This window comes from Peribacillus sp. FW305-BF15 (assembly GCF_058783805.1).
The window spans coordinates 45,038-160,380 of the sequence record NZ_JBYSYV010000006.1; the positions used below are offsets into that span (position 1 = coordinate 45,038).

At 40.1% G+C, this 115,343-nt stretch carries 109 protein-coding genes, 1 pseudogene and 2 riboswitches; of the genes and pseudogenes, 83 read left to right on the plus strand and 27 right to left on the minus strand.

From position 1 onward, the window contains the following. Positions 1 to 363 precede the first annotated feature (363 nt). The gene (locus AC3WLU_RS07740) at positions 364 to 1,275 is read right to left on the minus strand and encodes an RluA family pseudouridine synthase (RefSeq protein ID WP_328109528.1); all 912 of its coding nucleotides are present in this window, start codon (positions 1,273 to 1,275) and stop codon (positions 364 to 366) included. Positions 1,276 to 1,507: 232 nt separating this feature from the next. On the opposite strand from AC3WLU_RS07740, the gene AC3WLU_RS07745 reads away from it, so the two are divergent. Further along, positions 1,508 to 1,915, plus strand: a complete 408-nt coding sequence (locus tag AC3WLU_RS07745) for a DUF5365 family protein (RefSeq protein WP_057275650.1) — start codon at positions 1,508 to 1,510, stop codon at positions 1,913 to 1,915. 67 nt (positions 1,916 to 1,982) lie between these two features. Here AC3WLU_RS07745 and AC3WLU_RS07750 read toward each other — a convergent pair whose 3' ends face one another. Both AC3WLU_RS07750 and AC3WLU_RS07755 read right to left on the minus strand, forming a co-directional pair. Next, a complete protein-coding gene (locus AC3WLU_RS07750) occupies positions 1,983 to 2,453 on the minus strand; it encodes a thioredoxin family protein (protein WP_057275651.1) in 471 nt (156 codons plus the stop codon). Positions 2,454 to 2,577: 124 nt separating this feature from the next. Further along, positions 2,578 to 2,877 (minus strand): disulfide oxidoreductase, encoded by a 300-nt coding sequence (locus AC3WLU_RS07755; RefSeq protein ID WP_222620111.1) that lies wholly within the window; start codon positions 2,875 to 2,877, stop codon positions 2,578 to 2,580. Positions 2,878 to 3,067: 190 nt separating this feature from the next. Between AC3WLU_RS07755 and AC3WLU_RS07760 the strand changes: the two genes are divergently transcribed. The 3 genes from AC3WLU_RS07760 to AC3WLU_RS07770 all read left to right on the plus strand — a co-directional run bounded on the left by AC3WLU_RS07760 (position 3,068) and on the right by AC3WLU_RS07770 (position 7,185). After that, complete coding sequence (locus AC3WLU_RS07760; protein WP_063577224.1) at positions 3,068 to 4,615, plus strand: carbon-nitrogen hydrolase family protein; 1,548 nt, start codon at positions 3,068 to 3,070, stop codon at positions 4,613 to 4,615. A gap of 155 nt (positions 4,616 to 4,770) precedes the next feature. Next, complete coding sequence (locus AC3WLU_RS07765; protein ID WP_492597073.1) at positions 4,771 to 6,501, plus strand: phospho-sugar mutase; 1,731 nt, start codon at positions 4,771 to 4,773, stop codon at positions 6,499 to 6,501. A 156-nt stretch (positions 6,502 to 6,657) separates the two neighbouring features. Next, on the plus strand, positions 6,658 to 7,185 hold the full coding sequence (locus tag AC3WLU_RS07770; RefSeq protein ID WP_057275653.1) for an NADPH-dependent FMN reductase: 528 nt from the start codon (positions 6,658 to 6,660) through the stop codon (positions 7,183 to 7,185). Positions 7,186 to 7,315: 130 nt separating this feature from the next. On the opposite strand, the gene AC3WLU_RS07775 is transcribed toward AC3WLU_RS07770, so the two are convergent. Next, positions 7,316 to 7,558 carry a YhdB family protein gene (locus tag AC3WLU_RS07775; RefSeq protein ID WP_048689737.1) on the minus strand — a complete coding sequence of 81 codons (243 nt, stop codon included), beginning with the start codon at positions 7,556 to 7,558 and terminating at the stop codon, positions 7,316 to 7,318. A 132-nt stretch (positions 7,559 to 7,690) separates the two neighbouring features. Between AC3WLU_RS07775 and AC3WLU_RS07780 the strand changes: the two genes are divergently transcribed. From AC3WLU_RS07780 to arsC, 12 genes are all read left to right on the plus strand, one after another. Further along, a complete protein-coding gene (locus tag AC3WLU_RS07780) occupies positions 7,691 to 8,659 on the plus strand; it encodes a M14 family zinc carboxypeptidase (protein ID WP_492597074.1) in 969 nt (322 codons plus the stop codon). A 49-nt stretch (positions 8,660 to 8,708) separates the two neighbouring features. Next, positions 8,709 to 9,029, plus strand: a complete 321-nt coding sequence (locus tag AC3WLU_RS07785; RefSeq protein WP_034315058.1) for a DUF3889 domain-containing protein — start codon at positions 8,709 to 8,711, stop codon at positions 9,027 to 9,029. Positions 9,030 to 9,260: 231 nt separating this feature from the next. Further along, on the plus strand, positions 9,261 to 10,142 hold the full coding sequence (locus AC3WLU_RS07790) for a radical SAM/SPASM domain-containing protein (protein ID WP_034315057.1): 882 nt from the start codon (positions 9,261 to 9,263) through the stop codon (positions 10,140 to 10,142). 584 nt (positions 10,143 to 10,726) lie between these two features. Then, positions 10,727 to 11,569 carry a MurR/RpiR family transcriptional regulator gene (locus AC3WLU_RS07795; RefSeq protein ID WP_413002280.1) on the plus strand — a complete coding sequence of 281 codons (843 nt, stop codon included), beginning with the start codon at positions 10,727 to 10,729 and terminating at the stop codon, positions 11,567 to 11,569. Positions 11,570 to 11,633: 64 nt separating this feature from the next. Then, positions 11,634 to 12,782, plus strand: a complete 1,149-nt coding sequence (locus AC3WLU_RS07800) for a M20 peptidase aminoacylase family protein (RefSeq protein ID WP_492597129.1) — start codon at positions 11,634 to 11,636, stop codon at positions 12,780 to 12,782. Continuing rightward, a complete protein-coding gene (locus AC3WLU_RS07805) occupies positions 12,775 to 13,569 on the plus strand; it encodes a GNAT family N-acetyltransferase (protein WP_400450914.1) in 795 nt (264 codons plus the stop codon). The genes AC3WLU_RS07800 and AC3WLU_RS07805 overlap by 8 nt, the downstream gene beginning before the upstream one ends. 13 nt (positions 13,570 to 13,582) lie before the next feature. Continuing rightward, entirely contained in the window at positions 13,583 to 14,695 is a 1,113-nt protein-coding gene (gene menC, locus AC3WLU_RS07810; RefSeq protein WP_063577219.1) for an o-succinylbenzoate synthase, read from the plus strand. Between the two features lie 130 nt (positions 14,696 to 14,825). Further along, positions 14,826 to 15,905 (plus strand): YkvI family membrane protein, encoded by a 1,080-nt coding sequence (locus tag AC3WLU_RS07815; RefSeq protein WP_057275660.1) that lies wholly within the window; start codon positions 14,826 to 14,828, stop codon positions 15,903 to 15,905. A 163-nt stretch (positions 15,906 to 16,068) separates the two neighbouring features. Next, complete coding sequence (locus AC3WLU_RS07820) at positions 16,069 to 17,484, plus strand: SpoVR family protein (protein WP_063577218.1); 1,416 nt, start codon at positions 16,069 to 16,071, stop codon at positions 17,482 to 17,484. Positions 17,485 to 17,901: 417 nt separating this feature from the next. Further along, the gene (locus tag AC3WLU_RS07825) at positions 17,902 to 18,243 is read left to right on the plus strand and encodes an ArsR/SmtB family transcription factor (protein WP_057275669.1); all 342 of its coding nucleotides are present in this window, start codon (positions 17,902 to 17,904) and stop codon (positions 18,241 to 18,243) included. A 17-nt stretch (positions 18,244 to 18,260) separates the two neighbouring features. Continuing rightward, positions 18,261 to 19,559 (plus strand): arsenic transporter, encoded by a 1,299-nt coding sequence (locus tag AC3WLU_RS07830; RefSeq protein WP_430755578.1) that lies wholly within the window; start codon positions 18,261 to 18,263, stop codon positions 19,557 to 19,559. Positions 19,560 to 19,591: 32 nt separating this feature from the next. Beyond that, on the plus strand, positions 19,592 to 20,011 hold the full coding sequence (gene arsC, locus AC3WLU_RS07835; protein ID WP_492597075.1) for an arsenate reductase (thioredoxin): 420 nt from the start codon (positions 19,592 to 19,594) through the stop codon (positions 20,009 to 20,011). Positions 20,012 to 20,093: 82 nt separating this feature from the next. Here arsC and AC3WLU_RS07840 read toward each other — a convergent pair whose 3' ends face one another. Then, positions 20,094 to 20,870, minus strand: a complete 777-nt coding sequence (locus AC3WLU_RS07840; RefSeq protein ID WP_095678231.1) for a SurA N-terminal domain-containing protein — start codon at positions 20,868 to 20,870, stop codon at positions 20,094 to 20,096. A 493-nt stretch (positions 20,871 to 21,363) separates the two neighbouring features. On the opposite strand from AC3WLU_RS07840, the gene AC3WLU_RS07845 reads away from it, so the two are divergent. Together AC3WLU_RS07845 and AC3WLU_RS07850 are read left to right on the plus strand one after the other, a co-directional pair. Next, positions 21,364 to 21,546, plus strand: a complete 183-nt coding sequence (locus tag AC3WLU_RS07845) for a hypothetical protein (RefSeq protein WP_492597076.1) — start codon at positions 21,364 to 21,366, stop codon at positions 21,544 to 21,546. A gap of 37 nt (positions 21,547 to 21,583) precedes the next feature. Next, on the plus strand, positions 21,584 to 21,730 hold the full coding sequence (locus AC3WLU_RS07850) for an HD domain-containing phosphohydrolase (protein ID WP_413002266.1): 147 nt from the start codon (positions 21,584 to 21,586) through the stop codon (positions 21,728 to 21,730). Positions 21,731 to 22,059: 329 nt separating this feature from the next. On the opposite strand, the gene AC3WLU_RS07855 is transcribed toward AC3WLU_RS07850, so the two are convergent. From AC3WLU_RS07855 to AC3WLU_RS07865, 3 genes are read right to left on the minus strand one after another with little or no spacing between them, the layout of a single operon-like run. Next, positions 22,060 to 22,614 (minus strand): TVP38/TMEM64 family protein, encoded by a 555-nt coding sequence (locus tag AC3WLU_RS07855; protein ID WP_492597077.1) that lies wholly within the window; start codon positions 22,612 to 22,614, stop codon positions 22,060 to 22,062. A gap of 1 nt (position 22,615) precedes the next feature. Beyond that, the gene (locus AC3WLU_RS07860; protein WP_278089284.1) at positions 22,616 to 23,293 is read right to left on the minus strand and encodes a response regulator transcription factor; all 678 of its coding nucleotides are present in this window, start codon (positions 23,291 to 23,293) and stop codon (positions 22,616 to 22,618) included. Continuing rightward, positions 23,271 to 24,596 carry a HAMP domain-containing sensor histidine kinase gene (locus tag AC3WLU_RS07865; protein ID WP_487373398.1) on the minus strand — a complete coding sequence of 442 codons (1,326 nt, stop codon included), beginning with the start codon at positions 24,594 to 24,596 and terminating at the stop codon, positions 23,271 to 23,273. Before AC3WLU_RS07865 ends, AC3WLU_RS07860 begins: the two co-directional genes overlap by 23 nt. A gap of 640 nt (positions 24,597 to 25,236) precedes the next feature. On the opposite strand from AC3WLU_RS07865, the gene AC3WLU_RS07870 reads away from it, so the two are divergent. Together AC3WLU_RS07870 and chrS are read left to right on the plus strand one after the other, a co-directional pair. Further along, positions 25,237 to 25,575 carry a hypothetical protein gene (locus tag AC3WLU_RS07870; RefSeq protein WP_413002260.1) on the plus strand — a complete coding sequence of 113 codons (339 nt, stop codon included), beginning with the start codon at positions 25,237 to 25,239 and terminating at the stop codon, positions 25,573 to 25,575. Positions 25,576 to 25,600: 25 nt separating this feature from the next. Beyond that, positions 25,601 to 26,077 carry a chromate efflux transcriptional regulator ChrS gene (gene chrS, locus AC3WLU_RS07875; RefSeq protein ID WP_063577209.1) on the plus strand — a complete coding sequence of 159 codons (477 nt, stop codon included), beginning with the start codon at positions 25,601 to 25,603 and terminating at the stop codon, positions 26,075 to 26,077. 34 nt (positions 26,078 to 26,111) lie between these two features. On the opposite strand, the gene chrA is transcribed toward chrS, so the two are convergent. From chrA to AC3WLU_RS07895, 4 genes are all read right to left on the minus strand, one after another. Beyond that, on the minus strand, positions 26,112 to 26,663 hold the full coding sequence (gene chrA, locus AC3WLU_RS07880) for a chromate efflux transporter ChrA (protein WP_249596930.1): 552 nt from the start codon (positions 26,661 to 26,663) through the stop codon (positions 26,112 to 26,114). Further along, the gene (chrB, locus tag AC3WLU_RS07885) at positions 26,663 to 27,250 is read right to left on the minus strand and encodes a chromate efflux transporter ChrB (RefSeq protein WP_492597078.1); all 588 of its coding nucleotides are present in this window, start codon (positions 27,248 to 27,250) and stop codon (positions 26,663 to 26,665) included. The genes chrA and chrB overlap by 1 nt, the downstream gene beginning before the upstream one ends. A gap of 424 nt (positions 27,251 to 27,674) precedes the next feature. Beyond that, positions 27,675 to 28,547, minus strand: a complete 873-nt coding sequence (locus AC3WLU_RS07890) for a DMT family transporter (RefSeq protein WP_492597079.1) — start codon at positions 28,545 to 28,547, stop codon at positions 27,675 to 27,677. Between the two features lie 587 nt (positions 28,548 to 29,134). After that, the gene (locus AC3WLU_RS07895; RefSeq protein WP_057275681.1) at positions 29,135 to 29,344 is read right to left on the minus strand and encodes a hypothetical protein; all 210 of its coding nucleotides are present in this window, start codon (positions 29,342 to 29,344) and stop codon (positions 29,135 to 29,137) included. Between the two features lie 664 nt (positions 29,345 to 30,008). Here AC3WLU_RS07895 and AC3WLU_RS07900 point away from each other — a divergent pair. The 29 genes from AC3WLU_RS07900 to AC3WLU_RS08040 all read left to right on the plus strand — a co-directional run bounded on the left by AC3WLU_RS07900 (position 30,009) and on the right by AC3WLU_RS08040 (position 66,461). Continuing rightward, positions 30,009 to 30,371, plus strand: a complete 363-nt coding sequence (locus tag AC3WLU_RS07900; RefSeq protein WP_063577207.1) for a group I truncated hemoglobin — start codon at positions 30,009 to 30,011, stop codon at positions 30,369 to 30,371. Between the two features lie 280 nt (positions 30,372 to 30,651). Further along, the gene (locus tag AC3WLU_RS07905) at positions 30,652 to 31,323 is read left to right on the plus strand and encodes a GntR family transcriptional regulator (protein WP_057275683.1); all 672 of its coding nucleotides are present in this window, start codon (positions 30,652 to 30,654) and stop codon (positions 31,321 to 31,323) included. A 469-nt stretch (positions 31,324 to 31,792) separates the two neighbouring features. Beyond that, positions 31,793 to 33,259, plus strand: a complete 1,467-nt coding sequence (locus tag AC3WLU_RS07910) for a 4-hydroxyphenylacetate 3-hydroxylase family protein (RefSeq protein WP_278089395.1) — start codon at positions 31,793 to 31,795, stop codon at positions 33,257 to 33,259. 28 nt (positions 33,260 to 33,287) lie between these two features. Further along, a complete protein-coding gene (locus AC3WLU_RS07915; protein WP_053533966.1) occupies positions 33,288 to 34,079 on the plus strand; it encodes a carbon-nitrogen family hydrolase in 792 nt (263 codons plus the stop codon). After that, the gene (locus AC3WLU_RS07920; protein ID WP_194719360.1) at positions 34,076 to 34,753 is read left to right on the plus strand and encodes a DUF2848 family protein; all 678 of its coding nucleotides are present in this window, start codon (positions 34,076 to 34,078) and stop codon (positions 34,751 to 34,753) included. The genes AC3WLU_RS07915 and AC3WLU_RS07920 overlap by 4 nt, the downstream gene beginning before the upstream one ends. Position 34,754: 1 nt before the next feature. Beyond that, positions 34,755 to 35,471 (plus strand): cupin domain-containing protein, encoded by a 717-nt coding sequence (locus tag AC3WLU_RS07925; RefSeq protein ID WP_105718789.1) that lies wholly within the window; start codon positions 34,755 to 34,757, stop codon positions 35,469 to 35,471. Between the two features lie 502 nt (positions 35,472 to 35,973). Next, positions 35,974 to 36,795, plus strand: a complete 822-nt coding sequence (locus tag AC3WLU_RS07930) for a bifunctional riboflavin kinase/FAD synthetase (protein WP_413002252.1) — start codon at positions 35,974 to 35,976, stop codon at positions 36,793 to 36,795. After that, entirely contained in the window at positions 36,795 to 37,256 is a 462-nt protein-coding gene (locus tag AC3WLU_RS07935; RefSeq protein ID WP_057275883.1) for a flavin reductase family protein, read from the plus strand. Before AC3WLU_RS07930 ends, AC3WLU_RS07935 begins: the two co-directional genes overlap by 1 nt. A 91-nt stretch (positions 37,257 to 37,347) precedes the next feature. Beyond that, positions 37,348 to 38,121, plus strand: a complete 774-nt coding sequence (locus tag AC3WLU_RS07940) for an IclR family transcriptional regulator (RefSeq protein WP_492597080.1) — start codon at positions 37,348 to 37,350, stop codon at positions 38,119 to 38,121. A gap of 321 nt (positions 38,122 to 38,442) precedes the next feature. Next, positions 38,443 to 39,756: an MFS transporter gene (locus AC3WLU_RS07945; RefSeq protein ID WP_057275687.1), complete on the plus strand. Its 1,314-nt coding sequence runs from the start codon at positions 38,443 to 38,445 to the stop codon at positions 39,754 to 39,756. Between the two features lie 267 nt (positions 39,757 to 40,023). Further along, a complete protein-coding gene (locus AC3WLU_RS07950; RefSeq protein WP_413002247.1) occupies positions 40,024 to 41,307 on the plus strand; it encodes an MFS transporter in 1,284 nt (427 codons plus the stop codon). Positions 41,308 to 41,408: 101 nt separating this feature from the next. Further along, complete coding sequence (locus AC3WLU_RS07955; protein ID WP_413002245.1) at positions 41,409 to 43,139, plus strand: amidohydrolase; 1,731 nt, start codon at positions 41,409 to 41,411, stop codon at positions 43,137 to 43,139. A gap of 694 nt (positions 43,140 to 43,833) precedes the next feature. Continuing rightward, the gene (locus AC3WLU_RS07960; protein WP_063577201.1) at positions 43,834 to 45,189 is read left to right on the plus strand and encodes an APC family permease; all 1,356 of its coding nucleotides are present in this window, start codon (positions 43,834 to 43,836) and stop codon (positions 45,187 to 45,189) included. Between the two features lie 27 nt (positions 45,190 to 45,216). Further along, a complete protein-coding gene (locus AC3WLU_RS07965) occupies positions 45,217 to 46,842 on the plus strand; it encodes an amidohydrolase (RefSeq protein WP_492597081.1) in 1,626 nt (541 codons plus the stop codon). A gap of 33 nt (positions 46,843 to 46,875) precedes the next feature. Next, on the plus strand, positions 46,876 to 47,775 hold the full coding sequence (locus AC3WLU_RS07970) for a carbon-nitrogen hydrolase (protein ID WP_492597082.1): 900 nt from the start codon (positions 46,876 to 46,878) through the stop codon (positions 47,773 to 47,775). Positions 47,776 to 48,313: 538 nt separating this feature from the next. Beyond that, complete coding sequence (locus tag AC3WLU_RS07975; RefSeq protein ID WP_153246179.1) at positions 48,314 to 48,454, plus strand: hypothetical protein; 141 nt, start codon at positions 48,314 to 48,316, stop codon at positions 48,452 to 48,454. Positions 48,455 to 49,523: 1,069 nt separating this feature from the next. Further along, positions 49,524 to 50,828 carry an MFS transporter gene (locus AC3WLU_RS07980; RefSeq protein WP_057275692.1) on the plus strand — a complete coding sequence of 435 codons (1,305 nt, stop codon included), beginning with the start codon at positions 49,524 to 49,526 and terminating at the stop codon, positions 50,826 to 50,828. Between the two features lie 295 nt (positions 50,829 to 51,123). Further along, entirely contained in the window at positions 51,124 to 52,041 is a 918-nt protein-coding gene (locus AC3WLU_RS07985; protein ID WP_492597083.1) for a class II fructose-bisphosphate aldolase, read from the plus strand. A 148-nt stretch (positions 52,042 to 52,189) separates the two neighbouring features. Next, positions 52,190 to 52,720: a thiol peroxidase gene (tpx, locus tag AC3WLU_RS07990; RefSeq protein WP_283930081.1), complete on the plus strand. Its 531-nt coding sequence runs from the start codon at positions 52,190 to 52,192 to the stop codon at positions 52,718 to 52,720. Positions 52,721 to 53,278: 558 nt separating this feature from the next. After that, a complete protein-coding gene (locus tag AC3WLU_RS07995) occupies positions 53,279 to 53,944 on the plus strand; it encodes a GntR family transcriptional regulator (RefSeq protein ID WP_230134720.1) in 666 nt (221 codons plus the stop codon). Positions 53,945 to 54,285: 341 nt separating this feature from the next. After that, positions 54,286 to 55,683, plus strand: a complete 1,398-nt coding sequence (locus tag AC3WLU_RS08000; RefSeq protein WP_492597084.1) for an NCS1 family transporter — start codon at positions 54,286 to 54,288, stop codon at positions 55,681 to 55,683. Positions 55,684 to 55,817: 134 nt separating this feature from the next. Beyond that, positions 55,818 to 57,200, plus strand: a complete 1,383-nt coding sequence (gene allB / locus AC3WLU_RS08005) for an allantoinase AllB (protein ID WP_492597085.1) — start codon at positions 55,818 to 55,820, stop codon at positions 57,198 to 57,200. A gap of 167 nt (positions 57,201 to 57,367) precedes the next feature. After that, positions 57,368 to 58,123: an IclR family transcriptional regulator gene (locus AC3WLU_RS08010; RefSeq protein ID WP_034314964.1), complete on the plus strand. Its 756-nt coding sequence runs from the start codon at positions 57,368 to 57,370 to the stop codon at positions 58,121 to 58,123. A 783-nt stretch (positions 58,124 to 58,906) separates the two neighbouring features. After that, positions 58,907 to 59,731 carry a transketolase gene (locus AC3WLU_RS08015; RefSeq protein ID WP_098866690.1) on the plus strand — a complete coding sequence of 275 codons (825 nt, stop codon included), beginning with the start codon at positions 58,907 to 58,909 and terminating at the stop codon, positions 59,729 to 59,731. A gap of 1 nt (position 59,732) precedes the next feature. Next, complete coding sequence (locus tag AC3WLU_RS08020) at positions 59,733 to 60,680, plus strand: transketolase family protein (RefSeq protein WP_440439843.1); 948 nt, start codon at positions 59,733 to 59,735, stop codon at positions 60,678 to 60,680. Positions 60,681 to 60,713: 33 nt separating this feature from the next. Next, positions 60,714 to 62,168 carry a four-carbon acid sugar kinase family protein gene (locus tag AC3WLU_RS08025; RefSeq protein ID WP_492597086.1) on the plus strand — a complete coding sequence of 485 codons (1,455 nt, stop codon included), beginning with the start codon at positions 60,714 to 60,716 and terminating at the stop codon, positions 62,166 to 62,168. Continuing rightward, positions 62,169 to 63,926, plus strand: a complete 1,758-nt coding sequence (locus tag AC3WLU_RS08030) for a thiamine pyrophosphate-binding protein (RefSeq protein WP_191929022.1) — start codon at positions 62,169 to 62,171, stop codon at positions 63,924 to 63,926. 143 nt (positions 63,927 to 64,069) lie between these two features. Continuing rightward, a complete protein-coding gene (locus tag AC3WLU_RS08035; protein WP_413002229.1) occupies positions 64,070 to 65,008 on the plus strand; it encodes a sugar phosphate isomerase/epimerase family protein in 939 nt (312 codons plus the stop codon). Between the two features lie 202 nt (positions 65,009 to 65,210). Beyond that, positions 65,211 to 66,461: an allantoate amidohydrolase gene (locus AC3WLU_RS08040; protein ID WP_492597087.1), complete on the plus strand. Its 1,251-nt coding sequence runs from the start codon at positions 65,211 to 65,213 to the stop codon at positions 66,459 to 66,461. Between the two features lie 314 nt (positions 66,462 to 66,775). Here AC3WLU_RS08040 and AC3WLU_RS08045 read toward each other — a convergent pair whose 3' ends face one another. Then, positions 66,776 to 68,428, minus strand: coding sequence for a PucR family transcriptional regulator (locus AC3WLU_RS08045; protein ID WP_063577191.1), 1,653 nt, complete (start codon positions 68,426 to 68,428; stop codon positions 66,776 to 66,778). 990 nt (positions 68,429 to 69,418) lie between these two features. On the opposite strand from AC3WLU_RS08045, the gene AC3WLU_RS08050 reads away from it, so the two are divergent. From AC3WLU_RS08050 to AC3WLU_RS08080, 7 genes are all read left to right on the plus strand, one after another. Next, complete coding sequence (locus tag AC3WLU_RS08050; RefSeq protein WP_034314938.1) at positions 69,419 to 70,771, plus strand: allantoinase; 1,353 nt, start codon at positions 69,419 to 69,421, stop codon at positions 70,769 to 70,771. Positions 70,772 to 71,025: 254 nt separating this feature from the next. Continuing rightward, the gene (gene allE, locus AC3WLU_RS08055; protein ID WP_063577190.1) at positions 71,026 to 71,790 is read left to right on the plus strand and encodes a (S)-ureidoglycine aminohydrolase; all 765 of its coding nucleotides are present in this window, start codon (positions 71,026 to 71,028) and stop codon (positions 71,788 to 71,790) included. A 110-nt stretch (positions 71,791 to 71,900) separates the two neighbouring features. After that, positions 71,901 to 72,284, plus strand: coding sequence for a cupin domain-containing protein (locus tag AC3WLU_RS08060; protein WP_194719361.1), 384 nt, complete (start codon positions 71,901 to 71,903; stop codon positions 72,282 to 72,284). A 203-nt stretch (positions 72,285 to 72,487) separates the two neighbouring features. Continuing rightward, positions 72,488 to 73,792 (plus strand): uracil/xanthine transporter, encoded by a 1,305-nt coding sequence (locus tag AC3WLU_RS08065; protein ID WP_268564644.1) that lies wholly within the window; start codon positions 72,488 to 72,490, stop codon positions 73,790 to 73,792. Positions 73,793 to 74,082: 290 nt separating this feature from the next. After that, positions 74,083 to 76,257 (plus strand): malate synthase G, encoded by a 2,175-nt coding sequence (locus AC3WLU_RS08070; RefSeq protein WP_492597088.1) that lies wholly within the window; start codon positions 74,083 to 74,085, stop codon positions 76,255 to 76,257. Positions 76,258 to 77,079: 822 nt separating this feature from the next. Continuing rightward, entirely contained in the window at positions 77,080 to 77,346 is a 267-nt protein-coding gene (locus tag AC3WLU_RS08075; protein ID WP_400450534.1) for a hypothetical protein, read from the plus strand. Positions 77,347 to 77,360: 14 nt separating this feature from the next. Continuing rightward, positions 77,361 to 78,623, plus strand: a complete 1,263-nt coding sequence (locus AC3WLU_RS08080; RefSeq protein ID WP_492597089.1) for a pyridoxal-phosphate-dependent aminotransferase family protein — start codon at positions 77,361 to 77,363, stop codon at positions 78,621 to 78,623. A gap of 280 nt (positions 78,624 to 78,903) precedes the next feature. Here AC3WLU_RS08080 and AC3WLU_RS08085 read toward each other — a convergent pair whose 3' ends face one another. From AC3WLU_RS08085 to AC3WLU_RS08095, 3 genes and pseudogenes are all read right to left on the minus strand, one after another. Continuing rightward, complete coding sequence (locus AC3WLU_RS08085) at positions 78,904 to 79,350, minus strand: PaaI family thioesterase (RefSeq protein ID WP_098865937.1); 447 nt, start codon at positions 79,348 to 79,350, stop codon at positions 78,904 to 78,906. Positions 79,351 to 79,364: 14 nt separating this feature from the next. Further along, positions 79,365 to 80,915, minus strand: coding sequence for a solute symporter family protein (locus tag AC3WLU_RS08090; protein WP_492597090.1), 1,551 nt, complete (start codon positions 80,913 to 80,915; stop codon positions 79,365 to 79,367). Then, positions 80,912 to 81,133, minus strand: a pseudogene (locus AC3WLU_RS08095) (DUF485 domain-containing protein); the annotation flags it as partial. The pseudogene AC3WLU_RS08095 and the gene AC3WLU_RS08090, both read right to left, overlap by 4 nt. A gap of 377 nt (positions 81,134 to 81,510) precedes the next feature. On the opposite strand from AC3WLU_RS08095, the gene AC3WLU_RS08100 reads away from it, so the two are divergent. The 15 genes from AC3WLU_RS08100 to paaX all read left to right on the plus strand — a co-directional run bounded on the left by AC3WLU_RS08100 (position 81,511) and on the right by paaX (position 93,497). Next, positions 81,511 to 82,839: a phenylacetate--CoA ligase family protein gene (locus tag AC3WLU_RS08100; RefSeq protein ID WP_492597091.1), complete on the plus strand. Its 1,329-nt coding sequence runs from the start codon at positions 81,511 to 81,513 to the stop codon at positions 82,837 to 82,839. A gap of 21 nt (positions 82,840 to 82,860) precedes the next feature. Further along, positions 82,861 to 83,001 (plus strand): hypothetical protein, encoded by a 141-nt coding sequence (locus tag AC3WLU_RS08105; RefSeq protein ID WP_230137799.1) that lies wholly within the window; start codon positions 82,861 to 82,863, stop codon positions 82,999 to 83,001. A gap of 49 nt (positions 83,002 to 83,050) precedes the next feature. Further along, on the plus strand, positions 83,051 to 83,290 hold the full coding sequence (locus tag AC3WLU_RS08110) for a ferredoxin (RefSeq protein ID WP_057275712.1): 240 nt from the start codon (positions 83,051 to 83,053) through the stop codon (positions 83,288 to 83,290). A gap of 126 nt (positions 83,291 to 83,416) precedes the next feature. Then, entirely contained in the window at positions 83,417 to 84,373 is a 957-nt protein-coding gene (gene paaA / locus AC3WLU_RS08115) for a 1,2-phenylacetyl-CoA epoxidase subunit PaaA (RefSeq protein ID WP_063577181.1), read from the plus strand. An 18-nt stretch (positions 84,374 to 84,391) separates the two neighbouring features. Then, entirely contained in the window at positions 84,392 to 84,751 is a 360-nt protein-coding gene (gene paaB / locus AC3WLU_RS08120) for a 1,2-phenylacetyl-CoA epoxidase subunit PaaB (protein WP_034314912.1), read from the plus strand. Next, complete coding sequence (paaC, locus tag AC3WLU_RS08125) at positions 84,741 to 85,541, plus strand: 1,2-phenylacetyl-CoA epoxidase subunit PaaC (RefSeq protein ID WP_057275713.1); 801 nt, start codon at positions 84,741 to 84,743, stop codon at positions 85,539 to 85,541. The genes paaB and paaC overlap by 11 nt, the downstream gene beginning before the upstream one ends. A gap of 24 nt (positions 85,542 to 85,565) precedes the next feature. Further along, positions 85,566 to 86,063, plus strand: coding sequence for a 1,2-phenylacetyl-CoA epoxidase subunit PaaD (paaD, locus tag AC3WLU_RS08130; RefSeq protein WP_057275714.1), 498 nt, complete (start codon positions 85,566 to 85,568; stop codon positions 86,061 to 86,063). 20 nt (positions 86,064 to 86,083) lie between these two features. Next, entirely contained in the window at positions 86,084 to 86,389 is a 306-nt protein-coding gene (locus AC3WLU_RS08135) for an EthD family reductase (protein WP_492597092.1), read from the plus strand. Beyond that, complete coding sequence (locus AC3WLU_RS08140) at positions 86,386 to 87,162, plus strand: enoyl-CoA hydratase/isomerase family protein (RefSeq protein ID WP_034314902.1); 777 nt, start codon at positions 86,386 to 86,388, stop codon at positions 87,160 to 87,162. The genes AC3WLU_RS08135 and AC3WLU_RS08140 overlap by 4 nt, the downstream gene beginning before the upstream one ends. Before the next feature lie 10 nt (positions 87,163 to 87,172). Further along, positions 87,173 to 87,946 (plus strand): enoyl-CoA hydratase-related protein, encoded by a 774-nt coding sequence (locus tag AC3WLU_RS08145; protein ID WP_063577177.1) that lies wholly within the window; start codon positions 87,173 to 87,175, stop codon positions 87,944 to 87,946. Between the two features lie 23 nt (positions 87,947 to 87,969). Further along, positions 87,970 to 89,490: an aldehyde dehydrogenase family protein gene (locus AC3WLU_RS08150; RefSeq protein WP_369315889.1), complete on the plus strand. Its 1,521-nt coding sequence runs from the start codon at positions 87,970 to 87,972 to the stop codon at positions 89,488 to 89,490. 118 nt (positions 89,491 to 89,608) lie between these two features. Next, complete coding sequence (locus tag AC3WLU_RS08155; protein WP_057275718.1) at positions 89,609 to 90,481, plus strand: 3-hydroxyacyl-CoA dehydrogenase; 873 nt, start codon at positions 89,609 to 89,611, stop codon at positions 90,479 to 90,481. Beyond that, a complete protein-coding gene (locus AC3WLU_RS08160) occupies positions 90,478 to 91,686 on the plus strand; it encodes an acetyl-CoA C-acyltransferase (RefSeq protein ID WP_492597093.1) in 1,209 nt (402 codons plus the stop codon). Before AC3WLU_RS08155 ends, AC3WLU_RS08160 begins: the two co-directional genes overlap by 4 nt. 67 nt (positions 91,687 to 91,753) lie before the next feature. Then, positions 91,754 to 92,530 (plus strand): enoyl-CoA hydratase-related protein, encoded by a 777-nt coding sequence (locus AC3WLU_RS08165; RefSeq protein WP_492597094.1) that lies wholly within the window; start codon positions 91,754 to 91,756, stop codon positions 92,528 to 92,530. Positions 92,531 to 92,615: 85 nt separating this feature from the next. After that, the gene (paaX, locus tag AC3WLU_RS08170; RefSeq protein ID WP_095391064.1) at positions 92,616 to 93,497 is read left to right on the plus strand and encodes a phenylacetic acid degradation operon negative regulatory protein PaaX; all 882 of its coding nucleotides are present in this window, start codon (positions 92,616 to 92,618) and stop codon (positions 93,495 to 93,497) included. Positions 93,498 to 93,561: 64 nt separating this feature from the next. Here paaX and AC3WLU_RS08175 read toward each other — a convergent pair whose 3' ends face one another. Continuing rightward, positions 93,562 to 94,074, minus strand: a complete 513-nt coding sequence (locus AC3WLU_RS08175; protein WP_034314889.1) for a gamma carbonic anhydrase family protein — start codon at positions 94,072 to 94,074, stop codon at positions 93,562 to 93,564. A gap of 82 nt (positions 94,075 to 94,156) precedes the next feature. On the opposite strand from AC3WLU_RS08175, the gene AC3WLU_RS08180 reads away from it, so the two are divergent. Beyond that, the gene (locus AC3WLU_RS08180; protein ID WP_156500377.1) at positions 94,157 to 95,122 is read left to right on the plus strand and encodes an NAD(P)H-dependent flavin oxidoreductase; all 966 of its coding nucleotides are present in this window, start codon (positions 94,157 to 94,159) and stop codon (positions 95,120 to 95,122) included. A 347-nt stretch (positions 95,123 to 95,469) separates the two neighbouring features. Beyond that, a complete protein-coding gene (locus tag AC3WLU_RS08185) occupies positions 95,470 to 96,081 on the plus strand; it encodes a DedA family protein (RefSeq protein ID WP_063577173.1) in 612 nt (203 codons plus the stop codon). 45 nt (positions 96,082 to 96,126) lie between these two features. On the opposite strand, the gene AC3WLU_RS08190 is transcribed toward AC3WLU_RS08185, so the two are convergent. Further along, positions 96,127 to 96,261 (minus strand): YjcZ family sporulation protein, encoded by a 135-nt coding sequence (locus tag AC3WLU_RS08190; protein ID WP_063577172.1) that lies wholly within the window; start codon positions 96,259 to 96,261, stop codon positions 96,127 to 96,129. A 215-nt stretch (positions 96,262 to 96,476) separates the two neighbouring features. Between AC3WLU_RS08190 and AC3WLU_RS08195 the strand changes: the two genes are divergently transcribed. The 5 genes from AC3WLU_RS08195 (at position 96,477) to AC3WLU_RS08215 (ending at position 100,947) form a co-directional block, all read left to right on the plus strand. Further along, positions 96,477 to 97,220, plus strand: a complete 744-nt coding sequence (locus AC3WLU_RS08195; RefSeq protein WP_492597095.1) for a metallophosphoesterase family protein — start codon at positions 96,477 to 96,479, stop codon at positions 97,218 to 97,220. A gap of 98 nt (positions 97,221 to 97,318) precedes the next feature. Continuing rightward, positions 97,319 to 97,447: a hypothetical protein gene (locus AC3WLU_RS08200; RefSeq protein ID WP_255256801.1), complete on the plus strand. Its 129-nt coding sequence runs from the start codon at positions 97,319 to 97,321 to the stop codon at positions 97,445 to 97,447. A gap of 207 nt (positions 97,448 to 97,654) precedes the next feature. Next, positions 97,655 to 98,578 carry a cation diffusion facilitator family transporter gene (locus AC3WLU_RS08205; protein ID WP_492597096.1) on the plus strand — a complete coding sequence of 308 codons (924 nt, stop codon included), beginning with the start codon at positions 97,655 to 97,657 and terminating at the stop codon, positions 98,576 to 98,578. Between the two features lie 259 nt (positions 98,579 to 98,837). Then, positions 98,838 to 99,527 carry a response regulator transcription factor gene (locus AC3WLU_RS08210; RefSeq protein ID WP_057275726.1) on the plus strand — a complete coding sequence of 230 codons (690 nt, stop codon included), beginning with the start codon at positions 98,838 to 98,840 and terminating at the stop codon, positions 99,525 to 99,527. Then, the gene (locus AC3WLU_RS08215) at positions 99,517 to 100,947 is read left to right on the plus strand and encodes a HAMP domain-containing sensor histidine kinase (RefSeq protein ID WP_223255832.1); all 1,431 of its coding nucleotides are present in this window, start codon (positions 99,517 to 99,519) and stop codon (positions 100,945 to 100,947) included. Before AC3WLU_RS08210 ends, AC3WLU_RS08215 begins: the two co-directional genes overlap by 11 nt. Before the next feature lie 54 nt (positions 100,948 to 101,001). Here AC3WLU_RS08215 and spx read toward each other — a convergent pair whose 3' ends face one another. After that, on the minus strand, positions 101,002 to 101,397 hold the full coding sequence (spx, locus tag AC3WLU_RS08220; protein WP_034314875.1) for a transcriptional regulator Spx: 396 nt from the start codon (positions 101,395 to 101,397) through the stop codon (positions 101,002 to 101,004). Between the two features lie 247 nt (positions 101,398 to 101,644). Between spx and modB the strand changes: the two genes are divergently transcribed. After that, positions 101,645 to 102,298, plus strand: coding sequence for a molybdate ABC transporter permease subunit (gene modB / locus AC3WLU_RS08225; protein ID WP_048678036.1), 654 nt, complete (start codon positions 101,645 to 101,647; stop codon positions 102,296 to 102,298). Here modB and AC3WLU_RS08230 read toward each other — a convergent pair. Continuing rightward, on the minus strand, positions 102,260 to 102,745 hold the full coding sequence (locus tag AC3WLU_RS08230; RefSeq protein WP_400450547.1) for a GNAT family N-acetyltransferase: 486 nt from the start codon (positions 102,743 to 102,745) through the stop codon (positions 102,260 to 102,262). The genes modB and AC3WLU_RS08230 overlap by 39 nt on opposite strands. A gap of 110 nt (positions 102,746 to 102,855) precedes the next feature. Here AC3WLU_RS08230 and AC3WLU_RS08235 point away from each other — a divergent pair, with 110 nt between their 5' ends. Next, positions 102,856 to 103,347 carry a hypothetical protein gene (locus AC3WLU_RS08235; RefSeq protein WP_413002203.1) on the plus strand — a complete coding sequence of 164 codons (492 nt, stop codon included), beginning with the start codon at positions 102,856 to 102,858 and terminating at the stop codon, positions 103,345 to 103,347. Positions 103,348 to 103,544: 197 nt separating this feature from the next. Next, positions 103,545 to 103,742, plus strand: coding sequence for a cold-shock protein (locus AC3WLU_RS08240; protein ID WP_028393295.1), 198 nt, complete (start codon positions 103,545 to 103,547; stop codon positions 103,740 to 103,742). Between the two features lie 41 nt (positions 103,743 to 103,783). Here AC3WLU_RS08240 and AC3WLU_RS08245 read toward each other — a convergent pair whose 3' ends face one another. From AC3WLU_RS08245 to AC3WLU_RS08260, 4 genes are all read right to left on the minus strand, one after another. After that, complete coding sequence (locus AC3WLU_RS08245; RefSeq protein WP_162604450.1) at positions 103,784 to 103,951, minus strand: hypothetical protein; 168 nt, start codon at positions 103,949 to 103,951, stop codon at positions 103,784 to 103,786. A gap of 119 nt (positions 103,952 to 104,070) precedes the next feature. Continuing rightward, on the minus strand, positions 104,071 to 104,490 hold the full coding sequence (locus AC3WLU_RS08250) for a flavodoxin domain-containing protein (protein ID WP_048678039.1): 420 nt from the start codon (positions 104,488 to 104,490) through the stop codon (positions 104,071 to 104,073). Next, positions 104,480 to 105,532 (minus strand): ribonucleotide-diphosphate reductase subunit beta, encoded by a 1,053-nt coding sequence (locus AC3WLU_RS08255; RefSeq protein ID WP_034314867.1) that lies wholly within the window; start codon positions 105,530 to 105,532, stop codon positions 104,480 to 104,482. Before AC3WLU_RS08255 ends, AC3WLU_RS08250 begins: the two co-directional genes overlap by 11 nt. A 45-nt stretch (positions 105,533 to 105,577) precedes the next feature. Next, on the minus strand, positions 105,578 to 107,875 hold the full coding sequence (locus AC3WLU_RS08260) for a ribonucleoside-diphosphate reductase subunit alpha (protein ID WP_082609198.1): 2,298 nt from the start codon (positions 107,873 to 107,875) through the stop codon (positions 105,578 to 105,580). 138 nt (positions 107,876 to 108,013) lie between these two features. Continuing rightward, a riboswitch (cobalamin riboswitch) is annotated at positions 108,014 to 108,194 on the minus strand. Between the two features lie 292 nt (positions 108,195 to 108,486). On the opposite strand from AC3WLU_RS08260, the gene AC3WLU_RS08265 reads away from it, so the two are divergent. Beyond that, on the plus strand, positions 108,487 to 109,416 hold the full coding sequence (locus AC3WLU_RS08265) for a manganese-dependent inorganic pyrophosphatase (RefSeq protein WP_063577166.1): 930 nt from the start codon (positions 108,487 to 108,489) through the stop codon (positions 109,414 to 109,416). Between the two features lie 99 nt (positions 109,417 to 109,515). On the opposite strand, the gene AC3WLU_RS08270 is transcribed toward AC3WLU_RS08265, so the two are convergent. From AC3WLU_RS08270 to AC3WLU_RS08280, 3 genes are all read right to left on the minus strand, one after another. Next, on the minus strand, positions 109,516 to 109,662 hold the full coding sequence (locus tag AC3WLU_RS08270) for a hypothetical protein (protein WP_153246080.1): 147 nt from the start codon (positions 109,660 to 109,662) through the stop codon (positions 109,516 to 109,518). Between the two features lie 85 nt (positions 109,663 to 109,747). Next, on the minus strand, positions 109,748 to 111,205 hold the full coding sequence (locus tag AC3WLU_RS08275) for a SulP family inorganic anion transporter (protein ID WP_492597097.1): 1,458 nt from the start codon (positions 111,203 to 111,205) through the stop codon (positions 109,748 to 109,750). A gap of 944 nt (positions 111,206 to 112,149) precedes the next feature. After that, a riboswitch (cyclic di-GMP riboswitch) is annotated at positions 112,150 to 112,240 on the minus strand. A 248-nt stretch (positions 112,241 to 112,488) separates the two neighbouring features. Continuing rightward, the gene (locus tag AC3WLU_RS08280) at positions 112,489 to 113,700 is read right to left on the minus strand and encodes an MFS transporter (RefSeq protein ID WP_053534017.1); all 1,212 of its coding nucleotides are present in this window, start codon (positions 113,698 to 113,700) and stop codon (positions 112,489 to 112,491) included. A gap of 200 nt (positions 113,701 to 113,900) precedes the next feature. Here AC3WLU_RS08280 and AC3WLU_RS08285 point away from each other — a divergent pair, with 200 nt between their 5' ends. Then, positions 113,901 to 115,208 (plus strand): CitMHS family transporter, encoded by a 1,308-nt coding sequence (locus AC3WLU_RS08285; RefSeq protein WP_057275735.1) that lies wholly within the window; start codon positions 113,901 to 113,903, stop codon positions 115,206 to 115,208. The last annotated feature ends 135 nt before the right edge of the window (positions 115,209 to 115,343 follow it).

Below are 115,343 nucleotides of genomic sequence, written 5' to 3' on the forward strand. Positions count from 1 at the left end.
TGCGGTGTCTCCCCTGGACACGTATTCCCGCAGGAGTCTCGTACCTTACGCTCCAATCAACTTTGTTTTACCTTTTAGAAAGAGTTTCATTTGACTACAAACTCGATAATAATTGATTTTTCCTACAGTATTTTTGAGTGTTTATAGAATTGAAATGTTGATTACCTCTCCGGGCACTCGCTTTCCGCGGGCGGTCAGGGAAGCCTCCTCGGCGCTTTGCGCCTGCGGTGTCTCCCCTGGACACGTATTCCCGCAGGAGTCTCGTACCATACGCTTCAATCCACTTTGTTTTGAAATTTAGCTAGACCTCTTTTGGACAAGCTCGAACACCGTCCGAAATGGCACGGTGTTTTTTATTTCTGTTTAAATGTTGAGATCGAATATTTCAGGTCTATCAATGAAAGGAGCTTCAACGATCATTTTTTCTTCTGAAATGGGATGGATGAATTCGATTTTCCTTGCATGCAGGGCTTGACGTGGAAATGTCTTTTTTCCGCCATACAATGTATCTCCGGCCAAGGGATGGTTCAAATGACTGAAATGCACCCTGATCTGGTGGGTTCGGCCGCTTTCCAGGGTGCAGCTGACGAGGGTCAAGTTTTTCTTGGAATCACGGTTAAGCACCCGATAATGGGTGACTGCCGTCTGGCCAGTAGGGGAAACCCTTCGTCTAGTGGCATGGTGGCGGTCACGTCCAATTTTTTCTTTAATTTCTCCTTCATCCTTTTTAATGTTTCCTTCGACTAAAGCTAGGTAAGTCCGCTTGATTTCCCTTTCTTCCAACATTCTATCCAGCATGGACCCAATGAGGCGGTTTTTGGCAAAAAGGACCGCACCGGTGGTATCTTTATCAAGCCTATGAATATGCTTGATCATACAGGTCTGGCTGGTTTTTTGAAGATGGTGTGCGACTCCATTTAGGAGGGAGTGTGCGTCACCCGGTTGAGAAGGGTGGGTTTCCATTCCAGCCGGCTTATTGGCTATCAACAACACATCATCTTCATATAAGATGGTAATTCCTAAGTCTGCGGCTTGAACTGTTTCATTTTCAGCGTGATCCAATAAGGGGATGCTGATCGTATCTCCTTCATTGAGGATAGTTGACCAGGTGACGTAATTCCCGTTCATTGACACTTCTTTACTCATCCTCCATTCATGCACTAATTTTTTCGGGGCCTTCCATCGCTCCCTGAAAAGCTTTTCCAATGTTAATCCATTCCAACTTTGGAGAACATCAATTATTAAATGTTGGTTAGTTATTTTGAAATTTTCCAATTTAACTCCTACTTTCGACTCGTTTGGTTGTGCTTGAATGAAAAAAATCTATAATAATTATGGATATGGTATAAAAAAGTAACCTTGGGCCTATTGCTAAGATTTTCAGTGGTGGAAATTACCACATATTTTTTACAATATTTATGTTATTCTATGGGGAAAGAAATCCCTTGTCCTAGAATATACATATAATAGATAGGTCTAACGGATCTGAAAAAAGGTGGTTTTTTTAGTGAAGACGGTCTTTTCTTCAACGGAAGAACAAGAGCAAGAAATAGCGAGTCTCGTGTCTCGTTTCTACGAATCTGTATTTCCAAAGTACTTTACGGAAAGTGAAATCCTTCATTTTCGTGAGATTGGCGTTTTAGAGCCCAATCAAAGTTCTGTTACTTACTTGGCAACATTAAGAGACGCATTTCAAGTAATGACATGTCTTCAAGTCCTTATGTCGATATTAGACAAACAAAAGAGGGTGATGGAACCTAAGTCTGAAGAATTGTTCCAACATAACATCACTCTATTGAATGAATGCGGAATATTCTTCCCCTTTTATTATGACCATTTTTCAAGTATAAACCTTGAAGCGAATAATGAAATGCAGATGATGGACATCCAGGTGGCGAATCAATATTTAGTATAAGGCAAAAAAAATGAGCCGGCTATAACGGGAGAAGCATTTCCGTTAGGGCCGGCTCATTTTTTCATCCTTAATTAATATCGTGGTCCTCGAACCATTTCTCGAACGTTACTTCATCTTTAAATCCGACGATTCGTTCTTGTTCTTTGCCATTTTTATAATGAACGATGGTAGGAGTCTTTTTGATGCCATAGTCGCTCCATCCTTGTTCAAACTCCAAAAGATTGAATTGAACAAGATCAATACCCAATTTCTCTGCCAAAGGTGCCACGACTGGTGTGGTTTTTTGACTGATTGAGTTCGTAGGACTATAGAAATAAACGGTCACGTCTTTACTATCTTGGAGGTCCTGCTCCAACTCTACAGGAAGAATCAAATTTTGATAATTGGGGTCATCCAGCTGATCGACAGTAGCGGGTTTAAGCTTATCCTTGCCGTATGGATTTCCTTTTGATTTTTCTTCTTTTTTCAAGTTTGTAAAAACGCCCAGCAGGACAAAAAGGGCGACGATTATCACTAAAAATATAGCCATTTTCTTCATTAAGCTGCAACCTCCTTGGATCTTGTCCATACGATGTAAAAATAATGACGAATGCAGTCAAGGCTAGAACGTGATGGTGATGAAACCAATACGTTTATATATTGTCCTGTACCTGGAACCCTTCTCATGCAAGGGTGTGGTCGGGAAAGAATGAATCCTTTTTTATCAAGTAATGGTACGTGGAAATGAATGCACCGATAGCGGACGATATCATGGTATAAAAACTGATCCAATAATCTTTTCGAATGATTGCAATTCCTGATATGACCGTAAAGGGATACATGATGATCCGCTGATACCAACAGAGTGCACAAGGTTCGTATTGCTTAATTTCAGAAAAATATAAGCTTCCAAACATCGCAATGATGGAAGCAGCCCAGGCTGCAAATAATAAGTTTTCCACACTGCGTTTTGTATTGTTCATGGTTCCTCTTCCCCATCTCTTTTTACTCTCATGAAAAGTATAGTATGTAAGGACCGCGTCTGTAAAATATATATTCTTTTAACGGACATTCAGAATGTTATTATTTGAAATCAATGGGTAGGTTCGGTTGTTTTAATTTTTGAATAAGGGGTATAATTCTTATGGAAGAGATTAAAGGAGTCTGAGGAAAATGCCTAATTTGGACCTGCATAAATATGAAAAAATAATGGAAATACGTAATACGAGGCTAGGAGACATAGATGAAATAATTGCTTTGCAGTCGAGTTGCTTTCCGGGAATGGTTCCCTGGAAGCGAGATCAGCTTGAGAGCCATCTGGCAATTTTTCCAGAAGGGCAGTTTGTGGCTGAATATGATGGAAAAGTGATTGGTTCATGTTCCAGCCTCATTATTAATTTTGACGAATATGATGACCGCCATACATGGGATGATGTAACCGATAATGGGTACATCACGAATCATAATCCTGACGGTTATAATTTATATGGAATCGAGGTCATGGTCCATCCTGAGTTCCGCAGGATGAAAATTGGTCAAAGACTATATGATTCAAGGAAAGAACTTGTTGCCCACTTGAATTTAAAAAGCATCATTATCGGGGGCAGGATTCCCAATTACCATAAACATGCGGAGGAACTCTTACCAAGGGAGTATGTAAAAGAAGTTCAATTGCACAAAATATATGATCCGGTTCTTTCGTTCCAGCTTTTAAATGGGTTCACGCTTATGAGGATCAATCCGAATTATTTGCCGGACGATCTGCAATCCAATAAGTATGCTACGCTCATGGAGTGGAATAACGTTGATTATCAGCCGAAAACAAAACGTTATTATAAAACATCGGAACCGGTACGGATTTGCGTCGTGCAATACATGCTGCGTAAAATCGATTCATTCGATGACTTCGCTAACCAAGTCGAGTATTTCACCGACGTTGCTTCGGATGCCAATGCGGATTTCGCCGTGTTCCCGGAATTGTTCACAACCCAGCTGATGTCTTTCTTGAATGAAAGATCACCAAGCTTGGCTGTCAGGAAACTGTCGGATTTCACGGAGCAGTACATTGAATTGTTTACGACTTTAGCTGTAAGGTATAACGTCAATATCATCGGCGGTTCCCATTTCGTTAAAGAAGATGATGATAATATCTATAATATCGCTTATTTATTCCGTCGCGATGGAACGATTGAAAAGCAATATAAAATTCATATTACACCGAATGAAAGAAAATGGTGGGGTATTAACGCAGGTGACCGCGTTCGTGTCTTTGATACGGATTGTGGTAAGATCGCCATACAAATTTGTTATGATATTGAGTTCCCGGAACTCGCCCGGATTGCTACCGACATGGGAGCCAAAATCATATTCACTCCATTTTGTACAGAAGACAGGCAAGGCTACCTGCGAGTTCGCTATTGTGCCCAGGCACGTGCCGTGGAAAACCAAATTTATACCGTCATTTCCGGAACGGTTGGAAATCTCCCGCAAACGGAAAATATGGATATCCAATATGCCCAATCGGGAATCTTCTCTCCTTCGGATTTCGAATTTGCACGTGACGGCATAGTCGGGGAAACCAGCCCGAACCTTGAGATGGTCCTGATTGGCGATGTCGATTTGGAGATCTTAAGGCGGGAGCGTCAGTCCGGTACTGTAAAGCAATTGAAAGATCGCCGTCATGATATTTACCATCTGCATTACAAAGATGGCGGGAAATAAATAGGAAAAAACAGCTCGTGATGTGAAGAACACTGGATTAGGTTCTTTTCATTACGAGCCTTTACTTCATTTATTGGAATAAATATGATAATTTTGTATATGTAAGGCAGATACATAATAATTACAAATAAGGCGTTTGGGAGGAGATGTTGGAGATGGATTGGAAATCTTTATACACTACTTGGGCAGGGTACCAGAATTTAAATGGGGAATTACGTGTCCTCCTTGAGGAAATGCAGCAGGATGAAGCACAACTCGAAGATGCCTTTTATAAAAATTTAGAGTTTGGCACAGGCGGAATGCGTGGGGAAATCGGAGCGGGAACGAACCGGATGAATCTTTATACTGTAAGGAAGGCAACGGTTGGGTTGGCTCAATATATCTCTTCGTTTGGGGAAGAAGCAAAAGGAAGAGGGGCTGTGATTGCTTATGATTCGAGACATAAGTCCCCGGAATTTGCACTCGAAGCGGCTAAGACCTTGGCTACATTTGGGGTGAAGGCTTATTTATTCGATGAATTGCGTCCAACTCCAGAATTGTCATTTGCGGTTCGCGAGCTGAATGCTTTTGCTGGAATCGTCATCACGGCGAGCCACAATCCGCCTGAATATAATGGTTACAAGGTTTATGGGTCAGATGGGGCACAATTGCCGCCGGAAGCAGCGGATCAGGTGATCAGCTATGTGAATGCCATTGAAAGTGAGCTTGAAATTCAGGTTGAAGAAGCTGAAGTCCTTAAAGGGCAGGGCCTCATCGAAATGATAGGGGAGGAATTGGACGCTGCCTATAATCGTGAGCTGCTGACGGTTCCCGAGAACCCGCAGCTTGCCGAGGAAATAGATGTGTCAATCGTCTTTACGCCGCTTCATGGAACGGCAAATAAATCCGTCAGGCGGGCACTGCAAAGCTTAGGGTATCAAAATTTGCATATCGTTAAGGAGCAGGAATTGCCGGATCCGGATTTTTCGACAGTTCAGTCTCCGAATCCAGAGGAACCAGCTGCATTTGAAATGGCCATTGAGCTTGGAAACAAGGTGGAGGCAGACTTATTGATAGCAACGGACCCAGATGCCGATCGGCTTGGAATTGCCGTTAAAAACGAGATGGGTCAATATGTTGTCCTGACTGGAAATCAAACAGGTGCACTTTTCCTGGACTATTTACTGTCCCAGAAAAAAGAGAAAGGAAAGATTCCCCAAAATGGAGTCGTCTTAAAAACCATCGTCACTTCGGAAATCGGTCGGACGATTGCCGAGTCATATGGCTTGAAGACGGTTGATGTACTTACCGGGTTTAAGTTCATCGCCGAGAAAATAAATCAGTATCATGAAAGCGGGGAAAGTAGCTTCTTGTTCGGATATGAAGAAAGCTACGGTTATCTGATTAAAGACTTTGCACGTGACAAGGATGCCATTCAAGCTGCAGTGCTTGCTGTCGAGGTCTGTGCCCATTATAAAAAGCAGGGATTGACACTATATGAAGGGTTGCTGAATGTGTTTGAAAAGTACGGCTTTTACTTGGAAGGTTTGCGTTCATTGACTTTAAAGGGCATTGAGGGAGCGAAACAGATTCAAGGAATATTGAATCAATTCCGTCAAAATCCTCCTTCCCGAATAGCTGGCATTCCGGTAGCCATTGAAGAAGATTACCAAAGCAGCAAGAAGCGGATATTACTTTCAAATGATGAAGAATTGATCGAGCTTCCGAAATCAAATGTATTAAAGTATTTTCTTGAGGATGGTACATGGGTTTGCCTGCGTCCTTCAGGCACCGAACCGAAAATTAAATTCTATTTCGGTGTCCAAGGCAAATCAATGCAAGAAGCTGAGTCCAAGTTATCGGGAGTCATGGAAGATTTCATGAGCAAGATTGAAGCATTGGTTTAAATGTATGAAAGCTAAACGAAAGACTTCTTCGGTCTTTCGTTTTTTTTGATTTTTAGTTGAATGAAAAATCAAAATTCTAGGAAATTCCGTTTCGGTTTTGGTATACTGTATTGGCGACTGATCTCGGAAACATCGGGAATAATGGAGGTTTAATTCATGAAATTAGTAATCATTAATGGTTCACCACGTAAACAAGGGCGTACAGGGATTGCTTCACGCTACATATCCAAGAAATACGGAGCGGAACTTATTGATTTAAGCAATAGCGAAATCCCTTTATATTCAGGTGAAGGTGAGCAATATCAATTGGAAGTGATTCAAGGGCTCCGGAAAAGCATCGAGGAAGCTGATGGCGTAATTCTTACCACCCCGGAATATCATGGTTCCATGAGCGGAGCCTTGAAAAATGCCTTGGATTTTTTAAGCAGTGAACAATTCACGCATAAACCTGTCGCCCTATTGGCTGTCTCCGGGGGAGGAAAAGGCGGGATCAATGCCTTGAATTCCATGAGGACAGTGGGTCGAAGCCTTTATGCAAATGTGATCGCCAAACAATTGGTTCTGGATCCGCATTGCTTCGATTACGAAAATGATGGTTTATTTGAAGAGTCTGCGGTACTTGTTGAAGGTATGATCGAAGAGCTTAAAATGTATTCAACTGCATATGCTACAATGAAAAAGTGATGAAATGAGGGTCAGGTATTCAATACCTGACCCTTCCTTGTTTTTATAGGGTTTCACCAGCCAAAGTTATATCCCCGATAATTAATCCTCTTGTATAAATTTTCCCGATTTGCAAAAACTATAGTTGATTTTAGCTTGGAAGTTCACTTAAATAATCACTTGTTTTTTCTGCCGCATGATCCAGATAACGAAGCAGTGCATACAGCTGGGATTGAACGATTTGATAATCATGCTCAAACCTGTAAGCGTGCAAGAAATGTTCTATTTTTTTCGAAAGAAAGTGATCTTTCGTCCGAACCATCAATACTAACAAGCTGTCCCAATCAGAACGGTGTGTGTGAAACAATGCCTGATCATAATCCGCAATCCTCATGTTCTTCTCCCCCTTAATAAGGAGCTATTTGTATTTTGTTCAGATCTGACAGAACATTTCCTTACAATAAGTGGCGATGTATTTGGACCGCGGTTGTTGCTTTTTACCTGAATAAAAATAAAAGGTGAGTACATGAGAAAAATAATGGTAATTGGAATATTAGTGCTTCTTTTTTTCCCTGAACCATCGCTGGCAGCAGAAGTGTATTCCCCTGAACAGAAGGAAATGGATTTGCAAGGAATCCAAAAGCAGTATGAATTGGACGTTCGAATAATCGGACAAACTGAAAAGGGGAAAAATATAAAGGCAGTCAAGTTAGGGAAAGGAAAAAAATCGATTTTGCTGGTGGGATCACATCATGGACGGGAATGGCTCAGTTCCATACTTTTAATGCGTATGCTTGAAGAGTATGCAGCCGCCTATCGAGCGGGCAAACCTATTGGAGAATTTCCGTCGGAATCATTGGATGAAGTGAGCATCTGGTTCATCCCGATGCTTAATCCAGATGGCGTGAGCATCCAGCAAGGAGATTTATCCAATTTAAATGTTCTTGAAAAGGCAGCAGTATGGAAAATGAACCGATATAGCAGGAATTGGTCCAGGTGGAAAGCCAACGCTAAAGGCATTGATTTGAATAGGCAATATCCGGCTGGATGGAAAGAAGTAATGAGTCATGAAACAAAACCGACGTATCAATTTTATAAAGGCCGACAACCACTGGAAGCAGCCGAAGTAAAAGCACTTACGGATTTCACGAAGGAGATCGATCCACTTATTGCTGTTTCCTATCATACCTCAGGAAGGGAAATCTTTTGGCATTACAAAAATAAACGGAAAAATATGGTGAGGGATTATGGGATTGCCAAAAAGACTGCCGAAATGACGGGGTATGAACTGACCTTTCCGGAGAAAGAAGCGGTAGGAAGCGGATTTACTGATTGGTTCATAACTGAATTCAGCCGACCGGGAATGACGATCGAACTTAGTTATTTAGTGGATGAAACCAATCCGCCGTTGACTGTGTTTCCTGAGGAATGGAAGAGGAATCGATTAGTTGGCATCATGCTTGTAAAAGAAGCGGAGCAGCTGCATAACAACTGAACATTTTTACATAATAATACTAAGCGGAAAGTATGAGGAGGAAAAGATTTTGAAAAAAGTCATCGTGATGCTAATGGGGATTTTTTTAATCATACAAGCAGGATCCATTTCAGCACAGGCCCAAAAACCCGATTACGAAAAATACGGAAAGATTGCGATTACGGTAGTGCAGGCAGATTATCCTGAAGTTGAGATTACTGACTACGAATATAAAGGCAGAAAAACTGTAGCGAAAAATCTCGTCGAAGACGATTTCAGATTTTTGGTCGAAGATAAAGGTCAGGACTTCAATGTCATCGTGACCGTACAACATGATTTGAAAAATGAAAAATTACTTAGTTTGAAGGTTACGGAGCAAAAAGGAAAGTGAGATCAGGACAAAAACCGAAATTCCAGGTAGGCATCTTACCGAACATCTTCACCTCGAGAAGATGTTTTTTTCTGATTTCTTTTAAAAGTAGTCCGGAAAAGGGGGATATCGGATTCGTTGTTATTCCAATACGGTCAGCTGCCATGAAGTTTTCATTGCATTTATGGGCAGCTAACCAGTATAGTTAGAATCAGATTGAAACAATAAGCTTGATTGTAGGGGTATTAGAAAATGAGAAAGTTTAAGAAAGTTTATGTGGAAATTACGAATATATGTAATTTGAAGTGTAATTTTTGCCCAAGTTCCAGCTTGCAAAGGACCCTTAAATTCATGGATCCCGAAGGGTTTACGGATGTTATCAAGAAAATCAAACCACACACCGATCATATTTATTTTCATCTGATGGGTGAACCGTTTTTAAATAAAAATTTGGGTACATTCCTGGATATCAGTGCTGAAAATGACCTGAAGGTTAATATTACAACGAACGGTACTTTGATTCAAAAGGTCAAAGACAAGCTGCTCTCCAAAAAAGCCCTCCGGCAGGTGAATATTTCACTTCATAGCTTTGAGGCAAACGATACGACCAATAGTCTTGACTCTTATGTCAGTAATATTGCCGATTTTATAAATGAAGCAAATGAAAAAAGTGAAGTGATCTGTGCCATTCGTTTATGGAATATGGATACGGCTGAATTAAAAGCGAGTAATGGCCTGAACGATGATATTCTGAGCATGCTGGAGGAGAAGCTTTCATTGGACATTCGCTTAAGTGAAGCTCTTCAGCAAAAGAATAATATTAAGTTAAGGGACCGGGTTTATATAAACATGGCCGAAAAATTCGAGTGGCCGGAATTGGACCGTGACATTATCGATGAAAATATTTTCTGCTATGCTCTTAGAGATCAGTTAGGTATCTTGGTGGATGGTACAGTCGTACCTTGTTGTTTGGATAGTGAAGGGAAAATACCGCTTGGAAATATATTCGAAACATCACTTGAAGACATTTTAAATGGTGAACGGGCTAAAAATATGTATGATGGTTTCTCAAGAAGATGTGCAGTTGAAGAATTATGTAAACGATGTGGCTACGCAAAGCGTCATAAAAAATAAAATTACGGAGTTCATTTCGTGGTTTCAGACTGTAGACAAACTTGATGAAAAATCAGTTTGCCTGCAGTTGTTTTATTTAAAAGTGCAGTTGATTTCAGAAATCCGCTCCCTTTCCGCCGACTGTCTGCCAAGCCTCCTCAGCGCAAGCGCTTGTGGGGTCTCGGCTAGCCAGTAATTCGGCAGGAGTGTCACAAATTTCTTCAATCCAATGAGAATTACAGTAAAAAACCATCCTCACTATTCGGTTCGAACCCCATTTTGTCGCCAAACCTCAGGCATGGAGTCCATCTCCATGCCTGAAGTTTTATATTTAAAAGGTTCAGAAACCCGCTCCCTTTCCGCCGACTGAAAACCATCCTCGTACTCCGAACCCCATCTTATTTCACCAAACTGAAACCATGGAGTCCATCTCTGTTTTTTTTGTGCTTGAAGGACATTGCCACCATCTTGTTGTAAAAATTCAGAATATTATTGTTTTATTAAAAGTCCCGTGATAAAATACTCACTATTATTAATGAAGTTTATACTTCATATTGTCATATAAAAAGTATTGGATTCATATCTTGCTTCAGAGGGGATGTTTTATGGATTTACAGCAAAAAGTTAAAGAAGTATTCCCTGGTTTATCTACTGGTCAAAAAAAGGTAGCAAAATACTTGTTGGTGCATTCACATACATTTGCAGTCACTTCAGCTCAAAAGCTCGGAAAAGACATTGGGGTGAGTGAAACGACCATCATCCGCTTTTGCTATTCATTGGGGTTAAGCGGATATGCAGAGCTTCAAAACCTTATTCGAAATCAGTTGATATACGAGAGCAGCAGTTTGAATGAATACCATTCTTCAAAACTTGAAGCCGCGAGTCAGCCAAACTTCATGGCTCAGGTGATGGGGCAGGATATCATCAGCATCGAAAAGACCATGAAAAATTTATCAACCGAAAATTTCGCCAAAACAGTCGATAAATTGGCGGCAGCTGACAATGTTTTGATTTCCGGACACCGTTTATCATTTTCGGCAGCACATTGGTTAACCTTTACACTTAGGCTTGTTAGGGAAGAGGTTCATTTATATCGGCCTGATACTGATGATATATTTTTAATGTTGAATAAAATGACTGAAAATTCCGTTTTTGTAGCCATTTCATTTCACCGCTATGTTAAAGAGACTGTGAAAATAACCGAAATGGCTAAAAAAGCGGGTGCATTTGTAATTGGGGTTACGGATTCCGAACTGGCTCCGATTGCGGAATACACTGACATTTTATTGCCCATTTCAACACCAAGGACATCCACGATCGATACGGCACCAGTGTTATTCTCTTTATTGAATAGTTTAGTCGCTGGTGTAACGATTAAGGATGAACAAGGGTTCAAAGAAAGAAAAGCTATATATGATGGGTTCAATCAAGACGATTATTTCTTTTGAGATTAAACATCCATCAGTTGGTGAACATGCCCAATAAACCGGTAAGGGGGAGACAGAAATGGATATCACACAAACTATCGAAAAATTAAGACCGCGTATACTCGATATTTTTGACCATTTACACGCAAATCCAGAAACGAGTTGGAATGAGGTGAATACGACAGCTTTCATTTCAAGTATTTTAACGGGGAATCAGTGTACGGTGAAAACCTTCGAGGACTGTACAGGTGTGGTAGGCGAAATCGGGGATGGGGATTTCACGGTCGGATTACGATCGGATATCGATGCACTTTGGCAGGAGGTGCAAGGGACGTTTCAAGCCAATCATTCCTGTGGACACGATGGTCATATGACCTTGGCATTGGGAGTATTCCTTGTATTGAAGGAAATGGGCTTTCGTCCAAGAGGCAAGCTGAAATTCATTTTCCAACCTGCTGAAGAAAAAGGTACGGGCGCCTTGAAGATGATTGAAGAAAAAGTATTGGATAATGTCGATTTCCTTTATGGAGTGCACCTAAGACCGGTTGAGGAAGTGAAAGATGGGCAAGCGGCGCCAGCCATTGTGCATGGAGCCGCTCAGTTCATTAAAGGTGAAATAGCGGGAACTGATGCGCATGGGGCAAGACCGCATCAAGGGCAGAATGCCATCGAGATAGGAGCGGCATTCATCACTTTGTTAAATGGAATCCATCTCAATCCGTCCATCCCTTATTCCGTAAAAATGACGCAGTTTTTTGCTGGCGGCGAAAGTTCCAATATCATCCCAGGGAGAGCCACTTTTTCATTGGATTTACGGGCACAGGATAATGCAGTGATGAATGAGCTCACCAAAAAGGTGGAAAAGGTTGCAGAATCTTTGGCCATTGTCCATGGAGTCGAAGTGAAACTCGAACCGGGAACCTGTGTTGCTGCAGCAACCGTGAACGATCAAGCCCAGGAAATAATGTCTGAAGCGATAGCCGATACGCTTGGAGAAGAAAATTTGGTAGCGCCTGTCATTACAACAGGCGGAGAGGATTTTCACTTTTATACGTTGAAAAGACCTGAACTCAAAGCGACGATGCTTGGATTGGGCTGTGATTTGGCACCAGGGCTCCATCATCCGAACATGACATTCAATAAAGAAGCTTTGTTATCGGGAATTGAAATCCTGGCCAAAGCCATCATACTCACTTTTGAGAAATATGGAGGGGAGGGCAACTTACATGACTGAAGAATTTATCATAAAATCCCTATCCGGACTAGAGGATCTACAAGAAGTGCAGCGGCTGGAAGCCCTTGTATGGGGCATGGATTGCGTTCCCATCCATCAGACGATTACGGCTGTCAAAAACGGCGGGCTTGTATTAGGCGGCTATATCAATGGCCAGTTAGTCGGGTTTCAATACAGTTTCCCGGGATTCAAGGACGGAAGGGGATATCTTTGTTCACATATGTTAGCCATCCATCCGGCCCATCAAAAGAAGGGCTACGGCAGATTACTTAAACTTGCACAAAAAGAAGAAGCACTTAAAAAGGGCTACGACTTGATCACATGGACATATGATCCATTGGAAAGTGTGAATGCAAACTTGAATATTGGTAAGCTAAAAGCTGTTTGCTCTACATATATGGAAGATTGTTATGGAAATATGAAGGATACCCTCAATGAAGGACTTTCCACTGATCGATTCATGGTGGAATGGAATATACGGCAGGAAGCAAAGGAAGAGACTCCGCTTCTTGACAAAGCCATACACATCGTAACGACAGGAATGAATGACCAAGGCTTTCCTTACATCAAGGATTATCATTTCGAAACCAATGCCGAGGTGATCGCCATCCCCATTCCGACGGATATTCAACAAATCAAAAAATCTGATCTTCGCCTTGCGATTGATTGGCGGTTAAAAACCGGTGAATTATTCAAAGTTCTTTTTGCCAAAGGATATGTTGCAGCCGGGATTGAACGGGAACAAGGTGAAAACATTCAAAACTATTTATTAAAAAAACGAGAATAAGAGGGGAATCGGGATGAAAATAACGGAAGTGCGTTTACGTCATTTAAATATGGATTTGGTAGCTCCCTTTACAACAAGCTTTGGAACGTTTTTGGATAAGGAGTTCATTCTTGTGGAAGTGAAAAATGGAGAGGGACTTTCAGGCTGGGCTGAATCTGTGGCATTTTCAGCACCTTGGTATAACGAAGAAACGATAAAAACCAATTGGACCATGCTGGAGGATTTCCTGATTCCGCTTGTATTGGATAAAGAAATAGAGCATCCTCGTGATGTATCGGATATGTTCTCGCATATCCGTAAAAATAATATGGCAAAATCGGCTATCGAGGGAGCCATCTGGGATTTATACGCAAAAGAAAAGAATATCCCTTTAAGTATGGCTTTAGGCGGGGAGCTGGAAAAAATCGATGTTGGGATCAGTATCGGCATCCAAAAAACGGTACCTGAATTACTGGCAAAGATAGAAGCTGGATTGAAGGATGGATATAAAAGAATCAAAATGAAAATTCAACCAGGTTGGGATGTAGACGTAATCAAGGAAGTGCGCAATCGATATCCCGATATCCCGATCATGGCAGATGCAAACTCCGCTTACCGGCTGAAAGACATTGAATTACTCAAACAACTTGATCAATTTGATTTAATGATGATCGAGCAGCCTTTGTCATCGGATGATATTGTCGATCATGCCACATTACAAGCGGAAATCAAAACACCGATTTGCTTGGATGAAAGTATACATTCCGTCGAAGATGCTAGAAAAGCCCTTGAATTGGGAAGCTGTAAAATCATTAATATTAAGATTGGCAGGGTTGGCGGTTTAACGGAAGCAATGAAAATACATGAATTATGTAAAGAAAGGAATGTACCGGTTTGGTGCGGTGGCATGTTGGAATCTGGTGTGGGTCGTGCCCATAATATCGCATTGACAACACTTGATAACTTCACGATGCCTGGTGATACGGCAGCATCCGCGAATTATTGGCATAAAGACATCATCCAACCAGAGGTTACAGTGAATGATGGGGTCATAACCGTTCCAAAAGCGGCAGGCATTGGCTATGAAGTCGATTACACAGCGGTCGATGAATTCACTTCCTATAGTAAAAGATATACAAATAAATAAGAGTTGGAATTAAAGGACCTTCCGGCATCATGGGCAATTGCCCCTGATGCCGGAAGGATAATGAAGAAAGGAAAGATATTCTCATAACTTTAATTGTCAGAATAATCATATAATTAGGGTGGTATTTGATATGAAAAACAGTATAAATCTTGCGGGAGCATATATTGGAATCATCATTGGAGCAGGTTTTGCTTCAGGACAAGAAGTGTTACAGTTCTTCACGAGTTTTGGAATCTACAGTGTATTGGGAATTGTGGTGGCGACAGTTTTATTCGCGTTTTTGGGCATGCAAGTTACCCAGTTGGGGAGCACTCTCCAGACACGTTCCCATAAAAGCATCATCGATCATATTTGCGGCCGCTTTATAGGCAGGGTGGTCGATATTATCATCACGTTTTTCTTGTTTGGCGTTACGGTCATCATGATTGCCGGCTCCGGAACGATTTTTGAGGAACAATTCGGGATTCCAAGCATGGTCGGTGCAATCGTCATGACGGTGCTCACGATTGGTACGCTTTTACTTAATGTTAATAAAATAATGTCCATCATTAGTGCCGTCACACCGTTTTTATTCGTTATCATGATCATTATTTCAGGTTATTCATTTTTCACATCCAATCTAAGTTTCAATCAAATCATTTCATCTTCAAGTAAAGGAACGGCTGCTACCGGAAATTGGTTGATGGGTTCATTACTTTATGTTTCATATAATATGACTGCCGGAATTGCCATGCTGGCCGTAATGGGCGGGACCTTCAAGAATAAGAAACAGGCTGGAATGGGAGGAATCCTGGGGGGTATCGGATTGGGGATCCTGTTATTTTTGATCAATTTGGGGATGATGTCCGACTTGAAGGGCATAGAAGGCTCTGGTATGCCTACCCTTCATTTAGCGAATCAGATTTCTCCATGGTTGGGATATATCCTATCAATCATCCTTTTAGGAATGATTTATAATACAGCTGTCGGGATGCTGTATGCATTCACCGCCAGGCTGGTGCCTGCGGAAACGAAACGATTTAAATTATCCGTGATTATAGTCGGGATTCTCGCCTTCCTTGCAAGTTTCGTTGGCTTTATTAAATTGGTTGGGACGGTATACCCAATCACAGGATACTTAGGTTTTGTCATCATTGCAGCGCTCATCATTTCCTGGATCCGTTCAAAAATGAAAAAAGAGGCTGTGAATCCGGAATTAGCAAAATTTTAATATTAAAGGGATTGAGTGCAGAACTGCATGAAACATTTGGCCTGACATCTTCTTCATGGAGGTGTTTTTTTTCTGTTATCGAGGACCTTTACTCATGATCACGGCATTTTTCCTCCTTTTTTTCATACATTAGTTTAAAGGCGGAAGACAAGGGGGATATCGGATGAATGAAGCGGAGCAAAAGGCTCTGGAATATGCCATTAGTGAAATTACAGAAATAGCAACGGGGTTCGGGTTGGATTTTTACCCGATGCGCTATGAAATTTGCCCTTCAGAAATCATTTATACATTTGGTGCCTACGGGATGCCGACCCGTTTTTCTCATTGGAGCTTTGGAAAGCAATTTCATAAAATGAAGCTGCAGTACGACTTTGGATTAAGTAAAATCTATGAACTGGTCATTAACTCTGATCCTTGTTACGCTTTTCTGCTGGACTCCAATTCACTTGTACAAAATAAATTGATTGTTGCCCACGTTTTGGCGCATTGTGACTTCTTTAAGAATAATGTACGTTTCAATAATACCAAGAGGGATATGGTAGAAAGTATGTCGGCAACGGCAGAAAGAATCCGTGAATATGAAATCCTTCATGGCAAAAAGGAAGTGGAAACCTTCCTGGATGCACTTTTAGCCATTGAAGAACATATCGATCCGTCGCTGATGAGACCGAAGCTTGCCTGGACGATGGAAGATGAGGAAGAAGAAGAGGAAATAAAACCGACAGCCACACAATACGATGATTTATGGAATCTTGATAATAAGGATAAACCGCAGAAATCCAACATTAAAAAAAGAAAGAAATTCCCGCCAAGGCCAGAAAAGGATATTATGCTTTTCATAGAACAGTACAGCAGGGATTTAACCGATTGGCAGCGGGATATCATGACGATGATCAGGGAAGAGATGCTGTATTTCTGGCCGCAGCTGGAAACGAAAATCATGAACGAAGGCTGGGCATCCTACTGGCATCAGCGCATTATCCGTGAATTGGATCTATCCTCAGGGGAAGCCATTGAATTCGCGAAACTGAACGCAGGTGTCGTGCAGCCTTCACGGACCAGCATCAATCCTTATTATCTTGGATTGAAAGTGCTTGAAGATATTGAAGAACGCTATGATAATCCGACCGAAGAAATGATCAGGCTCGGCGTCAAGCCAGGATCTGGCCGGGAAAAGATGTTCGAGGTCAGGGAAATCGAATCGGATATTTCCTTTCTCCGCAATTATTTGACGAAGGACCTGGTCATGCGGGAGGATATGTACCTATTCCAAAAGCAGGGCAAGGATTATAAAATCGTCGATAAGGCATGGGAACATGTTCGTGATCAACTCGTGAGCATGAGGGTTAACGGAGGTTTCCCTTATATCACAGTTAACGATGGGGACTTCATGCGTAATGGGGAACTTTATCTAAAACATTGGTATGAAGATATTGAGCTAGATCTGAAATATCTCGAAAAAGTCATGCCATATATCCATCAGCTTTGGGGCCGCTCCGTGCATATGGAATCAGTCATAGAAGGAAAAGAAGTCCTGTTTTCCTATGATGGAAAAGGCATTCACCGTAAATATTTATAAAGCTGAAAACTGCCGGTCATTCGGCAGTTTTTTTGTTTTTGTCTCATAAAGATTTACGGAAGAGCTCCTATATTCTTACTGCAACTGCCTGAAACAGGAGTTTGCAGTGTGAATCTTGCATCTAATTGCTGCGATTCTGATATTCCTGCAACTGAAACAAACGATCGTTCTTGCTGTGGCAGCCCCGTTCTAGCGAGATTGGAAATGAAAAATAATTCCTGTTGTGAATGAAACAGAAAGACCAGTCTGAAACAGGCTGGTCTATTATAATTTCTTTGAAGTGCTGAATATTAAAGTAAGGAAATTATATGGTTGAATATTTATTGGTTGATTAAATAAGAATATGCTTATACAATGATGTTTGATAATTACATAAGCATATACTTATTTAATTTAGGCCAGGAGGGATGAAAGGCAATGAATGGGGCGTTGGATATAGAAACCACGGCAAACATTCTTAAATTATTAGGCGATAAAACCCGTTTGACCATGATTAAGATCATGTCTGAGCATGAATGCTGTGTCTGTGAATTTGTGGATCTATTCGAGATGAGCCAGCCGGCTATAAGCCAACATTTACGAAAGTTGAAAGATAGCGGAATTGTGAATGAAGCGAGAAGGGGACAATGGATATTCTACTCGTTAAACCAATCATCCTCGTATTACTCATTTATTCAAACGGTCATCAAGGACTTGCCGAGTCAAAACTTTAAATTAGAAGAATTAACAGCACAAGGAAAACGGATTTGTTGTGACTAACGAGGAGGAGAACATCAGTGGGTACAGTTATATTAGCTAGTATCATCTTTTTGCTGACGTTGACATTCGTCATCTGGCAACCCAAGGGATTGTCAATCGGCTGGTCAGCATGCGGGGGGGCGGTACTTGCCTTACTATTTGGGGTTGTTGACTTCAACGATGTAATTACTGTAACAGGTATTGTATGGAACGCGACGTTGGCGTTCATTGCTATTATCATTATTTCTTTGATTTTAGATGAAATTGGTTTCTTTGAATGGGCAGCCCTGCATATGGCTAGAACGGCTAAGGGAAATGGAGTAAGGATGTTTGTGTATGTGAGCATTCTCGGTGCTCTAGTCGCTGCGTTCTTTGCAAATGACGGAGCCGCACTCATTTTAACTCCGATTGTATTGGCGATGGTTCGAAACTTGAAGTTAGAAGAGAGAATGATCTTCCCATTTATCATCGCGAGTGGGTTTATTGCAGACACTACATCCTTACCGCTTGTGGTAAGTAATCTGGTCAACATTGTTTCTGCTGACTTTTTTGATATCGGGTTTATTGAGTTCGCATCTAGAATGATCGTTCCCAACCTGTTTTCATTAGCAGCAAGCATCCTGGTATTATATTTGTACTTCAGAAAGAGCATTCCGAAGAATTATGATATGGCTCAATTGAAGAAGCCAGTCGATGCCATTCGGGATGTGAAAATGTTTCGCCTGTCTGGGATTGTTTTAGGCATTCTGTTGGTAGGCTACTTTATCAGTGAATTTTTGAACATTCCTGTATCCATCATTGCAGGTGTTATCGCCATATTCTTCTTGTTTATGGCAAGACGAAGTCCAGCTGTAAATACCAAGACCGTTGTAAAGGGCGCACCATGGGCGATTGTGTTTTTCTCCATTGGAATGTATGTCGTGGTGTATGGATTGAGAAACGTTGGATTGACGAACATTTTAGCTGACCTTATACAAGTGACGGCTGATCAAGGATTATTCGCTGCTACTGTCGGGATGGGCTTCATAGCAGCCATTCTTTCATCGCTTATGAATAACATGCCTACGGTCATGATAGACGCTCTTGCCATTTCCGACACCCATACAACTGGAGCAATCAGGGAGGCACTTATTTATGCAAATGTCATCGGTTCGGACTTGGGCCCGAAAATTACACCGATTGGTTCTTTGGCTACGTTATTGTGGCTGCATGTCCTTTCATTAAAAGGCGTGAAAATCTCATGGGGAACTTACTTTAAAACGGGAATCATCTTAACCATCCCAACATTGTTCATCACATTGGCCGGCTTATATATATGGCTGCAAATTATTCATTAAACCTTACTTTACAAACAAAGGAGAGAAACCGCATGGCTAAGAAAACGCTATACTTTTTATGCACTGGTAATTCTTGCAGAAGCCAAATGGCAGAAGCATGGGGGAAGAAATATTTAGGTGACGAATGGCAAGTGCTTAGTGCAGGAATCGAGGCCCATGGGTTAAATCCCAAAGCAGTGAAAGCAATGAATGATGTTGGATTGGACATCTCCAATCAAACATCGGATATCATTGACCCGGATATATTGAATAATGCTGATTTTGTCGTTACATTATGTGGCGATGCGGCTGACAAATGTCCTATGACACCACCGCATGTTAAACGTGAACATTGGGGCTTTGATGACCCGGCAAAAGCGGAAGGAACAGATGAAGAGAAATGGGCAACCTTCCAACGTGTTCGAGATGAAATAGGTGAAAGAATTGCTCGTTTCTCTAGAACTGGTGAATAAATAATTGAAAATGCGTGGATGTTAGCATGCGGACCAAAGACCATAAAGAAAGAGCTGCCAAATTCGGCAGCTCTTTTCATCATTAAATCTTAATATCGACCTTAGCATTTTTCTGAAGTTCTTCGACATGCTTCACAAGCTTTTCTTGTTTCTTTTGCTGCTCTAGTTGTTCCTTGATTTGCGGCTTCATTTCTTCGAGTTTCTGTACCTTCTGTCCGCTTGTTTTAGCTTGCTCCGCAACCTGGTCGTAATACTTTTGGATTTCTTCATCAGTTGCTTCTTCTACTTTAATCTCTTTTTCAACGTACTTCGTATATGGGATGTTCTCTGCGATCTGGGCATTCAGCATTTCCGAATTCAGACCTGCTTGTTTCAATGCCGCCTTGAATTTCTCTTCACTCTCATATTGCTTCTTGATTTCGGCAAGTTGCTTTTCAATTTCAGCCTTGGAAGCTGTGTAGCCCTTTTTATCAGCTGCTTGAAGCAGCAATTTTTGCCCCACTAAAGAGTTGAGCGTTTGCTCTTTAATTTGTTTGGCGCCCTCCTTGGATGTTGGGTCTTGTCCGAATTGCTGCATCTGCATTTGTGTGGTGGATAACACGGTATTATATTCCGCACCTGAAATTTTTTCGTCATTGACGATGGCTACCGTTTTCTTTTCATCCACCTTTTGCTTGTCCAGTTTCTTCTTCATTTCTTCCATCTGTTTTTGCTGTTCCTCAGTTGCTTTAGCCGTTTCTTTCTCAGTTGTTTTAGTCTCTTTCTCGTCATTTTTCTTATCAGCTTCATCGTTCGAACCACAAGCCGTTAGAACAACTGCCAATAATCCAATGATGATTGGGTACAATAGTTTCTTCATATTTCAGTCTCCTCTCGAATTCAATGCTAAAAAATCATCTAATGCGCATTATAAAGGAATTTCCCATTAAAACACAATAAATTCATTCTTTTTTTCCAGAAAACAGGAAGATAGTATAGGCATCATCTCATTATATAAGTGTAACATTCGCGGAAATGAACCCATTTACCCTTCGTCATGCAAAATGCTTAAAGGAATCCTGTTACAGTCAGAAACTAATCCATCTCTTACTCACAAAACGATGCTTAGTAACTATTGTATATAAAACTTGTATGGTATTATATACCTTATCATCCGGATATAGTTCATTTAACCTATCTTTCAAATCATGAACGGAGTGAGCCATGACAATGAGAAAAGTGACTAAGAGACAGAGTTGGAAATCCAGCAGATTATTGGAGGTATAGATTTTGAAAGGGAAATCAAGGCTGTCATGCGAATTGGCAGGGTATTCCAGGAATAGCATCATTGGGTTCAAAGTGAAGCGCATTTATTGAGAGTTCAAAACCTGACCGAGCAGCTTGTTATCGTTCATAATCGAAGATGCCAGCTGGAACTATCTAAAAGCTATATAAATCATATCGTCCATTCAAGTATTCTGCCTGATATCAGGAAAGCGGAGATTCCTGAAGGGATTTTATACAAACCTGGCCCGTTATCCCCATATGAACGATAAATCATCCGAGATGCATCCGTTAATGGGATCCAATATTTTGAATAACATTTCAAGGGAAATAAACAATGATGTGATCAGCAGCCTGGAAGTGGCTGAAACCATCATCCCCCATCATCATGAAAAATGGGATAGAACGGGATATCCCCACCGTTTGAAAGGGGAGGAAATCCCATTGGAAGCTTGAATCGTAGCCATTGTGGATGTGTTTGATGCATTGACCAGCAGAAGGCCGTATAAAGACTCCTGGTCAGTGGAGCGGGCATTATCTTTCATAAACGAACAAAAAGGAAGGCATTTCGACCCATCCTTCGTGATGTCTTTCTTTTGCCATTTTGATGAAAAGGCGGCGCAGAAAAAAGGCTGGATAACATTCGCAGCACAGGGATATAGTAAATTGCGAACTCGTCGCCTTCTGAACCCTTGGAGATAAAGGATTAACGATTTGAAAAAAATAAGGAGTTTATAAAATGGTAAATGAATCGCTTCAATTTACCAAAAAAATAGTGAAGCTCTTTACTCCCTTCCTTTTTTCTTATTTCTATTAAGATAATAAACGACTGAGATTACGAGAATCAACAGTATCAAAACAATCTTTAAATCGTCGGATGCCTTCAATACCTGTGTTACCGAATAGGCCTCGACAAGGAGGGCAGGCAGTTTTCCGATGGATGTCGCGAGGAAGAAAATCATCATTCCCGTCTTGCTTAATGCAGCTGTAAGGTTGATTGTGCCGGATGGTATAAAGGGAAGGAGCCTAAGCATCAGTATCATCCAAAATGCATGAAACCCTTGCGACTTTTGCAGCTTCTTGACCCACCGGTTCTTCATGAACTTGGGTTTGAGTGTTTGAAAGCCTTTACGATATAACCAAAAGCTGACCACTGCACCGGCAATTTCCCCTATGTAAGAAAGGATCAATCCCTTTTCAAATCCAAATACGCTGATATTGGCGGCCGTGATGAATACACTTGGAATAAAACCAAGCACGCTGATCAATATATTGAATACTAAACTTACAGCAATGGAGAAAGGGCCGCTGGATAGTAATGCCTCTGAAATGAAATTCATATCAAACCACAGTACTCCATTTATACCCGATGCCCCAGACCGTTTTCAAATGTTGATCTGCTGGAAAACCGGCATGACGCAATTTCTCTCTAATATTTCGAATATGGGAATCGATTGTCCGATCTTCGGTATCCGTTTTAAATCCCCATATGGTCGAAAGCAGGTGGTCTCTGGAATACACTTGATCTGGGGATTTTAAAAACAAGCACAGCAGTGAGAACTCTTTCGGTGTAAATGGAATTGTGTTGGTATCATAATGTGCTTCATAAGCGGATTCATTTAATTTTAGCCCCCTAAAGGTCAAAGAATCATCCTGAGTATGCACCCGCCGCGTCACTGCTTCGATTCTGGCAAGTAAAACATCTTCATGAAAGGGTTTCGTAATATAATCATCTGCACCCTTTTTCAACCCTTTCACCATATCTTGTGCAGCATCCCGCGCGGTGAGCATGATTATGGGAATGCTGGAGAACGCACGGATCCTTTCGCACGTTTCCCACCCATCCATCTCAGGCATCATTACATCAAGAAGTACTATGTCCGCATGTTCATGCGCTAAGAACTGTAAGGCTTCATGTCCAGATTTCATCTTCAGGCATGTATATCCGTGAGGTTTAATGTATAGCTCTAATAGATCAAGCATTCTCTGTTCATCATCAACCAGAACTACTGTCTTCATTTGTTATCTCCTTAAATGTGATAGTGAAGCACGTTCCTTGCTCCATGTTGCTTTTAACCGAAATGGTTCCACCTTGTATCTCCACTAATTGCTTGACGATGGATAGCCCCAATCCGAATCCGCCGGTATCTCTGGCGCGTGATTTCTCGACACGATATAAACGATCAAAGATATGGGGGACATCTTCAGGTGGAATGCCAACCCCTTGGTCGATTATGGAGATGGAAATCCAGCCATTGCATTCAGTGGCTTTGATGGTGGTGACTGTATATTCGTTCGAGTACTTTAGCGCATTATCCAACAGGTTAAGAATGACCTGCTCAAACCGTGAGGGATCTATAGCTATAAATAAATCGTCCTTGCATTCCAGATTCAATTGAATTCTTTCATTTGCAAAAGCCGGTAACACTTTTTCATGAATGTTTTGCAGGAATGAAGAGAGCTGGACGATTTCTTTTGATATGGTGAATGTATTTACATCCATTCTAGCCATATTGAATAGTTCGTCCAATAATTTGTTTAATCGTTCGGATTCATCATGGATGATCTCTAAGTATCTTGTTCGTTCGGATGCATCCAAATCTTTCCGGCGGGTTATATCAGCGTATCCCTTGATATAAGTTAGCGGCGTGCGCAGTTCATGGGAGATACTTGCCAAAAATTCATTGCGTTCCTTCTTTAAATAGTTCAATTCATTAGCCAAGCTTTGAATGGATTGGGCAAGCTCCCCGAGTTCATCATTAGATCGTACCGGCACAGCCACTGAAAAATTCCCTTTGCTGAGTTTGGTTGTCGCTTCCTTCATCGAAATAAGCGGTCTAGTCAAAGCTTTTGATAGAAAATAGATGGTGATAAGCATGAATAAAAGGAGCAATGCAGTCGCAAAAAGGAAATGCCTATTAAGTTGTGCGATTAAATCCTCAACATCTCTAGTATCTTTGAACATATAAACATAGCCTTTTTTTTCTTTATCACTGATAAATGGAGTGACGGTGGCTATATATCTTTCATCCTTCCAACTTGATTGGAGGATCATACCTTTTCGGGGTACTTGGGATATGTTTTTTGCCAAGATTTTGTTCATTCCCCCATTTACCTTTGCGGAAGATATCAGAATATCTCCTCTTGTATTAGTAATCACGACATCTGTATCGGTATGGTATTCCATCAGGCCGATATGCTTAAGGGTAGAGTCGGAATACGTGATTTCCAACACATCACGATGACTATTGCCACGGGCCTTCAGTGATTCCAATTCTTGATTGATACGGGAATGGATCACTTTATTATGCAAGTAAATCATGGAGACGGTTTCCATCAAAAAAATGCAAATAAATATAGATAGTCCGAGTTTAAAGGAGATTTTCAGGATTATTCACCTTCTTTATGAATAAAGTCAGTTTAGCGAAAAAGTATGAAGAAAGTATGCAGATTTTTTCAATTTCTTCGCATCTATTAAACAACGATAATCCGAATGATGACTTGTTGCAAGAGAGGCAATAGGTTAATGGGCCAAAACTGTCATTTTTTTAAGTCCTGTGTAGGGGGGAATCAGGTAGTATTTAGCAACTCCTCTCAAAACATATACGTAGGATTGCTATGCGGCAACCGTGGAAAAACATAATTTTCACGCGAAACCATTAAACATAACACTTTTCGAAGTTGTTACTAATTATTCATATAGAACTTATTTTAAGTACACCTCTAACGTGAAATGGACCGTTTCTTTATTTAGTTTATACAAAATATTTTGTATTAAGGAAACATTTTGTCGTCAATGAATACTATGTAAAAAAGGAGCTGATCCATATGAATTGTACAAACCGTACGCAGAAAAAAATAATGGCATATTCCGCATTATTCAAAAAAATGGGCATTCTTAATGATGAGGAATATAAAAATATCGCAAAGACCTTTCAATCAAAGGATTGAGGAAGTGTCCCTTGGATATTCATAAACTTTTATCCTGCAGTATACGGTCTGTAAAACCCCCCCTTTCAATCTTAGAAAAGGAGGGGGACTGCAGACTATTAGGATATCAAGGAGGTGTGGGCGATGTTGTCAATTTGCCCGGTTCTAAGTCTATCGATCTTTTTGGCGGCTGCACCCAGCTGGTTGAATTGATGCACCTTAAGTTTGAAAATTACATAAACGATGGACATTTCTTGGCAAGTAGGAGGGCGTTCATTGAAAAGGGATACGAAAAAATTTCTTGCGTTGTTATGCGATGTGAAAAGGAAGATTGTTGTGATCCGATGGTGTTCTCTGCGATAATGGAGTAAAGAAATTGAAAAGGAGTTACGTAAGATGGCGGAGGACTTTAAGATTCCCAGCTTGAAAGTTGATGAGATCGATAAGAAAATCATATCGGTTTTACATGAGGATGCACGAATTTCATATACCGAATTAGCGAAGAAAGTGGAGCTTTCCAGAGTTGCGGTTCAGATGAGGATTAATCATCTAGTTGAAAACGGTGTGATCGAGAGGTTCACTGCGGTCATAAATCCAGCTAAGGTCGGCATCCATGTTTCGGCATTCTTTAACGTGGAGGTTGAGCCAAAATATCTGGAATCGGTCGCGCAGCAATTAGAAAGTGAACCGGCTGTTACGAGTTTATATCATATGACCGGTCCGAGTAAACTCCATATGCACGGAATCTTTACTGATAATCAAGAGATGGAACGCTTTCTTAATGAGAAACTGTATGCGGTCGTCGGTGTTGTCAGCGTTGATTGCCAAATTCTCATTAAACGTTATAAAAGCCGGATGGGCATGAAGCTTTAATAAAAAAATCCCCCTAAATAGGCGGATTTTTTATTTATGTGAGCGGGATGATAAAGCCGCCATACGCAAAGGCAAGAATGATTACGAATGCAGGGTGGATCTTGAATTTACCTAAAGCCAAGAAGGCCAATCCAGCGATGAAGATTGAATGGATGTAGCCGATGGACCCGACCGCGTCCGCTGCCATATTCCAGGTGAGCAATAACATCATGATCGCGATCACGGGCTGTACAAGTAGTGACATGCCTTTTACGATAGGCGATTGCTTGTATTTTCGCAGGATTTTTAATAGATATATCAAAGCCACGGCTGAAGGGATGATCGTGCCTGCCAATGCAGCTAGAAATCCTGGCCAGCCATATACATCATATCCGACATATGCGGCTATTTTCGTGGCGATGGGTCCAGGGAGTGAATTTCCTAACGCGAGCATTTGTGAGAACTCGGTATTATCTAGCCAGCCATAACGGGTGACGATTTGATCATACATAAGCGGAATCGAAGCCGGACCTCCGCCGTAACCAAGAATATTGGCAATGAAAAACGCTAGAAAAACAGTAACTCCTATTGGGATAATAATACCCATTAAGCGGATTCCTCCTTCCTATCAGTCTTTTTATTTTTCAATCTATCCTTTAATTTATAATGAAACGCTCCATATAAAAGAAACATCATAATGACGATACCTGGATGCAGGGAAATGACCTGCAGAAGCAAAAAGGAAATCGCAAAAAAGGTGATTCCGAGCACCTTTCCTAACCCTTTTACCGCCTTTTCGCCAAACTCATAAGCCATTTGACCAAGCATGACAGCGACAACCGGCATGACAGCAGCGATCATATTACTGATCATTGCCGAATTACTTAGAACATTAATGAACGCAATCAAGAAAACCATTGCAATGCATGAAGGTAACATGTGAGCGGCCACACTTACGATGGCTCCCGGCCAGCCTTTTAATTTATAACCAAGATATGCTGCCATCTTCGTGGCAATCGGTCCAGGGAGTGTATTGGCAATCGCCAATGTGTCCCCGAATTCATCATCGTCAAGCCAGTGATAACGGGAAACTGCTTCGTGGCGGATGAGCGGGATGACAGACGGCCCGCCGCCGAATCCTAATATCCCCGTTCTCATCATTCCAATCGTCAATTCCGTATATGGATTTTTCAAAAACGATTCCTCCTTTGTTATAAAATTCAGCATTCATTTCCAAGATTATGAATTAATGATAACAAAAATTCTTTCGAAATGTACATGAAATTATGATAATAATTACGTAATGAATGTATTTTAGGGGATTTTCGATATAATGGGTTGAAATAAGCAAAAGAAAGTATCTTTTTGCCTTGAGGAAGGAAGTTTGGATTGCATTAGACAAACAAGCTAGTATAATGCTATTCACTCTAGTGCGATGGGGTATTGGATTCCGCCTTATTAAAGGGGGATAAGAAGGAGAAATTATAAACCAAAAAACAATTTTTCTGCAAGCCCCCTTTTTTAAACCTAAAAAAGAACCCTATGGGCAGCCTGTTTCAGAGTGACTGCTCTATAAGGTGCATTTTTTAATATATAATTCTAATAAATTTAATGTGGGTCATTCTTCCCGAATGACTAATAGCACACCGGTAAAAATTAAGATTGTACCGATCCAAAAGGACAAGCCGATTTGTTCACCTAGTATTAACCAACCTAAAAAAGTACCGACTATAGGCTGTAAAAAGAAAAATAGTCCGCCACTTGAAGCGGTAAGCATTTGCAGTCCGCGATTCCACAGTAAAAAGGCACATGCTGTTGAAATAACGCCCAAGTATAGAAGGCCGCCCCATATGGATGGATGCATGATGGCTTGAAAATCAAGCTCATCCAGTCGACTGATCGTAACAGGGGTTAAAAGGACAATTGCCACTAGCACGGCATAGGTCGTTATAACAATTTGTGAATATTGTCCTGGTACACGTTTGATTAGAACAGACATAAGGGCCCAAGTTAACGCAGCAATAAGCAGTGATACGCCCCCAAGTTGGTGAGATGAGCCAATATGGGCATTTCCGACAATGATACCGACACCGATTGTCGCTAAAATAACAGAAATTGATTTTTTAAAAGTGATTTTTTCTTTTAAAATGATCCGTGCAAATATCACCATAAACGCAGGTGTTGTTGAAGTAATGATGGCGCCCATTTGCGCAGAAGAAAGTAGCGTGCCAACTTCCTGGGTTACGATGGAAATGGTGTTCCCAACAAGTCCTATAATGAAAACCAAAAGCCAGTCCCGTTTGTCGATCCGCCAAGATTGTTTTGTTATTAAACCAATTGTCAGCAATGCTAAAATCGCAATTACATATCGTAATAATACTAATTCAAGCGGCGGAACAACGTCTACCACAACTTTTACCACAACATACATCCCGCCCCAAATGCTGGCAGCGAGTGATAAATATAAAGAACCTATTATCGTGTTTTTCATTTTTGTACCCTCCGTTTTAACTTAACTTTTCCAGTCCTTAACGGAGATGCAGTTTTTCTGCCGTTAAGGAAGAAAAACTGCAGGTACATCATTTTCGAATAGTGGTGACCACAACATCAGCTTTCAGCTCACTTTCCAAAAATATTTATTTTCAATGATGTTAGCTAATTAAAAAGCTATTCGGAGCTACTACCGATCATTCGTTTCAAACGTCAGTAAGTTATTACCATACTCATTTAAATATACAAGATTTTAGATTAATAAAACAACAAATTATAGTATTTAACCTAGCGTACCATTAAGATCATTCGCATTATACTAAAACTTAAAACACAGGAAAAACCCCAACCTTAAAAACTGGTGGGTTTTATATTTGGTTCATGGATTCTAGTAGGAATAGAAAGAGGGAATTTTAGGGAAGGGAATCAAATGGTACAGTAATTATGCTGATCAAATTGCCGGCAGCGGTAATGATGTAAATAATAATCTGGAAAGAAAAGGTGGATTAGGATTAATAGTCCCTTAAAGAGTTTAATCCTAATCCACCGTTAAGGTGAATTTAGTGTATGTCCTTTCCGGTAGCATCACTATCCGTTATATTTTCTTTCGATTTTCCTGAACTCATCTGATAGTTCAAATAACGTGTGTAAGACGGCTGTTTGAATATATAGATTCATATAATTATCATTGCTCTTCTTTTGAAAAGATAAATCATGTTTTTCATTGATTTTCCGAGTTATACATTCATTAATTTCGCTCCACATTTCTTTCGTTCCTTCTTTAAATTTAGTCTCCATAATCTCCCACTCCTTTTTTATTAGTTTATCCAATCTATTACATTCTTATACTTATTTTTTGGCCAAACTGGTAAATTTTTTATCTTAAAATTTATGTATTCAGTTTTTTTGGGTATCCTTCTGTTTGAGTGCACACTCGAAAAATAGGAGAGGTCATCACCCAAAAGGAACGCTTCGCTCAGTTTTTAGACAAAAGGGCTCTATCTAAAAGTTAAAAAAGCTGATTGGAACGGATGGCGGCCCCCCGCGGAAAGCGGGTGCCTGGAGGCAACGTTCAAATTGTACAATCCCTAAAAGGGGGCAGGGTGTCATTATCGCATTCCTTCTCTATAGTTACTTTAATTGAGCCATATTCTTGAGTGATGTATTGTACAAATGACAAGAGTTTGGAATAATTAGCATAATGATATTACATGTAAACTTTTATCGATTCATGAGCAGATTTTCAACGAAAACCATTCGAGTAATCTGGCCTTCTTTCATACCTAGCTGCAAGTAGAGTCCAAATTCTATCTTCTAATCCAATTCCAGTAATTTTACGCCTTTAGGGGACAGGTTAGTTGCAAGGGTACTAGAGCAGAAGGAGATATTATTGAAAGATAAGGAATAAAATCCAATTTTCTACAAAGAATACTTCTATTAATTACAAATTAGGAGTGTGGATATGGAACAAACTCTTTATGAAAAAGTCGGCGGAGAAGAAGCGATAGCAAAAGTTGTGGACTATTTTTACTCCGAATTGGTCCTTAAAGATGAGACAGTTAATCATTTTTTTGAAAAAACGGATATGGAAAAGCAACGAAGTCATCAGACAAAATTTATTAGTTTTGCATTAGGCGGCCCAAAACAATATTCTGGACAATCCATGGCAAAGGCGCACCAAGGATTGAATCTGCAACCTGCCCATTTTAATGCCATTGTCAAGCATCTTAATGATGCGCTTGCTCACTTTGGGGTGAATGAAGCTGACAGAGATACAGCTTTGACTAAAGTTGCTTCACTAAAAGATGATATTTTGAATAAATGAATATCGATCCATCCCCCATCTGGGGGTTTTTATTTGGATTTTTTTATCCTTTTGTTACATGTTTTTGACTTCCATAATAATGATTTTTATATGAAGTTGCGTTTTAAGAAAATTACAAAGATAATGCCCGTTTTTTAAAATTCAGAAAAATGGAAAATATATTATTGACTTATGTCTGTAGTATTATGTATTATGTATACATAACACATATGGGATTTAGCCAATCATATAGATTCAAGTTGTTCGAATTGTAAAGACTTATCAAAAAGGACGGATTAATATGGCAGGAATTCATTTAAAACCAATCGAAAAGGAAAGAACAACACAAGATAAAGTTTATAATCAAATAAAAAAAGCCATTTTATTTGGTGGTATTACCAGTGATGAAATATTTACAGAAGTTCAATTAGCGGAAAGGTTAGATACTTCAAGAACTCCGGTAAGGGCAGCTATTCAAGATTTGGTGAAGGAAGGATTACTTGTTTCCATTCCGAGGAAGGGTTTAACTGTAAGAAAGATTACTCCAGAGGAACAAGATGAAATCTTTTTACTAAGAAGTGCCATTGAAGTTGAATCGGTGAAAAAACTAACAAAAGAAATTACATCACCTGAACAACTGAGGTTGCTTAAATTAATTCTGAAGCAGCAAGAAGAAGCATTGCAAAATGATGATGCTATTAGTTTTATCAGGCTAGACCATGAGTTTCATCTCTCGTTGACAAGACTGGCAAACTTCACCATAATAGAGCAAGTTTTGAACAATCTTCATAACCTTACTCAGCTAATGGGGTTAAAAGCAGTCAGTAAACTTGGGAGAATGAAAAATGTTTTAATGGAACATACCCAGATTATCCAGGCTTTAGAGGAGAAAAATCCCGAACTGGCTTCACAGGCGATTTTAAACCATTTGGAAAAAACAAAAGAAACATTGATTATTGTTGATAATTCCTGATTTTCTATCAAATGCTTGAAGGGAGGGATTGCTCCAAGTAAAGGTAGTTTACTATATTTCTAGGGGAAAAAAAATAATGGTTTTGAATAAACTTGCCTGTGAAATGGAAGATTTACAGCAAGGTCAAACCAATTCTCACGTTTAGAGCAAAAACCTTGGAGAAATTCTTCCGTATGCTTTTTCCTGGGTTTTTGCTTAAATAGTAAGCCATAGTGTTGAAAGATACGACTATAGTTCATTGCAAATGAAAGCGTTTACCCGTCGTTAATGTTCATAGGTGAAAATATTTAAGGGATAAACATTAAAATTCAATATGACTTTACCGACCATAATTACATGATAGGAATTGGCAAAGCCTTTGATGTATACACAATACATAATACATTAAACAAAATACAATTAAGGTTCGCCTTTTAGCTGTTAAATCGTTAAAACATGTACTTATTCAAACATATAGGAGGAATCAGGTATGGTTAGAACAGGTAAAGAATATTTACAGACATTGAAAGATGATAGGGCAATCTACATAAATGGGGAACGAGTAAAGGATGTGACGACCCACCCAGCTTTTACGGGAATTACCCATACCATTGCAGGCTTATACGACCTAGCATGGGATGAATCTCAGAATATGACATACAAAACTGAGGACGGTACGCTAGCAAATAAAATTTATATGATTCCAAGGAGTCGGGAAGAACTTAAAGAGAGAAGATTGGCGATTTCTAAATGGTCTGAAGCAACTTGTGGATTTGTCGGAAGAAGCCCTGATCACGTTGCCAGCTTTTTGGCTGCTTTTGCCAGTTCACCCGAAGTGTTTGATCGTGGAGGAGAAGGTTATGGAAATAATGTTTTGAATTTCTATAAACATGTGCGAGATCAAGATCTATATGTAACATACGTTATTATTCCGCCACAAATTGATCGAAGTAAAGCAGCTCATGAGCAGGAAGATAAATTTCTCCCAGTTGGAGTGTACGAAGAAAGGGAGGATGGAATTATTGTTCGAGGTTCTCAAATGCTCGGTACTGCATCAGCCGTATCCGATTACCTTTTCGTAAGTTGCCTTACACCACTCAGACCTGGTGATGAAGATTATGCTTTGTCTTTTGTCCTGCCGATTCATGCAAAAGGATTAAAATTTTATGCGAGGCCTGGTTATGCTGAAAAATCACCAAGCACATTTGATTACCCATTGTCCTCCCGTTTTGATGAAAGTGATTCATTAGTTGTTTTTGACGATGTATTTATTCCTTGGCAAGATATTTTTGTTTACAAAAATATTGACATCGTGAGAGCTCAGTTCCATGAAACACCAGCTCATGTATTAGGCAATAATCAAGCGCAAATAAGATTTAGTACTAAATTAAAATTTTTGATTGGTGCTGCCCGAAAAGTTTCTGCGATGAATGGAATCGATAAAATCCCTTCAGTCCAAGAGAAGTTAGGGGAACTCGCTTCTATTGCGGCTTCAGTAGAAGGTAATCTTTTAGCTTCGGAATATAATTGTATCATCGACAAAAACGGTGTGGCACGACCAAATCCACGTTTCCTTTATGGTGTAGTCGGTCAACAGGAAACCATCTATGCTTCCACTATTAAAATTTTACGGGAGTTATGCGGTGGAGGCGTTTTACAATTACCATCCTCATATAAAGAGCTCATCAATCCTGAAACGAAAGATGATATGTATCAATATATACGTTCTACGGGAGTTGGGGCTGAGGAGAAAATTAAACTATTTAAGTTAGTATGGGATATCATTGGTTCAGAATTCGGCGGCAGGCATCAACAGTATGAAATGTTCTATAATGGTGCACCTTTCGTCACGAAAGGCTTTTCATTTAGAAATTACGGCTATGATGAGCCGGTTCAAATGGTGGATGAATTTTTAGGAAGCTATTCACTTCCCACTCAAGTGGAAGAACTAATATAAAAAATATAAATGAAAGGGTGGTGCAGTAATGAAAATAGCATCGATACAATTGGAGATTAAAGATAGTGAGTCTAAATCTGCTCGCATAGATCGTGTGGAGTCAATGATTGATGGATTAAAAGGACAAGATTTAATAGTTTTACCAGAAACGTGGGCAACGGGGTACTTTTCTTTTGATCGCTATATAGACGAATCAGAAGAATTGAATGGCGATTTTGTCCAACGTTTCTCCGCAAAGGCCAAAGAAGTTAAGTCATATATATTTGCAGGTAGTTTTATAGAAAAAAATAATGGAAAATACTACAACACAAGTGTTCTATTTTCTCCGGATGGGACACTAATAGGAACCTATCGAAAAATGCATTTATTTCGTTATGGTTCAAAAGAAGGTCAAATATTGACGAGAGGAAATGAAACAACTGTAGTCGATACAGAATTCGGGAAAGTTGGCTTATCAACTTGTTATGATTTGCGATTTCCTGAATTGTACCGTGCAGAAGTGGATTTAGGAGCAGAGTTACTTCTTGTTACATCTGCTTGGCCGCATAGAAGACTGGAGCATTGGAAATTATTCAATTCAGTTCGGGCATTGGAAAACCAGTGTTTCTTGATTTCGAGTAATTGTGTTGGAAATACTAATGACGTCCTTTTAGCTGGTCATAGTCAAGTGGTTGACCCATGGGGGATTGTTGTGGCTGCTGGAGGAGATGAAGAAACTATTATTAAAACAGAGATTGATCCGGCTCAGGTTGCTAAAATTCGTGATGTATTCCCTAATTTGAAGCACCGGGTATTAGATAGGCAGGAGGAATTCAGTTGATAAATATTAATGTTTGTGGAAGAAATATTGTCGCGGACCCTAAACGATTACTTATTGCCGGCTATACGGGAAAAGACCAGGAATCTGTAAAAAAACATATTGATGAATTGAAGGAGATCGGCGTTCCGGCTCCTCCACAAGTTCCGATGATTTACGATCTTTCAACAAATCTCATTACGACAAATAACTCAATTTCAGTTATCCAAGAAAGCAGCAGCGGAGAAGCAGAAGTGGTCATCATGAAAATTGAAGGGAAATGGTATTTAGGACTAGGCAGTGACCACACGGACCGCGGGCTTGAAAAAGTGTCTATTCAGAAATCCAAACAAGTATGCAGCAAACCTATTTCAACACAATTTTGGGCCTTGGATGACGTAAAAGATCGATGGGATGACATTGAAATGAGAAGCTGGATGATCGTCGATGGGGTGAAAAACGAGTACCAAGCAGGCAAGCTAGGAGAATTCTTGCATCCTGAAGAATTGCTCAAAATTATCGAAGAACGTGGCTATGATAGTGAGGATATGATTGTGTTTTGCGGAACATTACCGATTATAAATGGCGAATTCATTTATGGTGAAGCATTTTCAGCAGAATTATATGATCGTTTAACAGATAACAAAATTCAATTGAATTATCAGGTTCATATTTTAGTGGATGCGGAGGTAGTTTGAAATGGAAAAATCAAAAATGAAAATTGATAGAAAACCAGAGTTGGAATTTGTTGAGTATAAAACCTTTGAGGCCGTTCCTTCAAAAACGGTAGAAGGTGCATCTCAACGAATTATTGCGCAGATTCCAGATACTAATGTAGCAACTCGTATCCTTGAATTGGAAGCAGGTACTGATACATCGCCTGATGGCGTGCAAGTCCATGACTTTTGGGAGGAATTATATATTATTGAAGGCTCCTTAATCGATTTACGTCTAAATGAGGAATTTACAGCAGGAATGGTTGCATGCCGTCCTCCAGGGATGGAGCATGGTCCATGGAAATCACCTAATGGCTGCAGGATTTTCGAAGTTCGCTATTATGCAGATCAGAAAAAAGAAGAACATGAATTTGTCGATCATACCACTTTTGAAGCGCAGCCTTTTAGTAAAGTTAAGAGCCTTTCTGAAAGAATCATTGCTTCTGACCCTACTACAGGGGTCGCTACAAGAATTCTTCATAACGGTCCAGGGACAGATACATCTCCTAATGGCGTGCAAGTCCATGATTTTTGGGAAGAATTATATATTATTGAAGGATCTTTAATCGATTTGCGTCTAAATGAGGAATTTACAGCAGGAATGGTTGCTTGCCGCCCTCCAGGTATGGAACATGGACCGTGGAAATCACCTGATGGCTGTAAGATTTTCGAGGTCCGCTATTACTCCACGGAACAATAAAGAGGCATGTACCGGGCTTCTGCATTCCTATAGCAATATGGCAATCCATCAAATGGCTTCTCGTGACATCAAACAACGAGGAGCCTTTTATCTCTGATATATTCTTCCACAGGGACCAAGTGCTGAATGCTCAAATTGATAATTGGGTATCACAGGAAGCAGGTATGTGAATGTTCTGTGTGATGGATTATGTATACAGAATTCATTACACAGAACCCTTTAATCGTTAAAAAATGAGTGCACATTCAAGATTATTTGGAAAGTTGTTGATTCCGCATGAATGGGTAATACCCGTCCACTGGAAACGAAACTTGGTCCTTGGTTAGCAAACGGATGCAAGGTTTTTGAAGTCCAGTATTCCATTAAATAAAATCGACAACACCATTTTTTCCCCTTTGACAAAATTTTATTAACTTAATGACGGAGAAGGTGAAGCAAGTTGGAAGTTTACCATTTAACACATCCACTAAAGGGATCCCTATATCCAAGGGAGCCTCATGTAATGGCATTAGGTTTTTTTGACGGTGTTCATTTAGGTCATCAATCTCTGTTAATGCAAACCAAGAAAATAGCTGAAAAGAACAATCTTAAATTCACGGCGATGACCTTCGATCCACATCCAAATGAAGTAATCAAATTGGAGAAAGATTGGAGATATATAACTCCCCTGGCTTTAAAGATTGAAAGGATGGCTGCCATTGGAGTGGATAAACTTTTTGTCATAAAGTTTAATTTATCATTTGCTTCCCTTTTGCCATCTGATTTTATTAAACAATATGTTTTAGGTCTTCAAGCTAAACACTTAGTTGTGGGATTTGACTTTACCTTTGGTAAAAAAGCTCAGGGGACTGCTGATTATTTGCAAAAAATGAGTAAAAATAACCCTTTTGATGTATCCGTGATTTCAAAACAGGTACATAATGGCGAAAAAATAAGTTCAACCATAATCAGGAAAATAGTAAGGGACGGAGATGTCCACCTTGTTCCTTACTATATGGGACATCATTTTGAAGTTAAAGGGGTCGTTTATGGTTCAAATAGACATAAACACGATAAAAAGAAAAATATGGAGTTCCATACCGAAAATAAGTATATCCTGCCAGCACCAGGTGTATATCATGTAGAAATCAAAACCTGGAACAAAACTTGTCAGGGGTTATTTATAAGATATGGGTCCAGCAGGAAAAATGATGAAATTAGCGGTCAAGTTATAGAAATGCTGAAGGGAGGTGTTGCGGAAGAAGTGACGGTTAAATTTTTAAAACAGATACCTTTTGAGTCAAAGTCTCAGTGCAGTACAAATTTTAAGGAGGTTATAAAATGATGGATGATAGAAATTTTAGAAATGCGATGGGGAAATTTGCTACAGGAGTAACAGTGATCACGACACTTTTAGAAAATGAAGCACACGGTATGACGGCGAATGCATTTATGTCAGTTTCCCTTAACCCAAGGTTGGTTATCATATCCATAGGCGAAAATGCTAAAATGCTAGATAAAATTAATGAATCTGGAAAATTTGCTGTAAATATATTGTCAGATGCCCAAAAAGAGTTATCCATGCATTTTGCAGGGCAGATTAAAGATAATCGCCAGATTGAATTTGGCTGGATAAATGAACTTCCAGTAATAAAAAATGCTTTAGCAAACATCGTCTGTAAGGTCCATAGTAAACAAATAGCTGGGGACCATACACTCTTTATTGGAGAAGTAACTGAACTCGACATTAGCGAAGGGGCACCACTAACCTTCTATGAAGGGAAATACGGCAAAATACTCAGCTAAACTTATGGCAGGATTATTGTTTAAGTTTAATAGTTAAAGTTGTGTGAGCTTTCTAAAAAGGGCTTTTGTTGTGGTTAAGGAGGGGAAACTCATGCAAAGCAAAAATAAGACAGTCGTCAAATCAATGGATATCCTTACTCTTTTCTTAACGCATTCAAAGCTAAGTCTTAATGAAATCGTACAGTTTTCAGGGATACCGAAAACATCTGTTTTTCGAATGGTGATGTCACTTGAAGAGACGGGTCTTCTCGATAAAGATAGAGGTGGAAAATACTCACTTGGGCTGTTATTTCTTCAGTTTGGCCATTTAGTAGCTGAACGGTCCGATATTCGAGAAGTAGCTCTGCCGATTATGCAAAAACTTCATGATAAGGTAGGGGAAGCCGTTAATCTCATCGTACTTGATGGCAATGAGGCAATCTGCATCGAAAAACTGGATTCAAAACAGCGGGTAAGGCTTAATACGGCAATTGGCCGGAGAATGCCGCTATATGCCGGAGCGTGTTCACGTGTTATTCTCGCTTTTCAGCCGAAGTATGAACAGGAACAATATTTAGAGCAAACCGAACTGAAGTCGATCGCATCTGGAACGATTACAGTTAAAGAGAGACTTCGTACTCTTCTAGAAGAGACTCGAAAAACGGGATTTACGGTCAGTCACTCGGAACTTGAAAATTATATATCTGCGGTAGCCGCTCCTATTTTTGATCATAAAGGTTATATCATAGCGGGCATTAGTGTTGCAGGTCTTGAGGTGAACTATGAAAAGGAGTTGTTGCCTCCATTGGTTAAAAAGGTTAAGTGTGCAGCACTCGAGATTTCATGGAAATTTGGATATACCGATAAACATCTTTGCTTAGGTTGATATATCAATATGTCCACGGTTGAGAACAAATGGCGATTGTCTTTAAGCTTTTTCACCAGAACGACTTTTATCTTTATTGACTGTATTTCTATAATGTATTGTGTATACACAATACATTATACATAATACATATTGAGTTAAAAGCTCATTAACTCATGTTCAAGATGATTACGGATGGGAAAGCAATACGAGAGGTAAGAGTCAGGCTCTCTACCTTCTATTAAAGAAAATGTGGAAGAACTATCGGAAGGCCATCTTGATAATTCTTCAACATCTAAGAAACCACATCCAGAAATATAACTAATTCGGAGGTGTGTTAAATTGAGTGGGAAAAAGAAATTGGACAAGAAATCAAAAAAGATATTATTTGCGAGTTTACTTGGCAGTACCATTGAATTTTATGATTTCTTTCTTTATGGAACCGTTGCTGCACTTGTGTTTAATAAACTGTATTTTCCTAATGATGATCCATTTGTAAGTTTATTGCTTGCTTATGCATCATTTGGCATTACTTTTTTTATACGACCTCTTGGAGGGCTTGTATTTAGTCATTTGGGAGACAAGTTTGGCAGGAAAAATACTCTCGTGCTTTCACTTTTATTAATGGGAGTTTCTACCGTCTGTATTGGACTCCTTCCAACATATAGCATGATAGGGCTTTGGGCACCAATCCTCCTTGTTTTCTTTCGTCTCGTTCAAGGTATCGGGCTTGGCGGAGAATGGGGAGGAGCAATACTCCTAGCAGTTGAATCTGCGCCTAAAGAAAGACGTGGCTTTTTTGGAAGCTTTCCTGCAATGGGTATCCCTCTTGGGATGTTACTTGGGACATTTTCCATTTCATTAATGAGTTTACTTCCAGAATCACAATTTCTATCATGGGGATGGAGAGTGCCATTTGTCTTAAGTGCGATTTTGGTTGTTATTGGTATTTGGATCCGAAAAGGGATTGAGGAAACCTCGGCATTCAAAGAAGAAAAAGAAAAAGGAAACGTCGTAAAAATTCCACTCTTTGAGACACTCCGATATCATTGGAGAGCGGTATTGATTTCTTTAGGTGCAAAATGTGTTGAAGTGGGCCCATTCTATTTATTTTCCACATTTTTCATCTCCTATGCTACAGAAACACAGGGTTTTTCAAGAACTACAGCTTTAAATGTAGTTACGGTGGCAACAATCGTTACAGCAATTTGCATGCCATTTATGGGAATGTTGTCTGATAAAATTGGCCGTAAACGTGTCTTTCTTATTGGGACAATCGGGATAACTCTTTTTGCCTTTCCATACTTTTATTTGTTTTCCTTACAATCTACTCCTTGGTTATATGTTATTTCAATAGTAGGATTAGGAATTCTATGGCCTCCAATTGCGGCGACTATTGGTACAATGTTTACTGAAATGTTTAATACGAATGTTGGCTATACAGGAATAACACTTGGTTATCAAACAGGCTCTGCATTATTTGGTGGAACTGCTCCAATGATTGCGACTATATTAGTCGGCGCTTACAATAATTCTTGGATTCCTCTGGCATTATTTTTAGTATTTCTTTGTATCGCCTCTCTTATTTCAGTATTATTTGTCCGAAATAGTCAAAGTAACAGTATTCCTCTCTCTGAAAGTAGAACAATCGACTAAAAGGATTCAGAAAATCCAATAGGTGGGTAATGGTTTGTTTTCTACTGGGAGATCGTTGGTGAAGAAAAATCGAATCAAATGTTTGATTTAATCTTTAATAATAGTAACGTTTTCACAGTCGATGAAGATTAAAGTTGGGCGGTAGCGGTTGCTGTTAGGGATGAAGAGATGCTTTACGTTGGTGAAAACTTTGAGTGATTGAAATCTGAAGTTAAGCAGAAAAAATTAAATATCAGGATTCCATTATCCATTAAGGGGAGGGATATTTTGAAAAAGAAGCCAACAAAGGTTAGATGGGGACTTGCACTGTTTTTCTTTATCATCGGTGTAATCGCTTACATGGATAGGTCAAATATTTCTATAATAGCAAAGCCTATGATGGATGATTTAGGATTGGATAAAGTTCAGTTTGGTATGCTTGCATCATTATTCTCATTAGGTTACGCGTTAGTTCAAATTCCAGCTGGACTTTTGGCGGAAAAATTTGGGCCAAGGAAAATGATTGCATTTTCTCTTATTTGGTGGTCAGTATTTACAGGTCTTACAGGTTTAGTGAAATCTCACAGTCTTTTGTATGTAGTGAGATTCTTATTTGGAATAGGTGAAGGACCAATGTTTCCATCTAACGCCGTATTTAATACAAACTGGTTTAGAAAAGATGAAAAAGCTAGAGCTTCTAGTGCCCTATTGGCAGGTTCATATTTTGGACCAGTTATAGCCCCTATCGTAACGGTTTATATCTATCAATACTTTGGCTGGCAAGCTGTATTTTACATTTTTGGTATTTTAGGAATAATGATTGCAGCTGTATGGTGCGTTATTGCCAGGGACTATCCTGAAATTCACAAATTAGTTAATGAACAAGAAAAAGAATATATACTTGAAAACAGAGAAATTGTTGAAACTGCTAAAGTAAGGGCACCTTGGAGTAATTTTCTGAAAAACTCTCAATTTTGGGCGTTAGGAGTGCAGTATTTTGTTGTTTTATATATTATTACTTTCTTTTTAGTTTGGTTACCTACTTATCTATTGGAAGATAGGGGATTCTCATTAAGTAAAATGGGATTTGCTGCAAGCCTACCATGGTTGGCAATTCTGATAACTGTAATGTCTGGTGGAATTCTTTCCGACTACTTAGTGCATAAAGGATTTTCAAAACAAATATCTAGATCCTCTTTAGCAATAACAGGCTTATTAGTTTTTATTATTTCAATGTACCTGGCTGTTATGACAGTATCACCATATATGAATGTTTTGTGGTTATCATTATGCTTGGGCTCACTCGGATTCACAGTAGTGTGTTCTTGGGCCGCAGCTACAGACTTAGGGAGAAACTTTTCTGGATCAGTTTCAGGTTGGATGAACTTATGGGGGAATTTAGGAGCATTTGTATCACCGTTATTATGTGGATGGTCAGCAGAAAACTTTGGTTGGAATATCACTTTAGGAGTAACGGTAATCCCTGTGTTTATTGCAGCTATATTGTGGGTGTTTGTGAAGCCAGATACCTCTTTACTAAATACAACTGAGCAATTACCAATGAATTTTTAGTATTTCAAGTGGATTAAATAGTTCAATGTCAAATTTTTTTTAGTTCCTATAGAAATTTGATTACTAGGGTGAAAAAATCAATCGATAGGGGTTTGATTACGATGAAGAAAAAATACTTCTTACTTTTTTTTATAGCTTTGCTTTTTAGTTCGGTATTTACCGGGTGTTCGTTGGAAAAGAAAAGTTCAAATAAGGTGACTGGGAAGGTAACTTCGAATCAAACGGCTGATTTGATTTTTAAAAACGGTGAAGTCTACACAGTTGATAAAGATCGGAGTTGGGAGAAAGCAGTTGCGGTTAAGAATGGCAAGATTCTCTACGTTGGTGATAACAAGGGAGCTGCAGCCTTCAAAGGGAACGATACCAGAGTGATTGATCTAAAGGGGAAAATGGTCATGCCTGGGTTTACCGACAGTCATAACCATGCGTACCTAATGGCAGAAAGCCTTTTTTGGCTAAGTCTCAATCCTTATTCCACAGTGGAAAAACGCCAACAGGCTATCAAGGATTACTTAAAAGAGCATCCCAATATAAAGCAATTACGTGGAGTAGGCTGGGATGACATCAAACGAGATAGTAAATCCAGAGGGCTGGCTCCTAAAGAATTGCTTGACCAAGTTGTCCCTGATATACCTGCTGTCTTTATCTCAAACGGCCATCACAGTATATTAGTCAACTCAAAGGCTCTTGAGATTGCAGGGATAGACAAAAACACCCCTGATCCGCAAGGTGGGACTATTGAACGTGATCCTAAAACAGGAGAGCCGACAGGAGTTTTAAACGAATTTTCCGCCGAAAACCTTGTAATTAACGTTCTTCCTCAACCGGACTTTACGGTAAAGCAGTATAAAAAGACGCTTTTAACTTGGCAGAAAACAGCTGCAGAGGATGGAGTTACCTCAGTATTCGTGCCTGTTCACTACCCAACGGAAAGTTTGCTTAAAGCATTTGAAGAGCTTGATAATGCGGGTAAATTGACCGTGAGATACGATTTAGGGTTATGGGCTGATGAAAACAAAGGGACAAAGCAAATCGGGAGATTAAAAGAACTCCGTGAAAAATATCAAGGAAAGTCGTACAAGATAGATACAATTAAAATATTTGCTGATGGTGTCGGAGAAAATAAACTAGTTTGGGATCAAAATGTATTAGAGAAGACCGTGGCAGCTTTGGATAAAGAAGGTTTTCGCGTCTATATCCATGCGATTGGCAATCAGGGGTTTTACCCATCTCATAATGCTTTAGACGCTTTTGAATATGCGGCTAAATTAAATGGAAAAAGGGATTCGCGTCATGTAATCACCCATTTAGACTGGATAAAGGAAGATGATGTTGCCCGGTTTAAGGACTTAGGAGTAATACCTACTCCTCAACCTTCCTGGTTTGGTAAGGATTGGTATGCCAATGTAAGAGGTGAGGGGTTGAAGGAACTTAATCATATGGGTAGCTATTTTGAAGCCGGAATACCGGTTGCTTCATCGAGTGATTTTCCTTCAACAGATACTTTTAAAAGAGATATGTATCCCCTTACAGGATTAGAAGTAGGGATAACGAGATTGGATCCAGACAAAACCACAGAAGACGATCTAAATAAAGTAGTGTGGCCTAAGGAAAAAGCTTCTCTCGAAGATATGATTACTAGCTATACAATCAACGGAGCTCATTTGATTTTCCAAGAGGATGAAAGAGGTTCTATAGAGGCGGGCAAGAAAGCGGACTTGATCGTTTTAGACAAAAATCTCTTTCAGATTCCAGTAACGTCAATTGGTGAAGCGAAGGTCTTGATGACTTTTTTCGAGGGGAAGGAAGTATTCCGTCATCCTAATTATTAATGCATCCTATATAAAAACACTTGTTGAACAATTCGAAGAAGATAGGGAAATTGTCAACCATGTGTTGCCCGTTCACTACAGGCACATTTGGATACCGTGGTCGTTTTGAAAAACTGGAAGCAGACAAAAGGATTGTCAAGCACATTAAAAGGTTTAACAAGTTACTTGGCAAGCATAAAAAAGTTGGGTTGATATCCAAGGATGCGTATACCTTTAATTAAGAAGTGGCAAAAAGATTGCAAGAAAGACCTGGGTTACCAAGTTGATGTCAAATTATGTAGTTTCAAGGGAAGGGATGTTCGTGGTCCCTTTTCTTATACTCATAAATAAATAAGTTTTGAGGGCTTTTTCTATATGACACAGTAGTAATAAGCATTAATCGCATCTTAAACAATCGCGGGATTTGCGTGTCATATCAGATACAATTTAACGATGACGCCATTACGGCACGTAGCTTATTTCGAACCTTATTCGTATGAACCAGAATACACGGTGAGACATCTTCGTAGCTAATGACTATTATGCAATCATAATTAATTGATGCAATATTGCATAAAACTAGTAATCCATTAAGTAGTCAGTATATTTTAGTTATTGGGAATATACGGATAATTCAACCGTTAAATAATCAATCTCCGCTTGGTATGGTATTTGCATATAAATTAATTAATCACGAATAAGGGTGGAGTGATACATGGAGAATGCAAAATTAAGACGTTCGTTAACAGTATTTCCCTTAGTGCTATTTGGATTGGCTTATATGGCACCTACAACAGTTTTTTCAACTTATGGAGTTGTTGCGGAAATAACGAAAGGGATGGTGCCGGCTGCTTATATCATAGCTTTGGTAGGTATGTTGTTTACAGCCTATAGTTATGGTCAAATGGTCAAGGCCTACCCTGTTGCCGGTTCTGCTTATACATTTACTCAAAAGGCCCTTAATCCTCACCTTGGATTCTTAGTGGGATGGGTCATCCTATTGGACTATTTATTTTTGCCAATGATCAATGGATTATTGATCGCCATTTACTTAAACGCGTATTTTCCATCCGTTCCCTTTTCCGTCTGGTTAATTGCCTTTGTCATTTTAATCACCGCTGTAAATATAATTGGAGTGAAAATAGCAACAAAAATAAATCTATTATTAGTTGCCTTTCAATTCTTAATAATCGTTATATTTACATTCCTCTCGATTAAAGGGGTACTGAACGGAATGGGTTCAGGAACATTATTCATGAGTTCTCCATTCGTGAATGGCGATATACCGCTATCTTTAGTATTGGCAGGATCCTCCATTTTATGTTTATCTTTTTTAGGATTTGACGCTGTTACCACATTTTCGGAGGAGACCATTAATCCGAAAAAAATGATACCAAAGGCCATTTTCCTCGTCGCATTAATAGGAGGAGGTCTGTTTGTCGCCATCTCATACATCAGTCACCTTGTTTACCCGAATTTCCAAGCCTTTAAAGATCCAGATTCCGCTTCCTTGGAAATTGCCATGTACATCGGGGGTCATTTATTTCAATCTATTTTTCTAGCAGGATACATTACCGGGGGGCTGGCTTCCGGTTTATCAGCTCATGCAAGTGTTTCGCGGCTTTTGTATGCGATGGGGAGAGATGGAGTTCTTCCAAAGAAAATATTTGGTCATATTCATCCGAAATTTCAAACTCCGACATACAACATCATCTTGGTGGGTATTTTTGCTTTATCTGCTTTATTTGTTGATTTAGTGACAGCCTCATCCTTTATTAACTTTGGGGCGCTTGTTGCATTTACTTTTGTCAATCTTTCGGTTATCTCCCATTATTTTATTAGAGAAAAACAGCGAAAAGGAATTAATGCACTTAAATATCTAATACTTCCAATGATCGGTACGAGTTTCACAATTTGGTTATGGACCAGTCTTGATTCAAAGGCACTTTTACTCGGACTAGGATGGTTCGGAATTGGTGTCATCATGCTGCTTTCAAATACGAAAATGTTTAGTAAGCGGCCGCCAGAGCTTTCTATTGATAGTGCGATTGAAAAAGAAATTCAAGCATAAAAGCTTTATGCATCAAGGAGGATAATAATGGTAAATGCAGATATCATTCTTTCTGGTCAACATGTTTTTACTGGATTACAAGATGAACCTATACAGGCAGCTATCGCTATTAAAGATAATAAAATGATTAAAATCGGTTCTAAAGACGATATAATGTCATTCCTTGGAGATCAAACAAAGGTGTATGACTTCGAAGAAGGGCTGATCATTCCGGGATTTCATGATTTTCATATGCACATTATGATGGGAAGCATTTTACAGAAGGATAGTGCCAAATTATTTGATGCAGCTTCAGAAGAAGATGCAGCCAAAATAGTAGCTGAATTTGCAGAAACGAGACCAAATGATGAGTGGATATTCGGTGTTGGCTGGGATCATACCAATTGGAAGAATAAAGTGCTGCCGCATAGAACGACACTGGATAAATATATTTGTGATCGTCCCGTTTTATTATTCAATGCGGAAGTGCATTACGCATGGATCAATAGTAAAGCGATGGAAATGATCCAATTAACGAAGGATACCCCAAGTCCGGAATATGGGGAAATTGGAAAAGATGAAAATGGGGAACTGACAGGCCTTCTATTTGAACAGGCAATTGGGTATGCATCAGAACATGCATACAAATTACCGAAAGAAAAACGTGTAAGCCTATTCCAAGATTTTCTTAATGAAACAAAAAGGTTGGGAATCACATCCGTAAATGATTTATACGGAGCTAAAATTGCTCCGAATCCATTAGACGACCTTGAAATTTTTAAGGAATTTGAGAGAGAAGGGTTACTAACAACCAGAATTCACTTTTCGCCGGAGTTAAAAATGGATGTAGCTGCCGCCAAGGAATTACAAAAAAATTATCAGTCAGACAGGCTTACCTTTTCTGGATTAAAACAATTTATAGATGGTGTCGTGACTAGTCATACTGCTTTTTTATTGGATCATTACAAAGACCGTCCAGAAACAAAAGGCGGGACCACTTTTCCAGCTGAAACAATTAAACAATTAGTAAAAAAGGCAGATAAGGAAAAATTTCAAATTCGTTTCCATGCTATTGGTAACGGTGCTGTCCGCTTAGCATTGGATGCATTTGAAGAAGCGAGAAACTTAAATGGGGAAAGGGACGCCAGACATGTCATTGAACATGTGGAGGTATTGCATCCAGACGATGTTCATCGCTTTAAGGAATTAAATGTAATCGCCTCATTTCAACCTAAACATATTGAATTAATGGAAAGTGAGGCATATACGGCCAGAATCAGTGAAAAACAACAACCACTCTATTATCCTATCAAAACACTCATGGATACTGGTGCAAAAATTGCCTTTGGTACAGATTTTCCTGTAGTGCCCTTAAATCCAATGATGGGCATTTATCAGGCAATCACGAGAAAAGATTTAACCGGGAAGGCATGGCAAGAGTCGGAAGGAGTAACATTAGCAGAAGCGTTAAAGTATTACACGGCTACACCGGCATTCGGGTCTTTCAGAGAAAAGGAATTAGGCACATTGGAAGCGGGGAAGATAGCGGATATCGCAGTATTAAATAAAAATTTGTTTAGCATATCAACAGAGGAAATTCTTGAAACAGAAGTAAAGATGACGATCATGGATGGAAAGATCGTATATGAAAACCAGGTCGTCACAACCGTATAAGATAAAAAATGATAAAAGGTAGGTAGAGAGAAAATGTCAAAAGTGAAAGTTGGGCTTATTCAAATTCATTGCGGGGAATTCATAGCGGAAAATGTTCAAAAAACGATAGGGAAAATAAAAGAAACAGTAAATAAAGGCGCACAAATCGTTTGCTTGCAGGAATTATTTTCTTCGCAATATTTTCCGCAAACGGTTAGTGTGAAAAATTATGATTTAGCAGAAGATGTAGATAGCGGTACATTGGCCGCAATGGGTGAATTGGCTAAGGAATTGGCCATTGTCTTGATTGTCCCTTTTTACGAAAGAGCAGGTGCTGGTATTTATTTTAATAGTGCAGCTGTATTTGATGCTGATGGGGAATGTTTAGGGATTACAAGAAAAAATCATATTCCGGATGGTCCCCAGTATCATGAAAAATATTATTTCGTTCCAGGCAATACTGGATATCCTGTCTATGAAACGGCTTATGGAAAAATAGGAGTAGGGATTTGCTGGGATGAGTGGTATCCAGAAGTTGCCCGAATTTTGAGCTTACAAGGTGCAGAAATATTATTCTATCCTTCTGCTATTGGTTCAGAGCCAGATCATCCCGAGATATCAACAAGATCATCCTGGGAAAAGGCAATTTCCGCTCATGGCATTTCTAATGGTGTATTCGTTGCTGCGACAAATCGAGTGGGCCAGGAAAAGGACATGAATTTTTACGGCGGTTCATTCATTAGCGATACATTCGGGAATATTTTAGCTTCACTTGATGAGGAAGAAGGAATTATTGTCCAAGAAATTGATTTAAAAGAAATAGAAGAGACTAGAAAAATTCTGCAATTCTTTAGAGACCGTCGTGTCGATACATACGGTCCTATATTACAAAAAGAAATACTCCCGACCCCATCCCCTTCAAAAAAGGGAACAAACAAAGCGCTGTTTAGTTGATATGTAAGAAATAGCAGGCCGGAGTACCTGCTCAGACTGTAGGCAAACCTGATAATGATCGAGTTTGCCGAAATCAATTCATATTCCACTCTAGACACTCGTTTTCCGCGGGCGGTCCGGGAGCCTTCTAGGCACGGCGCCTGTGGAGTCTCCCTTGGAGAGGCTAAATTTTAGGCGAAGCTATTAGTGGCAGAACTAAATACACTGTGCTTGCAGCAGTTACAAATAATGACTGACTGCATTGCTTGGATAATCTATCGTTGAAATGATAAAAACCAATTTTCCTATATGGAGAGTTGGTTTTTTACGTTATTCATCGGTCGTTAATGTAACAGGCATTCTATTTCTTGCTTTATGATCGGAGCTGTCGCTAAGGCGGCTTTTTCTTATAAGACGGTTAGCTAAGAACAATATGGGAAATACTAAGAGAATGAAATTCTTACCGAATTTTCAGAAAAATACATTGACGGGAAAACAAGTTTGTTATATATTATTAATAAGTTTAATTTATTGTTATATAACAGAAGGGGGAATCTAGATGATGAACATTTATGACAAAGCTTATGAAAGTTATTTAAAGATTTGTGAAAGGTATGAAATCGAGTCGATAAACATTGACCATTTCATCAAAAATTTAACTAAAGATCAGTTGGATGAATACAGTAAATTAGCCGTTTAAACGAAAGGACGTGATTGCAAAGATGGACCTCCCGGTTGATGTAGATGTAGAAGCCAGTTAGAAACCCCACCAGTTGCTATGGGAACCAGGTGGGGTTTTGTCATATGTTTTAAGAGCTTATTTTTAATGGGATAACTCGGCATGTTGCACAGATGTTGGCAATTTATACGCGAGATGGCCCTCTTTATTTGTTGTTGATCACTTTAATAGCTCGCCCGAAGACAAAGATAACTATCAATATGTTCATCGTATCCATGGTCATGTTTGCGAAAGAACCTTCTTTTGTTCAAGGACGTGTATAGGGTAAAGCCGGTATGATTAATAGGTAGGTAGCTTGTAATTGCTGGTGTTTTATTAGTTCATCTGATCTTATAAAATCAAAGCAATAAAATATCATTTACTATTACATTACTAGTAAAAGAGAAAGGCTGTGTCATAAACTTTAAGGGGGAAGGGTGTAAAATTCAGAATTTTCTTGAAAGTGGTTTCTGCACATGTTAGAATTCATTTCAAGTAAGAATATTATAAATAAGATGATTTTGATTTTTTGTTGAAACTACGTTTCCTAATAAGCAACGAAAACCGAAAATGAAGGGACTAAAGAATCTATCTAGGAAATAAAGTCTATGGCGACGCCTTCTTGCCTAGTACCTTAAAACAAAAAATCAGTACATTGATTGTTATACCGTTCGACATAACTAATCATTCTTTTTATACAAAATTTTTTGGTTATAGAAAGGAACGGTGTTGCTTATTAGGAAACTGGAAGTGTTGATTAAACATCTTCAGTTTTAATATTCTTCAAATCTATTTATAAGGGGGGGAGAAAGATGATTTGAAGTGCTTCATTGGACGGGAAATAATAGGTAATAAAATTAGTTTACAGCACCGGTAAAAGTTATGGCGATGTATGTTAATGATTTATTTTGTGGAGTGGAAGAAATGTAAGCGCTTGTATAAAGGTTATCAGTTGGTAATGTACCGTATTTTTACTTTAACACCGTAACTAGTTTAGAAAAGGCACAACTTTACATGATGGAAATGAAATCATTCAGGAGGTTTTTGTTTAATGAACAAACAACTGCAGCTGAAAAAGAAATCTAAATGGAAAGTTCGTTATACTGTCTTATTCGTATTATGGTTATGTTGGCTGTTTTCTTTCCTGGACCGAATGGTAATCACTATTGCATTGCCATATATTGGTGAAGATCTTAATCTTACGGCAACAGCTCAAGGGTTACTGTTAAGTATTTTCTTTGCGGGGTATGCACTGTTCCAAATTCCGGGCGGGATGTTATCAGATAAATTTGGCTTTCGTCGTGTGATGAGCATTGCGATTGTTTGGTGGTCAATTTTCACATCATTGACTGGTTTTATTTTTTCTTATCCACTTATGTTACTTATTCGATTCGTTTTCGGTTTAGGTGAGGCATGTTTACCAGGTGCTGCTTATAAAGGAATAGCTAACTACTTTCCCAGTAAACAACGAGGAACAGCTACTGGAATTCAGTCAACAGTTAATACTTTAGGACCGGCTATTGCTGCTATTGCTGCTGCAGCAATTATTGGGGCATTTGGATGGCGTACCGTTTTTATCGTAATGGGTATTCCGGGCATTATACTCGGTCTGTATATCTGGTTTAAATTCAAAGATAATCCGAAAGATCATCCTAAAATGACGAAAGAAGAGCTTGCAGAATTAGAGGAAGACATTGAGAATGAAAAATCGAATGAAGAAAAAAACTCAGGAGTTTCCTTTAAGGAACTATTTAAAAAACCGATTTTATGGCAAATGGCGTTCATTTGGTTCTTCTTTGATATTACTTTCTGGGGCTTCACTTCTTGGCTTCCATCTTATCTGATAAATGTTAGGGGGCTTTCTTTAATGGATACTGGCATTTTCAGTGCCTTACCGTATTTAGTAGGTACAGTCTCCATTATTCTTGGTGGGTATTTGTCAGATAAAGTAAAAGGAAAGAGGAAATGGGTGTTTATCCCTAATGCTGTAATTAGTGGGCTGGCATTATTATTAATGCTTCAATCTACTTCCACTGCAGTGGTCATTACGTATCAATGTGTTGCTGCATTCTTCATGTTCTTAGCTCAAGGAGCATTCTGGGGACTGGTTGTTGACACGCTTCCTGCGAAAATAATGGCTGCAGGTTCATCTACTGTTAACTGTTTCGGATCGATTGCAGGATTTATCTCCCCGTTATTAATGGGTTATATGATTGAAAGCAGCGGTGGTTCTTACAATTCAACTTTCATATTAATGATTGCAGCCATCATTGTAGCAGCAATTATTGCCCTTACGATTGGCAATAATACCGAAAAAGAAAATTCATTAAAGTCAGGAACAATAGTGGAAGCCTAATTTGAATTGCTAATTTAGTAAGTAAATGGATTCATTTATCTTTGTTGAGAATGTTTTTTTACGTGGTAATAGCATTATATTTAGAAAACCCTTGTTGAAAAGAGGCTGTCAGATGCCGAATCCTGTACATTGAAATACAGACGCTTTTTTTCAGATAGTGGGTAAGAAAGAGGGGGAAATGTTGGATTTTCAGAAAAGTATTTAAAATTAAAAGGGAACATTGTTGCTTATTAGGTAACTTAAAGGGCGTGAATGAACGAAATAAGTTAAATCATCTTTAAGGGAGTTTGAATGAATGAAAGTAAATATAAAACCAAACAATGTTAGTTCATTAACAAAGCTACTTGCAGTAGCTACGCAAAATCAATTTGCTGTCGGTTCGTTTACCCCTAGAGCTACAAAGATGGTAGCTCCTATACTTAGAGCGGCCCAAGAAAAGAAATCTGCGGTTATTGTTCAAACTTCTGAGAGGGAGCAGGAACGATATGGAATTAATTTAGCGGAATTTAGCCGAGAGTTTTATCGTGTGATCCAAGAGGAGAATATTACGATCCCTGCTGTGTTACATTTAGACCATACGAAGGATTTCAATGTAATTGCAGAAGCCATCGAAGTTGGTTTTACATCCGTTATGATTGATGCATCAGAGCAACCATTCAATAAAAATATTGAGATAACAAAAAAGGTTGTTGAGTATGCACATTCAAAAGGCGTAACTGTAGAAGCTGAATTAGGCAAGATAGGGACAACCGACTTTATTGAAACCGACGTTGATGAAGAGCTATTTACAGAGCCTGAAGAAGCAAAACAGTTTGTTGAAGAGACCTGTATTGATGCATTAGCGATTTCTATCGGAACTTCACATGGGGTTTATCTCGTTAAAGATCCAAAAATTGATATTGATCGTTTAATGGAAATTCGTGCATTAACATCTGTACCTTTAGTGTTACATGGCGGTTCAGGCACTCCTTCAGAGATGATAAAGAATGCAATTCAAATTCCTAATGGTGGAATTAGTAAAGTGAATATTGCAACAGATTTAGAACATATGATGATAAAAACTCTTAATCGAGAAATTCATGTTACAGAAAAAGAGTGGTCGGAACTACCGACTGAAACATTGACTTTAGTCCAAAACGCAGTTCAGAACGTAGTAAAAGAAAAAATTGAAAACTTTTTAATAAGTAGTGATAGTGCTTCTTACTATGATTAAGGAGTAATATGATACGAACCTTTGAACAGTACCCCATATATTAGATACATGCATAAACCCTTTAACCACATAATTTATGGCTATACTACTTATCGTTGAAGATAACTTTTTTTAGAAGAATTGCTAAGGTAATAGGAGGAAAAATAATATGTCTATAGAAAGATCAAGTATAGTAACATTTGCTGGAAATCCAGTTACGTTGATTGGGAGTGAAATTCGTGTTGGGGATAAAGCGCCAAATTTTGAAGTGTTAGCAAACGATCTCTCAAAAGTTACACTTGAAGATTCAAAAGGGAAAGTCCGCCTTATCTCATGTGTTCCCTCTCTTGATACAGGAGTATGCGACGCACAAACGCGGCAATTTAACCAATCAGCTAGCAATCTAGGAAATGATGTAGAAGTGTTAACAATTAGTGTAGATCTTCCATTTGCACAAAAAAGATGGTGTGGAGCAGCAGGAATAGAAGAAGTCCAAACCCTTTCAGATCATTTTAAGATGTCATTTGGAACAGCTTATGGCACATATATAAAGGAACATCGTTTAGAATGCCGTGCAGTATTCGTTGTGGATGAAAATGATATCGTACAGTATGTTGAATACGTTCCGGAAATTACGGAACATCCGAACTATGAAGCAGCTATAAAAGCAATTAAATCATTTATAAAAGTTAAAAAGTGATATAAGTAAGGAATATACACCATGTTTAAAGATTCTAAGAAGTAAAATGTTACTGCATTAAAATCTTTTTTCTCAGTAGATAGGCTGCCTTTCAAAAGGTCAGCCTCTTCTCCTATATGGTTATTAATAATGGGGTGGTGAGGTGCAAAAGTTGTTATTACCTTAAAGGAATAGTCTTAAGTAGAAAAATTGCATCCTGCTATAATAGTATTTATTTTATGTAAATAAGGAGATAAAGATATTCTGAATTTTGAATTTTTTGTTGAAAAACTAAATTAGTGGTGATAGTATAAAAAATGTGAAATATAGAATAAAATGTTATATTTTACTCACTTATTGAAACGATGTTGCTTATTGAGGGACAGGAAGGGCGGCTAGATCTTTTGAGATTTGGCAATGTTCTTTGAAAACAGACAGATTGAAGCAACTTAAACAACTTAATTTAAATGATCAATCATATAAAATTTAGTACAATAATCCAGTTCAAATTTTTTTACCCAGTATTGTATACAATACTGCATTCAATTTTGAATTCTTCATTGAGGGGAGGTATAAAGTGTGAATAGTTTAGAAATGGATATCTATAAAAAAATCAAGCAAGCTATTATCCAGCAAAAGCTTCGGCCAAATATGCAACTCATAGAAAAGGATCTTGCTGAATCGTTTGGCGTAAGCCGTACCCCTGTTCGAAATGTTCTGCGCAGATTGGAATATGAAAAATTAGTGAAAATTAAAGAGCATAAAGGTACCTTTGTCTCCTGTTCAACAATTGAAGAAGCAAAAGAAGTATTTGAAATGAGGAGAATCTTAGAAGGGGAAGCAGTGCGAAGAGCATGCAGACTCTATAATGAGGAACAATTAAAAGAACTAGAGACTCTGGTAGAAGAAGAACGACATATTTATGGTAGTCTGGATTTTTATGAATCTTTAAAAGTCTCTGGGGATTTTCATTTGAAAATAGCTGAAATCGCAGGGAATTCGTATTTTTATCAATATCTGGAAGATTTAATTTCCCTAACTTATGTGATTATAGCAATCTATGGAAGAGGTAAAATGGAAACATGTGGTTCTCACGATCATTTGCAAATTTTTAATGCCATTAAGCAAAGGGACGGTGATCTTGCAGAACGCTTATCTCTCATTCATCTTAGTGAAATTGAGTCGAATCTTCATTTTAATGAGGAATTACAGATTTCTTCTTCCTTGTCAGATATATTTCTTTAATTGTAATTTGATATACAGTTAATGAAAGCGCTTACCATTAGGGTTTTTAAGGAGGTGATACAGCCCTTCGAAAGCATTTTCAGATTTAAAGTGTTGTCATGTGGTTTTTTTTTGTAAATTTAAAGAAACGACGTTGCTTAATACGCGACAATACATCGAGTGATGGAAAATAGTACTTTTAACAAAACAAATTCGCATTTTAATTCCTGTGAATGATGAACGGAAAAGACCACTTAGAAGGAAGTTTGTAACATATCATAGCCTTGGCAAACATCTAAGACCTAACTTGTTAACCAATGCATTAAAATGCGGCAAACAATAAAAAAGGGGTTGGATGTATCATGTCTACAAATTTAGAAAGTTACGTTCCACAAGAAAAGCAGATCCAACATGATACGGGTGTGGATGAATCACTTAATCCGAAAACCGAGGAAGGTAGGACGGTAAGTCCGGTAGACTATATTTTCATGTGGGTTGGTGACGGTGTTAATCTAGGTAATATGACGCTTGGAGCCAGTATGATTGTAGCGGGAATCGCTACGTTAAACATCTTTCAGACATTTGCCGCAGCTATCATGGCAATTGGTATCATTTCAACTGTTTTTGCTTTAAATGATAGGCTCGGATACAGAACGGGTATCCCATATGTTGTACAGCTTAGAATGTCCTTTGGCCTGAAAGGTTCCGTAATATCATCACTGATGCGCGGTATTCCCGCCATCGTTTGGTACGGTTTTCAAAGTTGGATTGGCGGTACTGCCTTAAATGAAATTGCGAAGATTATGACGGGTGGAGCCTTTGATAATGTTGCCATTTGCTTTGTCGTGCTGCAGTTAGTGCAAATTGGACTTTCGCTGTATGGATTCCATGCCATTAAATGGGTGGAAACGCTTGCGTCTATTGTTATTGTACTTGCGCTTCTCTATGTATTTGGCGTTCTACTAACCTCCTATAGCGATGTTATTGTAGAAAAATGGGTTCATGCAGAAGGATCATGGGGCTTACCTTTCTTTGCATTGATCATGATGTTTATGGGGAATTATGCGGCTATCTTTTTAAGTGCAGCGGACTATTCAAGAGAGCTAAAAACCGGTATTAGCGACAAAAAGCGCGGGTTTTTGTACTTTCTTCCTATTTTAACAGCATACGGCTTGACACTTACAATCGGTGGAATGCTTGCTTCCGCAACCGGCATCAACAATCCTGTAAAAGCATTTGCGGTCGTGGTGGATAACTCGTATATTACCCTCTTTGTATCCGCATTTATTGTTTTGGGTGCGGTGGCAGTAAACATGGTTGCCAATATCATTCCGCCAACCTATGTTATTACATTGCTTACAAAAATGAAATATAAACCTGCAGTTACCATAACCGGACTGCTTGCATTTTGTTCATTCCCTTGGGTTCTTGTGCAGGATTCTTCGGCAAAGGGTCTTGGAATCTTCATTCTTATATATTCGGCATTTTTAGGACCGATTGTTTCTATATTATTAGTCGAATATTATATATTAAGAAAGCAGAAGGTGAATGTTGCAGATTTGTATAAGGAAGACGGTCCATTTGCCGGGTATAATCCAGCAGCGGTGCTTGCATTGCTAATCGGCGCCGGTGCAGCCTGTTTGAAAGTGGAGCTGGCATGGATTATCGGCGTTGTTGTGGGAGGCAGTGCATATTTGCTTTTGATGAAATTTGCATTTAAAGATTCAAAATTCAAAAAGGGTACAATTTTTGAAAAGTAGACTTGTATTTCTATGTTTCCGGGGGCTATTCTCTCTGTCTATTTATAATGGATTGATGCAATCTGAGGAGGAAATGAACAAGGCAATTGAACAATGTTAATATACTGAAAATTGCAAAAAAAGGGGTTAGGAGAATGAAGTTTGATTTAGTTATAAAGAACGGAAATGTAGTAATTGAAAATACAGTGGAACAACTAGATATCGGTATACTTCATGGTAAGATTGCAGAAATTTCAAAAGAAATAACCGGAGAATCTGCTGAAATCATAGATGCTGCTCATCAATATGTCATGCCTGGGATGATAGATGCCCATGTCCATATTTGCGAGCCAGGCAGAACGGAGTGGGAAGGGTTTGTAACAGGAACTCAAGCACTGGCTGCAGGAGGAACAACATCATTTGTAGATATGCCATTAAACGCTTTGCCGGCAACGACTACAAAGAGTTCACTGCATTTAAAATTAAGATCTGCTGAAAATAAGGCGTATGTTGATTATGCTTTGTATGGTGGATTAGTTCCTGATAATCTCCAAGATTTAGAGGACCTTTCTAACGAAGGCGTTGTGGCTTTCAAATGTTTTATGGCAACATGTGGCAGTGAGGAAATTGGAGATTTTAAAAATGTTGATGATTTTACTCTATATCAAGGTATGAAAAAACTATCGGAATTGGGGCATATTTTATCTATACATGCTGAGAATGCAGAGCTTACCGATAAACTGGCAATTGAAAAGAAAAAACAAGGGAAGACAACAGCAAGGGATTATGTAGAGTCCCGCCCCATTTTTACTGAGGTTGATGCTGTAAAACGTGCTTTGTTATTGGGTAAAGAGACTGGATGCAAATTGCATTTTGTTCATATTAGCAGTGAAGAGGCTGTGGAAGAAATCCTTAAAGCACGTAAACTAGGCCAAGAGGTTACGATAGAATCGTGTCCTCACTATTTCACGTTGGATATGGAAACCTTTGAAAGGATAGGACCTGTTGCGAAATGCGCCCCGCCGCTTCGTACTAAAACAGAACAAGATAAATTATGGGAAGCTCTTAAGGAAGGGAAAATTGATATCCTGGCCTCAGACCATTCCCCATGTCCTCCAGAAATGAAGCAGAGCAACACGAATAATATGTTTGATGTGTGGGGAGGGATTAGTGGCTGCCAAAATAATGTTGATTTAATGTTTGACGAGGCTGTTAAGAAACGTGGTGTTTCTGTATGTGATTTTTCAAAGATGATTGCGACTAAACCTGCAGAAATATTTAACTTAAGAAATAAAGGAAGCATTAAAGTTTCCTATGACGCTGATATCATTCTTCTTGATCCAAATAAATCATACACCATTCAGCCAGAAGATTTGTATTACCGTCATCAACAAAGCCCTTATGTTGGAAGAAAGATTAACTGTCGAGTGACGAAAACGTTTGTAAGAGGACAACTAGTATTTGATTTTGAGAAAGGGATTGTAAGTCATCCAATTGGGAAGTTCATTTCGGCAAAAAATAGTTTCGTACAAGCATAAAGTTATGTAAAGAAGGTTGACCCAAAAGGGCACTTTAGTTGCCCTTAATGGCGTCATACCTTCTTTTTTGGTTTATTTTTTGACTGGTATTATGTCTGGGTATTGCTCTTGTGGTAAGATAAAGAAACAGGATCAGTAATATAGGATTTAATCGGAGGTTAATATAAATGGTTAAGTCAGTAGATAGGGCATTAACAATTATTTCATTAGTGAGCAAGCGTAAAGAAGGGATTGGGGTTACTGAGCTGGCCTCCAACCTAGATTTAAATAAAAGCTCTATATTCAGACTATTAAGTACTCTTGTAGATCATGGATTCATCGAACAAAATCCTGAAACTAAAAAATATAGATTAGGCTATAAATATTTAGAATTAAGTTCGATGCTGCTTGAATCTATTGACTTGAGAACTCAAGCTAAACCATTTCTGGAAGAGTTAGAATCACATATTAATGAAGTGATCCACTTGACCGTATATGATCAAGGAGAGGTAGTCTATATTGAAAAACTTGAGGGAAGTGAAACCCTTAGAACACATTCACAAGTAGGGAGACGTGCCCCAATGCATTGTACGGCAGTTGGGAAGGTAATCTTGGCCCATCTGCCATTAAATGAGATCGTAGATATAATTGACAAGCATGGTTTACCAAAACATACTGAACAAACGATTACCGATAAAGAATCCTTTTTTAAAGAATTGGGAAAAATAAGGAATGAAGGTATTGGTAGGGAAATTGAAGAAAATGAACAAGGAATCACCTGTATTGCAGCGCCAATTTTTGATAATCGTAAGAAAATTACAGCTGCTGTTAGTATATCAGGACCAAGCATCAGAATGACTGAAGAAAGATTAACTGAAATTAAACCAATTATAATGGATATTGGTAAAAAGATTTCCAAGAGGCTTGGTTACACGGATAATTAAATAATGTGAAAAAGAATTGGTATAATGCCAATTCTTTTTTTGTGAACAAAAGGGGTTCGGGATTTTTCCTTCCTTATCAAATTTATCAGGTGGAAAAGGCTTCTTTCCATGGTTTGTCCAATCCTTGATTTAATTCATTTGAAGGCATCCTACCTCTTAATACAAACCTTTCACCAAGTCATAAATGAAAGTGAAATCAATGGCAGCCTCCATTTTACGACTAATGGTTCGGTGGCACCAGTTGATCTAAATAATCATTTCAAGTTGATCTCGCTGAATGGAATCATGTTTCGAAAGCATCCTCATCACCTCAAGTATTAAGTACTTCTATTTTAAAACAAATATGACTCTAGGCAAAAGTGTTCTATCTAAAAGGTAAGACAAAGTTGATTGGAGCGGGTGTTCGAGACTCCTGCTTAGAAAAGCGCGTCTAGGGGGAGACCCCGCAGGCGAAAGCCGAGGGCCGACCGCCCGCGGAAAGCGAGTGCCCGGAGAGGAGAACGTTCAAATTGTCTACAGTCTGAAAGAATGTATAAGACCAATTCTTTTTTTGTGGAAGTTTATTGAATCAAGTTTATCTTTGAATAGGAACTTTGGTGTTTTGTCCTACGAAAATTTTTATAAAAAATTTAATGGTAAAATACTTGAAATATTCAAAAAACGGTGATAATATCAAAATAAGAAACAAGGTTAGTTAATAAGCAACAAATTACTTATTTTTATTTTTTTAATCATTTAATGAAACGACGTTGCTTATTGTGCGACTAAAAGGAGGAGTAAATAGTGGATTTTTCTAAAGAGAAAGGCGAATTTTATAATAATCTAACGAAAACGATTCGCCGGCACATAGTTAAAATGACGAACCATGCTGGAAGTGGTCATCCTGGTGGTTCTTTATCGGCAACTGAATTAATGTCCGTCCTATTTTTTGAACACATGAATGTTGATCCTGACAACCCAGATTGGCAAGACCGAGATTGTTTCTTCTTATCTAAGGGGCATTGTACACCTGTATTTTATTCAGTATTAGCTGAAAAAGGTTTCTTCCCGGTTGAAGAATTAATGACATTCAGGGATGTTGACGGTAGGTTACATGGACATCCATGTGGAGAGCATATTCCAGGTGTAGACATATCTTCAGGATCACTTGGTCAAGGATTGTCAGTAGCTAATGGTGTTGGATTAATTGCAAAACTGGATGGCAGCAATAGAAGATCCTATTGCATGATAGGTGATGGAGAATTACAAGAAGGTCAAGTTTGGGAAGCGGCAATGACAACTGCACATTACAATCTTGATAACGTTTGTGCGATTATCGACTGGAACAAAATTCAACTTGATGATTTTGTTGAAAATGTAAAAGGTGTAAAAAATCTTGGTGATAAATTTAGAGCTTTCGGTTGGCACGTTGTTGAAATAGATGGTCATGATATTCATGCAGTTAATGAAGCGTATAAAGAAGCTAAACGCACTAAAGGCAGACCTACTGCAATTCTAGCTCATACGGTTAAAGGCAAGGGAGTTTCATTTATGGAAGATACCCATGAATGGCATGGAATGGCTCCGAATGATGAGCAATTAGAAATCGCTTTAAAGGAGTTGGCTTAAGATGGCAAATCAAGAAGCACCACGTAAAGGTTTTGCTGATGCACTAATTAGACTTGGAGAAAAACATGACAATTTAGTGGTACTTGACGCGGACTGCGCAAAATCGAATATGACAAATCTATATAAAAATAGATTTCCAGAACGCTTTTTCAACATCGGTATTTCTGAATGTGATTTAGTAGGTACCGCAGCCGGTATGGCAGTGGCGGGTAAAGTACCATTTGCCAATGCTTATGCAAACTTCCTTACTGGGCGCGCATTTGATCAAATGAGAATTTCGGTATGTTATTCAAATAACAATGTGAAAATTGTCGGTCATAACGCTGGTACATCAGCTGCTCAAGAAGGTGCAACACATTTACCGCTTGAAGATATTTCTTTAATGCGCTCACTTCCACGTATGACGGTAATTGTTCCAGCTGATGCGGTTGAAATGGAAAAAGCAGTAGAAGCTGCTTATTACCATGAAGGACCAATTTATCTCCGTGTTGGCAAATTACCAGTACCGATCGTTACCAAAAAAGAAGAACCATTCAAAATAGGCAAAGCAATTAAATATCGTGAAGGATCAGATATAACAATCATCAGTACTGGGATAATGCTTGATGAATCACTAAAAGCAGCAGGTGAATTGGAAAAGCAAGGTGTAAGCGCCGAACTTTTACACATCCATACAATTAAACCTATTGATAAAGAAGCCATTATTGTATCTGCTGCGAAAACAAAACATGTCATCACAGTTGAAGAGCATTCAATTATAGGTGGATTAGGTAGTGCTGTTGCTGAAGTATTATCGGAAAACCAACCAGCTAAATTAAGAAGAATCGGTACAAATGACCGTTTTGGGGTTTCTGGAAAAATGGATGAATTACTTGATTTATTTGAATTAAGAGCACACCGTATTATTTCTACTGCAAATGAATTATTAGGGCATAGAGTAACTAGCTAATCACATTTTTAGATAATGAAAGGGGGAGGGTTTTTGTCAAACGCAACCCAATATCTAAGTTTAAAGGATACTTTAGACCTCTTCTCTAAATCGGATGACAGCCTTCGTGCTGAAATCAAAGCTCATTTAAATCAAACAAAACATAAGTTTATCGTTTTAGATGATGATCCAACCGGTGTCCAAACGGTACATGATATTTTTGTCATCACGGACTGGGGAAAAGACTGGATTAAAAAAGGATTATCTGATGAGAGAAGTGTACTTTATATTTTAACAAACACAAGAAGTTATAATGCAGAAAAGACGGAAAACATCAATAGGGAGATTGTCCAAAACATTGTTGACGTTACTAAGGAAATGGGAATCAATTATTCAATTATCAGTAGAAGTGACTCAACATTAAGAGGGCATTATCCACTTGAAATTAATGTGCTCCAAGATGAATTATTAAAAACTGCTGATGTACAAATTTCAGGTCATTTAATCATTCCGGCTTTTTTTGAAGCACACCGTTACACCATAGATAATATTCATTATTTAGGTGTGGACGGCCAGCTTGTCCCAGTAAATGAAACAGAATTTGCGAATGATTCCGTATTCGGTTTCAAAACCGCTAATTTGCCAAAATGGATTGAAGAAAAGACAGATGGAAGCGTAGCTTCAGAATCAGCATTGATCATTTCACTGGAAGATATTCACAATGGTGGCATTGATAGAGTTTATGAGATATTACTATCTGCTAACAATAATGCTCCTATTATAGTAAATGCTAAATCTTATTATGAATTGGACATCGTATCATTAGCTGTCCTTAAAGCAATTGATTCTGGCAAGCAATTCTTGTTTAGAACTGCAGCATCTATTGTAAAATCGATTGCGGGAATTCAGGATCGTCCATATTTATCAGCTAATGAGATTGTTTCAAATGATGAAAGCCAAAACAATGGTGGCTTTATTATAGTAGGTTCTCACACGAATAAAACTACGGAACAAATTAAGGAACTAATGAGTAAATACCCGATTGAACAAATCGAAATGAGTGTTGTGAAAGTTCTAAATAAAGAAACAAGAATTGAAGAGCTAACACGAGTATGTCAATTAGTAGATCAAAATATTTCTTCTAATCGCGATACGCTTGTATATACGAGTAGAGATTTAATTAGTGCGGAAGATAAGGAAGAAAACTTAAAGATTAGTCAAACTGTTTCAAGTTCTTTAGTTAAAGTTATTCGCTCACTAAAAGTAAAGCCGAAATTCATCATCGCAAAAGGTGGTATAACTTCGAGTGATGTGGCAACTGACGGCTTAGATATTAAATATGCAAAAATTTTAGGGCAAGCGATCGCCGGTGTTCCAGTATGGTTAACCGGAAGTGAAGCTAAGTTCAAAGATACACCTTATATCGTATTTCCGGGCAACGTTGGGGATAAAGATTCAATTGCTCAAATCTTTGAAAATATAAAAAAGGATCAAAAGGGAGAGATATAAATGGCTAAACAAAAAATGACAGCTGCTGAGTTAATTGCCTTGTATTTAGAAAAAAGAGGGGTGAAACATGTTTATGGTGTACCGGGAGCTGCGATTTTACCATTCTATGATGCAGTAAAAGAATTAACTAAAATTGAATCATATATTGTTCGTCACGAACAAACGGGTGCTTTCATGGCTGATGGATATTCAAGAGCAACTGGTGAAGTAGGCGTATGTGCTGCCACATCAGGTCCTGGCGGAACTAACTTCTTAACTGGCCTTTACGGTGCATGGATGGATTCCATTCCAATGATAGCCATTACCGGTCAACAAAAAAATAGTTTAATTGGAACCATGCAATTCCAAGAAGCGCCTATCGTTGAAATGGCAAAGCCTGTAACGAAAGCTGCATACCGTTTAACTGACGGTTCGAAAGCTGCTGAATTTATCCATGAAGCATGGGTAACAGCTACTACTGGCAGAAAGGGTCCAGTTCTTCTTGATTTACCAGTTGATCAACAAAAAGTTGAAATAGAAGTCGACTTAGATGCGCTTATCGGTTCTACTCCAGTCGATAACTTACCACAAGCTTCTGACGCTGATATAGAGAAAACATTGGAATTATTAAAAGATGCTAAAAGACCGGTCTTACTATCTGGTGGAGGGGTCAACATTGCGAACGCTACCATTGAATTGAAAGCGTTAGCTGAAGAACTGCAAATCCCTGTAGTAACTTCTGGCATGGGGATGGATACCTTCCCTAACGATCACCCTTTATTCGCTGGACGTATGGGAACGATGCTTGATACTCCATTCGGTAACAAAACAATTGTTGAAGCTGACTTAGTAATCAACCTTGCCGGACGTTTCGCTGATCGTTCAACTGGTAATGTTTCTGTATTCACACAAAACGGTAAGAAAATCATCCACGTAAATCTTGATAATAAGGAAATTGGTAAAGTTGTACCAACGATTTTAGGTATCGTTTCTGATGTTAAAACATTCATGGTTAAACTTGCAGAAGCCCATAAAGCACTTGGTGCTCAAGTAGCTGCAACTGCCGAAGTAGGTACTAGAGTCAACTTAACTGAAGAGCGTAAGAAATGGGCACGAAAAACGGATTACACAACACTTCCAATCAGACAAGAGCGTGCATTGCGAGAACTTCGTGAATTCTTAGATCGAGATGCCTTCGTATCACATGACTGCGGTATCAGCCAAATCTGGTCTTCTCAATTATTTGAAACGTATGTACCAAGAACTTACTTATTAACTGGTGGTGCAGGGACAATGGGTTGGGGCCTTGGTGCAGCAATGGCAGCGAAACTTGCATTTCCTGAAAGACAAAGTGTAAACATCCTTGGTGATGGAAGCTTGGGGATGTCATTACAAGATATTGCTACAGCTGCAAAGCATGATATTCCGGTCATTATTTTCTGTATGAATAACTCATTAATGGGATTAATTCGTCAACAACAAAACTGGTTCTATAATGGACGTCAAATTTCTACGGACTTAATTTACAAAAATGAATTATGTGATAATGAAGAGCGCGGAATCGACTTTGTTAAAACGGCTGAAGGTATGGGTGTTCGTGGTGAGCTTGTTACACATTATGATGATATCAAACCAGCTCTGCAACGTGCAGTTGACTCAGGTAAACCATATTTAATCGAAGTTATAGTTGATCCAGATCCTAAGAACGCATGCGAATTCTCTAATAACGGTGCACTTAACGGCTTCAAATACTCAGAAAAGATTGATTATTCTAAATAATCATCACTCTTGATGGAAGTGTTCTTTGAAGCAATGGGATATAACCTATTGCTTCAAAAAACATATTAGTAATGAAAAGCAGTCTTGACTGTACTTAAATAATGGGTTCATTAAAGGAGGGAAGCCGAAAAATCGGCGAAACAATGTCAGCAAATCTTCATAATTCTATGAAAGTCGGAATTGTTCACTTCATGGCTTATCCGGAAACAATGGGTGGAGATGGCCCAGCTGTTGAAACAATTAAGAAAATTGTACAAGATGATTTTTTCTCTGGAATTGAAATTACATCTATTAACAATCCTGAAGAACGTAAAGAGGCTGCTCAAATTTTACAATCCGGTGGAATGAATGTAGGATTTGGTGCACAACCGATTCTATTAAGAAACAAAGGAAACCTTAATTCTTTTGATGAAGCTGAGCGTAGAAGGGCTATCGATTTAGTAAAAGGCGGAATTGACCAGGCTTACGAAGTAAATGCTGCTAAACTTGGTTTCTTAAGTGGGGCTAAACCAGATATTCAACAAGATGTTGCCTTACAATTACTAACGAATTCTATCAAAGAATTATGCGATTATGCAAAATCTAAAGGTGATTTAGTACTCTCACTTGAAACATTTGATGATGAGACTGATAAGAAATGTTTAATCGGTTCGAATAAACTTGCTGTTGAAGTTGCAAAAGAAGTTCGTAAAGTAGATCCCACTTTCGGTTTAATGCTTGATTTAAGTCATTTACCAATGCAGCGTGAAACGTCTCATGATGCATTAACGTTAGCTCGTGATTATATTAATCATGCCCATATCGGAAATTGCTATATTAAAGATACTTCTGATCCTGCTTACGGCGATCAGCATCCGCGTTTCGGATATCCAGGAAGTGAAGTTGATGTTCCTGAATTAGCGGAGTATTTACGATCTCTATTAGAAATTGGTTACATCGGTGAAGGTATAAAGAATATAGTCGCTTTTGAAGTAAAACCTGTCGGTACAGAATCATCTGATATTGTAATTGCACAGTCAAAACGTACTCTCGTTGATGCATGGTCATTATTACATTCAAAAAAAGGGCGTTTAGTTAGTTAGCCTATATATATGTACGATATGTATTAAACGGTGACAAGTGCCTTTGCTTGTCACCGTTTAATCTAACTTTAATTAGCTTATCATGCAGAATTCCTATTGAGCAAAGACTAAATAAAGTGTTAATATGACTTTGCATATTAAGTAACTGGATTTAAATAACAAAAATTTTACTTAGAGATTAAATTGGCAGGGAAGTGATCGATTGGTTAAACTTCAGAAGGATGTTGATGCTATAAGAATCAACACTAGAACCGAAGAACTTGCTGCTTGTTCATCCACAACTGTTGGTGTCACTAGACTACCTTTCACAGTGGAAAGTTTAAAAGCAGAAAGTCTAGTTGAAGAGTGGATGAAAGCAGCTGGGATGACGGTAAGAAAAGATGCTCTTAATAATATAATCGGACGTTATGAAGGGAAAGATCCTACAGCTCCAGTTTTAATGATTGGTTCACATTTAGATAGCGTGATTGAAGCAGGTAAATATGATGGGATTCTAGGAGTTATAACTGGAATAGAAGTTGTTCAAACTCTTAAGGATAATGGCATTATATTATGCAATCCAATCGAAGTGGTAGGTTTTTGTGATGAGGAAGGAGTAAGGTTTCACTCAACTTTCCTTGGTAGTAAAGCGATTGCAGGAACTTTTACTGCTGAAGATTTAGAAAGAGCAGATGAACAAGGAATAACAATTGCTGAAGCGTTAAAAGGAATTGGTATTGCTGACCCATATGCTTATAAAGACGCTAGTCGTACTCCAGAAGAACTTCTCGCTTATTTGGAACTTCATATCGAACAGGGGCCTGTGCTTGAGAAGGAGAATGAACCTGTCGGCATAGTTCGTGGGATTGCTGGTGCTACAAGATTTTATTTTGAAATTATCGGGAAACCTGGACATGCAGGGACAGTTCCTGTTGCCCTTAGACAAGATGCGCTTTTAGGAGCTAGTGATCTCATTTCCTACATTGAGAACATCGCTATCCAAAATGAACCATTAGTGGCGACCATCGGAAAACTTACTGTAAGTCCGGGTGCTAGTAATGTAATACCTGGCCTTGTAACAGGAACGCTGGATATCCGTGATTTAAATGTGGAGCGTAAGAAAAAAGCTATTGATGCCATATTAACTGAAGGTGAAAGAGTAGCAAAAGCTAGAGGACTCCAAATTCATTTTGAACAGGTCATGGAAGCTGATCCTGTATACTGTGATGTACAATTGATTAAAGTAATCGAGGAGTCCATTAGCGAATTGGATGGCAGTCCTATCAGTCTTGTAAGCGGTGCTGGTCACGATGCAATGGCTATGGCGGAGGTAACGAATGTTGCAATGATTTTCGTTCGTTGTAAAGATGGTCTCAGTCATCACCCAGATGAATTCGTGACTGTAGAAGATATGGGTGCAGGAGCTAGAGTCCTTTACTCTACAGTGATTAAGATAGCCACAAAACAATATTGAGGAACTTATAAGTTTTAGCTATCAACTAAAAGAGAACTTACAAAAAAACTCGTGATCCGACTGTATCGGAACACGAGTTTTTTCAAAATGAATACATTTCAATTATAGGACAAAGATCCTTCATTCGATGAAACAGTCATGCGTATCGACAATGATCCAATGTAATTTAAAAAAGCCACTGAAATTCCTGAATTCCTTAATCCAAGACACTTCCAGAAAATAAAGTCGAGATTTACTCTTTATATTGATCTCTGTCTGCGTGGAGCAGTTTACCTTCAGTCAATATCTGCTTTAGTAGTGATTACAATAACTTATTAATCACTATTACCCCTGAAAATTGAACTCATGAGTAAAGCTATACGTAAATGAAGTGAGTTTTTTGCATCATGAACGGAATAATTCAACATGTCCTCACATTTGGCAATTCGGTATTTAACGGTATTACGGTGAACAAACAGTTTCCTGGATGTAATAGCAAGTTCACAATTATTATCCAAATATACCAATAAGGTATTAACTAAGTCTTTTTCATCTTTATTTTTCGGGTAGGATAAAGAACGTAAAGTATTTTCATAAAATTTTTTTAAATCTTTTTCGGGAATTAACCGAATCAGTTCGATTAATTGCTTGGTCTCGTAAAAGTTGATAAATTTATTTTGAAACAGTTCAGCCCCATTTGTCCATGCTTCCACTGCCTCTTCGTATGTAAGGTGGATATAGGTAAGGTCATTAGAAAAGTTACCAACTCCAAACGACAACGAAATTTTTAGATTTGAATAAGCCTCATTCTGGAACTCCTTCAGCCTTTCTTCTATTATGCTTTTAATCGAATCATTAATATTCAGAGGAGCTTGCATCAAAATTACAAAATATCCATCTTTCATAAAAACGATGTTGTTAGTATCTATTTTTAAAAATGATTTATGTAAAAATTTATATAAATAGTCGTATAATCTATTCATTATGTCTGCACTTTTTTGTAAAGCGTTTTGTTTATCATCATCAATCTTACATACAATGCATACGTATTTCATATTGTCGATTAAGCCATGCTGTTTTCCCCTATGAATAATTTCTTGTTTGTTAGAAATCTTTCCATCAACAAGGGAAGCAAAAAAGTTATTTTCTAACAAACGACTGTTTTCTCTAATAGCCTCGTTTTTAAGCAGCGTGAATGAAATGACTGTTGATGCTTGTTCTATAGCTAATTGTGAAGATGGGTATGAAAGCTTCTCAGGGTGAAGAATTAATAGAAAATAGGGATAGGGACGCATTGTTTTCACCCGAAACATTTTTATAGAAATGTCCGTATTTTGGATGTCGATAGTAAGCTGGTTTTTCTCTAGGTATGTTTCTATATCACGTTTAATTTGTTCTTGAACATTTTTCATAACGATTTTCATATTTCCTGTACGAAAATGATGAGAAAAGGATGTCACATCACCAATAGGATCAAGTAGGAGAACAGGACATTTTAATAGGGAGCCAAGATTTTCAATTAAAGAATTCAGACTGTAGCCTTTTATCATCATATTGGTAAATTCCTTGTGAATATGCATCGCATAGAATAACTCTTCAATTTGGTTATCCCATATAAAGCTTAATAATTGATGAGCAACCGCACCTAATGTTAATGTCTCTGGAATTTGAATAATTGGAAATTCTAATGAATCGGCCAATTCGATTACATCCTGCGGGATCTCATCAATGAATCTTTTAAGTTTAATGGCAATCCCTGCACATGGAAGTTCATTAATTTGGGAAATGAGATTGCATAATGCATGGGGGTCGTTTTTAAAAGCGTATCCTGTTGTCAATAATAGGGAGTTCTTAGCTAAAAAATTGATGGCATCTGGTGTTTCTGAAATCTCAATTGATTCTACTTTCCTTTTAAGTCCGGCATGTCCAGCAATAATTTTGGCTTCTTGAAACACATCAACGATAAATAAATCTTCTACCTTTTTCATCATACACCTTCTAATTCTACATTTTGTCAGTTTTTATTACTAGAAAGGGAAGCAAACGAATTTTGTTAAATTTGGACAAAAATTTAAATGGAAATTGTTTACATCGCATAATGATTTTGTGAATGAATCCGCTTATAATCAATTGTATAGAGGATTGAAGGTTAATGAAACTGTTTTCAAAATTTTTTTTACATTCCATTAATTATCTATAGAAACTATATTTATATTTTGAAGCGCATAAAATCCGCCAGTTTTTGCCTGCTCTCAAGCTATTATTTGCTCTATCATTTTTCTCAGGTACGATGCTCGCATTCGTTCATCTATATTGTTTTTGTTTAAGGCTGTTCGCCGCATACTTTGTTGCTATTTACGAAGTAGTGCAGTGTGTTTGATTTCCCCTCCAGGTGCTCGCTTTCCTTGGTGCGGGCGCTGAGCCTCCTCGGCGTAAACGCCTGTGGGGTCTCACCTGTCCCGCTGCTCCCGCAGGAGTCTCGCACTTCCGCTCCAATCAACCTAAAATAGTTTCGTTTTAAAAACAACAATCTTTACGAAAGAACCTTGTTTAAAAAGCGCAACAGAAACGAGAGGATGTGGTTAAAGGGGCTTAATTGATGGAAACGTGAAATAGTCAGGAAAAGAGTCCGAATATTAAAAAATGGATCGGTGTTGACGGCCTTGGTGAGGGTGCCGTACAAAACAAGATAACAGCCAAGGCTGCGCATCTCGCTTCCTGTCTTCATAAAGGTGGATGCGATTAAGTTGGGGAAATGGATTGTAAGTTTCATTCCAATATTGCTTGATAGAAGTTTTAGCGGAATCTACTAAATCTCAAAACGATGTTCAGAAAGTAATAGTTGTATTTAATTCGGAATATATACGATTTCAGTTGTAGAAAGCAAGATGTTCGTCTCTTCATTATGCAACTTGTAAAAGAGGATTCTCCTTAAAAGTTTTTATTAAATTTGATTTCCCACAGAAAGGAATGAACCTATGGCTACATATGATTTACTCATTAGAAATGGAAATCTTGTAATGTTTGATTCGATTGTTCAAGGAGATATTGCAATTAAGGAAGGGAAAATTAAAGAAGTGACTATTGGCAAAAATATTGATGCTTTAGCAACAAGAGAAATTAATGCTGAGGGGCAGCACATCCTCCCAGGATTAATTGATACTCATGTTCATTTCAACGAGCCAGGCAGAACTGAGTGGGAGGGTGTTCAAACTGGTAGCAGAAGTTTAGCGGCAGGTGGGGTGACAACCTATTTTGATATGCCATTGAACAGTACACCACCAACAATCAATAAAGAATATTTGGCATTAAAGAGAGCTTGCTCCGAAGAAAAGTCGGTAGTCAATTGCCGCTTTTGGGGTGGACTTATACCGGAAAATATTGAGAATATTAAGGAACTTGATGAAAATGGAGTAATTGGATTTAAAGCTTTTATGTCACCGAGCGGAATTGTCGATTTCAATCATGTCGATGATAGTACGATTTTTAAAGGGATGAGAGAAATTGCCTCTGTTGGTTCACTTTTAGCCGTTCATGCTGAAAGTACAGTGATTTGTGATCAGCTTGCACAAGAAAAACAAAGACAAAAAAAGACGACTGCAAAGGACTTCGTCGAATCAAGACCGATAATTTCCGAAATTGAAGCGGTAAGAAGAATAATTTCATATGCAGAAGCTACAGGGTGTAAACTGCATATTGTTCATGCGAGCAGCCGCAAAGTAGTGGAAGTCATCAATCAGGCAAAACAAAGAGGCCTGGATATTACGGTAGAAACATGCCCTCATTATTTATCTTTGACATTAAAAGACTTAGAGGAAAAAGGCGGGTTGGCAAAATGCTGCCCTCCACTGCGTGATGATGAAGAAGTGGAACAATTATGGGAAGCTGTAGCAAACGGTGAAATTGACGTAATAGCATCCGACCATTCACCAGCACCTGCCTCTATGAAAGAAGTAATAAATGATGACTTTTTCAGTGCCTGGGGCGGGATTTCCGGTGCCCAATCTACGCTCAATATTATGTTGACAGAGGGGCATTTCAACCGTAATCTTCCTCTGGGGAAAATTGTTGAATTAACATCAACGAATCCAGCTAAGTTATTTGGCCTTTATCCCCATAAAGGGATAATAGCCGTTGATAGCGACGCTGATCTGGCGATAGTTAATCTGAACAAAAGCTTCGAGCTGAAAAAGGAAGATTTGTTCTACCGCCATCAGCAGTCGCCTTATGTTGGCAGGACATTCAAAGGGCAAGTAACAACAACGATTGTCAATGGGGATATTGTTTTTGAAAATGGAAGCATTACCACTGTGGAAAAAATTAAAATCTAGATTGTTAAGCATAAAGGACTGGAGAAAATCTTTTTATCTATAATGAACAAAAATATAAAACGTTTTTATCAATTAGGCATAAAGACTAATTAAATGAAAGCGGTTAGTATTTATATAAGGGACTTAATTGTTTCTAACACAAGCTAATAATATATGAAAAGAAGCTACGATTATAAGTTGATTTATAGCGGGAAATGGGCACACCATGAGTCACATATTTCAAATAAAATACGATTAAAAGGAGAGTTTAAAAGATGGGTTATCCTAAAGATTTATTAGCAAGCAGATCAATAATTGAGCACGGTAAATATGCGTTAATTGCACCTGAAGGATTGGTTAATAATGTTATTCCGGGATTTGAGAATTGTATCATTTCCATTTTGGGTTCTCCAAAGCTTGGAGCAAGCTTTGTCGATTACATTGTGACAATGCAAAAGGATGGAAAGAACAGCGAGGGGTTTGGTGGACAAGAAGATGTTGAGACATTTGTCTATGTTATTGAAGGGAAAATAAAAGCTGCTGCAGGTGAACAAGAGTTTGTCCTCGATGAAAGCGGTTATTTATATTGTCCGCCCGGAACAAAGATGTATTTAGAAAACCAATCGGATGGAGATTCTAAACTTTTCCTATATAAGCAAAAGTATCGTCCGCTTGAAGGACGGAGGCCATGGGTTCATTCAAACCATGCGAACAACATCGAATTCAGGATTTATGATGATATGCATAATGTCCATCTTAAGGATCTTTTGCCTGCTGATATAGATTTTGATATGAATTTTCATATTCTTTCCTTTGATCCTGCTGCATCTCATCCATTCATCGAAACACATGTGCAAGAACATGGAGCCTACTTACTCTCGGGAGAAGGGATGTATAATCTGGATAATCAGTGGGTTCCTGTAAAGAAAGGAGATTACATTTTTATGGGTCCATATGTACATCAAGCAGCCTATGCGGTAGGCAGAGAAAGTTTAACATATGTTTACTCTAAAGATTGTAATCGTGATGCATCCTTGTAAAAGGTCACATCATATAGAAGAAATGAGTAGATGACAACTTCAAGAGATTTAATGCGGGCAGAATTGTATTTTAGGGAGATGACCATTAAATATAAAAGAGGTGCTGAGGTATGGACCAGAATGTAATTTTGAACAAAAAGTCGATAATAGAGGAAAGAGTTTTTGAAATCGATAAGATAGCAAAATTCGATTCTAATGCACCACAAAAAAATTATTTCTATGAAACGGATAAAACTGTTGGGGCAGTTTGGTGTCTTGAACCTGAGCAGGAAGTATATTTACATTCCCATTCGAATGTTGATGATATTTGGGTCTGCATTGAGGGGGAAGGAACATACTTCCCTGACCTAGAGAATGAGATCACGATCAGGAAAGGAATGGTAGTATTGGCCAAGCCTAATCAAATTCATGGAATGCGAAATACAGGAAACAGCCGATTCATGTTTGTAGGCTTTGCTGCAGGGGCATTGCCTATGGATATAACAAGATATTAAAAAAATGCTAAGTTTATTAAACATTACAAAATAATTTAAGTTTCTTCTTTTAAAAAACAAAAAAGTGATTAAGGCGAAGCGATTGTAGTGAAGACAGCGCTTCGCTTATATTTTTATTATTTTGTAATTTCTACGATTGGCTTCCTTAAAACTAGAAAACAGATTTTATAAAAATCCAGAAATCGGAAATGGTGATGATTAAGATGAAACAGCAAGGAGTTACTGTAACATTATTCTCCTCTTTACAGTGGCTTTTTTTTATTTTTGCCAATACGGTTGTCGTACCAATTTCTGTAGGAGCAGCATTCCAGCTTCCTACAGAAACGATTGAAATGACGATAAGGTGCTCCTTTATCTTTACCGGAATATCCTGTATTCTGCAGGCATGGGTTGGGCATCGTTATCCATTATTGGACAGCCATTCAGGGCTAATGTGGGGTCTGATGATAAATATGGGCATCTCTGCATCTGCACTCGGATTGGATTTTGAAACCGTAGGGGGAGGTATTGCAACAGGTATTTTGCTGGCTGGAGCTGTAACCGTACTGCTTGCGGCATTTAACCTGATTTATATCATACAAAAAGTAATTAAGCCGATGGTGATAAGTGTTTATATATTTTTACTGACCTTTCAGCTCATCTTTATTTTCTTCAAAGGTATGTTTAAAATAACCGAAAGTGGAACAATTGATCTTCCTGTCAGTTTGTTTTCAATCTTGATTGTCATCTTCGTCGGCTTTTTAAGGATTAAAGGAGGAAAAATACTAGGCAATTTCTCAATCCTGATCGGAATTATCGTAGGGTGGTCATTATATCGAATTATTTTCCCTTCAGATCTTCCGACGGCTAGCTCTTCAGGTATGGCATTCACTTTCTTTCCCCTTGGAACTCCAAACTTGAATATTGGTATTATTTTTGTTTCCTTTTTTGCTGTCCTTCTGAATTTAACGAATTCTTTCGCTTCTATTCAAGCTGTTGCAGATGTTTACAAGGAAAAGGTGGAACATAGTCAATACAGGAGATCTATTTTTGTAACAGGTATTTTTGCGTTTATCACTTCGATTTTTGGCTTGGTCCCTTTTACACCATTTACATCTACGATTGGTTTTTTACAAAGTACCAAGTTATTCAAACGAAAGCCATTCATTATAAGCGGATTTTTGTTTACTCTCCTTGGAGTTATTCCTCCATTAGGGAGATTCTTAGGAACAATACCATTAACAATAGGTAACGCTGTTTTATTTGTCGCATACCTTCAATTGTTCGGGACCGCATTAAACAGTCTGAAAGGAACGTTATTCAACTCTGAAACGATACTCCGTTTAGCAGGGCCGGTCCTAGTTGGAGTTAGCATTATGAACATCCCGCCAGCATTATTCGGCAGTATACCTGTCCTCTTGCAGCCTTTCATTACAAATGGTCTCATTATGGGTGTCATTATATCGATCTTTTTGGAGAAATTCATTAATTGGAATAAATTAATGAATAAGTTGGAGGTCGGGCAGTAACCGATCTATCTACCTGGAAATGGAAACACAAAGTGATTATTTTTTAAAAAATGGGCTTTCATTTTGCGAGTGAAGAAAAAAAGGTGTTCATACCATACTGACTATATTTGACATCTCTAACGATAAACTTGAAATTGATTATAAGAAAACAAAACAATAAATTTGAGAACTTGAAATCGAAAACAAACTAAGTATTGAACCCGTTCAAAGGGAGGAGAGATCACCTGGTTTAAGATAATTATCTCGGCGTATGCCGGGAGTCAACCTAATTTTTAGAGGAGGAATACATCATGGGAGAATATGTGAAAGTAGGTAATCTTCAAGTGGCTTCGGTACTTTTTGAATTTATCAATAAAGATGGGCTGCCTGGAAGCGGACTGAATCAGGAACAATTTTGGGTTGATTTTGAAAAATTGGTACATGACATGTCTCCAAAAAACAAAAAATTATTAGCTCGTCGTGATGAAATTCAAACCAATATCAATACATGGCACAGGGAAAATAAAGAGATTGACTTTGCTGAATATAAAACATTTTTACAAGAAATTGGCTATCTCGAACCTGAAGGAGAAGACTTTCATATTACCACAGAAGGGGTAGATGATGAAATTGCCTTCCAAGCCGGTCCGCAGCTAGTTGTCCCGGTTGATAATGCTCGTTATGCTATTAACGCTTCAAATGCAAGGTGGGGAAGCCTTTATAATGCCCTATATGGTACAGATGTTATTAGCGAAAAAGAAGGAGCCTACCGAGAAGGGAGCTACAATGAAGTACGCGGTGGAGAAGTCATTTCATTTGCAAAGGATTTTCTTGATCAAGTAACTCCTTTAAAGGATCATTCACATAAAGACGCCGTGAAATATACAGTAGTAGATGGAAAATTAGCTGTTACACTCAGAAATGGAGAAATTACGAGTTTAGTAGAGGAATCTAAGCTAGTTGGCAATCAAGGTGAATACGGAAATCCATCGGCGATATTATTAAAAAATAATGGGTTGCATTTTGAAATTCAGATTGATAGAAGTCACCCGATCGGTAAAAAAGATAAAGCAGGCGTTAAGGACATTCTAATGGAATCTACTCTTACGACAATTATGGATTGTGAGGATTCTGTTGCGGCAGTGGATGCTGATGATAAAGTCCTGGTCTATCGAAATTGGTTAGGTCTTATGAGGGGGGATCTGGCTGTAACCTTCAAAAAGGATAATAAAATGATGACACGTACAATGAACCCGGATCGTTTATACAGGGCACCAAATGGAGAAGAATTCTCTTTACCTGGTCGTTCACTTATGTTTGTCCGTAACGTGGGACATTTAATGACCACAAACGCAGTCCTGGATGCAAATGGTGAGGAGATTCCTGAAGGGATTATGGATACAGTCATGACTAGTTTACTTGCCAAACATTCCTTGTTGGGGAATGGTAAATATCAAAATTCATCTAAAGGATCAGTTTATATCGTTAAGCCAAAAATGCATGGATCCGAAGAGGTGGCTTTTGCCAATGAGCTCTTTGATCGTGTGGAAGACATGCTTGGTCTACAGCGAAATACACTGAAAATTGGTGTTATGGACGAAGAACGTCGAACTTCATTGAACTTGAAAGCTTGTATCCGCCAAGTTAAAGAAAGGGTGGCATTTATTAATACAGGGTTCTTAGATCGAACGGGAGACGAAATTCATACTTCTATGGAAGCTGGACCTATGATCCTCAAAAATAACATGAAAGGATCAAAATGGCTACAAGGTTATGAAAAATCGAATGTCAATGTAGGTCTGGCAACCGGTTTTCAAGGTCGAGCTCAAATTGGTAAGGGAATGTGGGCAATACCTGACATGATGGCGGAAATGCTAACGCAAAAGATTGGCCATCTGAAAGCGGGGGCGAATACAGCATGGGTGCCTTCACCGACTGCAGCGACATTGCATGCTCTTCATTATCATCAAGTGGATGTAAAAAAGGTGCAAGATGAGTTGAAAAAGAATCCAGTAAATTTACGTGATGATATTTTGGAAATCCCGGTGGCTCAAAACCCCGAATGGAGTCCGGAAGAAATTCAGCAGGAGCTGGATAACAATGCCCAAGGTATCCTCGGTTATGTTGTACGTTGGGTAGAACAAGGAATTGGTTGTTCCAAAGTACCAGATATCAACAATGTAGGGTTGATGGAAGACCGTGCCACACTAAGAATTTCGAGTCAGCATATCGCTAACTGGCTTCACCACGGAATTTGTACAAAAGGACAGGTTTTGGAAACTTTACAACGAATGGCTAAAGTAGTGGATGAACAAAACCGTGGAGATTCAGCCTATCAATGTATCGCGGATAATTACGACAGCTCAGTGGCGTTTCAAGCGGCATGCGACCTAGTGTTTCAAGGCTATAACCAACCAAGTGGGTATACTGAGCCTATCCTGCATCGACGACGCATTGAAGCGAAGAAAAATAAGTGTAAACATTAAGTGAATTCTGGGGCATCAGACCAACCAGGATGCAATGTTTAGCATAGTGCCATATCTTAACTTCTACCAGTGATTCATACGGGGCTTCGGATTAAAATAAGTGATTAATCGATAAAATGGGGGAACAAGTGATTACGATTACTTGTTCCCCATTTTGGTCTAATTCTTTATAAAAAGAAAAAGCAAATAAAACATATGTGAATTAGATGTAACAAGATTAGACATCATCTTTTTAGGTTCGCAGTCCATCAAAAGTTAATTTGGCCGGAATAAGTAGAACTAGTATCTTAATTTATCAAAAATACCAGTCAATATGATGAGGAGCTGCCTATAACAAAAGTTCTTTTGATCATAGAAATCTGTATATATACACATTATTGGTTGTCTTTCAGTTGGTTATTTTGCACAAAAAAGCATCGAAATACTAACAGAATTGTCAATGAAGTTAAATGCGAAAGCAAGTAAAATAATAGATGACATAAATTTTGTGAATGTTCATGACATCAAAGGCTAATGCGAAGGGAAGCGATATAATGGGCAATCATAACGAAAAATTAATAGATGAAAAGGATGATGTTACGTTCGCTGATAGAAGGGTTAGCATTTTTCGGGGCAACAGAGAGTAATGGAGTGACCCGGATATTATATTCCAAGGAAAGGATGAGCACTCAGCAGGCAATGAAAGCTGAGGATGGGAAAAAACTTACTACATATTTTGATAGTGTATGCTTTAGGGCGTCCCTCCGGTGGAATCATTCCGACCAGTTCCCATATGGAAACGGACAAGGGTGGGGCGTCACCGCCTTTATACGGTGAAAATCATTGGTAAGAGTGATCATGCGGGCACCACTCCCATTCATAAAGGAAGGATGCTGTCGTCTGGCTTCCGAATTCAATGTTCTGAATGGCATCGGAGAGGAAGAGGTTTTTGAAAGGTTTTGTAAGGACATTTTCGACTCTCGATTCCCTGGCAAAGAAAGCGGAAATGAAATTGGGGTTTCACAATCGATGGATGTCAAACCTGTTGCGATGGATATGGATCAGGGAATCGGATTTTTGAATGAAATACTTTATAAAATAGCCTATTGAAGGAGTTGGTAAAAATGGCATATACAGAATTGAATGCACCGATGAGAACGATCATGACACCAGGACCGGTCGAAGTTGACCCGCGTGTTTTAAGGGCGATGAGCACACCGATATTAGGGCAATTCGATCTTGCATTCACCACTATCATGAATGAAGTGATGGAAATGCTGCGTTTGGTTTTTCAAACGAAAAATAAATGGGCGTTCCCGATAGATGGCACCTCAAGATCCGGTAATGAAGCGATTCTATGCAGCATCATTGAGCCGGGGGATAAGGTCCTGGTTCCTATATTCGGAAGGTTCGGTCATTTATTGGTGGAAATCTGTGAGCGATACGGAGCTGAAGTCCATACGATGGAATGTCCTTGGGGAGAAGTGTTCGAACCGCAAGCAGTCATTGCGGAAATCAAGAAAGTCTCCCCAAAAATAACAGCAATCGTGCATGGGGAAACCTCCACTGGTTGTATGCAGCCTTTGAAGGAAATCGGGCGGGCCTGCCGTGAATTGGGTGTCCTGCTTGTTGTGGATGCGGTTGCCTCCATCGGGGGCACCGATGTTAAGGTGGATGAATGGTGTATTGATGGATTGATAGGAGGGACACAAAAATGCTTGTCCGTTCCTTCCGGTATGGCACCGATTACGTATAATGAGCGAATAGAAGAAATCATCCAGTCCCGCAAAAAGGTGGAACGTGGTATTGCCACAGATGAAGACAACCAACAGGTTTCGCTCAGCCGTCCAATCGCCAGTAACTATTTCGATTTAAGCATGCTGCAGGATTATTGGGGACCGCGTCGTTTGAATCATCATACAGAAGCAACTTCCATGATTTATGCGTTACGTGAAGGATTGCGCCTTGTGCTCGAAGAAGGTCTGGAAACTCGCTTTGCCCGTCATGAACTCCATGAAGCTGCTCTCGTTGAAGGGATCAAGGCAATGGGACTAATGTTATTCGGGGATGGGAAAAACAAACTTCCGTGTGTAACTTGCATTGAAATTCCAAAAGGAATCGATGGTGAAGCTGTAAGAGACATGCTGTTGAATGAATTTGGCATCGAAATCGCTTCCTCATTTGGTCCGCTTCACGGGAAAATCTGGAGAATCGGGACCATGGGATTCAGTTGCAGGAAAGAAAACATCCTGTTTGTATTGGGCTCCTTGGAAGCTGTCCTTTTGCGCCAGGGGTTTCAAGTTAATCGGGGAGAGGCTTTGCAGGCTGCGCTGGATGTATATGTAGGAAAGAAGGAGAAAATGGTAGCATCACAAGAGTCTCTTTGAATAATGGATGTCCATGTGGATTTCAGCAAATCTGGCCATGATCATCGGGAAGGCAAAGAGGGAAAATCGCTTATCAGACGGATGGGATAAGTGAACGGGAGTGCGGCGAGTCGTTAATCGTGATAGGTAACAGTATTACGGTCAATAACTAGAAGAAGGGTTATAAAATAGGGGAGGGGGGATTCCAATCGGGAATCCCCCTTTTTTTTCTACGTATCCTTGGAAAATCAAGGGAGAGGAAACCGGACTTATGGATTGCATGTCCGCTTTCAAACGTTACTTATTCAACTTGGTCAACGAAATATTGATTTTTCCTGAATACCATCGCTTCCATGGTTGCAATCAATTCCCTTTCATTTAACACGTCTATTTTATACCAGGCCAGTTTATGGTTTTTCTTGATCTCTTTCGCTCTGGCAGTTAAAGTTTCACCCCGTTTGCCAGCTGATAAGAAATTGATGTTGTTTGAAACGCCAACCGCTACTTTGCCATATGAATTGCTGGCTGCTGCGAAAACGTAATCAGCAAGTGAAAAGATAATGGCACCATGAACCGTTCCGTGGCTATTTAGCATGTGGTCACTTGGAATCAATTCTGCTTCCGCTGTGCCGGGACCGAGTTTCGTCAATCTCATCCCTAGAAAAGAAGCATATGGTTCGTCGACCAGTACTTGTTTGATTTCATCGTAATGCAATTCGTGAATATCCTTATCTAAATGTGCGGTCATGGAAATCCCCCTTATTAATGGTCTTTTGCTGAATTTATCCCATATCCGGTGTTTGATTTGAACAGTACTTCAGCAAACCTGTTTTCCTTATCTTTTGCCTTTGACAAGATTGTGCCTAAATAAGCTCCAATAAAGCCGAGCGGCACGGTGAAAATGGTCGGGTTGCTCATCGTGAAGAGAGGATCGCCCGTGAAAATCCGCATTCCAGGTTCCGGATTCCATACATTGGGGCTAAGCATGACCAGTATGATGGAGCTGAGTAAACCGAATGACATTCCTGTGATCGCTCCGGTAGAGTTGAAGCGTTTCCAATATATTGTGCAAAGGATGATCGGTAAATTGGCACTGGCAGCAATCCCAAGCGCGAGGACTGAAAGAAAAGCGACATTCATTGATTGTGCGAATAAAGCAAGTAGAATCGAAATGACCGCTACGCCGACAGAAGCCAATCGGGCGACGAGTACTTGCTGTACTCCCGTAATATTTCCATCCTTGATGATTTCACCATATATATCATGTGCAAAAGCGGATGCCGACGTTAAAACAAGGCCTGATACAACCAGTAAAATCGTGGCAAATGCTACAGCAGAAACGAATGCGAATAAAAATTCACCGCCTATGGTTAATGCAAGTAATGGAGCGGCCATGTTTCCAGCTGGGTTTGCATCGACGATCCGCTCAAACCCGACGAAAGATGCAGCCCCGAAACCAAGGAAAATCGTCATGATGAAAAATACCCCTATAAACCATGTGGAATATACGACGGATTTCCTTGTAGTAGCTGCGTCCTTTACTGTAAAGAAGCGGACGAGTAAATGCGGAAGGCCGGCTGCTCCAAGGACAAGCGACATATTGAATGAAATCATGTCGAGTCCATCGGTGTATTTATTTCCTGGATCCAAAAAATCCTTTCCGAGCGGTGTTGCAGTTTGGACATGATGAAACATTTCTGAAATGTTGAAATTAAAACGCGAAAATACGATGAACGTCAACACGCTAGAACCGCCTAGCAAGAGCACTGCTTTGGTGATCTGCACCCAGCTTGTCGCTGTCATCCCTCCGAAAATCACATAAATCGTCATCAGTACACCGACAAGCAGAACGGATAGCCAATAATCGATGCCGAGCAAGAGTTTAATTAATCCTCCTGCACCGACAAGTTGGGCAATCATGTAAAAGATTGAAATGACAAGTGTGTTAGCCGCAGCTATCCCTCGCACTTTTTTTGATTTGAAGCGTGCTGAAATCATATCTGCCAGCGTAAACTTACCTAGATTGCGTAGTGGTTCCGACACTAGATACAATAAGACAAGAAAGGCAACAAGGTTCCCGATGCTCATGTAAAAGCCATCAAAACCAATCAGTGCGATTGCCCCCGTAATTCGGAGGAAAGATGCAGCTGACATAAAGTCACCTGCCACGGCTAATCCATTCTGCCATGCTGTCAATCCGCCGCCGGCCGTATAAAAATCACTGGCATTTTTCGTCTTCTTAGAAGAGTAATAGGTTATAGTAAGCTTTAACAAGATGATGCCCCAAAAAAGCGTGAGGGATAAAAGGCTCATTCGCCAAGCTCCATCTCATATTTATTCAAGATTTTTTTTGCCATCTTGTCGTACTTCGCTGCTTTTTTTATCCATACGACGGCAAATTGGAGGAGTGCGTATACCCAAGCCCAAGTAATATGGAAGAAGGCTTCGCCTTTCAGCACTTCGCTATAAGCAGCTAAAATTGGCAGAACAAAATAAAAAGCAAGAAAGAGGAGAGTGACAGGTACATGAAAGCTTTTTCCTTTGGATTAGTTCCTTGAATTCTTCCGTTTCAATTAATTTACGATACTTATTTTCTCTGTCATGTCCTGATGGTGAATGCCCAGTTTTTAGCCTGTGATTCCATAGTAATCCCCCCTTTTAATATAGTACGTTTTTAAAACGAGTGTTTGATAAAATGATATATCATTGTTAAAATTAACATAGTCTGAAAATTTAGTAAATTGGTATTTTGTCTATTCAGTCATTTTACCTGAATTATAAAAACATGATTGACAACGTAGAAATGACGTATTAATCTTGAACTAAATCATAACAATAATTTATTCTCCGTTTTATTACTGTTATGAATGTCGGTGGGACAATAGTAAAATTGAGGGGGACTGAAAAAATGTACAATCCGGAAGTTGAAACGGCTTCGCGTGCTGAAATGGAAAGTTTACAAATGGCACGCCTTAAAAAAACGATTAGCCATGTTTATGAAAATGTACCTTATTACAGAGAAAAGTTTAGGGAGATGGGCCTGGAACCAGAAGATATTCAAACTCTAAACGATGTGATAAAGCTTCCCTTTACAAAAAAACAGACGCTTCGTGATCAGTATCCATTCGGTTTATTTGCCGTTCCGATGGAGGATGTAACACGCATTCATGGTTCATCCGGAACGAGCGGAAAGCCTACAATTGTCGGGTATACGAAAAATGATTTGGAAATCTGGGCAACAATCGTCGCACGTGGAATTGTAGCTGCAGGAGGCCGCAAGTCAGATATTTTCCATAACGCATATGGATATGGTCTGTTTACAGGGGGCCTGGGCTTGCATTGTGGGGCAGAAAAGCTAGGGGTTGCGACAGTACCCATTTCAGGGGGGAATACCGATAGGCAGATTACGATCATCAATGACTTTAAACCGCGAGGCATTTGCGGAACCCCTACTTATATTTTGAATATCGCTGAAAAGATGGAAGAGATGGGAATTGATCCTGCTGATAATGGGCTTGAGTACGGAATTTTCGGAGCTGAGCCATGGTCGGAGGCAATGAGGGCAACACTTGAGAGGAAACTGAAATTGAAAGCCATCGATATTTACGGATTGAGTGAAATCATGGGGCCGGGAGTTGCGATTGAATGTCATGAAGCACAGGATGGACTGCATATCGCAGAAGACCATTTTCTTGTCGAGGTCATTAACCCGGACACGCTTGAACCGGTTGAGGACGGCGAAGATGGGGAACTTGTATTCACCAGCCTTACAAAGGAAGCGTTTCCAATCATTCGTTACCGTACAGGGGACATCGCCTCAATTACACATGAACCGTGTAAATGCGGGCGTACGACAACTAGAATGTCCCGTGTTAAGGGCAGAACGGATGATATGATCATAGTCAGGGGAGTGAATGTATTTCCATCTGAAATAGAGCGTGTGTTATTCCAAATGGAGGGAATTGTGCCGCACTATCAGATTCATCTCGTTAAGAAGGGAAATATGGATGGTGTTGAACTGCACATTGAAATTGAAAGCAGTTTCTACAAAGAGATTGAAGAAGACTTAACGCATGGGAATGTAGAGATATTAAGGAAAACGATTCAGCATCATTTGAAATCCGCATGTCTTGTCACGATGGATATTGTTGTCAACATCCCAAAAAGCATTCCCCGTTCAGAAGGAAAAGCGATTCGTGTCGTTGATAAGCGGAAGGATGAAGTCATTCGTTTGTAAATTCCATGCTCATGAATATGGATGTGGAAACCGGACGATTCTGTCGTTCAGTTCTTTCCAGCTGAAGTATCGATTGGAATAAGTGGAGCTGAAGAAATCGAACAAGTAAACGCCATACATAAAGCGGATGGAATCGTGTTTAAATATGGGTTTATCTCTTAATGGAAGAGAAGATGGAGCCAATCATGAAATGGAGAAGGAGGAGGGCCTCTTGTCAAAATATACAGTTGTGGATCAAGAAACCTGCATTGCATGCGGTGCATGCGGTGCCGCTGCACCAGAAATCTTTGATTACAATGATGAGGGAGTGGCATTTGTCATCCTGGATGAAAATGAAGGAACTGCAGAGGTCCCGGAAGGTTTCTTTGATGATTTGGATGATGCGGTGGAGGGTTGTCCGACAGATTCCATCAAAGTGGAAACTTCGCCCTTTAAAGTTTTAGTGGATTAAAAGATTCAAAGAAACCCAGAAAATTTCCTTTTATTTAAAAAAAGACAGAATAGTCTTGCATTAAGTATAACAGTAAAATATAATAACGTTATATAAACGTTATATTTGAAAAAAGAGGTGGTTTGGATGAACGTTCTTTTAAATGATATGGCAGGGGAAGAAAAGCTAAATCAATTCATTGCCAGAATCGAAGCGGGAGAAAAGATAGAGGCGGATGATTGGATGCCGGAAGAATACCGGGGCACTTTAATCAAATTAATATCGATGCATGGAATCAGTGAAATCATGGGGGCGCTTCCAGAAAAGGAATGGGTACCTAAAGCCCCGACCTTAAATAGGAAACTTGGAATCATGGCAAAGGTGCAGGATGAAATGGGGCATGGGCAATTATTGCTTCGCGTCGCCGAGGATTTGCTAAAGCCTTACAGTAAAAAACGGGATGACCTCATGCAAGATTTGTTTAAAGGAGATTTAAAGTTTCATAATGTTTTCCATATGGAAGCCAAATCCTGGGGCGATGCTGGATTGATTGGCTGGCTGGTTGATGGTGCAGCCATCATTTCCCAGACGAACATGCTTGGTGCCTCATACGGGCCTTATGCCCGGGCATTACAGAGGATTTGCGCGGAAGAAGTTTTTCACGCGCAGCATGGTGAAGCGATAATCATGGCTTTGGCTGAAGGGACGGAAGAACAAAGGAAATTGGTTCAAGACTCCATCAATTATTGGTGGGAATCTTTATTACTTTTCTTTGGACCTCCCAGTAAGAATGAAGTGGGCACATCCAAACAGGATATAACGATTAAGTACAAAATCAGAACCAGTACGAATGAAGAACTTCGACAAGCTTTTTTTTCCAAATATGTGAAGCGGATTCTTTCGCTTGGCTTCAGCATTCCAGATGAATCGCTTAGGTTTGACAAAGAGTCTGAAACCTGGATTTACCAACAACCCGATTGGGGGAAATTGAAGGTGTTCGCAAGGAATGAAGGTCCCCGTTCGCAGGATCGCTTAAGTCTTCGAAGAAATTCTTATGAAAAAAATAAATGGGTACGCGAGGCATTGGCGCCAAAGGTCATTTAAGGGAGGGGGAAGGACGATATGGAAACTAGACAAGGAAATTACTTTGAAGAATTTGAAGTATTCAGCCGTAAAACGCAATCATCACCCGTTCAATACCACTTCAGCCTGCTCGCCCCGAATGAGGATATCGCCATCATGATGGCACAAGAAAACTTCATGAGACGTGAAGCGGTTGATGATATCTGGGTCGTGAAAAGACGGAATATACGGAAAATGACGGCCGAGGAAAAGAAAACGCTTCAACGTATCGATAATAAAGACTACAGGACCACAAAAGGGTACGGGTATTTAAAGAAAAAATGGCGGAAGTATGAGCAGGGAATGCTCGATGAAAAAGAGATAATGTCTTGGGCTGGAGGTGTGAAAAATGAGGAATGAATCATTGAAGGACATCGCAATCAAGGAATTGCTGCTTCAACTGGCAGACGATGACTTCATCCATTCATACCGTGGTGCAGAATGGTTGGGACTCGCACCGCATATCGAAGAAGATGTTGCATCCGCCTCGATATCCCAAGACACGATGGGGCATGCAGCTATTTATTATAAGTTACTTGATGAACTCGGAGAAGGGGATGCGGATAAGCTGGCTCATGACCGTCCCGCCAAGGAACGGCGCAATGCGATCATTCTCGAATTGGTCAATGGTCCTGGTCACTATATGAAAGACCCGGATTATGATTGGGCGTTTGCGGTAGTGCGGAATTATTTTTATACCCAAGCCAAAGCAATTAAGGTTCAATCCCTTCATTCATGTTCATATGAACCGCTTGCTGAAGTGGCACAAAAGGTACAGATGGAACTTTACTATCATTTGATGCACTGGAAAACCTGGTTCGTCCAATTGCTGGGATCTGGTCATTTGGAAGCGGTTTCGAGAATGAAAGCGGCGATCGGGAAAACAATGCCCGATTTTGCTGGCGTATTTTCACTTGGACAATATGGGGAGGAAATGGTGGAACTCGGCTTGATAGAGGGCGAAGCTGTTTTACAGAAAAAGTGGATCGAGGCCATCACACCAATTTTTGAAAGTGTCGGCTTGGCAGCAACGATTCAAATAGGGATGGCAAGAGGTGATGGCCGCAATGGCCAGCATACGGAAGATTTGGAAAAGGCGCTAGAAACGTTAAGCGAAGTATACGCAAGCGATAAAGCAGCTTCATGGTGAATCAATAGAAAGGGGAGGGGTACCATGGCGACCGTACAGTTAAACACAGAAGAAATATATAGGCTCCTGGAAGACGTTAAAGATCCCGAAATCGATACAGTAAGTATTCTGGATTTAGGGATGGTCCAAGACGTGACGGTTTCGGGCCAGGACGTTTCGGTAAAAATGCTGCCAACTTTTCTTGGGTGCCCGGCATTGTCGATCATTCAAAAAAATGTGGAAACAGCCCTTAAACAGCTGCCTGCCGTAAAAAATGTAAGTGTGGAATTTTTACGTTCCCCTTCCTGGACATCCGATCGAATTACGGAAAAGGGGAAAGCTGGATTGAAGGTTTTCGGAATCTCCCCTCCTCCTCGACAAATGAAAAGTGATGGATCATGGCATGTGGATTGCCCATATTGTGAATCGACATATGTCACGATGGAAAATATCTTCGGTCCAACGGCCTGCCGCAGCATTTTATATTGTAAGGCATGCAAAAATCCGTTCGAAGCGATGAAACCGATGATAAAAATAATCTAATAAAATGGAGGTTTTCTAAAATGGTAAAACTAATCGCCCTTTATAAACAACCTGAAAACAGGGAAGAATTCGATGAGCACTACTTCAATGTACATGGTCCGATAACGGAAAAAATTCCTGGTCTTCAAAAAATGGAGGTCACTAAAATTGTAGGGACCCCAATGGGCAAAGACTCTGAGTACTACATTCTTTGTGAAATGTATTATGAAGACCATGATGCATTGCAACAAGGAATGCGTTCCCCGGAAGGAAAAGCATCAGGGAAAGACCTAATGGGCTTTGCCGGGAAACTTGTAACGATGATGATCGGTGAAGAAATAAAATGAATGCGCTTCAATTCATCGAAACGTCAATCTCGGATGGAATTGGTTATATCTCTTTAAATCGGCCTAAGCAACTTAATGCCCTTAACAGGATAATGGTTAGGGAAATAGTTTCAACCATGGAAGAATTCGACCGGGACCCGCAAGTGAAGGTGATTTTGCTATCGGGCAATGGAAAAGCATTTTCCGCTGGAGCTGATATTGACGAGATGGTGAACGATGATCCAATCAGTATGGAGTTAACGAACCAATTTGCCGATTGGGACCGAATAAGCCTAGTCAAGAAGCCTGTGATTGGTGCGGTGAAAAGTTTTGTATTCGGCGGCGGTTTTGAACTTGCTTTATCCTGTGATTTCCTGATTGCCGCCAGCGATACCCAGTTTTCCTTTCCTGAAGTGACACTAGGGGTCATGCCTGGTGCAGGGGGGACCCAAAGGTTGACGAAATTGGTAGGCAAGACGAAGGCACTTGAATGGATATTGACGGCTGAAAGGATAAAAGCAAAGACAGCCCTGCAATATGGTTTCATTAATAAGATCGTCGCACCTGAATTGTTAATGGAAGAATCGGTTGACTTTGCTAGAAAGATAGCAAAGCAACCCCCGTTAGCTGTAAGGCTGATCAAAGAATCCATCAATAAGGCCGTTGATTATCCCTTAAATGAGGGCATGCAATTTGAACGGAAAAATTTCTATATCCTTTTCGCATCAGAGGACCAAAAAGAAGGAATGAAAGCATTTGTTGAAAAAAGAGAGCCAAAATTCACAGGCGGATAAGGGGTGCTCTATGTACGAAACGATCAAATATAGGGTTGAAAATGGAGTTGCTTGGCTTACTTTGAACCGTCCTGATAAACTAAATGCCTTTACGTCCCAAATGAATAAGGAAATACAGAAAGCGATCAAAATATCCGCGGGGGCAGATGAAGTCCGGGCCATTATCATTACTGGGGAAGGCAGGGCATTTTGTTCGGGGCAGGATTTATCGGATGTTGATGAGGGCATGAATTTAGGCCAGAAGCTGCGTGAGGATTACGGTCCGATGATGGAGCAAATAGCAAACTGTGAAAAACCGATTATTGCAGGAGTCAATGGGGTGGCTGCAGGTGCTGGCTTCAGCCTGGCGCTGGCGTGCGATTTTCGGCTTGTTTCTGAAAAAGCCAGTTTTTTAAATGCTTTTGTCAATATTGGATTGATTCCTGATTCGGGGAATCTGTATTACCTTTCGCGAATCGTTGGTCATGCGAAAGCCCTGGAATTATCTTTATTGGGCGAAAAGGTTACGGCTGGCGAGGCGAAAAATATCGGGCTCGCTACAAAAGTGATCGGTTTGGATGAGTGGAACGAGCAATTGAAAGCCTTTGCAGAGAATATCGCAAACAAACCAACGAAGGCAATCGGATTAATCAAAAGATACTTAGAGGCGTCCTATCATCTTTCATTGGAAGAATACTTAAAAGAAGAAGCGGAGGGTCAGCGCATTGCTGGCTTAACGAAGGATTATGCAGAAGGTGTGACAGCATTCACTGAAAAAAGGAAAGCTCAATTCATAGGCAAGTAATATAGAAAAGGGAGTGGGATTACATGGTTAGAGTACAAGAGGCGGCATTTGAAAAAGCGGAAATGAAGCGTGATTATTATCATCTGATCATTAATGGAGAAAGAGTGGAAAGCTCGGATGGTTCCACGATTGATGCGTACAATCCTGCGACTGGTGAAATCATTGCCAAGGTTGCAAAGGCGACCAAGGAAGATGCAGAAAAGGCTGTTCAAGCTGCACGTGAAGCATTTGATAACGGGAAATGGAAGAGGACTCCGATTAACAAACGGTCTCGTGTTTTGAACAAAATTGCAGCGATCATGCGTTCACGCTTTAATGAATTGGTTGAATTGGAAGTCCTGAACAGCGGCAAATCCATTTCTGCAGCGCAAGGCCAAGTCATGCAGGCAATTGAAGATTTCGAGTTTTATGCAGGAGCGTTAGTTGCACACCGCGGATCTGTGAATAATGTGCCTGGTCAATTCCATAACTATACGGAAAAAGAGCCAGTAGGCGTTTGTGCCCAAATCATCCCATGGAATTACCCTATGATGATGGCTGCGTGGAAAATTGCACCTGCAATCGCGGTCGGCTGTTCAGTGATCGTTAAGCCAGCCTCGTTAACGCCGCTGACGGCCATTGTTTTAGGGGAAATCTGTTTAGAAGCAGGTGTTCCTTCAGGCGTGGTCAATATCATTCCAGGTCCTGGATCGGACGTAGGGAATTACCTTGTTCAGCATCCGAAAGTGAATAAGGTGGCCTTCACGGGTTCTACGCCAATCGGCAGAGATCTTATGGGCAAGGCTTCACAGACATTAAAAAGGGTCACATTGGAGCTTGGCGGCAAGTCCCCTAATATTGTTTTTGAAGATGCAGACCTTGAAGCAGCCATCGATGGATCCTTATATGGAATTTTCTATAATACTGGGCAGTCTTGCGAAGCTAGATCCCGTTTATACGTTCACGAAGACATATACGATGAGTTCGTTGCCAGATTCGTAGAAAAGACGAAAAAATTGAAATTGGGCAATCCGCTCGACAAAGAAACACACATCGGTGCAGTCATAGATCAAGGGCAATTGGATGTCATCGACAATTATGTCCAATCTGCCATTACTGATGGAGCGAAGATCCTGACGGGAGGAAAGCCAGCGGTCATTGAAGGTTTCGAAAACGGTTATTGGTATGAGCCGACGGTCATAGCGGATGTCAATCATGAAATGGATGTAGTGAAAGAGGAAATATTCGGGCCGGTCGTTGTCATAATGAAATTCAAAGATGAAAAAGAAGCTGTGAGGCTCGCGAATGATACGGAATTCGGTTTAGGTTCAGCCCTTTGGACAAAAGATGGCGGGCGTGCGACTAGAGTGGCCAATCAAATAGAAGCGGGAATCGTCATGGTGAATTGCCCATTCTCCGCATTTCCTGGAACACCTTTCGGAGGGTATAAACAGTCAGGATTCGGCCGGGAACTTTGCATTGAGACACTTGATCTTTATACAGAAACGAAAAGCATCATTTCCTATCATGGAAGCCGTCCGTTAAATCCATTTGGAATTCAATAAAACAATAAAATAGACGGCTGGCTGAACGGTATGTCGGAAAAGTAATTCAGGTATGGTTGAATGCTTATCTGATTCACCCACAGCCAGCCCTATTTATTTTTGAAGGAGGAATGAACGAATGATTAGTAATCTAGTGGTCGTCGGATCTGGTGTCATGGGCAGGGGAATAGCATATGTAGGAGCAATAGGGGGCTTTAATGTAATATTGGTGGATGTGAATCAGGATGCTTTGGAAAGTGCTAGAAACGAAATCGATTCCATTTTTGAAAAGGGTTTGCGCTACCAAAAGATTACCGAGGAAGAAGCGGCAGCTGCAAAAAGCAGATTTACCTATTCTGCCAATCTGAAAGAATCAGCAGCATATGCCGACTTGATCATAGAGGCAGTTCCGGAAAAGGCGGAAATCAAGAGGGCAGTCTTCGAAACGATTGAAATCCATGCAAAAGTAGATTGTTACTTTGCAACCAATACTTCCACGATGAGTCCGACGGAAATTGGTTCTTATGGAAAGCGTCCCGAAAAAACGATTGCCATGCATTTTTTCAATCCTGTACAAAAAATGCCGCTCGTTGAAATTGTACGTGGTCTTGAAACAAGCGATGAAACGGCAGCCATAATAAAAGAGGTAGCCGAAAAAATGGGGAAAGAGACCGTGGTCATAAATGAATTCCCTGGGTTTGTTACAAGCAGGATCAGCTGTTTGGTAGGTAATGAAGCGTTCTTTATGCTTCAAGAAGGCTTAGGAACACCAGAAGAAATCGATAAGGCAATAAAGTTAGGGCTGAATTACCCAATGGGACCATTTGAGCTAGGTGATTTGGTGGGATTGGATGCCCGCTTGAATAATTTAAAATATTTACATAGTAAACTGGGTGAGAAATACCGCCCGGCTCCCCTCCTTGAACAGTATGTTAAAGCTGGCAGGCTCGGCCGTAAGTCTGGTAAAGGTGTGTACGATTATACAAAAGACGGCGAGCTGGTGAGGAAATGAAGGATGTTGTGATCATTGATGCTGTGAGAACACCTATCGGAAGATATAAAGGCGCATTGAAAAGCGTTCGCCCGGATGACCTCGGCGCAATTGTAATCAAGGCGCTGGTAGATCGCAATCCAGAGCTGCCGCCTGATCAAATTGAGGATGTCATCTTCGGGAATGCAAATCAAGCGGGAGAGGATAATCGCGACGTGGCCCGGATGTCCGCCCTCTTAGCTGGTCTTCCGGTAAATGTAGCTGGAACGACAATAAATCGTTTATGTGGATCCGGATTGGATGCCGTCATGTATGCTGCACGCTCCATTGCAGTAGGTGAAGGCGATATTTATATCGCAGGGGGTACTGAAAGCATGACAAGGGCGCCGTACGTCATGGCCAAACCTGAGAGTGAATTTCCGCGGGGTTCAATGGAGCTTCAGGATACAACGATCGGATGGCGTTTCACGAATGAGAAACTTAAAGAAATGTATGGTGCGGATTCCATGCCTCAAACGGCTGAAAACGTCGCCCTGCGTTTTTCTGTTTCAAGGGAGGACCAAGATCAATTCGCTTATCAAAGCCAGCAAAAGGCGAAAAACGCAGTGGAAAATGAGCGTTTCATTAATGAAATCGTACCTGTTCGATATACGGATCGAAAAGGGAATGAGGTCATTATCGAGAAGGATGAACACCCTCGTCCTGACACGACCATCGAAAAGCTGGAAAAACTCAAACCGATCTTTAAAGGCGGCACTGTAACCGCCGGTAATGCTTCAGGTGTAAATGATGGAGCCTCGGCACTGCTTTTGATGAGTGCAGAAAAAGCACGGGAGCTTGGATTGAAGCCTCTGGCCAAATATGTTGTAGGGGCGGTAGCGGGCTTGGAACCGTCCATTATGGGCCTTGGCCCGATTCATGCCACTAAAAAAGCATTGGAGAGGGCAAGTTTGACGATTGAAGACATCGGGCTGGTGGAATTGAATGAAGCATTCGCCTCCCAATCCTTGGAGAGCATCCGCCAATTGAAATTGGATCAGGAGAAAGTGAATGTCAACGGCGGGGCAATAGCTTTTGGCCATCCGCTCGGTGCAAGCGGGGCGCGTATTTTAACAACACTAGTCCACGAAATGAAAAAGCGGAAAGTACGCTATGGCCTTGCGACGATGTGTGTAGGCGTCGGCCAAGGCATATCCGCCATTATAGAAAATATCGATAAAGAATGATTAAGCGTATGGCCCTTATTAATTTTATCTGCATAAGGGTCATTTTTTCAAAAAGGGGAGGAGACTCATGTCCAAGGTTATTTATAAAGTGATAAATCAAATCGGCTATATAACAGTGAATCGGCCCGACGTATTGAACTGCTTCGACTATGAGACACTTTGTGAACTGCAGCAAGCCATCGATGCCGTTTATTATGACGGCGATATCCGTGTCGTCATTTTCACCGGTGCAGGGGAAAAAGCATTCAGCGCGGGAGCGGATTTGAAAGAAAGGAAGTCTTTGAATGATGCCGAAGTAAGAAGGAACGTTAAAGCGATTCGCGATGTTTTTAATAGTATCGCAGGGCTTCCGCAGCCGACAATGGCTGCCGTCAATGGATATGCATTGGGGGGAGGATTTGAATGGCTGCTTTCATGTGACTTTGCAATTGCTGCGGAAGGTGTTTCTTTGGGGCTCACTGAAACTAGCTGGGCCATTATTCCGGGAGCAGGCGGTACACAGCGGCTGCCGAGGTTGATTGGGGAAATGAAGGCCAAGGAATTGATCTTCACCGCTAAAAAATTGACTGCGGAAGAAGCATGTCAATTAGGGATCCTTTTGAAGGTCGTACCAAGGGATCGTCTAATGTCAGCCTGTGAGGAATTGGCAGCCAATATCATGAAGAATGGGCCGATTGCAGTCAAACAAGCCAAATATGCGATTGACCAAGGAATGAATACGGACTTGCAAACGGGAATGGCCATAGAAGGAAAAGCCTATGAATTGACCATTCCGACTCAAGATAGATCGGAAGCGCTCCTGGCATTTAGTGAACGGAGAAAAGCACGATTTACTGGTGAATAATATTGCGCTTTCATTTTAAAAAGATATAATAATTATTATGTCTTCCGTGTAAAAATAGTAACAATGTTAGGACGAGGTGAGAAAGATAGGTACTAATACACAATCCATGATTTTTACGATATACGGCGATTATATCCGTAACTATGGAAGTAAAATCTGGATAGGCAGTTTAATTCGTTTGTTAAAGGAATTCGGCCATAATGAGCAGGGCGTTCGTGTAGCCGTTTCACGAATGGTCAAGCAAGGGTGGATTCAGTCAGAGAAGCAGGGAAATAAAAGCTATTATTTTTTGACTGATCGCGGTGTGCAGAGAATGGATGAAGCGGCCAATCGCATATATAAGATGAAACCGAATGAATGGGATGGTAAATGGCGCATCTTAATGTACACGATCCCTGAAGATAAGCGGCAATTACGGGATGATCTCCGCAAAGAATTATTATGGAGCGGGTTTGGCAGTTTTTCAAGTGGTTGCTGGATTTCCCCCAATGATTTGGAGAAGCAAATCAATCGCTTGATCGAGAAATATGATATAGATGAATATGTTGATTTTTTCATCTCGGAGTACAAAGGTCCAAAAGAAAACCAATCGCTTGTAGAGAAGAGCTGGCAATTAGAAGAGATTGAAAATAAATATGAAGAATTCATCGAGAAATACAGTAAACAATTCATCGTTCATCAAAGCATCATTAGCAGGGGCGAAATGTCCGATGCAGATTGTTTTGTGGAACGAACGAACTTGGTGCATGAATACCGTAAATTTTTATTCATCGATCCGGGCCTGCCAAAGGAACTTCTGCCTTCTAAGTGGAATGGGAATCATGCTGCTCTTTTATTTAGCCAATATTATCAAGTCTTGGCTGAACCAGCAAGCCGTTTCTTTGAAAGCGTATTTCAGGAAAACAATGATTTATGCCGGAAAGATGAAACCTATGATGCCAAGGACCATCCACTCATCATTAAGTGAAAAAGAGCTTCAGCCAGCCGTTAACGACGACTGGCCGGAGCTCTTTTCAAATTCCTTGCAATAATTAATCGAGTATCCCTTTGAAGTCTTTCCCTTTTTGAACATATGTATCGATGGAAAGTTGGATCAATTCAAGATCTTTATCATTCAAACGGCGAACCACTTTTCCCGGGGAACCAATGACCAGTGAACGTGGAGGTATGATTTTGCCAGAGGAAATCAATGTGTTCGCTCCGACGATGCATTCTTCGCCGATCTCTACATTATCCAATATCGTTGAACCCATACCAATAATGGAGCGTTTGCCTATTTTACAGCCATGCAGGATGACATTGTGACCGACCGTCACTTCATCTTCAATGACAACCGGGCATCCTTCAAATAAATGAATGGTGGAATTATCCTGAATACTGCATTTTTCTCCTATTGTAATTGAATCTTCATCACCGCGCAGTACGGAATTAAACCAAATGGTCGAGTCTTTCCCAATCGAAACATCACCGATTAAATGAGCGCCGGGTGCCACGAAAACGGTATCATCAATGGATGGTTTTTTATTATTGTACGGAATAATCATAGTCTCGCTCCTTTTTTTAAAAAGTCAGAATTGTTTTTCTAATGAATATAGTATAACATTAAATTGACTGGGAGGGATGAAAGTGAAATATATTTGTGAACTTTTTGAGATAAAATATCCAATTATTCAAGGCGGCATGGGGAATATAAGCAATGCAAGTCTTGCGGCTGCAGTATCCAATGCAGGGGGCCTGGGAACAATAGGGTGCGGTACCATGACTCCTGAACAGGTAGAAGCCATCATTCTCGAAACCAAAGATAAAACCAATAACAATTTTGCGTTGAACATTCCAATAAACGTTAGTCCATATACAGATGAATTAGTGAATCTTGTCCTGAAGCATGATATACCTGTAGTTTCCTTATCTGCAGGGAATCCTGCCCCTTTCATTCCACTATTGCAAAAAAAGAATATAAAAGTGATTGCCATCGTTGCGTCGGTCAAGCACGCACAAAAAGCGCAAGAAGCAGGGGCAGATGTGCTGGTCGCGGAAGGGTTTGAAGCCGCCGGCATCAACTCGAACCTGGAAATGACGACGTTTACACTCATTCCGCAAATCAGCAAGCATGTGACGCTTCCCGTTCTGGCCGCTGGAGGAATAGGCAATGGGCAGGGGTTGGCAGCTGCATTGATGCTGGGAGCTTCAGGCGTCCAATTGGGAACCAGGCTGATTGCTACACAAGAAGCACCGTTCCATCCGTCATATAAGCAGAAACTAATCGAAGCGATGGGCAATGATACAGTAATTTTGGGCAGATCATTTGGACAGGTCAGAAGGGTATTGAAGGACCCATATACCGAGAAAGTGCTGGATCTGGAGAAACAGGGTCTGTCTCCTGTGAATTATCGTGAAATGACCTCTGAAGTCCATCATATTAATGGAGCGATGAATGGGGATGTTACCAATGGTTTTATGAACAGCGGCCAGGTTGCCGGATTGATAGACGATATACCCACGGTAAAGGAATTACTTGATGGCATGATGAAAGATGCGAAAAAACAAATGGAGGATGGATTGAGCAGGCTCTCTGCCCCTTTTATGATTTGAGAACTAAGGGTACCGATCTTGTTATGTGTACATATCTACCTATTTAGGGGCTATTCACTTGGTTAACTATATCGAATGCTTGAGGTCAATTCGTCCTCAAGTTTTTTTCGTTTCGGGGCCATCTGATATTCTATTATCGTTCTTCATACAAGCATAGTTCTGTAGTAAATAGCCCGATAACAAAACATGGACTCCATAAGAACATTGTTTTAGGATAACATTATGGAAAAATTGCGGGTTAACTTGTGATACAATGTAAAATGTCCTTTTTGACATCATGGGTGCCCGGATTCATTTTGGTGCACTCCTTTTTATATGTAATAAAAGTTAGAAAAGGGGAAACCTCAATGGAAACTTTAATAATGGATATGATTGAAGCGTTTAAATCTTTATCTTATTTCGGTGTTTTACTAGCTTTGACTTTTGAATTCATTCCTGCTGAAATAGTTTTGCCACTGGCAGGATACTGGGTTTATCAAGGTGATTTGAATTTATACTTGACTATCCTTGCCGGTTCGCTTGGTGGGGTAACGGGACCATTGACGCTTTATGCCTTAGGCAAGTATGGCGGGAGGCCGCTTGTATTAAAGTTTGGAAAATACTTTTTAATCAAAGATGAGCAGTTGAACAAGGCTGACCGCTTCTTTGAAAGGTATGGTGGGGGAATTGCCTTCTTTGGACGGTTTGTACCAGGTATTCGTACCGCCGTGTCGCTGCCATGTGGAATATTGAAAATGAATATTTGGAAATTCATCTTATATACCTATATGGCGATGCTTCCTGTTACAAGCGTTTATGTTTATTTAGGGTTTAAGTTAGGACCTAGATGGGAGCAGGCGGGAGCCATCTTTTCACAATATGCGAATTTCTTGCTTATCCCCATTGCACTTATAGTCATTTGGTTCATTATGAAGACTCGAAAACAAAAGCAAAGAGAAAAAATAAAAGTCAATCCATAACAAAAAAGGCGCCATGAACAGGCGCCTTTTTGATTTATGTCATTATTAGCAGCATCCGCCGAAGCCGCCGCCGAATCCCCAACTGCATCCAATGATGATCAGCAAGATGAATAATACGATCAGCAATGCGAATCCGTTATCGAAACCGCCGCCACAACATTCGTTACCATTTCCACCCATTTGATTTCCTCCTCATATATATTATGAATTACATACCTAGCAAAACATCTTTACCGGGAATACTTCATACTATGTATTCTAGGCCGAAGTGTTTGCTTATTCATAAAAAATGGGCGTGGGCAAACCAAGGGATTAAGCCCGAATATTTTTTTGATTTCGTTTTGAATGTTATAATATACCATGTGGATTGTGGAGGAAGGGAGCTGAATTAAGTCATGAAAGTTGCCATTATAACGGATGTGCATGGTAATGCTTCAGCGTTAAAAGCCGTCCTTAGGGATATTGATCAAAGGGAAGAAATAGATCGTCTCTATTGTTTGGGAGATATGGTTGGGATTGGCCCGGATACAAATGAAGTCCTTGAACTTTTATTTTCAAGAAATGATTTATCGATGATAACTGGAAATCATGATGAAGCTGTCCTGGCCATCATTAACGGGGAGCCGCATCCGGACGGACATATTCATGTTAAGGAGCATCATGAATGGATAGCTGAAAGGATGCAGCGGAAATTCATAAATGAATTGGAAAAATTGCCTCGAACCATACATCATATCATTAATGATCACTCCGTTTACTTCACCCATTATCACATGGAACCGAAGAAATTGGATGAGCACATAAGCCAAAATCCATATAGTAAAATCGTTGAACCGAGTTTAAATAACTTGGAAATGCTTTTCAAAGATCAGCATCACGATTTAATAGGATTCGGACACCATCATCCTATCCACCTTTATAAAAATGACCGAACGATATTCCTGAACCCTGGTTCTCTTGGCTGTAATGGTGAACCAGTTGCTCCTTATGCCATTGTTTCAATTGAATATGCGGGTATTCAGGTAAAGCTTGAAAAAGTGGCCTATGATAATACATCGTTCCTGTCATCGTACCAAAGCTTACAAGTTCCAGAGCATGAATTCATTATACGTGCCTTCCATGGCGGGCAGCAGGCCTAAGACGTTTATAAAAGATGAAGGTTGGGGAAATGTTGAGCATAAAGGTACATGCCTGCGGATACGCTAATAGGCAAACAATATGAAGCTGGAGGTAGGTCATGAAGGAAAATGAACAGGTAATTCAAGAGCAGGAAGAGATGGAACGGCATAGTCTTGTCTGTAATGATGAATTGTTTAATAAGGATCTGTATGCCATTGTCGATGATACGATGCAAGAGGAAAAATAAACGGGGAAGACGCTGCAGGAAATGTCTGTAGCGTTTATTTTTACTTTGAATTGGTGGAAGTCCGATTTTTATTTTTAGTAAAAAATCACTTCCTGCCCGTTTGATCGCTCTTATTGCAGCCAGTGAAATCCCTGAAGTGAATCATTTGAAACCATTCTGGATTTATCCCATACTATATATAAGTTTCAAATCGAGAGGAGGGATGGCATGGGACATCATCATGGTCACTCCCGTGATCATGGGCACGGACACCACCATTCTAACAATAAAAAAGCATTGTTGGCATCTTTCTTATTAATCTCCACATTTATGATAGTAGAGGTCATTGGGGGATTCTTGACAAATAGTCTGGCTTTACTGTCGGATGCAGGTCACATGCTTAGCGATGCGGCAGCATTAGGGCTTAGTTATACAGCGATAAGGTTGGGGGAAAGGAAAGCGACATCGTCCAAATCGTTTGGGTATAAACGGTTTGAGATCATTGCTGCTTGCTTGAATGGATTGACATTGATCGTCATATCCGTATTCATTTTCTTTGAGGCAATTAAGAGGTTCCTGGATCCTCCTGAGGTTCAAAGCATGGGAATGCTAATGATTTCAATCATTGGCTTACTTGTTAATGTCATTGCCGCCTGGATTTTAATGAGCGGAGATAAGGAAGACAATCTGAATGTGCGAAGTGCTTTTTTACATGTCATTGGTGATATGCTTGGATCTGTGGGTGCCATTGCGGCCGCACTCTTGATTTATTTTTTCGATTGGGGAATTGCAGATCCGATTGCGAGCGTCATAGTCGCGATTTTAATTATTATCAGCGGTTTTAGGGTAATGAGGGATTCTTTCCATATCTTGATGGAGGGCACACCAGATCAAGTCGATATGGATGAAGTGAAAGCATCCTTGGTAAAATTGGACGGTGTATCCGATGTCCATGATCTCCATATCTGGACGATCACTTCTGGTTTTTTGACAATGAGCTGCCATGTTGTCATAGATGAGAACGGTAATCACGATTCAGTTTTAGCAGAAGCGCAAAAACTACTTCATGATCAGTTTGGAATTGAACATAGTACGATCCAAGTGGAAAGGCAGGAAGCGGGCTGTCCCAATCCACACGAGACATGTAATTGAAAGGCTGGCTCAGTTTAGAGCCAGCCTCTTTAGAGTGTAATGAGGAGCTCATGATTTTTACGATCACATAGCGGCATTCCTGTTAAAATGAATCGAGATCACTTACACAAAGTTACGAAGTGAAAATACCGGTTAATTTTACTGAGAACATAATCCTGACACATAAAAAGGGTAAAATTGAGGGAAAAGGCTTGGTGTTTTTTTATAGTTAGCATATACAAAATAATTCCACTATAATTCAGGAAGGAGGAATCCATATATGAAAAAAATTCTTGTAGTAGAAGATGAAATTGCCATATCGATGGTATTGAAAGCATATTTGGAGCGGGAAGGTTTTGATGTAGTCCAAGTTTACGATGGGCTAAAGGCCATTCCAGTGTTTGAAGAAACGAAGCCAGATCTTGTCCTGTTGGATGTCATGCTGCCGGGTAAGGAAGGCTGGGATATATTGAAGGAAATTCGGGAGGGCGATACATGTCCGGTTATCATGTTGACTGCACTGACAGATGTCGATTACAGATTATCGGGATTTAAGTCAGGTGCGGATGATTACATCTCCAAACCCTTCGTTGCTGAAGAAGTCGTGGCCCGGGTGCATGCCGTTTTAAGAAGATCATCATCGGTTGTTACGGAAGATGGTCATGTACACGAGTTTGGGAGTTTAATCATCGATGATCTGTCATATATGGTGCATTTGAATGGGGAAGAGATAAACTTGACGCCGCGTGATTTGTCTCTTCTCGTTTTTTTCGCTAAGCACCCTAATCAAATTTTCACGAGGGAACAGCTGCTCGACCAGGTGTGGGGCATGGATTATGACGGCAGTGACCGTGCGGTGGACCTGGCGATCAAACGTATCAGGAAGGCGATAGATGCATGGCCGGTAACTGAGGGGGAAATAAAAACATTGCGTGGATTGGGGTATCAATTGAGTGTCTATGAAAACTAAAAAAAGAACCACTTTACAACGCTATTGGACAAAGAGATACGTATTGACCTTGATTTCCGGTTTGATATTATTATCTGTTTTTTCCTTATGGTGGATGGAAAAAACGGCTTTGGAATATAGGCTCAGCCTTCTAAAGTACTTAGCGGATGAAACATCCGATCGGGCGATAAAGGAAAATGGCCAGATTGTCGTTGGCCCGATCCTTTCGGAAATTGTTGAGGAACGGGAGAAAATCCTCCATCTGAATCAACAGCCAATCATCTATATCGTCGATCCCGATGCCACCATCATATATACAATGCCGCAGTTGTATATCGATCCGGATGAAAATAAACTGCCGGACGTCATCATGAAAAATACGGAGTTGGTCCAGAAAGTCAAGATTTCCGACAACAAAGTATATGTCGTCAAATCCCCCATTACGTTCAATGATGAGACGAGAGGCTGGGTGGTCATTGCCCAGGAAGAAGGGGCATTGAAGGAAATCAACCAAGATCATGGTTTGTTGGCGATAATGATTGGAGGACTTCTGATTCTCGGAACGGGCGTCATTTATTTTCTTTCCAGGCAGATTTCGCGCCCCATCCAAGACGTAGCTAACGCCGCGGTCCAGGTTCGTGAAGGCAACTATGATATCCATTTCAAAGAGGAAGAGGAAATCAAGGAAGAAGAAATCTATGAACTGATAGAATCATTTAAGGAAATGACCAATCGATTGAAGGTCATGGAGAAGTTGCGGGCGGAATTGCTCGCGGGCGTAACCCATGATTTGAAAACGCCAGTCACTTCCATTAGCGGTCTGATACAAGCGGTGAAAGATGATGTCGTCAAGGGAGAGCAAAGTAAGGAATTCCTCGATATTTCATTAAAGGAAACTCAGCGTTTACAAGGTATGATAGAGGATTTACTCAATTATAATGCCATATCGGCAGGCGCTTTTAAAATCCGGGTGCAAAAAGAGAATATCAATATATTCATCAAGGAAATCGCTTATCGCTGGCAGGTGACCCAAGATGATGATCAAGCGTTCGCTTTGGAGATAAGCGTTCCTGATGAACCGGTCTTTGGTCAAATTGATTCTTTGCGGATGCAGCAAATCGTCATTAACCTTTTGAATAATGCCAGACATGCACTTGACGGCAAAGGCAAAATAGCGATTCATCTTTATGAAAAGGATGAAGAACGAATCTGTATTGATGTTCTGGACAGCGGGCGGGGGATTCCAAAGCATGAACAGCAATATGTGTTCGAACCATTTTATCGAGGCGAAAACAAAAAGTTGAAGGTACGCGGTTTAGGTTTGGGACTGCCATTCAGTAAGATGCTCGCAAAAGCGCAAAAGGGAGATCTTGTGCTTAAGGATAGCAATGAACAAGGCACCATCTTCACGATTGTCATAGAAAAAGCGGATCAAATATAAAAAAGGGTTGTCCTGGTAATGGACAACCCTCTTATTATGCAGAATGCTAACTAATTAAGCTAATTGGCTGATTGCCCGCCATAATTGTACATGACGGACCTTCCTTGGAAGGAAGCGTCCCATTTCCTCTTCATTATATCCTGCATGCAAGTTCTTATGATCGAAAATGATTGGCCGGCGAAGTAAATCCGGGTTATCTTGAATAAGCTTGCAAAGATCATTAAGCGGTGTATTATTTATATCGATATTCAGGCTTTTGAATTTTTTGGAACGGGTAGAGATGATTTCATCTGTCCCGCCTTCCGTTTTACGTAAAATCTCTTTTATTTCTTCTATAGAAAGAGGCTGGGAATATAGGTTACGTTCATTAAAGGAAATTTCGTTCTTCTTAAGCCAAGCTTTTGCTTTACGACAGGCTAAACTGCTTGGAGTAGTATAAATTGTTACCATTAAAATCGACTCCTTCAAAGTTTTCAAGTTTATTGGAATGAAATTATTTTTATATTTGTGATACTCTTACTTTAACGTTTCTTTGTGTCAGCAAGATGTCAAGAAAAATAAACTTAAATGTTATTTTAAAAGGAAAGGGAGAAAATGAAATGAAATCTGCCTTTAATGAAAAAGAAACGGTTTGGGTAATGAAACCGAATAAGGACCTGCATATGCCGATATTTAATAGTGATGTGAGAGAAGTATCATGACAGGGGATTTTTGGTCACCAGTCAGGCTATCGATACAAGTAGCGGGACTGGCGGGTATCCTTGTTTTCATTTTAGGAATTTTCCTTGCGCGAATGATGGCTAAAAAGCAATTCAGGGGAAGAGTCCTGTTGGAAACAGCGTTTTTATTGCCGCTTGTTTTGCCGCCGTCCGTCGTTGGTTTTTTATTGATCGTGATTTTTGGCAAGAATGGACTGCCGGGACAATTCATTGAAAGGGTTTTTGACCAGCCCTTGATGTTCACGTGGTGGGCTGCGGTCATTGCATCTACCGTGGTAGCTTTTCCGCTAATGTACCAATCCGCTAAAACGGGCTTTGAAGGTATAGATGAAGAAATTGAAAATGCAGCAAGGGTTGACGGGGCCGGGGAGTGGAGGTTATTCCTGTTTGTAACCCTCCCATTGGCGGTCAAATCGATCGTCACAGGTGCCATCCTAAGTTCAGCGCGTGCGTTGGGGGAATTCGGGGCCACACTCATGTTTGCCGGAAACATTCCCGGACAGACACAAACCATACCGACCGCGATTTATATCGCCATGGACTCCGGGAATATGACATTGGCCTGGCTATGGGTTGCCGTAATCATTGTCATTTCATTCATTATGCTTTTTATCGTGACATACATAAAATGAATGCTGTTTTTCGTATATGCTTATGAATAAGCGAGGTGCGGCTTCTACGTCCTCTTTATGGGTGAATCCGTTTTTTTCGTAAAGATTTCGTGCGGGAAGGTTCATTTTACCGGTCGAAACGGATATCTTTTCCCAGTCGACGTGTAATTGGAGAGCATGTAACAATGCGTCCGCAATACCCTGCCGAAAATAATCAGGATGGACGACCATTCGGCAAATCAGCAATTGGCCATTCTCTTTTGTATAAGATATGGCACCAGCTAAGGCATCACCCTTTAAATAGCATAAAAACGTTTCATGGCAATGTATGAATTGGTCATATGTTTCCAATAGAGGAGGTATATCGGCAAAACCGATCATTTCCGCTTCCACCTTATAGGATTCTTTCTGCAGTTTAAATAGCTGCTGGCCATAGTCTGATTCCAGGTCCCGAATTCTAATGATCAAATCCTATCACTCCTTTTCATTACATTATAATGGAAGAGGGGGATTATTGTTTCTAATCAGTCTGTGTTATAATCGACAAACAATATGAACTAATGAAATGAGGAAGAAATTTGTTAACATTTGAAGAAAAATTGAGCATCATTGAAACTTTTCCGGAATTACAGCGAAAAGACGTTTCATTGGGACGTGTGAACTTCCATTATCCAGATAGCGTCCAGGATAAAAAGATCGTCGTTCAGCACTTGCATCCCAATGGAAATGGGTTCGTTTACGCAGGGCATATGAGAAAAAAAGACACTGACCGTAAAGGTTTTATCAATATACGTGACTATAATGAAGCCGAATTAAAAGAATTGATCCAAAGAAGCGTGGATTACCTATCTGAACCTCCGGCTGAAATCGAAGAAGAGGAAAACGAGTTCGCTAGGTTGGAAGGGGCATGGATTGGCCCTGAAAAGCAAGAGCTTACACTTCAAAAGGAAGACCTGCTTTGGAATGTTTATTCAGGGTCGAATCTTGAGGAATGTTTCGAAAGTCCGGTTGAGGCGGAGCGCTACTTATTGGACGAAGGCTTCCGACAAAGCAAGAAGAGGAATATGTAGAATTTTAGGATAATTTGTCGGTTGATTTACGGCGATAATCTTGTTTTTTTAGGATTTTCCATGATATAATATGAGTAATTATTTTTGTTCGGAAAAGTTTGATAGAAGGATTTACTGTAATAGGATTCCTCTTGAAACATTATCCAGAACCAAAAATAGTAATAAAATGGATTTTTCCAAACACAGGAGGAACTATCATGGTACAAGGTAAAGTAAAATGGTTTAACGCAGAAAAAGGTTTCGGTTTCATCGAAGTTGAAGGCCAAGACGATGTATTCGTACATTTCTCAGCTATCCAAGGTGAAGGCTTCAAAACGCTTGAAGAAGGCCAAGAAGTTTCTTTCGAAATCGAGCAAGGCGCTCGTGGACCACAAGCTGCTAACGTTCAAAAATAATTGAACGCATATAAAAAAAAGACTCCGATTTTGGAGTCTTTTTATTTTTCTTTTTTTTCGGCGATTTCCTTTAATGCTTTGTCCAATTTTTCTTCGATCCGTTTAGTACGATTAAAATGCCCTGACAGGAAAAACACGATGAATATAACGAATGCGACAAGCACTAGCATGAAAAGGATAGGAAGGAACTGGGTTATATTCTCAGTCATTGGATATCATCTCCTTTTTTCTCCATTATACTTCATGCTTACCGTTGCTATGCTTGAGGGTGCCAAGTTTGAAAAAAAACACTGAAAGAGGATATGCGAAAACGCATATCCCCTTTCAGTCAGTTCTGGAATAGCGAAGCGAACTTTTGAAGTCTGTGCAGGTCTGATTCTTGATACATCTGTTCTATCTTCAATGTCACCAATAACTGGCTCTTCGCAAATAACATGTCCCGGAAATGATCGACCGCCCCACAAAAATGATTATAGTTGGTTTCGCCAGTGCCGAAGACTCCCGTTTTCAGGCGAGCAATAGGCAACTGTTCCAGTTCTTTATAAAAGGCAGCTGATTTAGCGGGAAGCTCCCCATTGCCCCATGTATAGGTGCCGACGATCAAGGCATCGTAATCCGGCAATGTACGTAAATCGAATTCATTCATTCGATATAGGAAAGCCTCAGGTAAAAGGGCAGCGAGGGCTTCAGCAAGCGCTTTTGTATTGCCGCCGGCAGAATGATAGACAATGGCGATTTTACAGCTCATCGAACCCATTGCTGGCATTTACTTGACTGTATGTCCTTGACTTCTGTTCGAAGAAATCGGTTTTGGTAAGGCCGATGGATTCATCATCGAACGTTTTGATCCATGGCATCGGGTTCTCGCCATACTCTTTATACAAATTTTCAAGGCCTAGCATACGTAACCGTTTGTTGGCGATATATTCGATGTACTCATTGAATTCTTCCAAATCGAGATCGGCCTTCGTTTGGATATCTTCGAGCATATATTCAGACCATTCCTTTTCGAGTTCGACTGCTTTTTCAATCGTTGTATAGATGAACTTCGTGTTTTCTTCATTATTTAACTCAGGATATTCATACATCAAGATTTGAACGAGCATGCCAATGAAATCGAAATGGACCATTTCATCGCGATGAATATAGGATATCATCGTAGCTGAACCGGTCATTAGATTTTGGCGCCCTAGATTATAATAAAAGGCGAAAGCCAGATAGAAATAAATCCCTTCAAGGTTCGTTGAATGGATCAGTGCCTCGAATAAATGCTGAGGGCTGGGATCGTCCACGAACGTTTGATAAGCATCAACGATCGGTTGGTTACGCTTAATCACTTCAGGATGTTCTTTGATGCGGTCGAAAAGCTGTTTTTGCTTGCCTACCGGAATCAAGGAAGCAAGGATATAGGAATAAGACTCATTATGGATCGATTCCTGCTGGGCCATGTTGGCCAGGATAGCTTTTGCCGCCGGATCTTTGATGTACCGAAGGATCTCTACTAAAGTGGGCGTTTGAAGACTGTCCATTCCAGCAATCATCGTAAGGATATCGAGAAAAGCGTCCTGGATATCTTCATCCAATTCGCCCCACTGCTTTTTATCCTGAATCATGTTCACGCTCGAAGGCTTCCAAAAGTTATTGATGAGCTGTGTATAGGTATCATAGAATTTTTCATACTGTATATCGTTCCAAAGGAGGAAGCCTGAAGCTTCTCCTTTGAAAACACCGGTTGCCTTTGTTGGATGCGTCGGTTCGAGCATCCGAATTTTTTTTATATGATTGGTCATTCGTGAAAACTCCTTTAAGAATAGATTACTGGGTCATGATTGACGTTAACTTGAACAGCTTTCGCAGGCATTGTCATATTCGGAAGACGTCGAACGAACATAATACGTTGATTTCAACCCGCTTTCCCATGCCGTTAAATGGATATCCAAAAGGACCTTCGCTTTGATTGTATTGTGTACATACAGATTAAAGCTGATTGCTTGGTCAATATGGCGTTGGCGGGCTGCATTCTGCCTGATGCTTTCCAGTTGATCCAAATTGAATCGCGTCTTTTTATAATATTCATACGTATTTGGCGTCAAGCCTGGTGCGGTCACCTTGAATTTGAAGTTTTTCTTTTCTTCGTAAAATTCAATTTCATACAAAGGATCGATTCCATCCGTGGAATTACCGATTTTGGCTGTCGATGAATTGGGGGCAATCGCCATTAAATAGCCATTACGGGTTCCGTGCTCCTGCACGTCTGCTTTTAAATCCAGCCATTTTTGATCTGTATAGTCACGCAGTTCGAAATAGTCCCCTGTATGCCAATCAGAACCTTCAAAGTATGGGTAAGATCCTTTTTCCTTGGCCAGTTCGTTGGATGCCTTGATAGTTAAGTAAGCGATCTTTTCGTATAAAGCATCTGCATAGCGAACAGCCTCATCGGATTCCCAATAAATATTCTGTGTGGCAAGTAAATGATGCCATCCAAACGTTCCTAAACCAATTGCCCGGTACCGTTTGTTCGAGATGGATGCTTGTTTGACAGGAAGATTATTCACATCAATGACATTGTCCAGCATACGGATCTGAATGGGAATCAATCTTTCCAGAACATCGCTGCCCACCGCTCGGGGCAAGTTAATGGATGAAAGGTTGCAGACAACGAAATCGCCGCTTTTACGAACCACAACAACGTCTCCATCTTCTGTTTCATATTCATCCGTGATCGTCGAAGGGCTTAGGTTTTGGGCAATCTCCGTGCAAAGGTTAGAACAATAAATCATACCTTTATGTTTATTCGGATTCTTCCGATTCACTTCATCGCGGTAGAACATATACGGTACGCCTTCTTCTAATTGAGAAATCATGATGCTTTTCATGATGTCCATCGCATTGATTTTTTCAAAGCTATAGTTTGGAAGCGTGCCATTTTCTGCGGCCTCGACAGCAAGTGCATAATGATTCCTGAAGCTTCCTTCGCCTTTCTTTTCGTCATAAAGATCTTCAAGTGAAAATCCAAGGGTTTGCTTAACGGTATGCGGATCGAAAAGATACCATTCTTTTCTGTCGCGTACAGCCTCCATGAATAAATCCGGTATGCATACACCTGTAAAAATATCATGTGCTTTTAATCGGTCATCCCCGTTTTGAGTCTTCAAATCGAGGAAGCTCATGATATCTTTATGCCAGGCATCCAAGTAAATCGCGATGGCGCCTTTACGTTGCCCCAATTGATCGACACTTACAGCTGTCTGGTTGAATAGTCGAATCCAGGGCGTTGTGCCGGAACTGTTTCCAGAGAAACCGCGGATATCTGAACCAAGCGAGCGAACCTTACCGACGTAAAGACCAACACCGCCGCCGAATTTAGATACTTTTGCCGCATCGTAGTTTGATAGGTAAATTCCGTCGATGGAATCTTCAATTGCGTCGATAAAGCAGGAGCTTAACTGTCCATGTGTTTTACCTGCATTGGAGAGTGTAGGAGTCGCAACGGTCATATAAAGGTTGGACATGGCCCAGTATGCTTCTTTTATCAGTTGCAGGCGGTGCTCCGTTTTTTCCATTCGCATGATTTCCATCGCGATGATCATGAAACGTTCTTGCGGCAGTTCGAAGACCTTGTCCTTTTTTGGGCGGGCCAGATAACGGTCATTCAATAAGTAGATGCCTATGTAAGAGAATAATTTATCTTTTTCCGGGTCGATCACCGATCCCAATTCCTCAATTTCCGCTTTTGTATATGAAGATAGCAGTTCTGGTTTATAAATGGGATAACGCTGACCTTCCGATAGCTGGGAGAGTTCTGTGATCAGCTCATAGAATGGGCCATAACTCTTGCCTTCATAACCTCGATTGGCTTGTGCATCCCTATACATTGTATTCAACAGTTCTGCTGCAGCAACGAAAGTCCAATCCGGGGCATCGATATCCACGCCTTCAAGAGCGAGCTGAATCAGTTTTTTTGAAGCCTGTTCTTCGGTTGAGTCACTTTTGCGATCAAGCCATTTTGTAAAACGCTTTTTGAACTTTTCCATATCGAGACGGCCTTCGAATTCCTTCGATAACATCTCAAGCTGGATGGATTTCGCTTCTGTGTCATTTTCACTTATGGTAGAGTTATATGTTTGAGTCATTAATAATCCTCCTTGTTAACTTCCGCTAAAATAAAAAAACCGCCCAAAGAATTGAGCGGATCAAACGATAGAATAAAAGAGGCATGAAAAAATAGCCGTTATACTATCGTTTCATCATCTCAATCCCCGAAGAATAAGAAACGTGAAAAATTCAAGGCAGGTCTCCTGACTCATGATCATCCTACTTTGAGTCCTTCCCGTATAGAGATCTATACAGTGGTTTTCTCATTTCGTCACATTTACAGTTGCGGGGACAGTTCCGGGTTTACACCGGATTCCCTTTTCAGCCATCACTGGCACCTTGGATTATAAAAATTCTATATATAGTTATTGGAATTGTTTATGTAATCAATATCTAGTATTTCTGCTTATATTATCGTAAGCCATATACGATGATAATTCAACTAATATATTTGAAAAAAACCAACCCTTATCTATTGACAAAGTGATGGAAGAGGGTGGGGGAATGAAAGATTTTATGGGGGAATGGATAAATCAAGCGCTGATTTTACGGGATTTTGTGTTAAAATAAAGTGTCTAGTAAAGGTGGCTCTCCGTTATTGCACTGAGGGGATTCGCGGAAAAATATTTATGAAAAAGGGGATAAAATCTTGGAAAAAGTATTAGTTTTTGGACATAAAAACCCGGATACAGACACAATCTGTTCAGCAATCGCTTATGCAGATCTTAAAAAACAGCTAGGTATCAACGCTGAACCAGTTCGTCTGGGTGAAGTGAATGGTGAAACTCAATATGCATTGGACCAATTCAAATTCGATGCTCCCCGTCTTGTGGAAAAAGTTGCAGGGGAAGCTGATGGCGTAATCCTGGTCGATCATAACGAACGCCAGCAAAGTGCTGAAGATATTGACCAAGTCCGTGTGTTGGAAGTTATCGACCATCACCGTATCGCTAACTTTGAAACAAGCGATCCATTATATTACCGTGCAGAACCAGTTGGCTGTACGGCAACCATCTTAAATAAAATTTATAAAGAAAACGGCATTGAAGTCCCTAAAGCAATCGCAGGTCTTATGCTGTCTGCCATCATTTCCGATTCTTTATTGTTCAAATCGCCGACTTGCACGGAGCAGGACGTTGCAGCAGCAATGGAACTCGCTGCCATTGCAGGAGTCGACGCTGAAAAATATGGCTTGGAAATGTTGAAAGCGGGAGCTGACTTAAGCGACAAAACGATTGCCCAGCTCATCACTCTTGATGCCAAGGAATTCTCCATGGGAATGGCTAAAGTGGAAATAGCACAGGTCAATGCCGTTGATCCGAACGAAGTCCTTGCTAAGCAAGCAGAATTGGAAGCAGCGATTGAAGCGGTCATCGAAGTGAAGGAATTGGACTTGTTCCTATTCGTCGTAACGGATATCCTGACTAATGATTCCGTTGCCTTGGCCCTTGGTAAAGCGGCATATGCGGTTGAAAAGGCATATGACGTTTCATTAAACAATAACATCGCCGTCTTGGAAGGCGTTGTATCGCGTAAAAAACAAATCGTGCCGGTCTTAACCGACGTATTCAGCAAATAATACAGGAAAAGGGTTGCTCATTAAAAACTTGGGCAGCCTTTTTCTGTACATTCGAAAAAAGACTCAACCATCCCATTAAGGGTGTTTGAGTCTTTTTTCTTAATTTAAAGATTCCTTTTCTTTTTCATAGGCGATGACAATCAATTCTTTATTGGCTTCCTCGCCAAGTTTGCTTTCAAAGCTTTTCAGTTCATTCAATAAATCCGGTGACAGATTTGCTGCCGTATAATCCTGCTCGGGTGTCATGCTTTTCGCTCCTTTCAAAAGGAAATGATTCATGTTATCTATTTTGTCGGTTTGAAAAGTTTCTATTCAGCAGAATTTTACTTCTTTAAGATATTTTACTTTCTGAGGTGGCGAGTTTTTCAAGCAATGTCGAACTTTCTTCATCGAGTCCTTGGACTTGGACAGGTATTCCCAAGAGCTGATATTTAAGAATAACCGTATCGACAGCACCGACTGCTGAAGCATCCCAGATCTTGGAATGGGAGAAGTCAATGACGATTGCATCGGCTTTTTCCTTGAAGTCGAACTTTGAAACAAAGTCTTGGACAGAAGCGAAAAATATTTGTCCGCTGATACGATAAGTGATTTTCTTAGCCTGGATGTCTGCCGATTTCTCTACTGCCACTTTAGAAATTTTAGCCGAGAAGAAAATCATGCTCAAAAGCACTCCGGCAAATACGCCTTTTGATAAGTCATGTGTATAAAGGACAATGAGGACCGTCACGATCATCACGGCTGCATCCGACTTAGGAGCTCTAGTGAGCCTCTTTAGGGAAGACCAGTCAAATGTCCCGATTGAAACCATGATCATGACTGCGACAAGTGCAGCCATCGGTATTTTGATAAGGACATCATTCAATACCACGATTAATACCATAAGGAATGCGCCCGCTACAAATGTCGAGAGCCGGCCCCTTCCACCAGATTTAATGTTGATACCGGATTGGCCGATCATCGCACATCCTGCCATGCCGCCAAAACATCCGGCGATGATATTCGCAATCCCCTGGCCTTTGGCTTCCTTATTCTTATTACTGTCCGTGTCAGTCATCTCATCGACAATTTGAGCCGTCAATAACGATTCAAGCAGTCCAACAAACGCAAGGGCAATGGAATAAGGGAAAATGATCGCCAAAGTTTCGAAGGTCAAAGGGATGTCTGGAAGCATGAACATCGGAAGCGCTTCGGTCAATTGCCCCATATCCCCAACCGTCCGCACCGTAGCCCCCGTGGTAACTGCAACGATCGTCATGAATATGATGGCGACAAGTGGTGAAGGTATGACTTTCGTGATCAGCGGAAAAAGATAAATGATAGCTAATGAAACGGCTGTCATGACATACATGATCCATGTTTCGTCCACGAAATGGGTGAGCTGTGCCGTGAAAATCAAGATGGCTAAAGAATTCACAAAACCAGTCATGACTGGCTTCGGAATGAACTTCATTAATTTCCCGATTTTTAAAACCCCTAGTAAAATTTGCAGCAAACCAGTCAATATGGTTGCAGCAAGTAAATAGTTCAAGCCATGATCTTTAACAAGGTCGACCATGACGAGTGCCATTGCGCCAGTGGCAGCCGATATCATTCCCGGCCTTCCTCCGACAAAGGAGATGACGATGGCAATGCAGAATGAGGCATATAGACCAACCATTGGGTCAACGCCAGCAATGATCGAAAAGGCAATCGCCTCTGGAATCAATGCCAAGGCAACGACAATACCCGAAAGAACATCTCCTCTAACGTTGCCGAACCATTCCTTTTTGTAAGCAGATGTATTCAAAGAAACACTCCTTCTTTTATATATGTGTGTTCATTTCTTTTTTAACGCACTAAATTATAGCATGAGTCCTTTATTCTATCTATATGGATAATATAAACGACAAATCGAGGGCTATTCATTTCTTATCTTACGAAGGAAAATGCTTTAAGAGAGAATAATTGGTATAAAAGGTGATTGAGCTATCATGTGAGGGAAGTCAATTATATCGAGGTAGGCGAATGCATACAGGTAAAGCTTGTAATAAAGTCAGTCGAATGGGATTTCCGTTAATGGCTTGGCCATTTTTGACGTAAGGGGCCCCTATAGGATTTTGTGAAATTCCCGCTAAGGGGGAGTGGAGTAAAACGGTAGAGATCTATTTCATAATTAAAAATCAAAAACATGGATATCCCTTTCCTGCTAGCTTTACGCCACCGATTGGAACCGATTCATGACATTCTACGCTTACTTGATTTATATCTTATCGAGCCCTATAGGGTGACCGTACCTTTACCATTCATATAATGAAAAAAAGATCGTGCTCTAACTGTGTCAATATGTGGGCAGGAAGTAAGAGAGTTTTTTTACCGGAATGATATTTTCCCGTTTTACCATATATGGAAGTGGTGAGGATGAAAAGCCAGCTCTATCAAAGTTTGGGAGTATGAACCGTCCTTGTGTTAAGAGGCTATTCCTCATCAATGATACTGGATTTACATAAAGGACATGTTACTTCTTTATAATGCTTGAACCTGATCTTTCGAAGGTCGCTTCTGGATAACATTGCGAATGCATTATATCTTGTGCCGCATGCACAAGTATTTTTATCTTTAACTATGTGTCTCTCATCCGTAGTAGCTGAATAAATGGTTGGAAAGAACATATATAACCCTCCTTGTTTTAATTTTAGGCAAATTAAAAAGGGGCAAGAAAATTAATTATAAAGTGATCCATTCAAGAAAAATCTTGGCAACCCGGCTGCCGTGACAACTAAGTTGTTGGTTTAGGCCCGTGGCTTTGCGTCTTTTACTTTCATAAAATTTGCCTGAATTAATCTTAACATAAAGTTCGATGTGTTATGAAGTGCTGGAAAAATACTTATCAGTTTGTGGGTGTGTCATAAGGGTTGGTGGACTATACGGATAGGCATGAACGTGACCCCTTCAAATCTCTTTTCCTTGATTTCTCTTCGATCATTCCCCATATAAAAAAGCTCCAGAAGTATCGAGCACTACAGCTGTATGAGCATTAAACAGGAAAAGCCTGCTTAAAGATGGAAGCAGGCTTCCTTGCCAAAAATGTGATTAATGTGATCTGGCCAACTCCGGATTGCGGTGCATCGCGAAATAGAGGACAAGTCCGGCTATGAGGAGTAACGTGCTGGTCGTGATGAAGACGGCAGAGAATCCGTAGAAACCAGCAACCATTCCGCCCATTGCGGGTCCGATGATATTGCCTAAAAAGCGCAGGCTCGTATTGTACCCAAGCACTTCCCCCTGCATTGCGACAGGCGCTTCTTGGCGAATGTAGGCAATCCTTACAGGGATGATGCCGCCTATTGCCATGCCTAGTATGAAACGTACAAAGACAAGCTGCCAAAAATGATTGATGAAGGCACCGGGCAAGTAGACAAGAGCTGTCAGAAAAAGAAGCAGCACAAGTATCTTCACATGTCCATGCCGATCACCTATCTTGCCCCAGTGACGCGCCATCAATAAATTCCCCAGGCCTGCTGCAGAAAAGGCGATTCCTGAATAAAAACCAAGATTGGAAGTTCCATGTAGCTCACCAACGTATAATGAAAGAATGGGCTGGATGCTGAAGTGGGCAACTTGGACAAGCGTGGAGATGAGCATGACATTCACCAGGATGGGATTCCTTAAGATATGTGAGAGAACCTCCCTGCTTGTATAGCTCGACTTCGTTCCCTTCTGCCGCTCCATTCGGTACTCCTTGGTTGCAAAAACAAGAAGACCAGAGATGAAAATGGTGATGGAGGTGAATTTAAAGGCGGTTGAATAGCCGAGTGTGTCTGCAAGGACGCCGCCAAGCAATGGTCCGAAAAGGGAACCGGTTATATTTCCCGTTTGTAAGGTTCCCAGTACACGTCCGGCAATTTCTTTTGGTGTTTGCGTTGATATGAAGGCCTGGGACATGGAAATGAAGCCAGTGAATATTCCTGTGAACATCCTTAGGACGAATAGCTGCCAAACATTTTCGACGAATCCCATCAGGAAGATGGACAGGCCCATCCCAAACGCGCAGGCAATCAAGATTTTCTTTCTGCCATACCGGTCACCAATCCGTCCCCAAATGGGGGAAAATAAAAAGGCTGTCACGAAAGTGATTCCAAAAGTCCATCCGGACCAATGCTGGATATATTGAGTCGAATAATCTCCGAATGTACCAATGTATAAGGATATGAATGGGAGAACCATCGTCATGCTCCCGCCTATGAAGAAATTGGCGAACCACATGATGAAAAGGTTCCGTTTAGCTATTTTATGAGCGTTCATTTTACATACAACACTTCTTTCCTCCAAAAAAACTTCGGGTTCCTAAATAATAGTATACAGAAATTAATTAATTTATTAAACGAATTTGTTTAACAGGTTTTTTAATGAATGGGCAAATGGTATAATGTGAAAATACTGATTTTTCAGAAAAATTAAATAAACAAAAGGTATTCATTTTTCCAATTAAAGGAGTTTTAAACATGTTGACGATTTTAGGGTTTTGTATGATTTTAACGTTTCTGGTCTTGGTCATCACGAAGCGGTTATCAGTGGTTGTCGCTTTTATCTTCACGGCAATAGCTTTTGGTCTGATTGGTGGGTTTGCCTCGGAAATGGGAGATATGATGGTTGCGGGTATTTTAAAGGTGACACCGACAGCAGTCATGATCGTTTTTGCTATTCTGTATTTTGGTTTAATGATTGACGTTGGTTTATTCGAGCCCATGATCGCTAAAATACTGAGTTTTGTAAAAGGAGATCCGCTAAAGGTTGTCATGGCAACCGCCATTATAACCATATTGGTAGGTTTGGACGGAGACGGTTCTTCTACATTCATGATCACTGTTTCGGCCATGCTGCCGCTTTATATCAAATTAGGGATGAACAGGCTCGTATTGGCCTGTGTCGTTGGTTTGGCCGCTGGCGTCATGAACATGATTCCATGGGGCGGTCCTTTGGTCAGGGCGGCCGCGAGCCTTCAGGTTGAAGTTTCGGAGTTATTCATTCCTCTTATTCCGGTCATGGTTTGCGGTCTTTTATGGACGCTTTTTTCGGCATATGTACTTGGCAAAAAGGAAAGGGAGAGATTGGGAGTCGGCTCCTTGGAGACGAACATCCAACCTGGTATGGGCGAACAGGCTGCAGCTGTTGAAACCGCACCTCAAGGAACATCCAGGCTTTTTTGGTTTAATTGGTTCTTGACGATTTTACTGATGGTATTGCTGGTGATGGAAGTGCTGCCGATCCAAATCTTATTTGCCTCCGCTTTTGCGATTGCACTATTCGTTAACTTTCCGAACCCAAAAGAACAGCAGGAAAGGATTTTAAGTCATGCCAATAGTTTCGTGATGATTTGTACACTCATTTTCGCAGCTGGGATTTTTACGGGTGTATTCACGGAAACAAAGATGATGGACTCGATGGCTGCTTCAATCGTAACTGTCATTCCGGAGTGGCTCGGGGCACATTTGCCACTGGTGGTAGCGCTGACGAGCATACCGATGGGGTTCATTTTCTCACCTGATGCCTATTATTTTGGCATTCTGCCAATCATAAGTGAAACGGCATCGAACTTCGGCATTGCCCCTGTAGAAATCGGAAGGGCGGCATTATTAGGTCATTCGACCGCAGGGTTCCCCTTATCGCCATTGGTGCCTGCAACATTCATATTGATTGGCCTTGTAGGCGTGGATTTTGGGGATCATCAAAAATTCCTGTTTAAATGGGCGTTTGGGACAACCATCATCATGACGATCGCAGCCATTACTTTCGGGGTCATCACTTTGTAAAAATGTGAGCCCATTAAGCTATAGTGTAATATCCTTGTCTGTGAATTTAGTAAGGTGTTCACTCTCATTGGTGTAATCTATTTTCCTATTTATGCCGCTATCTGTTTATTCTTCCATAATAGTGGAAAGTAATAA

Excerpts from the sequence above, each read along its gene's own strand:
- AC3WLU_RS07750 (WP_057275651.1), bottom strand. The coding sequence starts at position 2,453 with ATGAAGAAAATGGCTATATTTTTAGTGATAATCGTCGCCCTTTTTGTC.
- AC3WLU_RS07755 (WP_222620111.1), bottom strand. The coding sequence starts at position 2,877 with ATGAACAATACAAAACGCAGTGTGGAAAACTTATTATTTGCAGCCTGG.
- AC3WLU_RS07760 (WP_063577224.1), top strand. The coding sequence starts at position 3,068 with ATGCCTAATTTGGACCTGCATAAATATGAAAAAATAATGGAAATACGT.
- AC3WLU_RS07765 (WP_492597073.1), top strand. The coding sequence starts at position 4,771 with ATGGATTGGAAATCTTTATACACTACTTGGGCAGGGTACCAGAATTTA.
- AC3WLU_RS07770 (WP_057275653.1), top strand. The coding sequence starts at position 6,658 with ATGAAATTAGTAATCATTAATGGTTCACCACGTAAACAAGGGCGTACA.
- AC3WLU_RS07775 (WP_048689737.1), bottom strand. The coding sequence starts at position 7,558 with ATGAGGATTGCGGATTATGATCAGGCATTGTTTCACACACACCGTTCT.
- AC3WLU_RS07780 (WP_492597074.1), top strand. The coding sequence starts at position 7,691 with ATGAGAAAAATAATGGTAATTGGAATATTAGTGCTTCTTTTTTTCCCT.
- AC3WLU_RS07790 (WP_034315057.1), top strand. The coding sequence starts at position 9,261 with ATGAGAAAGTTTAAGAAAGTTTATGTGGAAATTACGAATATATGTAAT.
- AC3WLU_RS07795 (WP_413002280.1), top strand. The coding sequence starts at position 10,727 with ATGGATTTACAGCAAAAAGTTAAAGAAGTATTCCCTGGTTTATCTACT.
- AC3WLU_RS07805 (WP_400450914.1), top strand. The coding sequence starts at position 12,775 with ATGACTGAAGAATTTATCATAAAATCCCTATCCGGACTAGAGGATCTA.
- menC (WP_063577219.1), top strand. The coding sequence starts at position 13,583 with ATGAAAATAACGGAAGTGCGTTTACGTCATTTAAATATGGATTTGGTA.
- AC3WLU_RS07815 (WP_057275660.1), top strand. The coding sequence starts at position 14,826 with ATGAAAAACAGTATAAATCTTGCGGGAGCATATATTGGAATCATCATT.
- AC3WLU_RS07820 (WP_063577218.1), top strand. The coding sequence starts at position 16,069 with ATGAATGAAGCGGAGCAAAAGGCTCTGGAATATGCCATTAGTGAAATT.
- AC3WLU_RS07825 (WP_057275669.1), top strand. The coding sequence starts at position 17,902 with ATGAATGGGGCGTTGGATATAGAAACCACGGCAAACATTCTTAAATTA.
- arsC (WP_492597075.1), top strand. The coding sequence starts at position 19,592 with ATGGCTAAGAAAACGCTATACTTTTTATGCACTGGTAATTCTTGCAGA.
- AC3WLU_RS07840 (WP_095678231.1), bottom strand. The coding sequence starts at position 20,870 with ATGAAGAAACTATTGTACCCAATCATCATTGGATTATTGGCAGTTGTT.
- AC3WLU_RS07855 (WP_492597077.1), bottom strand. The coding sequence starts at position 22,614 with ATGAATTTCATTTCAGAGGCATTACTATCCAGCGGCCCTTTCTCCATT.
- AC3WLU_RS07860 (WP_278089284.1), bottom strand. The coding sequence starts at position 23,293 with ATGAAGACAGTAGTTCTGGTTGATGATGAACAGAGAATGCTTGATCTA.
- AC3WLU_RS07865 (WP_487373398.1), bottom strand. The coding sequence starts at position 24,596 with ATGATTTACTTGCATAATAAAGTGATCCATTCCCGTATCAATCAAGAA.
- chrS (WP_063577209.1), top strand. The coding sequence starts at position 25,601 with ATGGCGGAGGACTTTAAGATTCCCAGCTTGAAAGTTGATGAGATCGAT.
- chrA (WP_249596930.1), bottom strand. The coding sequence starts at position 26,663 with ATGGGTATTATTATCCCAATAGGAGTTACTGTTTTTCTAGCGTTTTTC.
- AC3WLU_RS07890 (WP_492597079.1), bottom strand. The coding sequence starts at position 28,547 with ATGAAAAACACGATAATAGGTTCTTTATATTTATCACTCGCTGCCAGC.
- AC3WLU_RS07895 (WP_057275681.1), bottom strand. The coding sequence starts at position 29,344 with ATGGAGACTAAATTTAAAGAAGGAACGAAAGAAATGTGGAGCGAAATT.
- AC3WLU_RS07900 (WP_063577207.1), top strand. The coding sequence starts at position 30,009 with ATGGAACAAACTCTTTATGAAAAAGTCGGCGGAGAAGAAGCGATAGCA.
- AC3WLU_RS07905 (WP_057275683.1), top strand. The coding sequence starts at position 30,652 with ATGGCAGGAATTCATTTAAAACCAATCGAAAAGGAAAGAACAACACAA.
- AC3WLU_RS07910 (WP_278089395.1), top strand. The coding sequence starts at position 31,793 with ATGGTTAGAACAGGTAAAGAATATTTACAGACATTGAAAGATGATAGG.
- AC3WLU_RS07915 (WP_053533966.1), top strand. The coding sequence starts at position 33,288 with ATGAAAATAGCATCGATACAATTGGAGATTAAAGATAGTGAGTCTAAA.
- AC3WLU_RS07925 (WP_105718789.1), top strand. The coding sequence starts at position 34,755 with ATGGAAAAATCAAAAATGAAAATTGATAGAAAACCAGAGTTGGAATTT.
- AC3WLU_RS07930 (WP_413002252.1), top strand. The coding sequence starts at position 35,974 with ATGGCATTAGGTTTTTTTGACGGTGTTCATTTAGGTCATCAATCTCTG.
- AC3WLU_RS07935 (WP_057275883.1), top strand. The coding sequence starts at position 36,795 with ATGGATGATAGAAATTTTAGAAATGCGATGGGGAAATTTGCTACAGGA.
- AC3WLU_RS07940 (WP_492597080.1), top strand. The coding sequence starts at position 37,348 with ATGCAAAGCAAAAATAAGACAGTCGTCAAATCAATGGATATCCTTACT.
- AC3WLU_RS07955 (WP_413002245.1), top strand. The coding sequence starts at position 41,409 with ATGAAGAAAAAATACTTCTTACTTTTTTTTATAGCTTTGCTTTTTAGT.
- AC3WLU_RS07960 (WP_063577201.1), top strand. The coding sequence starts at position 43,834 with ATGGAGAATGCAAAATTAAGACGTTCGTTAACAGTATTTCCCTTAGTG.
- AC3WLU_RS07965 (WP_492597081.1), top strand. The coding sequence starts at position 45,217 with ATGGTAAATGCAGATATCATTCTTTCTGGTCAACATGTTTTTACTGGA.
- AC3WLU_RS07970 (WP_492597082.1), top strand. The coding sequence starts at position 46,876 with ATGTCAAAAGTGAAAGTTGGGCTTATTCAAATTCATTGCGGGGAATTC.
- AC3WLU_RS07975 (WP_153246179.1), top strand. The coding sequence starts at position 48,314 with ATGATGAACATTTATGACAAAGCTTATGAAAGTTATTTAAAGATTTGT.
- AC3WLU_RS07980 (WP_057275692.1), top strand. The coding sequence starts at position 49,524 with ATGAACAAACAACTGCAGCTGAAAAAGAAATCTAAATGGAAAGTTCGT.
- AC3WLU_RS07985 (WP_492597083.1), top strand. The coding sequence starts at position 51,124 with ATGAAAGTAAATATAAAACCAAACAATGTTAGTTCATTAACAAAGCTA.
- tpx (WP_283930081.1), top strand. The coding sequence starts at position 52,190 with ATGTCTATAGAAAGATCAAGTATAGTAACATTTGCTGGAAATCCAGTT.
- AC3WLU_RS08000 (WP_492597084.1), top strand. The coding sequence starts at position 54,286 with ATGTCTACAAATTTAGAAAGTTACGTTCCACAAGAAAAGCAGATCCAA.
- allB (WP_492597085.1), top strand. The coding sequence starts at position 55,818 with ATGAAGTTTGATTTAGTTATAAAGAACGGAAATGTAGTAATTGAAAAT.
- AC3WLU_RS08010 (WP_034314964.1), top strand. The coding sequence starts at position 57,368 with ATGGTTAAGTCAGTAGATAGGGCATTAACAATTATTTCATTAGTGAGC.
- AC3WLU_RS08020 (WP_440439843.1), top strand. The coding sequence starts at position 59,733 with ATGGCAAATCAAGAAGCACCACGTAAAGGTTTTGCTGATGCACTAATT.
- AC3WLU_RS08030 (WP_191929022.1), top strand. The coding sequence starts at position 62,169 with ATGGCTAAACAAAAAATGACAGCTGCTGAGTTAATTGCCTTGTATTTA.
- AC3WLU_RS08035 (WP_413002229.1), top strand. The coding sequence starts at position 64,070 with ATGTCAGCAAATCTTCATAATTCTATGAAAGTCGGAATTGTTCACTTC.
- AC3WLU_RS08045 (WP_063577191.1), bottom strand. The coding sequence starts at position 68,428 with ATGAAAAAGGTAGAAGATTTATTTATCGTTGATGTGTTTCAAGAAGCC.
- AC3WLU_RS08050 (WP_034314938.1), top strand. The coding sequence starts at position 69,419 with ATGGCTACATATGATTTACTCATTAGAAATGGAAATCTTGTAATGTTT.
- allE (WP_063577190.1), top strand. The coding sequence starts at position 71,026 with ATGGGTTATCCTAAAGATTTATTAGCAAGCAGATCAATAATTGAGCAC.
- AC3WLU_RS08060 (WP_194719361.1), top strand. The coding sequence starts at position 71,901 with ATGGACCAGAATGTAATTTTGAACAAAAAGTCGATAATAGAGGAAAGA.
- AC3WLU_RS08065 (WP_268564644.1), top strand. The coding sequence starts at position 72,488 with ATGAAACAGCAAGGAGTTACTGTAACATTATTCTCCTCTTTACAGTGG.
- AC3WLU_RS08070 (WP_492597088.1), top strand. The coding sequence starts at position 74,083 with ATGGGAGAATATGTGAAAGTAGGTAATCTTCAAGTGGCTTCGGTACTT.
- AC3WLU_RS08080 (WP_492597089.1), top strand. The coding sequence starts at position 77,361 with ATGGCATATACAGAATTGAATGCACCGATGAGAACGATCATGACACCA.
- AC3WLU_RS08085 (WP_098865937.1), bottom strand. The coding sequence starts at position 79,350 with ATGACCGCACATTTAGATAAGGATATTCACGAATTGCATTACGATGAA.
- AC3WLU_RS08090 (WP_492597090.1), bottom strand. The coding sequence starts at position 80,915 with ATGAGCCTTTTATCCCTCACGCTTTTTTGGGGCATCATCTTGTTAAAG.
- AC3WLU_RS08100 (WP_492597091.1), top strand. The coding sequence starts at position 81,511 with ATGTACAATCCGGAAGTTGAAACGGCTTCGCGTGCTGAAATGGAAAGT.
- AC3WLU_RS08105 (WP_230137799.1), top strand. The coding sequence starts at position 82,861 with ATGTGGAAACCGGACGATTCTGTCGTTCAGTTCTTTCCAGCTGAAGTA.
- paaA (WP_063577181.1), top strand. The coding sequence starts at position 83,417 with ATGAACGTTCTTTTAAATGATATGGCAGGGGAAGAAAAGCTAAATCAA.
- paaB (WP_034314912.1), top strand. The coding sequence starts at position 84,392 with ATGGAAACTAGACAAGGAAATTACTTTGAAGAATTTGAAGTATTCAGC.
- paaC (WP_057275713.1), top strand. The coding sequence starts at position 84,741 with ATGAGGAATGAATCATTGAAGGACATCGCAATCAAGGAATTGCTGCTT.
- paaD (WP_057275714.1), top strand. The coding sequence starts at position 85,566 with ATGGCGACCGTACAGTTAAACACAGAAGAAATATATAGGCTCCTGGAA.
- AC3WLU_RS08135 (WP_492597092.1), top strand. The coding sequence starts at position 86,084 with ATGGTAAAACTAATCGCCCTTTATAAACAACCTGAAAACAGGGAAGAA.
- AC3WLU_RS08140 (WP_034314902.1), top strand. The coding sequence starts at position 86,386 with ATGAATGCGCTTCAATTCATCGAAACGTCAATCTCGGATGGAATTGGT.
- AC3WLU_RS08145 (WP_063577177.1), top strand. The coding sequence starts at position 87,173 with ATGTACGAAACGATCAAATATAGGGTTGAAAATGGAGTTGCTTGGCTT.
- AC3WLU_RS08150 (WP_369315889.1), top strand. The coding sequence starts at position 87,970 with ATGGTTAGAGTACAAGAGGCGGCATTTGAAAAAGCGGAAATGAAGCGT.
- AC3WLU_RS08155 (WP_057275718.1), top strand. The coding sequence starts at position 89,609 with ATGATTAGTAATCTAGTGGTCGTCGGATCTGGTGTCATGGGCAGGGGA.
- AC3WLU_RS08160 (WP_492597093.1), top strand. The coding sequence starts at position 90,478 with ATGAAGGATGTTGTGATCATTGATGCTGTGAGAACACCTATCGGAAGA.
- AC3WLU_RS08165 (WP_492597094.1), top strand. The coding sequence starts at position 91,754 with ATGTCCAAGGTTATTTATAAAGTGATAAATCAAATCGGCTATATAACA.
- AC3WLU_RS08175 (WP_034314889.1), bottom strand. The coding sequence starts at position 94,074 with ATGATTATTCCGTACAATAATAAAAAACCATCCATTGATGATACCGTT.
- AC3WLU_RS08185 (WP_063577173.1), top strand. The coding sequence starts at position 95,470 with ATGGAAACTTTAATAATGGATATGATTGAAGCGTTTAAATCTTTATCT.
- AC3WLU_RS08190 (WP_063577172.1), bottom strand. The coding sequence starts at position 96,261 with ATGGGTGGAAATGGTAACGAATGTTGTGGCGGCGGTTTCGATAACGGA.
- AC3WLU_RS08195 (WP_492597095.1), top strand. The coding sequence starts at position 96,477 with ATGAAAGTTGCCATTATAACGGATGTGCATGGTAATGCTTCAGCGTTA.
- AC3WLU_RS08200 (WP_255256801.1), top strand. The coding sequence starts at position 97,319 with ATGAAGGAAAATGAACAGGTAATTCAAGAGCAGGAAGAGATGGAACGG.
- AC3WLU_RS08205 (WP_492597096.1), top strand. The coding sequence starts at position 97,655 with ATGGGACATCATCATGGTCACTCCCGTGATCATGGGCACGGACACCAC.
- AC3WLU_RS08210 (WP_057275726.1), top strand. The coding sequence starts at position 98,838 with ATGAAAAAAATTCTTGTAGTAGAAGATGAAATTGCCATATCGATGGTA.
- AC3WLU_RS08215 (WP_223255832.1), top strand. The coding sequence starts at position 99,517 with ATGAAAACTAAAAAAAGAACCACTTTACAACGCTATTGGACAAAGAGA.
- spx (WP_034314875.1), bottom strand. The coding sequence starts at position 101,397 with ATGGTAACAATTTATACTACTCCAAGCAGTTTAGCCTGTCGTAAAGCA.
- modB (WP_048678036.1), top strand. The coding sequence starts at position 101,645 with ATGACAGGGGATTTTTGGTCACCAGTCAGGCTATCGATACAAGTAGCG.
- AC3WLU_RS08240 (WP_028393295.1), top strand. The coding sequence starts at position 103,545 with ATGGTACAAGGTAAAGTAAAATGGTTTAACGCAGAAAAAGGTTTCGGT.
- AC3WLU_RS08245 (WP_162604450.1), bottom strand. The coding sequence starts at position 103,951 with ATGACTGAGAATATAACCCAGTTCCTTCCTATCCTTTTCATGCTAGTG.
- AC3WLU_RS08250 (WP_048678039.1), bottom strand. The coding sequence starts at position 104,490 with ATGAGCTGTAAAATCGCCATTGTCTATCATTCTGCCGGCGGCAATACA.
- AC3WLU_RS08255 (WP_034314867.1), bottom strand. The coding sequence starts at position 105,532 with ATGACCAATCATATAAAAAAAATTCGGATGCTCGAACCGACGCATCCA.
- AC3WLU_RS08260 (WP_082609198.1), bottom strand. The coding sequence starts at position 107,875 with ATGACTCAAACATATAACTCTACCATAAGTGAAAATGACACAGAAGCG.
- AC3WLU_RS08270 (WP_153246080.1), bottom strand. The coding sequence starts at position 109,662 with ATGACACCCGAGCAGGATTATACGGCAGCAAATCTGTCACCGGATTTA.
- AC3WLU_RS08280 (WP_053534017.1), bottom strand. The coding sequence starts at position 113,700 with ATGAACGCTCATAAAATAGCTAAACGGAACCTTTTCATCATGTGGTTC.
- AC3WLU_RS08285 (WP_057275735.1), top strand. The coding sequence starts at position 113,901 with ATGTTGACGATTTTAGGGTTTTGTATGATTTTAACGTTTCTGGTCTTG.